At 64.9% G+C, this 107,408-nt stretch carries 115 protein-coding genes, 3 tRNA genes and 1 pseudogene (1 of these 119 running past the window's edge); 57 read left to right on the forward strand and 62 right to left on the reverse strand.

Annotated features, from left to right (window positions below; all coding sequences use genetic code 11):
• Positions 1 to 138: 138 nt before the first annotated feature.
• From DK874_RS05455 to rnhB, 3 genes are all read right to left on the reverse strand, one after another.
• The gene (locus DK874_RS05455; protein WP_114313024.1) at positions 139 to 1,218 is read right to left on the reverse strand and encodes a TRAP transporter substrate-binding protein; all 1,080 of its coding nucleotides are present in this window, start codon (positions 1,216 to 1,218) and stop codon (positions 139 to 141) included.
• A gap of 90 nt (positions 1,219 to 1,308) precedes the next feature.
• Complete coding sequence (locus tag DK874_RS05460) at positions 1,309 to 1,779, reverse strand: DUF4384 domain-containing protein (protein ID WP_114313025.1); 471 nt, start codon at positions 1,777 to 1,779, stop codon at positions 1,309 to 1,311.
• Between the two features lie 37 nt (positions 1,780 to 1,816).
• Positions 1,817 to 2,422, reverse strand: a complete 606-nt coding sequence (gene rnhB, locus DK874_RS05465; RefSeq protein ID WP_114313026.1) for a ribonuclease HII — start codon at positions 2,420 to 2,422, stop codon at positions 1,817 to 1,819.
• Between the two features lie 65 nt (positions 2,423 to 2,487).
• On the opposite strand from rnhB, the gene DK874_RS05470 reads away from it, so the two are divergent.
• The 5 genes from DK874_RS05470 to DK874_RS05490 are packed head-to-tail and all read left to right on the forward strand — an operon-like array spanning position 2,488 to position 9,032.
• Positions 2,488 to 4,035 (forward strand): carboxylesterase/lipase family protein, encoded by a 1,548-nt coding sequence (locus DK874_RS05470; RefSeq protein ID WP_114313027.1) that lies wholly within the window; start codon positions 2,488 to 2,490, stop codon positions 4,033 to 4,035.
• Between the two features lie 5 nt (positions 4,036 to 4,040).
• Positions 4,041 to 6,050, forward strand: coding sequence for a molybdopterin oxidoreductase family protein (locus DK874_RS05475; protein ID WP_114313028.1), 2,010 nt, complete (start codon positions 4,041 to 4,043; stop codon positions 6,048 to 6,050).
• A gap of 42 nt (positions 6,051 to 6,092) precedes the next feature.
• Positions 6,093 to 6,515 carry an NUDIX hydrolase gene (locus DK874_RS05480; RefSeq protein ID WP_205387560.1) on the forward strand — a complete coding sequence of 141 codons (423 nt, stop codon included), beginning with the start codon at positions 6,093 to 6,095 and terminating at the stop codon, positions 6,513 to 6,515.
• A 2-nt stretch (positions 6,516 to 6,517) separates the two neighbouring features.
• Entirely contained in the window at positions 6,518 to 7,747 is a 1,230-nt protein-coding gene (thiI, locus tag DK874_RS05485) for a tRNA uracil 4-sulfurtransferase ThiI (RefSeq protein WP_114313253.1), read from the forward strand.
• On the forward strand, positions 7,728 to 9,032 hold the full coding sequence (locus tag DK874_RS05490; RefSeq protein WP_114313030.1) for an amidase: 1,305 nt from the start codon (positions 7,728 to 7,730) through the stop codon (positions 9,030 to 9,032). Before thiI ends, DK874_RS05490 begins: the two co-directional genes overlap by 20 nt.
• On the opposite strand, the gene DK874_RS05495 is transcribed toward DK874_RS05490, so the two are convergent.
• Positions 9,024 to 10,223, reverse strand: coding sequence for an SLC13 family permease (locus DK874_RS05495; RefSeq protein WP_114313031.1), 1,200 nt, complete (start codon positions 10,221 to 10,223; stop codon positions 9,024 to 9,026). The genes DK874_RS05490 and DK874_RS05495 overlap by 9 nt on opposite strands.
• A complete protein-coding gene (locus DK874_RS05500; protein WP_114313032.1) occupies positions 10,189 to 10,779 on the reverse strand; it encodes a GNAT family N-acetyltransferase in 591 nt (196 codons plus the stop codon). Before DK874_RS05500 ends, DK874_RS05495 begins: the two co-directional genes overlap by 35 nt.
• Before the next feature lie 98 nt (positions 10,780 to 10,877).
• Between DK874_RS05500 and DK874_RS05505 the strand changes: the two genes are divergently transcribed.
• The 6 genes from DK874_RS05505 to DK874_RS05525 are packed head-to-tail and all read left to right on the forward strand — an operon-like array spanning position 10,878 to position 15,572.
• The gene (locus tag DK874_RS05505) at positions 10,878 to 12,113 is read left to right on the forward strand and encodes a sugar ABC transporter substrate-binding protein (RefSeq protein WP_114313033.1); all 1,236 of its coding nucleotides are present in this window, start codon (positions 10,878 to 10,880) and stop codon (positions 12,111 to 12,113) included.
• Position 12,114: 1 nt separating this feature from the next.
• Complete coding sequence (locus DK874_RS05510; RefSeq protein WP_114313034.1) at positions 12,115 to 13,005, forward strand: carbohydrate ABC transporter permease; 891 nt, start codon at positions 12,115 to 12,117, stop codon at positions 13,003 to 13,005.
• Positions 13,002 to 13,823 carry a carbohydrate ABC transporter permease gene (locus DK874_RS05515; protein ID WP_114313035.1) on the forward strand — a complete coding sequence of 274 codons (822 nt, stop codon included), beginning with the start codon at positions 13,002 to 13,004 and terminating at the stop codon, positions 13,821 to 13,823. Before DK874_RS05510 ends, DK874_RS05515 begins: the two co-directional genes overlap by 4 nt.
• On the forward strand, positions 13,820 to 13,951 hold the full coding sequence (locus DK874_RS11985) for a hypothetical protein (RefSeq protein ID WP_275887331.1): 132 nt from the start codon (positions 13,820 to 13,822) through the stop codon (positions 13,949 to 13,951). The genes DK874_RS05515 and DK874_RS11985 overlap by 4 nt, the downstream gene beginning before the upstream one ends.
• 3 nt (positions 13,952 to 13,954) lie before the next feature.
• The gene (locus DK874_RS05520; RefSeq protein WP_114313036.1) at positions 13,955 to 14,449 is read left to right on the forward strand and encodes a MogA/MoaB family molybdenum cofactor biosynthesis protein; all 495 of its coding nucleotides are present in this window, start codon (positions 13,955 to 13,957) and stop codon (positions 14,447 to 14,449) included.
• Complete coding sequence (locus DK874_RS05525) at positions 14,442 to 15,572, forward strand: aminotransferase class I/II-fold pyridoxal phosphate-dependent enzyme (protein WP_114313037.1); 1,131 nt, start codon at positions 14,442 to 14,444, stop codon at positions 15,570 to 15,572. Before DK874_RS05520 ends, DK874_RS05525 begins: the two co-directional genes overlap by 8 nt.
• A 7-nt stretch (positions 15,573 to 15,579) precedes the next feature.
• Here DK874_RS05525 and DK874_RS05530 read toward each other — a convergent pair whose 3' ends face one another.
• The 5 genes from DK874_RS05530 to aceE are packed head-to-tail and all read right to left on the reverse strand — an operon-like array spanning position 15,580 to position 22,200.
• On the reverse strand, positions 15,580 to 16,821 hold the full coding sequence (locus DK874_RS05530) for a bifunctional folylpolyglutamate synthase/dihydrofolate synthase (protein WP_114313038.1): 1,242 nt from the start codon (positions 16,819 to 16,821) through the stop codon (positions 15,580 to 15,582).
• Positions 16,822 to 17,217 (reverse strand): manganese-dependent transcriptional regulator PerR, encoded by a 396-nt coding sequence (gene perR / locus DK874_RS05535; protein ID WP_114313039.1) that lies wholly within the window; start codon positions 17,215 to 17,217, stop codon positions 16,822 to 16,824.
• Between the two features lie 42 nt (positions 17,218 to 17,259).
• Positions 17,260 to 18,165 (reverse strand): hydroxymethylbilane synthase, encoded by a 906-nt coding sequence (gene hemC / locus DK874_RS05540; protein ID WP_114313040.1) that lies wholly within the window; start codon positions 18,163 to 18,165, stop codon positions 17,260 to 17,262.
• A gap of 40 nt (positions 18,166 to 18,205) precedes the next feature.
• On the reverse strand, positions 18,206 to 19,453 hold the full coding sequence (locus DK874_RS05545; RefSeq protein ID WP_114313041.1) for a 2-oxo acid dehydrogenase subunit E2: 1,248 nt from the start codon (positions 19,451 to 19,453) through the stop codon (positions 18,206 to 18,208).
• Between the two features lie 20 nt (positions 19,454 to 19,473).
• On the reverse strand, positions 19,474 to 22,200 hold the full coding sequence (gene aceE, locus DK874_RS05550; protein ID WP_114313042.1) for a pyruvate dehydrogenase (acetyl-transferring), homodimeric type: 2,727 nt from the start codon (positions 22,198 to 22,200) through the stop codon (positions 19,474 to 19,476).
• A 114-nt stretch (positions 22,201 to 22,314) separates the two neighbouring features.
• Between aceE and DK874_RS05555 the strand changes: the two genes are divergently transcribed.
• Positions 22,315 to 23,196, forward strand: coding sequence for a LysR family transcriptional regulator (locus DK874_RS05555; RefSeq protein ID WP_114313043.1), 882 nt, complete (start codon positions 22,315 to 22,317; stop codon positions 23,194 to 23,196).
• Here DK874_RS05555 and DK874_RS05560 read toward each other — a convergent pair.
• Positions 23,193 to 23,450 (reverse strand): hypothetical protein, encoded by a 258-nt coding sequence (locus tag DK874_RS05560; RefSeq protein ID WP_114313044.1) that lies wholly within the window; start codon positions 23,448 to 23,450, stop codon positions 23,193 to 23,195. The genes DK874_RS05555 and DK874_RS05560 overlap by 4 nt on opposite strands.
• Complete coding sequence (locus DK874_RS05565) at positions 23,447 to 23,710, reverse strand: septum formation initiator family protein (RefSeq protein WP_205387564.1); 264 nt, start codon at positions 23,708 to 23,710, stop codon at positions 23,447 to 23,449. The genes DK874_RS05560 and DK874_RS05565 overlap by 4 nt, the downstream gene beginning before the upstream one ends.
• 195 nt (positions 23,711 to 23,905) lie before the next feature.
• Here DK874_RS05565 and DK874_RS05570 point away from each other — a divergent pair, with 195 nt between their 5' ends.
• Positions 23,906 to 24,349: a Fur family transcriptional regulator gene (locus DK874_RS05570; RefSeq protein WP_114313045.1), complete on the forward strand. Its 444-nt coding sequence runs from the start codon at positions 23,906 to 23,908 to the stop codon at positions 24,347 to 24,349.
• A 160-nt stretch (positions 24,350 to 24,509) separates the two neighbouring features.
• Here DK874_RS05570 and DK874_RS05575 read toward each other — a convergent pair whose 3' ends face one another.
• Entirely contained in the window at positions 24,510 to 25,910 is a 1,401-nt protein-coding gene (locus DK874_RS05575; protein ID WP_114313046.1) for a leucyl aminopeptidase, read from the reverse strand.
• A 30-nt stretch (positions 25,911 to 25,940) separates the two neighbouring features.
• Here DK874_RS05575 and DK874_RS05580 point away from each other — a divergent pair, with 30 nt between their 5' ends.
• From DK874_RS05580 to DK874_RS05630, 11 genes are all read left to right on the forward strand, one after another.
• Positions 25,941 to 26,837: a DUF1385 domain-containing protein gene (locus DK874_RS05580; RefSeq protein WP_114313047.1), complete on the forward strand. Its 897-nt coding sequence runs from the start codon at positions 25,941 to 25,943 to the stop codon at positions 26,835 to 26,837.
• Entirely contained in the window at positions 26,834 to 27,127 is a 294-nt protein-coding gene (locus tag DK874_RS05585; protein WP_114313048.1) for a nucleotidyltransferase family protein, read from the forward strand. Before DK874_RS05580 ends, DK874_RS05585 begins: the two co-directional genes overlap by 4 nt.
• Positions 27,120 to 27,470 (forward strand): HepT-like ribonuclease domain-containing protein, encoded by a 351-nt coding sequence (locus DK874_RS05590; protein ID WP_114313049.1) that lies wholly within the window; start codon positions 27,120 to 27,122, stop codon positions 27,468 to 27,470. Before DK874_RS05585 ends, DK874_RS05590 begins: the two co-directional genes overlap by 8 nt.
• On the forward strand, positions 27,470 to 28,588 hold the full coding sequence (gene mnmA / locus DK874_RS05595; RefSeq protein WP_114313050.1) for a tRNA 2-thiouridine(34) synthase MnmA: 1,119 nt from the start codon (positions 27,470 to 27,472) through the stop codon (positions 28,586 to 28,588). The genes DK874_RS05590 and mnmA overlap by 1 nt, the downstream gene beginning before the upstream one ends.
• Before the next feature lie 55 nt (positions 28,589 to 28,643).
• Entirely contained in the window at positions 28,644 to 29,612 is a 969-nt protein-coding gene (locus tag DK874_RS05600; protein WP_114313051.1) for a PstS family phosphate ABC transporter substrate-binding protein, read from the forward strand.
• 58 nt (positions 29,613 to 29,670) lie between these two features.
• Positions 29,671 to 30,573 (forward strand): phosphate ABC transporter permease subunit PstC, encoded by a 903-nt coding sequence (gene pstC / locus DK874_RS05605; protein ID WP_114313052.1) that lies wholly within the window; start codon positions 29,671 to 29,673, stop codon positions 30,571 to 30,573.
• Complete coding sequence (gene pstA, locus DK874_RS05610; RefSeq protein ID WP_114313053.1) at positions 30,566 to 31,765, forward strand: phosphate ABC transporter permease PstA; 1,200 nt, start codon at positions 30,566 to 30,568, stop codon at positions 31,763 to 31,765. The genes pstC and pstA overlap by 8 nt, the downstream gene beginning before the upstream one ends.
• Positions 31,762 to 32,577 carry a phosphate ABC transporter ATP-binding protein PstB gene (gene pstB / locus DK874_RS05615; protein WP_114313255.1) on the forward strand — a complete coding sequence of 272 codons (816 nt, stop codon included), beginning with the start codon at positions 31,762 to 31,764 and terminating at the stop codon, positions 32,575 to 32,577. The genes pstA and pstB overlap by 4 nt, the downstream gene beginning before the upstream one ends.
• A gap of 10 nt (positions 32,578 to 32,587) precedes the next feature.
• A complete protein-coding gene (locus tag DK874_RS05620) occupies positions 32,588 to 33,760 on the forward strand; it encodes an MFS transporter (protein WP_114313054.1) in 1,173 nt (390 codons plus the stop codon).
• Positions 33,761 to 34,783: a DNA replication/repair protein RecF gene (gene recF, locus DK874_RS05625; protein WP_114313055.1), complete on the forward strand. Its 1,023-nt coding sequence runs from the start codon at positions 33,761 to 33,763 to the stop codon at positions 34,781 to 34,783.
• 99 nt (positions 34,784 to 34,882) lie between these two features.
• Positions 34,883 to 35,644 carry a DciA family protein gene (locus tag DK874_RS05630; protein ID WP_114313056.1) on the forward strand — a complete coding sequence of 254 codons (762 nt, stop codon included), beginning with the start codon at positions 34,883 to 34,885 and terminating at the stop codon, positions 35,642 to 35,644.
• Positions 35,645 to 35,713: 69 nt separating this feature from the next.
• Here DK874_RS05630 and DK874_RS05635 read toward each other — a convergent pair.
• The 9 genes from DK874_RS05635 to pgi all read right to left on the reverse strand — a co-directional run bounded on the left by DK874_RS05635 (position 35,714) and on the right by pgi (position 45,070).
• Positions 35,714 to 35,790: transfer RNA gene (locus tag DK874_RS05635), tRNA-Val, on the reverse strand.
• A gap of 1 nt (position 35,791) precedes the next feature.
• Positions 35,792 to 35,866 (reverse strand) — tRNA-Glu (locus DK874_RS05640).
• A gap of 6 nt (positions 35,867 to 35,872) precedes the next feature.
• A tRNA-Lys gene (locus tag DK874_RS05645) sits at positions 35,873 to 35,948 on the reverse strand.
• 50 nt (positions 35,949 to 35,998) lie between these two features.
• Positions 35,999 to 36,700 (reverse strand): hypothetical protein, encoded by a 702-nt coding sequence (locus DK874_RS05650; RefSeq protein ID WP_114313057.1) that lies wholly within the window; start codon positions 36,698 to 36,700, stop codon positions 35,999 to 36,001.
• Positions 36,701 to 36,760: 60 nt separating this feature from the next.
• A complete protein-coding gene (ctaD, locus tag DK874_RS05655; RefSeq protein WP_114313058.1) occupies positions 36,761 to 39,136 on the reverse strand; it encodes a cytochrome c oxidase subunit I in 2,376 nt (791 codons plus the stop codon).
• Positions 39,137 to 39,150: 14 nt separating this feature from the next.
• A complete protein-coding gene (coxB, locus tag DK874_RS05660) occupies positions 39,151 to 40,164 on the reverse strand; it encodes a cytochrome c oxidase subunit II (protein ID WP_114313059.1) in 1,014 nt (337 codons plus the stop codon).
• A 12-nt stretch (positions 40,165 to 40,176) separates the two neighbouring features.
• Entirely contained in the window at positions 40,177 to 41,997 is a 1,821-nt protein-coding gene (locus tag DK874_RS05665; protein ID WP_114313060.1) for a heme o synthase, read from the reverse strand.
• A gap of 165 nt (positions 41,998 to 42,162) precedes the next feature.
• Positions 42,163 to 43,752, reverse strand: coding sequence for a phosphoenolpyruvate carboxykinase (ATP) (pckA, locus tag DK874_RS05670; protein WP_114313061.1), 1,590 nt, complete (start codon positions 43,750 to 43,752; stop codon positions 42,163 to 42,165).
• Positions 43,753 to 43,804: 52 nt separating this feature from the next.
• Positions 43,805 to 45,070, reverse strand: coding sequence for a glucose-6-phosphate isomerase (pgi, locus tag DK874_RS05675; protein ID WP_114313062.1), 1,266 nt, complete (start codon positions 45,068 to 45,070; stop codon positions 43,805 to 43,807).
• Between the two features lie 90 nt (positions 45,071 to 45,160).
• Between pgi and DK874_RS05680 the strand changes: the two genes are divergently transcribed.
• The 7 genes from DK874_RS05680 to groL all read left to right on the forward strand — a co-directional run bounded on the left by DK874_RS05680 (position 45,161) and on the right by groL (position 53,485).
• Positions 45,161 to 47,419, forward strand: a complete 2,259-nt coding sequence (locus tag DK874_RS05680; protein ID WP_114313063.1) for a GNAT family N-acetyltransferase — start codon at positions 45,161 to 45,163, stop codon at positions 47,417 to 47,419.
• On the forward strand, positions 47,397 to 48,170 hold the full coding sequence (locus tag DK874_RS05685) for a TrmH family RNA methyltransferase (RefSeq protein ID WP_114313256.1): 774 nt from the start codon (positions 47,397 to 47,399) through the stop codon (positions 48,168 to 48,170). Before DK874_RS05680 ends, DK874_RS05685 begins: the two co-directional genes overlap by 23 nt.
• Positions 48,167 to 49,480, forward strand: a complete 1,314-nt coding sequence (locus DK874_RS05690) for a DUF4129 domain-containing protein (protein ID WP_240307608.1) — start codon at positions 48,167 to 48,169, stop codon at positions 49,478 to 49,480. Before DK874_RS05685 ends, DK874_RS05690 begins: the two co-directional genes overlap by 4 nt.
• The gene (locus DK874_RS05695) at positions 49,432 to 50,346 is read left to right on the forward strand and encodes an AAA family ATPase (protein WP_114313064.1); all 915 of its coding nucleotides are present in this window, start codon (positions 49,432 to 49,434) and stop codon (positions 50,344 to 50,346) included. The genes DK874_RS05690 and DK874_RS05695 overlap by 49 nt, the downstream gene beginning before the upstream one ends.
• A 15-nt stretch (positions 50,347 to 50,361) precedes the next feature.
• A complete protein-coding gene (locus tag DK874_RS05700) occupies positions 50,362 to 51,438 on the forward strand; it encodes a DUF58 domain-containing protein (RefSeq protein ID WP_240307609.1) in 1,077 nt (358 codons plus the stop codon).
• A 97-nt stretch (positions 51,439 to 51,535) separates the two neighbouring features.
• Positions 51,536 to 51,841 carry a co-chaperone GroES gene (gene groES, locus DK874_RS05705; RefSeq protein ID WP_054647140.1) on the forward strand — a complete coding sequence of 102 codons (306 nt, stop codon included), beginning with the start codon at positions 51,536 to 51,538 and terminating at the stop codon, positions 51,839 to 51,841.
• Between the two features lie 12 nt (positions 51,842 to 51,853).
• A complete protein-coding gene (gene groL / locus DK874_RS05710) occupies positions 51,854 to 53,485 on the forward strand; it encodes a chaperonin GroEL (RefSeq protein WP_114313065.1) in 1,632 nt (543 codons plus the stop codon).
• 43 nt (positions 53,486 to 53,528) lie between these two features.
• Here groL and DK874_RS05715 read toward each other — a convergent pair whose 3' ends face one another.
• Positions 53,529 to 54,062: a DUF2726 domain-containing protein gene (locus DK874_RS05715; protein WP_114313066.1), complete on the reverse strand. Its 534-nt coding sequence runs from the start codon at positions 54,060 to 54,062 to the stop codon at positions 53,529 to 53,531.
• A 62-nt stretch (positions 54,063 to 54,124) separates the two neighbouring features.
• Positions 54,125 to 59,152, reverse strand: a complete 5,028-nt coding sequence (gene dnaE, locus DK874_RS05720) for a DNA polymerase III subunit alpha (protein ID WP_114313067.1) — start codon at positions 59,150 to 59,152, stop codon at positions 54,125 to 54,127.
• 140 nt (positions 59,153 to 59,292) lie between these two features.
• Here dnaE and DK874_RS05725 point away from each other — a divergent pair, with 140 nt between their 5' ends.
• Positions 59,293 to 59,853, forward strand: coding sequence for a 5-formyltetrahydrofolate cyclo-ligase (locus DK874_RS05725; RefSeq protein ID WP_114313068.1), 561 nt, complete (start codon positions 59,293 to 59,295; stop codon positions 59,851 to 59,853).
• Here the strand turns inward: DK874_RS05725 and DK874_RS05730 are convergent.
• The 5 genes from DK874_RS05730 to dnaX form a co-directional block, all read right to left on the reverse strand.
• Positions 59,850 to 60,764: a 2-oxoacid:ferredoxin oxidoreductase subunit beta gene (locus DK874_RS05730; RefSeq protein WP_114313069.1), complete on the reverse strand. Its 915-nt coding sequence runs from the start codon at positions 60,762 to 60,764 to the stop codon at positions 59,850 to 59,852. The two genes, DK874_RS05725 and DK874_RS05730, sit on opposite strands and share 4 nt — an antisense overlap.
• 2 nt (positions 60,765 to 60,766) lie before the next feature.
• A complete protein-coding gene (locus tag DK874_RS05735; protein WP_114313070.1) occupies positions 60,767 to 62,620 on the reverse strand; it encodes a 2-oxoacid:acceptor oxidoreductase subunit alpha in 1,854 nt (617 codons plus the stop codon).
• Between the two features lie 75 nt (positions 62,621 to 62,695).
• Positions 62,696 to 63,157, reverse strand: a complete 462-nt coding sequence (locus tag DK874_RS05740) for a phosphohydrolase (protein ID WP_114313071.1) — start codon at positions 63,155 to 63,157, stop codon at positions 62,696 to 62,698.
• Between the two features lie 49 nt (positions 63,158 to 63,206).
• The gene (locus tag DK874_RS05745; protein ID WP_114313072.1) at positions 63,207 to 63,488 is read right to left on the reverse strand and encodes a metal-sensitive transcriptional regulator; all 282 of its coding nucleotides are present in this window, start codon (positions 63,486 to 63,488) and stop codon (positions 63,207 to 63,209) included.
• Positions 63,489 to 63,495: 7 nt separating this feature from the next.
• Positions 63,496 to 65,364: a DNA polymerase III subunit gamma/tau gene (gene dnaX / locus DK874_RS05750; RefSeq protein ID WP_114313073.1), complete on the reverse strand. Its 1,869-nt coding sequence runs from the start codon at positions 65,362 to 65,364 to the stop codon at positions 63,496 to 63,498.
• 17 nt (positions 65,365 to 65,381) lie between these two features.
• On the opposite strand from dnaX, the gene DK874_RS05755 reads away from it, so the two are divergent.
• A complete protein-coding gene (locus DK874_RS05755) occupies positions 65,382 to 65,873 on the forward strand; it encodes a hypothetical protein (protein WP_114313074.1) in 492 nt (163 codons plus the stop codon).
• On the forward strand, positions 65,866 to 66,612 hold the full coding sequence (gene argB, locus DK874_RS05760; RefSeq protein WP_114313075.1) for an acetylglutamate kinase: 747 nt from the start codon (positions 65,866 to 65,868) through the stop codon (positions 66,610 to 66,612). The genes DK874_RS05755 and argB overlap by 8 nt, the downstream gene beginning before the upstream one ends.
• Here the strand turns inward: argB and DK874_RS05765 are convergent.
• The 11 genes and pseudogenes from DK874_RS05765 to DK874_RS05815 all read right to left on the reverse strand — a co-directional run.
• Positions 66,602 to 66,871, reverse strand: a pseudogene (locus DK874_RS05765) (DJ-1/PfpI family protein); the annotation flags it as partial. The gene argB and the pseudogene DK874_RS05765 sit on opposite strands and share 11 nt — an antisense overlap.
• Positions 66,872 to 66,895: 24 nt before the next feature.
• The gene (locus tag DK874_RS12100; RefSeq protein WP_240307611.1) at positions 66,896 to 67,060 is read right to left on the reverse strand and encodes a hypothetical protein; all 165 of its coding nucleotides are present in this window, start codon (positions 67,058 to 67,060) and stop codon (positions 66,896 to 66,898) included.
• Positions 67,061 to 67,205: 145 nt separating this feature from the next.
• A complete protein-coding gene (locus DK874_RS05775; RefSeq protein ID WP_114313076.1) occupies positions 67,206 to 67,676 on the reverse strand; it encodes an NUDIX hydrolase in 471 nt (156 codons plus the stop codon).
• Between the two features lie 29 nt (positions 67,677 to 67,705).
• A complete protein-coding gene (locus tag DK874_RS05780) occupies positions 67,706 to 68,302 on the reverse strand; it encodes a MazG family protein (RefSeq protein ID WP_114313077.1) in 597 nt (198 codons plus the stop codon).
• Positions 68,277 to 68,720, reverse strand: a complete 444-nt coding sequence (locus DK874_RS05785; protein ID WP_114313078.1) for a hypothetical protein — start codon at positions 68,718 to 68,720, stop codon at positions 68,277 to 68,279. Before DK874_RS05785 ends, DK874_RS05780 begins: the two co-directional genes overlap by 26 nt.
• Positions 68,720 to 69,058: a YbjQ family protein gene (locus DK874_RS05790; protein WP_162798733.1), complete on the reverse strand. Its 339-nt coding sequence runs from the start codon at positions 69,056 to 69,058 to the stop codon at positions 68,720 to 68,722. The genes DK874_RS05785 and DK874_RS05790 overlap by 1 nt, the downstream gene beginning before the upstream one ends.
• 10 nt (positions 69,059 to 69,068) lie before the next feature.
• Entirely contained in the window at positions 69,069 to 69,818 is a 750-nt protein-coding gene (locus DK874_RS05795) for a hypothetical protein (protein ID WP_114313080.1), read from the reverse strand.
• Positions 69,815 to 70,318 (reverse strand): nitrous oxide reductase accessory protein NosL, encoded by a 504-nt coding sequence (locus tag DK874_RS05800; protein ID WP_114313081.1) that lies wholly within the window; start codon positions 70,316 to 70,318, stop codon positions 69,815 to 69,817. Before DK874_RS05800 ends, DK874_RS05795 begins: the two co-directional genes overlap by 4 nt.
• Before the next feature lie 62 nt (positions 70,319 to 70,380).
• The gene (locus tag DK874_RS05805) at positions 70,381 to 71,070 is read right to left on the reverse strand and encodes a nitrous oxide reductase accessory protein NosL (protein ID WP_114313082.1); all 690 of its coding nucleotides are present in this window, start codon (positions 71,068 to 71,070) and stop codon (positions 70,381 to 70,383) included.
• Positions 71,054 to 71,731, reverse strand: a complete 678-nt coding sequence (locus DK874_RS05810; protein WP_114313083.1) for an ABC transporter ATP-binding protein — start codon at positions 71,729 to 71,731, stop codon at positions 71,054 to 71,056. Before DK874_RS05810 ends, DK874_RS05805 begins: the two co-directional genes overlap by 17 nt.
• On the reverse strand, positions 71,710 to 72,900 hold the full coding sequence (locus tag DK874_RS05815) for a right-handed parallel beta-helix repeat-containing protein (protein ID WP_240307612.1): 1,191 nt from the start codon (positions 72,898 to 72,900) through the stop codon (positions 71,710 to 71,712). The genes DK874_RS05810 and DK874_RS05815 overlap by 22 nt, the downstream gene beginning before the upstream one ends.
• Positions 72,901 to 73,050: 150 nt before the next feature.
• Between DK874_RS05815 and DK874_RS05820 the strand changes: the two genes are divergently transcribed.
• From DK874_RS05820 to DK874_RS05830, 3 genes are read left to right on the forward strand one after another with little or no spacing between them, the layout of a single operon-like run.
• On the forward strand, positions 73,051 to 73,551 hold the full coding sequence (locus DK874_RS05820) for a copper chaperone PCu(A)C (protein WP_240307613.1): 501 nt from the start codon (positions 73,051 to 73,053) through the stop codon (positions 73,549 to 73,551).
• Positions 73,548 to 74,138: an SCO family protein gene (locus tag DK874_RS05825; protein ID WP_114313085.1), complete on the forward strand. Its 591-nt coding sequence runs from the start codon at positions 73,548 to 73,550 to the stop codon at positions 74,136 to 74,138. Before DK874_RS05820 ends, DK874_RS05825 begins: the two co-directional genes overlap by 4 nt.
• 9 nt (positions 74,139 to 74,147) lie before the next feature.
• Complete coding sequence (locus tag DK874_RS05830) at positions 74,148 to 74,486, forward strand: dolichyl-phosphate-mannose-protein mannosyltransferase (protein WP_114313086.1); 339 nt, start codon at positions 74,148 to 74,150, stop codon at positions 74,484 to 74,486.
• Between the two features lie 14 nt (positions 74,487 to 74,500).
• Here DK874_RS05830 and DK874_RS05835 read toward each other — a convergent pair whose 3' ends face one another.
• Entirely contained in the window at positions 74,501 to 75,298 is a 798-nt protein-coding gene (locus DK874_RS05835) for a ZIP family metal transporter (RefSeq protein WP_114313087.1), read from the reverse strand.
• Positions 75,299 to 75,362: 64 nt separating this feature from the next.
• Here DK874_RS05835 and prfA point away from each other — a divergent pair, with 64 nt between their 5' ends.
• The gene (prfA, locus tag DK874_RS05840; RefSeq protein ID WP_114313088.1) at positions 75,363 to 76,427 is read left to right on the forward strand and encodes a peptide chain release factor 1; all 1,065 of its coding nucleotides are present in this window, start codon (positions 75,363 to 75,365) and stop codon (positions 76,425 to 76,427) included.
• The gene (locus DK874_RS05845; RefSeq protein WP_114313089.1) at positions 76,427 to 76,894 is read left to right on the forward strand and encodes an NUDIX hydrolase; all 468 of its coding nucleotides are present in this window, start codon (positions 76,427 to 76,429) and stop codon (positions 76,892 to 76,894) included. Before prfA ends, DK874_RS05845 begins: the two co-directional genes overlap by 1 nt.
• On the opposite strand, the gene DK874_RS05850 is transcribed toward DK874_RS05845, so the two are convergent.
• Entirely contained in the window at positions 76,891 to 77,577 is a 687-nt protein-coding gene (locus DK874_RS05850; protein ID WP_114313090.1) for a hypothetical protein, read from the reverse strand. The genes DK874_RS05845 and DK874_RS05850 overlap by 4 nt on opposite strands.
• A 59-nt stretch (positions 77,578 to 77,636) precedes the next feature.
• Between DK874_RS05850 and DK874_RS05855 the strand changes: the two genes are divergently transcribed.
• Positions 77,637 to 78,686, forward strand: coding sequence for an NADH:flavin oxidoreductase/NADH oxidase (locus tag DK874_RS05855; RefSeq protein ID WP_114313091.1), 1,050 nt, complete (start codon positions 77,637 to 77,639; stop codon positions 78,684 to 78,686).
• Here the strand turns inward: DK874_RS05855 and DK874_RS05860 are convergent.
• A complete protein-coding gene (locus DK874_RS05860; protein WP_114313092.1) occupies positions 78,683 to 79,057 on the reverse strand; it encodes a nucleotidyltransferase domain-containing protein in 375 nt (124 codons plus the stop codon). The two genes, DK874_RS05855 and DK874_RS05860, sit on opposite strands and share 4 nt — an antisense overlap.
• On the reverse strand, positions 79,014 to 79,394 hold the full coding sequence (locus tag DK874_RS05865) for a HEPN domain-containing protein (protein ID WP_114313093.1): 381 nt from the start codon (positions 79,392 to 79,394) through the stop codon (positions 79,014 to 79,016). Before DK874_RS05865 ends, DK874_RS05860 begins: the two co-directional genes overlap by 44 nt.
• Before the next feature lie 29 nt (positions 79,395 to 79,423).
• Between DK874_RS05865 and DK874_RS05870 the strand changes: the two genes are divergently transcribed.
• A complete protein-coding gene (locus DK874_RS05870) occupies positions 79,424 to 80,383 on the forward strand; it encodes a quinone oxidoreductase family protein (protein WP_114313094.1) in 960 nt (319 codons plus the stop codon).
• On the opposite strand, the gene DK874_RS05875 is transcribed toward DK874_RS05870, so the two are convergent.
• The gene (locus tag DK874_RS05875) at positions 80,372 to 81,280 is read right to left on the reverse strand and encodes a carbohydrate kinase family protein (RefSeq protein ID WP_114313095.1); all 909 of its coding nucleotides are present in this window, start codon (positions 81,278 to 81,280) and stop codon (positions 80,372 to 80,374) included. The two genes, DK874_RS05870 and DK874_RS05875, sit on opposite strands and share 12 nt — an antisense overlap.
• Positions 81,281 to 81,412: 132 nt before the next feature.
• Here DK874_RS05875 and DK874_RS05880 point away from each other — a divergent pair, with 132 nt between their 5' ends.
• Both DK874_RS05880 and DK874_RS05885 read left to right on the forward strand, forming a co-directional pair.
• Positions 81,413 to 83,239: an aldehyde ferredoxin oxidoreductase family protein gene (locus DK874_RS05880; protein WP_114313096.1), complete on the forward strand. Its 1,827-nt coding sequence runs from the start codon at positions 81,413 to 81,415 to the stop codon at positions 83,237 to 83,239.
• 58 nt (positions 83,240 to 83,297) lie between these two features.
• Positions 83,298 to 83,807, forward strand: coding sequence for a ubiquitin-like small modifier protein 1 (locus tag DK874_RS05885; RefSeq protein WP_114313097.1), 510 nt, complete (start codon positions 83,298 to 83,300; stop codon positions 83,805 to 83,807).
• Here DK874_RS05885 and DK874_RS05890 read toward each other — a convergent pair.
• The 3 genes from DK874_RS05890 to DK874_RS05900 are packed head-to-tail and all read right to left on the reverse strand — an operon-like array spanning position 83,804 to position 85,912.
• Positions 83,804 to 84,484 (reverse strand): ATP-binding cassette domain-containing protein, encoded by a 681-nt coding sequence (locus tag DK874_RS05890; protein ID WP_114313098.1) that lies wholly within the window; start codon positions 84,482 to 84,484, stop codon positions 83,804 to 83,806. The genes DK874_RS05885 and DK874_RS05890 overlap by 4 nt on opposite strands.
• Complete coding sequence (locus DK874_RS05895; RefSeq protein WP_114313099.1) at positions 84,481 to 85,116, reverse strand: ABC transporter permease; 636 nt, start codon at positions 85,114 to 85,116, stop codon at positions 84,481 to 84,483. The genes DK874_RS05890 and DK874_RS05895 overlap by 4 nt, the downstream gene beginning before the upstream one ends.
• Positions 85,103 to 85,912 (reverse strand): ABC transporter substrate-binding protein, encoded by an 810-nt coding sequence (locus DK874_RS05900; protein ID WP_114313100.1) that lies wholly within the window; start codon positions 85,910 to 85,912, stop codon positions 85,103 to 85,105. The genes DK874_RS05895 and DK874_RS05900 overlap by 14 nt, the downstream gene beginning before the upstream one ends.
• Positions 85,913 to 85,934: 22 nt before the next feature.
• Here DK874_RS05900 and DK874_RS05905 point away from each other — a divergent pair, with 22 nt between their 5' ends.
• Positions 85,935 to 86,216, forward strand: coding sequence for a DUF309 domain-containing protein (locus tag DK874_RS05905; RefSeq protein WP_114313101.1), 282 nt, complete (start codon positions 85,935 to 85,937; stop codon positions 86,214 to 86,216).
• Positions 86,213 to 87,193 (forward strand): asparaginase, encoded by a 981-nt coding sequence (locus DK874_RS05910; protein ID WP_114313102.1) that lies wholly within the window; start codon positions 86,213 to 86,215, stop codon positions 87,191 to 87,193. The genes DK874_RS05905 and DK874_RS05910 overlap by 4 nt, the downstream gene beginning before the upstream one ends.
• 2 nt (positions 87,194 to 87,195) lie before the next feature.
• Here DK874_RS05910 and DK874_RS05915 read toward each other — a convergent pair whose 3' ends face one another.
• Positions 87,196 to 87,516 carry an FUN14 domain-containing protein gene (locus tag DK874_RS05915; RefSeq protein WP_162798734.1) on the reverse strand — a complete coding sequence of 107 codons (321 nt, stop codon included), beginning with the start codon at positions 87,514 to 87,516 and terminating at the stop codon, positions 87,196 to 87,198.
• 37 nt (positions 87,517 to 87,553) lie between these two features.
• Positions 87,554 to 88,105 (reverse strand): HD domain-containing protein, encoded by a 552-nt coding sequence (locus tag DK874_RS05920; RefSeq protein WP_114313104.1) that lies wholly within the window; start codon positions 88,103 to 88,105, stop codon positions 87,554 to 87,556.
• A gap of 16 nt (positions 88,106 to 88,121) precedes the next feature.
• On the opposite strand from DK874_RS05920, the gene ispF reads away from it, so the two are divergent.
• A complete protein-coding gene (ispF, locus tag DK874_RS05925) occupies positions 88,122 to 88,580 on the forward strand; it encodes a 2-C-methyl-D-erythritol 2,4-cyclodiphosphate synthase (protein ID WP_114313105.1) in 459 nt (152 codons plus the stop codon).
• A gap of 2 nt (positions 88,581 to 88,582) precedes the next feature.
• Here ispF and DK874_RS05930 read toward each other — a convergent pair whose 3' ends face one another.
• Positions 88,583 to 89,248: a tetratricopeptide repeat protein gene (locus tag DK874_RS05930; protein ID WP_114313260.1), complete on the reverse strand. Its 666-nt coding sequence runs from the start codon at positions 89,246 to 89,248 to the stop codon at positions 88,583 to 88,585.
• Positions 89,249 to 89,343: 95 nt separating this feature from the next.
• On the opposite strand from DK874_RS05930, the gene DK874_RS05935 reads away from it, so the two are divergent.
• A complete protein-coding gene (locus tag DK874_RS05935; protein WP_114313106.1) occupies positions 89,344 to 90,795 on the forward strand; it encodes a tetratricopeptide repeat protein in 1,452 nt (483 codons plus the stop codon).
• A 40-nt stretch (positions 90,796 to 90,835) separates the two neighbouring features.
• Positions 90,836 to 91,654 carry a (R)-S-adenosyl-L-methionine hydrolase gene (locus DK874_RS05940; protein WP_114313107.1) on the forward strand — a complete coding sequence of 273 codons (819 nt, stop codon included), beginning with the start codon at positions 90,836 to 90,838 and terminating at the stop codon, positions 91,652 to 91,654.
• Here DK874_RS05940 and surE read toward each other — a convergent pair.
• The 4 genes from surE to DK874_RS05960 all read right to left on the reverse strand — a co-directional run bounded on the left by surE (position 91,602) and on the right by DK874_RS05960 (position 94,533).
• Complete coding sequence (surE, locus tag DK874_RS05945; RefSeq protein WP_114313108.1) at positions 91,602 to 92,351, reverse strand: 5'/3'-nucleotidase SurE; 750 nt, start codon at positions 92,349 to 92,351, stop codon at positions 91,602 to 91,604. The two genes, DK874_RS05940 and surE, sit on opposite strands and share 53 nt — an antisense overlap.
• Before the next feature lie 25 nt (positions 92,352 to 92,376).
• Entirely contained in the window at positions 92,377 to 93,681 is a 1,305-nt protein-coding gene (locus tag DK874_RS05950) for an RNA-guided endonuclease InsQ/TnpB family protein (RefSeq protein WP_240307614.1), read from the reverse strand.
• A 60-nt stretch (positions 93,682 to 93,741) separates the two neighbouring features.
• Positions 93,742 to 93,948: a cold-shock protein gene (locus DK874_RS05955; RefSeq protein WP_114313109.1), complete on the reverse strand. Its 207-nt coding sequence runs from the start codon at positions 93,946 to 93,948 to the stop codon at positions 93,742 to 93,744.
• A 117-nt stretch (positions 93,949 to 94,065) separates the two neighbouring features.
• Complete coding sequence (locus tag DK874_RS05960; protein WP_114313110.1) at positions 94,066 to 94,533, reverse strand: FKBP-type peptidyl-prolyl cis-trans isomerase; 468 nt, start codon at positions 94,531 to 94,533, stop codon at positions 94,066 to 94,068.
• A gap of 129 nt (positions 94,534 to 94,662) precedes the next feature.
• Here DK874_RS05960 and cysK point away from each other — a divergent pair, with 129 nt between their 5' ends.
• Positions 94,663 to 95,577, forward strand: coding sequence for a cysteine synthase A (gene cysK / locus DK874_RS05965; RefSeq protein WP_114313111.1), 915 nt, complete (start codon positions 94,663 to 94,665; stop codon positions 95,575 to 95,577).
• Here the strand turns inward: cysK and DK874_RS05970 are convergent.
• The 3 genes from DK874_RS05970 to DK874_RS05980 are packed head-to-tail and all read right to left on the reverse strand — an operon-like array spanning position 95,574 to position 97,152.
• On the reverse strand, positions 95,574 to 96,212 hold the full coding sequence (locus DK874_RS05970; RefSeq protein WP_205387561.1) for an outer membrane lipoprotein carrier protein LolA: 639 nt from the start codon (positions 96,210 to 96,212) through the stop codon (positions 95,574 to 95,576). The genes cysK and DK874_RS05970 overlap by 4 nt on opposite strands.
• Positions 96,209 to 96,967 (reverse strand): hypothetical protein, encoded by a 759-nt coding sequence (locus DK874_RS05975; protein WP_114313113.1) that lies wholly within the window; start codon positions 96,965 to 96,967, stop codon positions 96,209 to 96,211. The genes DK874_RS05970 and DK874_RS05975 overlap by 4 nt, the downstream gene beginning before the upstream one ends.
• A complete protein-coding gene (locus tag DK874_RS05980) occupies positions 96,964 to 97,152 on the reverse strand; it encodes a hypothetical protein (RefSeq protein ID WP_240307615.1) in 189 nt (62 codons plus the stop codon). Before DK874_RS05980 ends, DK874_RS05975 begins: the two co-directional genes overlap by 4 nt.
• Positions 97,153 to 97,258: 106 nt before the next feature.
• Here DK874_RS05980 and DK874_RS05985 point away from each other — a divergent pair, with 106 nt between their 5' ends.
• The 8 genes from DK874_RS05985 to DK874_RS06020 all read left to right on the forward strand — a co-directional run bounded on the left by DK874_RS05985 (position 97,259) and on the right by DK874_RS06020 (position 104,673).
• On the forward strand, positions 97,259 to 97,921 hold the full coding sequence (locus DK874_RS05985) for a PspA/IM30 family protein (RefSeq protein ID WP_114313114.1): 663 nt from the start codon (positions 97,259 to 97,261) through the stop codon (positions 97,919 to 97,921).
• A gap of 55 nt (positions 97,922 to 97,976) precedes the next feature.
• Positions 97,977 to 98,618 carry a hypothetical protein gene (locus DK874_RS05990; protein WP_114313115.1) on the forward strand — a complete coding sequence of 214 codons (642 nt, stop codon included), beginning with the start codon at positions 97,977 to 97,979 and terminating at the stop codon, positions 98,616 to 98,618.
• Between the two features lie 8 nt (positions 98,619 to 98,626).
• On the forward strand, positions 98,627 to 100,474 hold the full coding sequence (gene dxs / locus DK874_RS05995) for a 1-deoxy-D-xylulose-5-phosphate synthase (protein WP_114313116.1): 1,848 nt from the start codon (positions 98,627 to 98,629) through the stop codon (positions 100,472 to 100,474).
• Positions 100,461 to 101,075: an MBL fold metallo-hydrolase gene (locus tag DK874_RS06000; protein WP_114313117.1), complete on the forward strand. Its 615-nt coding sequence runs from the start codon at positions 100,461 to 100,463 to the stop codon at positions 101,073 to 101,075. Before dxs ends, DK874_RS06000 begins: the two co-directional genes overlap by 14 nt.
• Entirely contained in the window at positions 101,072 to 102,070 is a 999-nt protein-coding gene (locus DK874_RS06005) for a hypothetical protein (protein ID WP_114313118.1), read from the forward strand. The genes DK874_RS06000 and DK874_RS06005 overlap by 4 nt, the downstream gene beginning before the upstream one ends.
• Positions 102,071 to 102,108: 38 nt before the next feature.
• Complete coding sequence (locus DK874_RS06010) at positions 102,109 to 103,179, forward strand: TIGR04053 family radical SAM/SPASM domain-containing protein (protein WP_114313119.1); 1,071 nt, start codon at positions 102,109 to 102,111, stop codon at positions 103,177 to 103,179.
• Between the two features lie 27 nt (positions 103,180 to 103,206).
• The gene (locus DK874_RS06015) at positions 103,207 to 103,635 is read left to right on the forward strand and encodes a c-type cytochrome (RefSeq protein ID WP_114313120.1); all 429 of its coding nucleotides are present in this window, start codon (positions 103,207 to 103,209) and stop codon (positions 103,633 to 103,635) included.
• 81 nt (positions 103,636 to 103,716) lie between these two features.
• On the forward strand, positions 103,717 to 104,673 hold the full coding sequence (locus DK874_RS06020; protein ID WP_114313121.1) for a hypothetical protein: 957 nt from the start codon (positions 103,717 to 103,719) through the stop codon (positions 104,671 to 104,673).
• Here DK874_RS06020 and DK874_RS06025 read toward each other — a convergent pair.
• The 4 genes in view from DK874_RS06025 to DK874_RS06040 are tightly spaced (at most 25 nt apart) and all read right to left on the reverse strand, a layout consistent with a single transcriptional unit that may run on beyond the window.
• Positions 104,660 to 104,980: a NifB/NifX family molybdenum-iron cluster-binding protein gene (locus tag DK874_RS06025; RefSeq protein ID WP_114313122.1), complete on the reverse strand. Its 321-nt coding sequence runs from the start codon at positions 104,978 to 104,980 to the stop codon at positions 104,660 to 104,662. The two genes, DK874_RS06020 and DK874_RS06025, sit on opposite strands and share 14 nt — an antisense overlap.
• A 25-nt stretch (positions 104,981 to 105,005) precedes the next feature.
• Complete coding sequence (moaC, locus tag DK874_RS06030; protein WP_114313123.1) at positions 105,006 to 105,485, reverse strand: cyclic pyranopterin monophosphate synthase MoaC; 480 nt, start codon at positions 105,483 to 105,485, stop codon at positions 105,006 to 105,008.
• 16 nt (positions 105,486 to 105,501) lie between these two features.
• Positions 105,502 to 107,001: a TRAP transporter large permease gene (locus DK874_RS06035; protein WP_114313124.1), complete on the reverse strand. Its 1,500-nt coding sequence runs from the start codon at positions 106,999 to 107,001 to the stop codon at positions 105,502 to 105,504.
• A protein-coding gene (locus tag DK874_RS06040; RefSeq protein WP_114313125.1) for a TRAP transporter small permease subunit crosses the window boundary here: on the reverse strand, positions 106,998 to 107,408 show its 3' portion. 129 nt of this gene lie beyond the right edge of the window; only the last 411 of its 540 coding nucleotides appear in the window; its start codon lies off the right edge, out of view; the stop codon is at positions 106,998 to 107,000. The genes DK874_RS06035 and DK874_RS06040 overlap by 4 nt, the downstream gene beginning before the upstream one ends.

A 107,408-nucleotide genomic window follows, 5' to 3' on the forward strand; every position in this document is an offset into this window, starting at 1 on the left:
CAACGGGTCGGTTCCCCTCTTTTTATTCCATCTGGCGTCTCACATGTGTCTGTCCAGGTTCAGCCCAAGGCAGGGAGCACTCCCGCAAAGGAAAACCCCGGGGGTTTCCCCCCAGGGCGGTAATTCGGGGAAAGAAAATCAGAGGGCCGGGAAGGCAAAGCTGGCGTAGCCCAGCTCCGCCACCCCAAACCAGCGGTACTGCTCCTCCCGGAACTTCTTCCAAGCGGTGTAAACCTTACGGTAGGTAGCGTCCTTGGCCGCCTCCTCCTCGTACCAGTCAAAGGCTGCCTTCTGGGCCGCCTTCATCACGTCGGCGGGCCACTTGCGCAGGCGCACCCCTGCCTTGATGAGACGTTGCAAGGCCGGAGGGTTCACCTGGTCGTACTTGGCCAGCATGGCAAGGTTGGCCTCAGCCGCCGCCACCTCAATGGCCTGCTGGTACTCCTTGGGAAGCTTCTGCCACTCCTTCAGGTTGATGTAGAAGGAAAGCATGGGCCCCGGCTCGTGCCAACCAGGGTAGTAGTAGTACTTGGCCACCTTGTAGAAGCCCAGCTTCTCGTCGTCGTAAGGACCCACCCACTCGGCGGCATCCACCACACCCCGCTCCAAGGCCGGGTAGATGTCCCCACCCGCCAGCACCTGGGGTACCACCCCAAGCCGGCTCATCACCTGGCCGCCGGGGCCAGGGATGCGCATCTTAAGGCCCTTGAGGTCCGCCACGCCCTTGATCTCCTTGCGGAACCAGCCACCCATCTGGGCCCCGGTATTGCCGCCTGGGAACTGGATGATGCCGAAATCCGCATAGATGGGCCGGAAAAGCTCAATACCACCCCCGTAGTACATCCAGGCGTTCTGCTGCCGGGCGGTGAGGCCGAAGGGCACCGCAGTATCAAAGGCAAAAACCGCCCCCTTGCCCACATAGTAATAGCTGGCGGTGTGGCCGACCTCCACCGTACCCTGTTGCACAGCATCCATCACCTGTAGCCCGGGCACGATCTCCCCTGCTTGGTAGGTGCGGATCTGGAAGCGCCCGCCGGTGAGGGCGGAAACCCGCTCTGCAAAAACGTCCGCTGCCCCAAAGATGGTGTCCAGGCTCTTGGGGAAGCTACTGGCTAGCCGCCACCTTATGGTGGGCTGGGCCTGGGCAAATACCGGGCCGAAAGCTGCGCTAGCCGCTACGCCGATACCTGCTTTCTTCAAGAAGTCACGCCGCTTCATCTTTGACCTCCTTAGCGGTCCGGGGGGATTATACCCCACCTGGGGGTGGAAGGCGCAAGCCCCCCCTCGCAAGTTTTTGCAATACCCCGGTCACCGGATGTAAAAGTAGGTTTCTGCCACCTGGTAGCGGCGGGCGCTAGAGGTTTCCAAGTACAGCCTTAGCCGGGCATCCCAGTCGGTGAACACCCCTTCCAGGCGCAGGTTCCCGGGTTGGCTATCCGTGTAGATGGCCCGCACCCGCTGGAGCCCTCGAGGCGGCGTGACCGTATAGCGGTAAGCCCCCGGGGGAAGGACATGGGTGCCCCGGCCCAGGTGGAAGCGGTCAAACTCGTAGGTGCGCCCATCGGGATCTATGGCCACCAGGCTTATCCAGCCGGGTTCAGCCAGGGTAAGGAAGAAGCGCACCTCCTCCCCCACGTAATAGGTGGCCCCTGCCCCCCGGTCCGGCTCAAAGCGCAGGATGGTTGGGGTAAAGTCCAAGCGGTAGCTTACCGTGACCCCCTCCAGGGTCACGGTGCAGGCGGAAAGTAGACCCAACAATAGAAGCCCCAAAATCCGCATGAGCTCCTCCTCACCTCCAGCTTAGCCCCACCGGGGCTTAGTCCTCTTCAGGAAACCTTAAAGAAGCCTGGGCCACCGGGGTGAAACGCCTCCGGTGCACGGGCGATGGTCCTAGGACCTCGAGGGCCTTTTGGTGCTCGGGGGTGCCGTATCCCTTGTGCCGGGCAAAGCCATAACCGGGGTAAAGGCGGTCCAACTCCTCCATAAGCCGGTCCCGGTGCACCTTGGCCAGGATGCTGGCCGCGGCCACGCTGGGGCTATGCTGGTCCGCCTTGGGAGGGGCCAGGAGGGGCAAGGAGGTGGCCACCTGGAGGTAGTCGGTGACCAAGGCCTCGGGCGGAGGGTCCAGAAGGCATAGCGCCCTCCTTGCCGCCAAGAGGGTGGCCTTCAGGACCCCAAGCCGGTCCACCTCCGCCACCTCCGCTATCCCCAAGGCGTAGGCCAGGGCCACCCCTTTCACCTCCTCCGCCAGGCGCTGGCGCTCCTTGGGCCTTAGGAGCTTGGAATCCCGGAAGGGGTAGCGGCCAGGCGGTAGGATCACCGCCCCCACCACGATGGGCCCCGCCCAGGCTCCCCGGCCCGCCTCGTCTATCCCGGCCACCCTTAGGCCCAGGGACCAGAAGGACGCCTCGAGGCCCTCCATCCCTTGGCATTATGCCTCGCCCCCACGGTTGACACCCTCGGGTATACTCTGGATACGCTTTATATATGGGCCCCCTTGCCCTCCTTATGGCCTCCGCGCTGGCGCTGGGCCTGGCCCTAGCCCAGGAGGTGGTGGTCCAGACCCCCTTGGGCCCAGCCCAAGGCCAGGTGGAAAAGGGAGCCATCGCTTTCTATGGGCTTCCCTATGGGGAGGCGGGCCGCTTCCAAGCCCCTAGGCCCGTGGCCTCCTGGCCTCGAGGGGTGGGAAGGGAGCGGGTGGCCTGCCCCCAAGTCCCCGGGACCACGGCCCGGCTAGGGGGCTACATCCCCCCACAGCGGGAAGACTGCCTGGTTCTCAACCTATTCCTGCCCTTGGGACCCCCGCCCCCAGGGGGGTTCCCGGTGATGGCCTACCTGCACGGGGGCGGTTTCACCTCAGGAAGCGCCGCCGAGCCCGTTTACGGGGGGCATCTTCTCGCCCGGGAAGGGGTGGTGGTGGTTTCCCTAAACTACCGCCTAGGCCCTTTGGGGTTTTTGGCCCTCCCTGCCTTGGCGAAGGAAGATCCCAAGGCCGTGGGCAACTACGGGCTTTTAGATGTGATAGAGGCCCTGCGCTTTATCCAGCGTTACATCGCCTACTTTGGCGGCAATCCCAATAACGTCACCCTCTTCGGGGAATCGGCTGGAGGCATGCTGGCCTGCACCCTGCTGGCCACCCCGGAGGCCCAAGGGCTATTCCACAAGGCCATCCTCCAATCGGGAGGATGCCAAGAGGTGGGCCCCCTGGAGAAGGATATGGCCTTTGGGGAAAGGTGGGCCAGGAGCCTGGGCTGCGCCCCCGAGGATCCAGCCTGCCTTAGATCCTTGCCCCTAGGGCGCCTCTTCCCCGCGGCAGGCCCCCCGGGCCTTCCCGACATCACCGCCTCGGCCCTGGGCTTCCCCCTTTCCCCCTTTAAGCCCCACCTGGGCCCCCTGCTACCGGAAAGCCCCGAGGAGGCCCTGAAAAGGGGCCGGGCCCAAGGCATCCCCCTCCTGGCAGGGGCCAACGCGGAGGAGCTCACCTTTCCCGGCCTGGCCTGGCTTCTGGGACCCAGGACCTGGGAGGAGTTCGGCAAGAGGCTCTCTGCCCAAGGCCTCACCCCAAAACAGCGAGAGGCCTTGGAAAGGGTGTACCAAAAGCGTTTTTCCGATCCCAAAACCGCCTGGGGCCAGGTGCAAACCGATCTTCTTCTCCTCTGCCCTTCCCTGAAAGCCGCCAAGGTCCAGGCCCCTTTCGCCCCCACCTACGCCTACCTCTTCACCTTCCGCATCCCTGGCTTCGAGGGCCTGGTGGCCTTCCACGGCCTGGAGCTGGCCCCCCTTTTTGGGAACCTCGAGGAGATGCCCTTTCTCCCCCTCTTTCTTAGCACCGAGGCCCGGGAAAAGGCCGAGGCCCTGGGCAAGCGCATGCGCCGCTACTGGGTGGGCTTCGCCCGGGAGGGGGAGCCATGGGGCTGGCCCAACTGGCCCGAGTACGGAGAGGGCTACCTCCTCCGTTTGGACGACCCCCCAGGCCTCCTCCCCGATCCTTTTGAGGAAAGGTGCGGTCCCCTCGAGGCCCTTGGGCTACTATAGGGGGCATGAAACCCCGCGCCACCTGCCCCCTGGACTGCCCGGATGCCTGTAGCCTCCTCCTCACCCTGGAAGGGGGCCGCCTCGCCCGGGTGGAGGGCGACCCCCGCCACCCCATCACCCAAGGCTTCGCCTGCGCCAAAACCTACCGGTATCCAGAAAGGGTACAGGAACGCCTCCTCCACCCCATGCGCCGGGTGGGGAGGAAGGGGGAGGGCCGCTTTGAAAGGGTTTCCTGGGAGGAGGCCCTGGAAGCCATCGCCGAAAGGCTTAGGGCCATCCTGGACGCCCACGGCGGGGAGGCCGTCCTCCCCTACCACTATGCCGGCACCATGGGCCTTGTGGAAAACCAGCATCCTTTGGCCTTCTTCCGGGCCATCGGGGCCAGCGAGCTAGAGGAAACCATCTGCTCCACCGCCGGAAGTGCCGCCTGGGAGATGACCTACGGCCCCAGGCTGGGCCCGGATCCCGAGGAGGTGCCCAACGCCCGCTATATCCTCCTTTGGGGCATCAACAGCCTCACCACCAACAGCCACCTCACCCCCTTCCTCAAGGAGGCGCGAAGGCAAGGGGCCAAGGTGGTGCACATAGACCCCTACGAGAACCACACGAGCCGCTTCGCCCATGAGCACCTCAAGCTCCGCCCTGGCACCGACGCCGCCTTGGCCTACGCCCTGGCCCACGTGCTCTTCCGCGAGGGCCTGGTGGACTGGTCGTACCTAAGGGAGGCCGCCACCGGGGTGGAGGACTTCCAAAGGGAGGCCGAGGCCTGGCCTCCAGAAAGGGCCGAGGCCCTTACCGGGGTGCCCAAGGAGGCCATAGAACGCCTGGCCCGGGAGATGGGGGAGGCCAAGCGGGTCTTCCTCCGGGTGGGCTACGGCATGACCCGGCACCCAGGAGGGGGGAATGCCCTAAGGGCCGTCATCCTCCTTCCCGCCCTCCTGGGGGCCTGGCGCTACCCAGGGTGCGGGGCGTTGCTTTCCACCAGCGGGGCCTTTGCCCTCAACAAGCGCTTCCTTGGGGGCAGGCACCTTCTAGAAGGAGATCGCCCCCACAGGGGCTACTTCCGGCCCAACCCCGGGGTGCGCCGGATCAACATGAACCAGCTGGCCAGCGCCCTAACCCAGCTTGACCCCCCCATCCGGGCCCTTTTCGTCTTCAACTCCAACCCCCTGGTGGTAGCCCCGGACACGGGAAGGGTCAAGGAGGGGCTTTTGCGGGAGGACCTTTTCACCGTGGTGCTGGAACAGGTCCAGACGGAAACCGCCCTTTTTGCCGACTACCTCCTGCCCGCCACCTTCTTCTACGAGCACCCAGACCTCTACACCAGCTATGGGCACTACTACCTCTCCTGGAACGAGCCCCTGGCTGAGCCTGAAGGGGAGGCCCGGCCCAACACCTGGGTCTTCCGGGAACTTTCCCAGCGGCTTGGCCTCGAGGAACCCACCCTCTACTGGACGGCGGAGGAGGTGGCAAGAAGCCTCCTTGCCACGGACCACCCCCACCTGGAGGGCATCACCCTGGAAAGGCTAAAGGAGGAGGGCTTCGTGAAGCTAAAGCTTCCCAAGCCCTTCCTCCCCTTCCAGAAAGGACCGGTGCGCTTCAGCCCACCCCCTGAGGTCATTCCCACGAAGGCCCTTCCCGGCTACCCCCTCATCCTCCTCACCCCCCCGGCCCACCGCTTCCTCAACACCACCTATGGGAATGTCCGGGCCCTGGTGGAGGCGGAAGGGGGCGAGCCCAGGCTCCTCATCCACCCAGAGGACGCAAGGGAGCGGGGGATCACCGACGGCATGCTGGTCTACATCCACTCCCCCCAAGGGAGGGTGGTGCGCAAGGCCCAGGTCACGGAGGCTCCCATGCCGGGGACGGTGGTCCTCGAGGGCACCTGGTGGGAGAAGTGGGCCCCAGATGGCAAGGGGATCAACCACCTCACCACGGAGGCCCTCACCGACTTAGGGGGTGGCAGCACCTTCCACTCCACCCCGGTGGAGGTGGAGCCCCTCCGCCTGGCCTGATTTGCGCCTGGGCTACGCTTTTGCTACCCTGGTTGGGTGCAGATGCCTAAGCCCCTTAAGCGCGCCGTGGCCCTGGCCGCCTGGTCCGACAAGGGCCTCCTCCTGGTGAAGCGCCCCGAGGAGGACCTCGAGTTCGGCGGGGCCTGGGGCCTTCCCGCCGTGAGCCTGGAGGAAAGGGAGGGCGTGGAGGAAGGGGCCCTAAGGGTAGGCCGGGAAAAACTGGGAACCGAGGTGAAGGTCCTGAGGCCCGTGGCCTTCGGGGTGGAGGAGCGCGCCGCGTACACCCTGGAGCTTTGGGTGGTGGAGGCTAGGCTCCTTTCCGAACCCCTCCTGCCCGAGCCCCAGCCCGGGAAAACCTACTACCGGGCCTACCGCTTTGGCCATCCCCAGGAGCTCAGGGAAGCGTCCCAAAGCGGCTCCTTGTGTAGCCGCCTCTACCTGGCGGTGAAAGGCCTATGCCCGTAGCCATGGAAACCCTGCTTCTGGTGAACCTTTTCCACGAGCTGGCCCTAAAAGGGGGCAACCGCCCCTTTTTCCTGAAGAGAGCCAAGGCCCACGTGAAAGAGGCCCTTAAGGGGACAGGGGCCAGGCTGGAGGCGGAGTGGCCCATGGCCCTTCTCTTCCGCCTGCCCCAGGAAGCCTGGCCCGAGGCCAAGGAACGCCTGAAGGACACCTTGGGGGTGGAGGGTTTCGCCCGGGTCCTGCGCACGCCTCCGGACCTCAAGGCCCTCGAGGCGGCCCTGGAGGCGGTCCTTCTGGAGGAGCGTTTCCAAAGCTTCCGCATCACCGCCAAGCGCTCCGACAAAACCTTCCCCCTAACCTCCCCGGAGATCGAGCGCCTCCTGGGCGCCTTCGTGAAGGAGAAGACGGGGGCCAAGGTGCAGCTCAAGGGGGCGGAACGGGAGTGGGTGGTGCGCGTCCTGCCCAATGCCGCCCTTCTGGAGGTGGAGCGCCACCCGGGGCCCGGAGGGCTTCCCCCTGGAGTCTCCGGAAAGGTGGTGGCCCTCCTTTCCGGGGGGATGGACTCCCCGGTGGCCGCCTACCGCCTCATGCGCCGGGGGGCGAAGGTGGTCCTGGTGCACTTCCACCCTTTCCCTCTCCTCTCCGGCGGGAGCCGGGAAAAGGCCAAGGCCATCGCCGAGCGCCTGGCCCGCTTCCAGCACCGCATCCGCCTGCACCTGGTTCCCTTTAGCGAGGTGCAAAGGGAGATCATCGTCAAGACCCCCAAGGCCTACCGGGTGGTCCTCTACCGCCGCTACATGCTTCGCATCGCCGAGGCCATCGCCCAAGAGGAAGGGGCCTTGGCCCTTGGCACGGGAGACAGCCTAGGCCAGGTGGCCTCACAAACCCTGGAGAATCTCTATGTGGTAAACCAGGCCGCTACCCTTCCCGTCTTCCGTCCCCTGGTGGGTTTGGACAAGGTGGAGATCAAGGCTGAGGCGGAGCGCATCGGCACCTACCCCATCTCCATCCTCCCCGACGAGGAGTGTTGCACCCTCTTCGCCCCCAAGCACCCCGTGACCCGGGCCCAGCTTTCCGTGGTCCTCGAGGCGGAACGCCACCTAAATACCGAGGCCCTCATCGCCTTGGCCCTCAAGGACCGGGAGGTGGTGCGCTACACCTGGCCAGGGCAAAAACCCCTACCGAAGGCCCAAGGGGAGGCCCCTATAATGGGGCATGGACCTCTTGACGGCTAAAGCCCTTCTGGAAAGGGGCGAAACCACCCCTCTGGCCCTTTTGGAAGAGGCCCTGGAAAGGGCCCGGGCCTTCCAGGACCGGAACGCCTTGGCCCACCTGGACGAGGAAGGGGCCAAGGAGGAAGCCCATAGGCTTACCGAGGAGCTGAGGCAGGGAAAAGTCCGGGGACCCTTGCATGGCATCCCCCTCACGGTGAAGGACCTCTTCCCGGTAAAGGGCATGCCCACCCACGCCGGAACCCGGGCCCCCCTGCCTCCCCTTCCCGAGGAGGCCCAGGCGGTAAGGCGCCTGCGGGAGGCCGGTGCCCTTCTCTTTGCCAAGACCAACATGCACGAGGTGGCCTTGGGGATCACCGGGGAAAACCCCTGGACTGGCCCCGTGCGTAACGCCTTAGACCCCAGCCGCCAAGCCGGGGGAAGCAGCAGCGGAAGCGCCGTGGCCGTGGCCCTGGGGATCGGCCTAGCCTCCTTAGGCTCGGACACCGGGGGGTCCATCCGCATTCCCGCGGCCTTCAACGGGGTGGTGGGCTTCAAGCCCTCCTACGGCCGGGTGAGCCTAGAAGGGGCCCTGCCCCTATCCCGCTCCACCGACCATGCGGGGCCCATCGCCAAGACGGTACGGGATGCCCACTTCCTCACGGAGATCCTGGCGGGGGAAAGCATCCTCCTCGAGGGCCCGCAAAACCCCACCTTCGGCGTGCCCCTGGACTTCCTGGAGGGCCGTCTAGGGGTGGGCGTGCGCAGGGCGTTCCAAAGCCTTTTGCAGGATCTGCCCTCACTAAGGGCCGAGGTGAAGGAGGTGTCCCTACCCCTCCCCGGGGTCTACGAGGTCTACACCCGCCTGGTGCGCTACGAGGCGGCCCGCATCCACGAAAAAGCCTTGAAAGAACACCCGGAAGGCTTCTCCCCCCAGGTGCGGGAGGCCCTTTTGGCGGGGCTTGCCCTCACGGAGAAGGACTACCGGGATGCGGTGGCGGAAAGGGAGGTCCTGCGCCTCCAGCTGGTGAAGGCCTTGCGGGGAGTGGATGCCCTCATCCTGCCCACCCAGCCCCTACCGGCCCCGCCCTTGGGCACGGAGGAGGTGGAGCTGGAATCGGGAAGGAAGGGCCACCGGGAGGCCTTCATCACCCTCACCCTGCCCTTTAGCCTCCTGGGGGTTCCCACCCTAACCCTCCCCTTCGCCCGGGTGGAGGGGATGCCCGTGGGGCTCCAGGTGGTGGGGCCCTATGCGGAGGATGGCCGGGTGCTGGCCATTGGGGGCTGGCTCGAGGCCCGGCTAAAGTAGGGCGTAAAGCAACCCCAGGGTCAAAAGGGTCAGGGGCAATCCCAGCCGCAAGTGTTCCCAAAGGCTAATCCTCACCCCCTCCCTCCCCGCCCCCTCGGCCACGATGAGGTTGGCCACGCTGGCAAGAAGGGTGAGGTTCCCCGCCAGGGTGCTTCCCCCGGCCAGAAGAAGCCAGTCCCGGGGCTCCTGCACCAAGGGAGCCAGGAGCAAGACCGCGGGCACATTGGAAATCATCAAGGAAAGCAGGGAGGCACCCATAAGAAGCCCCAAAGGGGTGGCGGCCAGGGGCAGAAGGAACTCCACCAGGTCCAGCCTTCGCACCCCCTCGGTGACCATGAAGAGGGCAGCGAACATCAGCAAAAGCTCCCAGTCCACCCTTAAGAAGTAGCGCTGGGAGCGAAGCCTGCGGGTGAAAAGGAGAAGCCCCGCCGCCACCAGGGCCCCCTGGGCCATGGGATAACCCAGGAGGAAGGCCAGGAAAAGCCCCCCTGCCACCCAAAGCCCCTTGGCCAAAAGGGGGCGGTGGAGCCGGTAGCGCAAGGGGGGCATGGGGGGAAGGGGCTTGAGGGAGCGCACCTCGGGGTAAAGAAGGGCCAAAAGGACCACCTGGAGCCCTAGGCCCAAGAGGGCCACGGGCCAGAGGGCCGCCACAAACCCCAGGTAGGAGAGGCCGGAAAGGCTCGCCACCACGAGGTTCTGGGGGTTTCCCGTGGGGGTCATAAGGCTTCCCGTGTTGACCGCCGCCATGAGGGCAAGGAGGTAGGGCACGGGGTTCAAGCCCAGGCCCCGGGTCAAGGAAAGGACCAAGGGGGTGAGGAGAAGGGCCATGGTGTCGTTGAGGAAGAGGGCAGAGAGGAGGCCGCTACCGAAGGTAAGGAGCAGGAGAAGGGCAAAGGGGGTCTTGGCCAGGCGCAAAAGTCCTTCCGCCGCCAGGCCAAAGAAGCCCGCATACCCTAGATGGGCGTTTAGGACCATGATGCCGAAGAGGAAGGTGAGGGTTTGGGCGTCCATGGCCCCCCAGGCCTCCTCCAGGTCCAGGACCCCAAGGAGCAGCAAAAAGCTTGCCCCCACCAAGGCCACCCCCGCCCGGTTCATGCGGTAGCCGGGAAGCCCTCCCAGGGCCAGGCCCAGGTAGGTGAGGAGGAGGACGAGGAGGCTAAGCCCCTCCCTTATCTCCTGGAAAAGCACCATATAGCCTCTCCGCCAGCCGGACCTTTACCCCAGGCCACTCCTCCCGCAGGAGGCTGTAGACGAGGTCATCGCGGAAGGTGCCGTCAGAAAGCAGGCGGTTCCGCCTCAAGACCCCTTCCCGCACCGCCCCCAAGGACTCCAAGGCCCTTTGGCTTCGCAGGTTCAAGGGGTCCACCTTAAACTGCACCCGTTCCGCCTGGAGCACCTCAAAGGCGTGGCGCAAGAGAAGGTACTTGGCCTCCTTGTTGGCGGGGCTTCCCCAGAAGGGTTTGAAGATGAGGGTGCCGATCTCCAGCTTGCGGTTTTGCGGGTCCGGCGCGATAACGGAGATCCGCCCGGCCAGCCTCCCCTCCAAGAAAACAGCCCAGTTCACCCGGCCGGGCTCGGCAAGGAGGGCTTGGAGGTGCGCCCTTAGGTCCTCCAGGTCCCTTACCCTATGGCTCATATGGCGGTAGACCTCGGGGTCAAAGTGGGCTTGGAAGCCGGGGAGGTGGGAAAGGGATAGGGGTTCTAGGCGGACATACCGGCCCTCGAGGCTCGGGGGGAAGGACCACATGTTTCCATTATGGGGGAAACCCCCTTCGCACACTGGATTGATATCGGATACTTTGGCAACGAGCCTTGGGGTATAATGGCGGCGAAGGGAGGTTGCCAATGAGGAAGCTGTTGGCTTTTTATGCCCTTTTCTTCCCCTTAACCTTAGCGCAAAGCGTCACCATCACCTACTGGCAGTACGAGTTCCGCAGCAAGGTGGAAGCCATCAACGAGCTCATCCGCCGCTTTGAGGCCCAAAACCCGGGCATCAAGGTGGTTCATCAAACCTTTCCCTATGACGCCTTCCAGCAAAAGGTAGCCGCCGCTATTCCTGCGGGGCAAGGACCGGATGTGGTCAACCTTTACTACGGTTGGGCCCCCACCTGGGTCAAGGCCGGGTATTTGGCAGCTTTACCGGACGACTGGGCCCGGCGCCTCGACCAGGGCTTCGTAGCCATGGCCCAGGCCGCCAAAGTGGGTGGGAAGCTCTATGGGGTCCCCACTGCGGTGCGGAGCCTGGCCCTTTTCTACAACAAAGACCTCTTCCGCCAGGCGGGGGTTGCCGCCCCCCCCAAGACCTGGGAGGAGTTTATCGCTGTTGGCCAAAAGCTGACCGTAAAACAAGGAGGGCGCTTCACCCAGATTGGCTACGGCATCGCCCCAGACGGACAGGACCACCACCTGGTCCGGGAGGTCCTGGTACGCCAGTTCGGGGGCAGGCCCTACTCCGACGACGGTAAACGAGTCCTTTACCAGGGCGAGGCCGGGCTTAAGGCTCTCAGCTTCTATACCGACTGGGTCCGCAAATACGAGATCGGGGTCCCCGGCTTCTTCCCTGGCAACAACGGCTACCGGGATGGGTTCATAGCAGGCAGAATCGCTATGATCATCGACGGATCTTTCGCCATCGGTACCATTCAGCAAGGAGCCCGTTTCAACTGGGGAGTAGCGGAGCTACCCCTGGAGCGGCCAGGGGGAAGAAAGGCGAACTTTGGCTCCTTCTGGATGCACGGCCTCACCCCATTGGCCACCGGGCCTAAGCGGGAAGCTGCGCTTCGGTTTCTTTCCTTCATCACCTCTGAGGAAACCCAGCGCTTCTGGTTGGAAAAGGTGGGGGAACTCCCCGCCAGCAAGAACCTGATCAGGGACCCCAAGCTCTCCTTACACCCCATCTATGGCCCCTTTGTGCTGAGCCTGGCCTACGCCAAGGCCACCCCCTTTGTGGACGAGGCCGCCCAGCGCAAGGTGATGGTGGACGCCATCAACCGGGTCCTCCTCCAAGGCATGGACCCCGCTCAATCCTTGAGGATAGCCGCTGAGGAAGAGCAAAAGATTCTGGATCAGTTCTGGAGGTAGGGTGCGGCTTACCCTAGCCCGGCGGGAAGCCCTATGGGCGCTAGTCTTTCTAACCATCCCCTTGGCCTTCTTCCTTTACTTTCGCATCTTTCCTGCCTTCCAGGCCCTGTGGCTTTCCCTTTACGAATGGCACGCCGATCCTGCGCAGAGGCGCTTTGTAGGCCTCGAGCACTATGTCCGGCTCCTGGAAGACCCCCTTCTTCGCCGAGCCCTTTGGAACACCCTCCTCTACACTCTCCTAGGAGTCCCAAGCCAGATTGCCTTGGGACTCATCATCGCCCTGCTTTTAAGAAAAGTTCCCTTTGGCCGCGACTTCTTCCGGGCCATCTACTTTGCCCCTTACGTGACCCCGGCGGTGGCCGTGGCCTGGGTCTGGAGTTGGATGCTTTCCCCACACTTCGGGCTGGTCAACGAACTCTTAGTCCTTTTAGGCATCCCCCCGCAGCCCTTTCTACAAAGCCCCACTCAGGCCCTGCCCACCGTGGCCTGGGTGGTGGTCTGGCAGAACTTAGGCTTCCAGGTGGTCCTCTTCCTGGCGGGACTGGAAAGCATCCCCCGGCAGTACTATGAGGCCGCCCGCATTGACGGGGCAGAAGGGTGGCGACTCTTCCGCCACATCACCTGGCCTCTTTTGAACCCGGTTTTGGTCTTCTCCGTGGTCATCGGCACCATCGGGTACCTACAGCTTTTCACGCAGGTGGTGAACCTGAACTTTACCGACCAGGGGGGACCTCTGAACAGCACCCTGACCCTGGCTCTTTACATCTACCAGCTGGCCTTCCTGCGCTTCCAGCTGGGGTATGCCGCAGCGGTCACCGTCCTCCTCTTTGCCCTCATCCTCCTAACCACTTTGGTACAGCTGAGGCTCCTAACCCGGAGGGTGGAGTTATGAAAGCCCAAAGCCGCCTTGCGGGGTTCTTGGTTCTCCTTTTTCTCCTCTTAGGTAGCGGGGTCATGGTTCTCCCTTTTCTCTGGATGGTGCTCACCTCCTTCAAGCCTTTTCCCGAGCTCTTTCAACTCCAATTTCTTCCCCGGGAGCCCACCTTAGAGAACTACCGAGTGGTGCTCTGGGAAACGGGGTTTATACGCTGGTTTGGAAACAGCCTTCTGGTGGCTTCTCTTACCACCCTTTCCGTGCTTTTCTTCGACAGCCTCGCAGGCTACGCACTGGCCCGGCTGCGGTTCCCCGGGAGAAATCTGGTCTTTGTCCTCATCCTTTCCACCCTCATGGTTCCCACAGAGATGCTGGTTATTCCCTGGTACGTGATGAGTGCGGAAAAGGGATGGATCAATACCTACTGGGGGCTCCTCTTCCCCGGTTTAATCACCGCCTTCGGGGTCTTCCTCATGCGGCAGTTCTTCGAAACTTTGCCCCAGGACCTTTTCGACGCCGGAAGGATAGACGGGCTTTCCGAGTTCGGGGCCTTTTGGCGGATCGGCCTACCCCTGGTACGCCCCGCCCTAGCAGCTTTGGGGATCTTCACCTTCCTGGGCAATTGGAACGCCTTTCTCTGGCCCCTCATCGTGGTCCAGACTCCGGAGATGCGCACTCTTCCCGTGGGCATCGCCCTTTTCTCCGGGGAAGCGGGTACGGCCTGGAACCTGATCATGGCTGCCTCGAGCCTGGCGGTGCTACCGGTCCTTTTGGTCTTTTTCTTCTTCCAGCGGCAGATCATCGAAGGGGTGGTGCTCACGGGGGTAAAGGGATGACGGAAGGGGTTCAGCAAGTCCTAACCCTCCTCCACCTCCCCCACCGGGGAAGCGCCACGGTCCTCGAGGACACCCTGCGCTACACCCGCACCCTTTTGCAAAGGGTCTTCCAAGGGGTAAGCTCTTAGCAAATGTTCCGCGTGGGCATCCTGACCGTATCCGATAAGGGCTTCCGGGGGGAGCGGGAGGACACCACCCACCTGGCCATCCGCGAGGTCTTAAAAGGAGGGCCCTTTGAGGTGGCGGCCTACGAGATCGTCCCCGACGAGCCTCCTCTCATCAAAAAGGTCATCCGGCTCTGGGCCGACCGGGAGGGCCTGGACCTCATCCTCACCAATGGGGGCACGGGCCTAGCCCCAAGGGACAAGACCCCCGAGGCCACCCGGGAGCTTTTGGACAAGGAGGTGCCCGGCCTTGCCGAGCTCATGCGCCTTAAGGGCCTGGAGAAAACCCCCATGGCCGCCCTTTCCCGGGGCCTTGCGGGGGTAAGGGGGAAAAGCCTCATCCTGAACCTGCCGGGAAGCCCCAAGGGAGCCCGGGAATCCCTGGAGGCGGTGCTTGTCGTCTTGCCCCATGCCCTAAGCCTCATCACCGGCAAGGCCTGGCGGGAGGGGCACCATGAGTAGGGTCCCCGAGACCTCGGTCTTCCTGGTGGTGGATGAGGCCAAGAGGAGGGCCCGGGAGAAGGGAATCCGCCTCATAGACCTCTCCATCGGCTCCAGCGACCTCCCGCCTCCCCGGAAGCCCCTAAGGGCCCTACAGGAAGCCCTTTCCGATCCCAGCACCTACGGCTACTGCCTGAAAAGCTGCACCCTTCCCTTTTTAGAGGAGGCCACCCGCTGGTACCAGGAGCGCTACGGGGTATACCTGGACCCCAGGCGGGAAGCCCTGGCCTTGATCGGAAGCCAGGAGGGCCTGGCCCACCTCCTTCTGGCCCTCACCGAGCCCCAAGACCTCCTCCTTCTTCCCGAGGTGGCCTACCCCAGCTACTTCGGCGCCGCCCAGGTGGCCTCCTTAAGGACCCACCTCATCCCCTTGCGGGAGGATGGCCTGGCGGATCTCTCCCGGGTGCCGGAAGAGGTCTGGAAGGAGGCCAAGGTCCTCCTCCTCAACTACCCCAACAACCCCACAGGGGCCTTGGCGGACTGGGGTTACTTTGAGGAGGCCTTGGGGCTGGTGAGTAAATACGGCCTATGGCTGGTCCACGACAACCCCTATGTGGACCAGGTCTACGAGGGCGAGGCCCCCTCCCCCTTGGCCCTTCCCGGAGCCAAGGAACGGGTGGTGGAGCTTTTCAGCCTCTCCAAAAGCTACCACCTGGCGGGCTTCCGCCTGGGCTACGCCCTGGGGAGCGAGGAGGCCATCGCCCGGCTGGAAAGGGTCAAGGGGGTTATAGACTTCAACCCGTATGCCGGCATCCTGCGCATGGGGATCGCCGCCCTTAAGACCCCAAAGGAGGTGACCCGGGGTTTCGCCCAGGTGTATCGGCAAAGGGCCTTAACCCTAGCGGAAGCCCTGAAGGGGGCGTTGGACCTCCTCCCCCCCAAGGCCACCATGTACCTTTGGGGGAAGCTTCCCCAAGGCGTGGACGACCTGGAGTTCGCCCTAAGCCTGGTGGAGCGGGGCGTGGCCGTGGCCCCGGGGAGGGGGTTCGGCCCAGGGGGATGGGGGCACGTGCGCCTGGCCCTGGTGCGGCCCGTGGAGGAGCTTCTGGAAGCCGCCCGCATCCTAAAAGAAGCCCTGGACTAATACCGCCCTACTGCCACCTTTCCTCCGGGGGAAGCCCCAAAAGAGCCCGCTTCACCTCCCCCACCAGATACAGGCTTCCCGCCACCACCACCCGGTCCTCCAGGGCGAAGGCCTTTTCCAGGGCCTTTAGGGGTTCTTCCTCCAGCAAAGCCCCCGGGAAAAGGGAAAGAAGGGCCTTGGGGTCTTGGCTCCTTGGGGAAGCGTAGCGGGTGAGGACCACCGGCCCCAATCCCCCAAGGGCCTCGGCCATGGCCCGGTGGTCCTTCTCCCGGCTGAAGCCCAGGACGAAGGCGGCGGGCAAAAGCCCGTGGAAGCGAAAGGCTTCCCGCAAGGCCCAAGCCCCTTCCGGGTTGTGGGCCCCATCCAGGAAAAGCTCCTTCCCCCCGGGCCAAGGAAGGCGCTCCAGCCGCCCCGGGTTCTCCACCCGGAGGAGGCCCCTTTCCACTGCCTCCCAATCCGCCCCCAAAAGCCTCCCCGCCACCGCCGCCAGAGCCAGGTTTTCCGCCTGGTGGGGACCGAGAAGCCGGGTGTGGAAGCCCCTTTCCTCCCCCTTAAGCCCCAGGCGGAAGGCCAAGCCCTCCCCAAAGGCCTCCACCCCGGAAAGGGAAAAGGCCTCCCCCAGGATCCAAAGGGGGGTGCCCAGGGCCCGGGCCCTCTCCCGAAGCTCCTGAAGCCCCTCCCCCCTGGCGGCGGTGAGGGCCGGCACCCCCCTTCGGAAAATCCCCGCCTTTTCCCGGGCCACGTCCCTCAGGGTGGGGCCCAGGATCTCCAGGTGGTCGTGGCCGATGTTGGTCACCACGCAGAGATGGGGCTCGGCAGCGTTGGTGGCATCAAAGCGCCCCCCCAGGCCCACCTCCAGCACGGCGAACTCCACCCCCTCCTGGGCGAAGTGGAGGAGGGCAAGGGCCGTGGCCACCTCAAAGAAGCTGGCCCCTAGGTCCTCCGCTAGGGGGCGGATCTCCTCCAGAAGGGAAAGAAGCGCCTCCTGGCCTATGGGGTTACCCTGGATGGCCACCCTCTCCCGGAAGTCCACCAGGTGGGGGCTGGTGTAAAGCCCCACCCTTAACCCCGTTTCCTCCAGGATGGCCGCCAGGGCCCGGGCGGTGGTACCCTTGCCGTTGGTCCCGCCGATGAGGACCACGGGGTAGGCCTCCTGGGGGTTACCCAGGCGGGCGAGGAGGGCCTGGATACGCTCTAGCCCCGGCTTCACCTGGCCCTGCCGGGCGTAAAGCCAGGCTAAGGGATCCATCTACCCCTTAAGGGCTGCCTTGCAGGTGGGGCAGAGGCCCTTGTAGGTGAGCTCCACCCCCTTTACCTCCAGCTGGGGGTAAGCCTCCTGGGCGGGGGTGAGGAGGTCGGGAAGGGGCACCTCCAGGTCCACGATGGCCCCGCACCCCTGGCAGATCAGGTGCAGGTGGGGGTGGAGGTTGCCGTCGTAGCGGGTGGCCTCCCCCGCCTTGGTGATGGGGATGAGGTAGCCTTCCTCCACCAGGGCCTCGAGGGTGCGGTAGATGGTCCCCAGGCTCACCTTGGGCACCACCTTGCGCACCTCCTGGTAAATCCAGGCGGCATCGGGGTGGTTATGGGCCTTCCTCACCACCTCCAAGACAGCCTTGCGTTGGCGGGTCAAGCGCTTAAGCGCCATCTACCCCACTATACCCCAGGCCAGGAGGAAACTCCAGCAATCCTATCGGGTTTGGGCCAAAATCTCCCGCCCGCCCTGCTCCAGCACGTCCTGGGCCAGCTCCAGGCCCAGCTCCTCGGCCTCGGAAGCGTCGCCTTCAATCTCCGCCCGGATAAAGCTCTTGCCGTCGGGGGTGAGGACCATCCCCTCCAGAAGGAGGGTGCCGTCCTCCGCCACCTGGGCCAGGGCCCCCACCGGGGCCAGGCACCCGGCCCCAAGGCCCTTTAAAAAGGCCCGCTCCGCCCGTACCCGGTCGTGGGAGGGGTGGTGGTGGAGGGCATAGCAAAGCTCCTCCGCCAGGTCGTCCCCCACCCGGACCTCCAGGGCCAAGGCCCCCTGGCCAGGGGCAGGAAGCATCACCTCGGGCTCCAGGAACTGGTCAATGCGGTTGCGCAGATCCAACCGGATGAGCCCCGCCGCCGCCAGGATGATCCCGTCGTACTCCCCGTTGCCCAAGGCGGCCAGGCGGGTGTCCACATTGCCCCGGAGGTCCTTCACCACCAGGTCCGGCCGCTGGGCCAGAAGCTGGGCCTTGCGCCTGATGGAGCTGGTCCCCACCACGGCGCCTTGGGGAAGGTCCTCGAGGCGCTTATACACCTTGCCCAAAAAGGCATCCCGGGGGTCCTGCCTGCGGGGTATGGCGGCAATCTTAAGCCCCGGGGGTTCCTCCGTGGGGAGGTCCTTCAGGGAGTGCACGGCGATGTCGATCTCCCGGGAAAGGAGGGCCTCCTGCAACTCCTTGACAAAGATGGCCTGCTCCAGGGGGCTTGCCCCCTGGTCCCCCCGGGTCTTGATGGTTTTCACCTTGAACTCCGCCTCGGGCCAGCTTTCCTTAAGACGCTCCACCACAAAGCGGGTCTGGGCCAGGGCCAAGGCGCTGCCCCGGGTTCCCACCACGATGACGCGCATACTTTCCCATACTACACGAGAACCCGAAGCCAGCCACCCCCTACTCCAGGGCCAAGCCCAAAGGATCCTCTAAAAGCGCGGCCAGATGCCGGCAGAAGCGGGCCGCCTCCGCCCCGTCTATAAGGCGGTGGTCATAGGTGAGGGCAAAGGGCATGATGAGGCGGGGCTGGAAAGCCTCCTTCTCCGGGTCCCACACCGGCTTCATCCCGGAGCGGGAAACCCCCAAAATAGCCACCTCGGGCCAGTTCACGATGGGGGTGAAGCCCACCCCTCCAATCCCCCCCAGGTTGGACAGGCTGAAGGTGCCTCCTTGCATCTCCTCCGGGGAAAGCTTCCTTTCCCTGGCCTTTTCGGAAATCTCCTGGAGCTCCTTGGCCAGGCGCAAAACCCCCTTTTGCTCCACATTCCGGATCACCGGCACCAAAAGGCCGTGGGGGGTGTCCACCGCCACCCCGATGTGCACGTAATCCTTGTAGACGATCTCTCCCCTCTCCACATCGATGGAAGCGTTGAACTTGGGGAAGGCCTTCAGGGTCAGGGCCAAGGCCTTGAGAAGGAAGGCGGTGAGGGTGAGCCTAAAGCCCCGTTCCTCCGCCCGCTTGGCATAGCGCTTCCTTAGGGCTTCCAGCTCGGTGATGTCCGCCTCGTCAAAGTGGGTGACCATGGGCACCTGGGCCCAGGCCTGGGCCATGGACCTCAAGGTGGCCTTGCGCACCCCGCTCATGGGCTCGGTGCGCACCGGACCCCACTTGCTAAAGTCAGGGAGCTTGGGGCTTGGGGGCGGTGGGGCCTCGAGGGCCACGGGGGGCTGGGCCAACCCCGCCGCCCGCCTCACATCCTCGGCGGTGATCCGCCCCGCCAGGCCCGTGCCCCTCACCTGGCGGATGTCCACCCCCAGCTCCCGGGCCAGCCGCCGCACCGAGGGAGCGGCGGGGATGAGCCGCCCCTCCCCCTCTGCCGGAGCCGGCGAAGGAGGGGGGGCTTTTGGGGAAGGCTCCGCCTGGGCCCGGTCTTCCCTGGGCGGGGCAGCCGCCTCCTGGGGCCTAGGAGCCACCTCCCCAGCCTCCAGCTCCAGGAAGGGCTGGCCCGGGCGCACCTCGTCCCCCACCTTCACCAAAACCCGCTTCACCACCCCGCCCGCCTCCGCGGGCACCTCCATGACCGCCTTGTCGGTTTCCAGCTCCAAAAGGGGATCCCCGGGAGCCACCCGGTCCCCCTCCTTCACCCGCACCCCCACCACCGTGGCGGCGCTCACGTTATCGCCCAGTTCGGGAAGCTTCAGCTCCATCCTGCCCTCCAGAATACCCCCTACCTCCGGTGGGGCGGGGTCTCCAAAAGCTCCAGCCCAAGCTCCTTCCGCGCTTTGGCCAAGACCTTAGCCGGCACCTGGCCTTCCTCGGCCAGGAGAGCAAGGGCGGCGTAGGCGATGTGCCGGGCATCCACCTCAAAGAAGTCCCTTAAGGCCTCCCGGGTGTCCGAGCGGCCAAAGCCATCGGTGCCCAGGGCGCAGAAGGGCCGGTCCAGATACCCCCTTATGAGGTTGGGCAGGGCCTTCAGGTAATCGCTGGCGGCCACCACCGGGCCCTCGTGCCCCTCCAGAACCTCCGCCACGTAGGGCTTGCGGGCCTTGCCCAAAAGCCTCCGCTCCCTTTCCGCCTCGAGGGCATCGTAGTAGAGGGCTTTGTAACTGGTGGCGCTCCAGACATCCGCCACCACCCCGTAGCCCTTCAGCAGCTCCTGGGCCTTCGCCGCCTGGGGCAGGATGGGCCCCGAGCCCAGAAGCTGTACCCGGGGGCCTTCCCCCTCCCCGGGGCGGAAGAGGTAGAGGCCCTTCAGGATCCCCTCCTTCACCTTCTCCCGAGGCCCGGGCATGGGGGGGTGGGGGTAGTTCTCGTTCTCGATGGTGATGTAGTAGAAGACATCCTCCCCCTTCTGGTACATGCGCTTTAGGCCGTCTTCCAGGATGACGGCGAACTCGTAGGCGAAGGCGGGGTCGTAGGCCAAAAGGTTGGGGGCGGCCAGGGCGTAGATCTGGCTCTGCCCATCCTGGTGCTGCAACCCCTCCCCCTCCAGGGTGGTCCGCCCCGCCGTGGCCCCCAGGAGGAAGCCCTTGGTGCGCTGGTCGGCCGCCGCCCAGACCAGGTCCCCGATACGCTGCAGGCCAAACATGGAGTAGGTGATGAGGAAGGGGATGGTGGGGATGCCCCAGTGGGCGTAGGCGGTACCAGCGGCGATGAAGTCCGCCATGGCCCCCGCCTCGGTGATCCCCTCCTCCAGGATCTGCCCCTCCTTGCTCTCCTTGTAGGCGGTGAGGGTGCCGGCGTCCACCGGGATGTAAAGCTGCCCCTGGGGGGAGTAGATGCCCACCTGGGCGATCAGGGCCTCCATACCGAAGGTGCGGGCCTCGTCGGGCACGATGGGCACGATGAGTTTCCCGATCTTGGGGTGGCGCAGGAGCTTGGCCAGGATGCGCACGAAGGCCATGGTGGTGGAGATCTCCCGCCCCCCCGTACCCTCGTAGAACTCCTGGAAGAACTCCTCCCCCGGCACCTCTAGACCCCCGGTAAACCGCACCCGGCGCTCGGGGACAAAGCCCCCCAGGGCCTTCCTGCGTTCCAGGAGGTATTTCACCTCGGGGGAGTCCGGCCCTGGGTGGTAGTAGGGAAGCTCCGATAGCTTCTCCTCGGGCACGGGGATGCCCAAAAAGGAGCGCGCCTCCTTTAGGTCCTCCTCGGTGAGCTTCTTCACCTGGTGGGCCACGTTCTTGGCCATGGCGGTGGGCCCCATGCCGTAGCCCTTGATGGTGCGGGCCAGGATGACCACCGGGCTTCCCTTGTGCTCCACCGCCGCCTTGTAGGCGGCATGGATCTTCACCAGGTCGTGCCCGCCCCGGCTACGGGTGAGCTCATCCAGCTCCTCGTCCGTCATCCCCTCGATGAGCCGCTTGAGCTCGGGGGTGTTGAAGAAGCGCTCCCTGAGCTCCTTGGCCCCAAAGGCGGCATAGCGCTGCGACTCCCCGTCCACCAAGGCCTCAAAGCGCCGCAGGAGGTGGCCCTCCTTGTCCTTGGCCAGGAGCCGGTCCCAGGCGGAACCCCAGGCGATCTTGATCACCCGCCAGCCCGCACCTCTATAGAGCCTCTCCAGCTCCTGGATGATCTTGGAGTTGCCCCGCACGGGCCCATCCAGGCGCTGCAGGTTGGCGTTCACCACGAAGATGAGGTTGTCCAGCCCCTCCCGGGCCGCCAGGTGCAGGGCCCCCACCGTTTCCGGCTCGTCGTGCTCCCCGTCCCCCAAGAAGGCCCAGACCTTGGCGGTGCTCCTGGGCTTCAGGCCCCGGTCCTCCAGGTAGCGCATGAACCGGGCCTGGTAGATGGCCTGGATGGGGCCAAGGCCCATGCTCACCGTGGGGAACTCCCAGAAGTCCGGCATCAGCCAGGGATGGGGGTAGCTGGAAAGCCCCCGGCCACCCGGCACCGGAGGGTGCACCTCCCGGCGGAAGTTCTCCAGATCCGCTTCGCTTAACCTCCCTTCCAAGAAGGCCCGGGCGTAGATGCCAGGGGAGGAGTGCCCCTGGAAGAAGACCAAATCCCGGTCCAACCCCGCCTCGAGCCCGCGGAAGAAGTGGTTGAAGCCCACCTCGTACAGCTCGGCGATGGAGGCGTAGGTGGAGATATGCCCCCCGATCCCCTCCGCCTTCTTGTTGGCCCGGGTGACCATCATGGCCGCATTCCAGCGCAGAATGTTGGCGATGCGCCTTTCCAGATCCAGGTCCCCCGGGTAAGGAGGCTCCTTTTCCTTGGGGATGGTGTTGAGGTAAGGGGTGGAGAGGCGGTTTGCAGGGGTGTAGCCCTCCAGGTAGAGAAACTCGTCCAATAGGCGCAAAAGCTCCTCCACCCGGGCAAACCCCTCCACCCGGAGCACGTACTCCAAAGACTCCCGCCACTCCCGGTCCTCCTCCTCCTTAAGCCGGGCCAGTTCCTCTGGGGAAAGGCTTTCTAAGGCTTGCTTGAGCGCATCCACATTCACTGCCGTCATCTTCCCCCCTTTTGCGCAAAACTACACTACACCGACTCCTCTTCCCAGTCTGGGGCAGAGGCGACCCTTTGTCCAATAGAAAAGCCTGGAGGGTGATGATAAGCTAGCCTTATCATGGACCTGCGCCGCCTGCGGCTTTTCCTTCTTCTGGCCGAGGAAGGGAACTTCCACCGGGCCGCGGAGAAGGCCTACCTTTCCCAGCCCGCCCTTTCCCAGCACATCCAGGCCTTGGAGAAGGCTTTAGGCGTCAAGCTTCTTGAGCGCAGGCCCTTCCGCCTCACCCCGGCGGGGGAGGTGCTGCAACGGGAAGGCAAGCGGCTCTTGGCGGAGGTGGAGGCCCTAAAAGAGCGGGTGCGCCAAGCAGGGCGGGGCCAGCCCGGGAAGGACCATCTGGGGGAGCTCCGCTTCGGGGTGCCGGAAAACCTCCTTCCTGACCTTATGCCCCTTTTAGACCACCTGCGCCGGGGCTTGGGCCAGCCGGTGGAGATCCTGGAGATGCACACCCCCGAGCAGGTAAAGGCCCTCAAGGAGGGCCAGCTGCACTACGGCCTGGCCGGGCTTAGGGTGGAGGACCCCGCCATAGGCCAGGAACCCCTCTTACGGGTACCCATCGTGGTGGCCCTGCCCGAGGAGCACCCCTTGGCCTTGCGAAAACGGGTGCCCCTTAAGGCGTTAAGGGAGGAACCTTTCCTCCTCCTCCCCAAGGAGGTCCTACCCCCCCTTCACGAGGCCTTCATGGCGGTCTTCCAGCAGGCGGGCTTCACCCCTAAGGTGGTCCGGGAGGTGGCCCGGTTCTCCCAGGCGGTGAGCCTGGTGGCCGCGGGGGTAGGGGTCTACCTCACCCTGGCCCCCTACCGGGTCTTCCCCCATCCCGGGGTGGTGCTTAAGCCCCTGGAGGAAGAAGCTGCCTTACAGGTTTCCCTCATCTACCGCACCCATCCCGCTCCCCCCAGGCTTTCGGAGGTGCGGGCACTCCTAAAGGCTTTGGTCCTTTAGGCCTGAAGGCCCGGGGCCTCCGCCTCCCCCCAGGCCAGTTCCACCAGGCCGATAAGCTCCTCCACCGGCAGGCCGTAGTCGCGGGAAAGGCGCGTAATCTCGTGCCCAAGCCTTCTCAGGTGGGCCAGCTGGGAAGGGCTGGCCTCCCGTGCCAGGTCCAAAAGCCAGGAAAGGAGGGTTTCCGCTTCCTCGTCGGTGAGGCCATCGGTCAAGGCTTCGTCCTCCAGAAAGAGTGCCGCCGGGTCTTCCCTCATCGCCTCTTTAGTATTTCCTCTTGCCGCACAAAACCCAACCTGCGCACCAGGGCCTCGAGGTGGGCGGGATCCCTGGCCGCCTTCACCTCGGCCTGGAGGCGGGCCACCCGGGCCTGCTGTTGCCGCAGGGCCTCCTCCAGCCTAGCCCGCTCCCGGGAAAGTTGGTAAGCCCTAACCCCCTCCTGCCCCAGGAGGAAAAGGGCATGGGCCAGACCCAGGGCGAAGAGCAAATGCAGGATGCGGTAGATGGGCCGCTCCAAGGTGCCTCCATTATAGGGCATCCGCAGGCTCAGCCAAAAACTGGCAAAATAGAGGTAACGGAAACCCAACCCCCCGGTCACCCCGGGAAAAGCGCCTCCCCAAAAGAAAGGGATCGTCCTTACCATCTTTTGGGTTTTAGGGTGTTGCATTTGAACATGGCCTGTGTATACTGGAATGGAAAGGAAGGAGGAGCCATGCCAAGGATGAGGGAAAAGGAGAACTACCGGGCGCGGCTAAAGGCTGTGGGGCTGAGGCACACCCTGCCGCGGGAGCGGATCCTGAGCTATCTGGACCGCAAAAACGTCCACCCCACCCCTGAGGAGCTTTATAACGGCCTTAAGAAGCGGGGCTACGACATTGGCCTTTCCACCGTATACCTCAACCTCCACGTCCTGCGGGAGCACGGCCTCATCTACGAGTTCCGCGACCCCAAGGGCCTGACCCGCTACGACGGCTACACCGAGCCCCACGTGCACCTGGTCTGCACCTCCTGTGGCAAGGTGGAGGACCTGCTCCTGAAAAACCTGCCGGAGCTGGACCTTTCCCAGGGGCAAAAGGCGGCTGCCGAAAAGTCCGGCTGGGCCTTGGAAAACTTCCGGCTGGAGTTCCGGGGGCTTTGCCCCAACTGCCAGGAGTAGGCTCCCAGGATTGCCCGCCCTGCCCTTTGGGCAGGGCGGGATCTTTGTAATACCACCCCACCCTGGCTTGCGCCAGGGTGGGGGCCCCGGAAAGGGCCTCCGGTAGGCGTCATCTCGTTGGGGCTTAGCGAAGGAAACAAGAGGAAAGGGTATAAGGGGTCTAGGCGGCCTCCGTCAGCCCTTGGGCTACTTCAAGGACCGTCCGCACCCCAAACCCCGTGCCCCCTTCCGGACCTAGGACATGGGCCTTTTTGGCGAAGGCGGGCCCGGCGATGTCCAGGTGCACCAAGGGCACCGTCACGAACTCCGAAAGGAAAAGGGCGGCGGTGATGGCTCCACCGTACTGGTCCCCCACGTTCTTCATGTCGGCCACGAGGCTTTTCAGCTTTTCCCGGTAGGCCTTCTCCAAAGGAAGAGGCCAAACCTTCTCCCCCGCCTTCCTGGCCGCCTCCTCCACCCTTTTTCCCCAGGCTTCTTGGGTGGCGAAGAGGGCCGCGACCTCCTCCCCCAGGGCCACCACCGCTGAGCCGGTAAGGGTGGAAAGCTCCAGGATGCGCTTAGCCCCTTGCCGTTCCGCATAGGCCAGGGCATCCGCCAGGGTGAGCCTCCCTTCCGCATCCGTGTTCATCACCTCCACCGTTTTGCCGGCAAAGGTCTTGAGCACATCCCCAAGCCGGTAGGCCCGGCCCGAGACCATGTTCTCGCAGGCGGCGATGTAGCCCCTGATCTCCACCGGCAAACCCAAAAGGGCGGCGCTCTTTAGGGCCCCCAGGACCGCCGCCCCTCCCGCCATGTCGCCCTTCATGGTGGCCATGCTCTCCGTGGGCTTTAAGGAGTAGCCGCCGGAGTCAAAGGTAAGCCCCTTACCCACCAGGTCCAGCCTTTCCCGGGCGCCCTCCGGGGCATAGCGCAGGTGGAGGAAGCGGGGAGGGTTCTCCGAACCCTGGGCCACCGCCAGGAAAGCCCCCATGCCCAAGGCCCGGATGGCCTCCTCGTCCAAAACCTCCACCTCTATTCCCAAAGCCCTCAGGGAAAGGGCCGCCTCCGCCAGGGCCTCGGGGGTTAGGACGTTAGGGGGCTCGTTCACCAGGTCCCGGGCCCAAAACACCCCTTCCGCCACCTTCTTCGCCCTATCCAGCTCCTCTGGCTTGGCCCCGGAAAGCTGGAGGGCCAGGGCCTTATCCTCCTTCTTTTCCTTGTAGCGGTCAAAGCGGTACGCCCCCAGGAGGAGGCCCTCCGCCAAGGGATAGGCCTCCAGGGCTTCTACCAGGACCTCGGGGAAGGCCAGCTTAGAAAGCGTCTGGGCAAGCCTTCCCCCTGTGGCCCGGATGTCCTCGTCCAGGCCGAAAAGGAGAAAGCTCCCTTCGGAAGAGGCTAAAAGGAGGCTTTCCCCCGCTTCCCCCTTGAAGCCGGCCTCGGCCATGGCCCGCCGGAGAAACCCACCCAGGTGGGCGTCCAGGACCTCGCCTTGCGGGGTAAGCTCCCCCTTCCTGACCCACACCACCTTCAAAGGCGCCTTCCCCTCCGCCAACGTGGCCTCTGTGGCATGCAAGGTGATCACGCCTGGAAGATACCATGCCCCCGTGGCAAAATGGGAGGGATGCGGCTTCTCTTGCTGTTGGCCAAACAGGTAACCCTGGGGGGCTCGGCGGCCCTCGAGGGGGTAATGATGAAGTCCCCCTGGGCCTGGGCCCTGGCCGTGCGCCTTCCCGACGGCCAAATCCACGTGGAGCGCCATGCGGAGCCCGCCCTAAGCCAGCGTTACCCCTGGGCTAAGCTTCCCCTGGTCCGGGGGGTGGTGGCCCTCTGGGATGCCCTTTCTGTAAGCTACCGGGCCTTGGCCCGGAGCGCCGAACTCGTAGGGGGTGAAGAGGAGGTGCCCAAAGGGGCCCTCTGGAGCACGGTGGCGGTAAGCCTTCTTCTCGGCATCGCCCTTTTCATCGTCCTGCCAGGGTTTTTGGCCGGCCTCCTCCTGGACCCGGCCCGCTTCCCCCTCCTCTACAACCTCCTGGCCGGCCTCGTCAAGGTGGGCATCCTGGTGGGCTACCTCCTCTTCATCGGGCGCATGCCCGAGATCCAGCGGTTTTTCATGTACCACGGGGCAGAGCACAAGGCCATCCACGCCTTTGAAAAGGGGCTTCCCCTCACGGTGGAAAACGTCCTGGCCCAGCCCCGCTTCCACCCCCGGTGCGGCACCACCTTCCTGTCCTTTGTTATCGTGGTTTCCATCCTGGTCTACAGCCTGATCCCCGCTCCCGAGGTGCTCTGGTGGCGGCTATTGGCCCGGGTGCTCTTCCTGCCCGTGGTGGCGGCCTTGGCCTTTGAGCTCCTTTACCTCTCCGCCCGGCACGAGGATCCCCTTTCCCGGCTTTTGCGGGAGCTTGGCTTCCGCTTCCAGGCCCTCACCGTGGCCGAGCCCACCCCGGAGATGGTGGAGGTGGCCATAAGGAGTACGGAGGCCGCCCTTGGCGATAGGGTGGTGGTATGAGCCTTCTGGAGATCCTCGCCCTCCTAAGGGCCCACCGCCAGGAACTCCAAAGGCGCTTTGGGGTGAAAGCCATCGCCGTCTTCGGCTCCTACGCTCGAGGCGAGGAAAGGCCCGGAAGCGATCTGGATCTTTTGGTGATGCTAGGCCGCCCCTTGGGCTGGGAGTTGGTGGATCTCAAAGCCTACTTGGAAGGGATCCTGGGTGTTACTGTGGATGTTGTGACCGAGGGAGCCTTGGGAAAGAACCCCGCTTTGCGGGAAGCGGTGGAAGGTGACCTGGTCTATGTCTAGACGCCGTCTACGCCTCTATGTGATGGACATGCTTCCGGCTATAAGCCGCATAGAGCGCTACCTGGCTGACCTAGACCGGGATGCCTTTTTGGCAAGCGACCTCCATCTGGATGCGGTGGTGCGCAATCTGGAGATTGTGGGCGAAGCTGCCCGCCACCTTCCCGAAGAGCTCCGCGACCGCTATCCGGAGATTCCTTGGCGCCGGGTGGTGGGCCTGCGCAATGTGGTGGCCCACCAGTACTTTGCCGTGGACCCTGAGGTGGTCTGGGTCGTTGCCAAGGAGCAAGTACCCGCGCTGAAGAACATCCCCCAACATATCCTGAAGGAGGTGGGGGAGGAGTAATGCTTAAGCGTAAGGTCCTGGTAGCCATGTCCGGGGGGGTGGACTCCTCGGTGGCCGCCTACCTATTGCGGGAAGCGGGGTACGAGGTGGTGGGGGCCATGATGCGCTTCTGGCCCGAGGAGCCGCCCAAGCCTTCCCTGGAACTCCCGGCAGGGCGGGCCTGGGAAAGCTGCTGCACCCCCGAGGCCGCCTACGAGGCCCGCAGGGTGGCGGAGATCCTGGATATCCCCTTCTACCTCCTGGACTACCGGGAAACCTTTGAGGAGGAGATCATCCAACCCTTCCTGAAGGACTACGCCAGGGGCCGCACCCCCAACCCCTGCGCCCGTTGCAACACCTTCGTGAAGTTCGGAGCCCTTCTCCAGCAGGCGAAGCGCCTGGGCCTGGACTACGTGGCCACCGGCCACTACGTGCGCCGGGAAGGGGAGGCCCTCCTAAGGGGGGTGGACCCTGCCAAGGACCAGAGCTACTTCCTCTGGGGCACCCCCAAGGAGGCCCTTCCCCACCTCCTCTTTCCCGTGGGGGGGATGACCAAGGCGGAGGTGCGGGCCCTGGCGGAAAAGGCCGGCCTTCCCACCGCCAGGAAGCCGGAAAGCCAGAACCTGTGCTTCGTGAGCGGGGACCTGAAGGCCTTTTTGCGGGAGAGGCTCAGGGTCCGCCCTGGCCCCGTGGTGGACGCCCTTACCGGGGAGGTGGTGGGGGAGCACCAAGGAGCAAGCCTCTACACCATCGGCCAGCGGAAGGACCTTGGGCTTTTCAAGCCCCACCTGGAGCGGTACGTGGTGGGCGTGGACCCTCTGGCCAACGTGGTCTACGTGGGGCCCAAGGAGGCTACCCTTTGGCTGGGCCTGGAAGGGGAGGAGGCCAACCTCCTCGCCGAGCTTCCCCAGGAGGTGGAGGTCCAGGTGCGCTACCGCACCCCTCCCGTAAGGGCCCAGGTGGAGTCCTTAAGCCCCCTGCGCCTCCGCTTCGCCACCCCGGTTTTCGCCGTGACCCCGGGGCAAAGCGCCGCCTTCTACCAAGGGGAAAGGCTCTTAGGGGGCGCGGTGATCCGCCAGGGGCTTTACAACCTGGCGGGCCTGGCCCAAAGTCCCCCAAAGGTCCTGACAACCTCCTGACAATGGGAGGCCAGAGTAGACCAGGGGAGGGATCCCCCTCCCAAGGAGGTAAGGGATGAGGAAACTGGTTCTAGCTGTTTCCGCTTTGGTTTTGGCCAGCGTAGCCTTGGCGCAGATCCGGGCCGATGGCTCCTCCACCGTCTACCCCATCACCCAGGCGGTGGCGGAGGAGTTCACCACCCGTAACCCTCAGGTAAAGGTCACCGTGGCCTTCTCAGGCACGGGCGGGGGGTTCAAAAAGTTCTGCCGGGGGGAGACGGACATCCAAGACGCCAGCCGGCCCATCCTGCCCGAAGAGCTGAAGGTGTGTAAGGAAAACAAGGTGGAGTTCATTGAACTCCCCGTGGCCTACGACGCCCTCACGGTTATCGTTAACCCCAGGAACACCTGGGCCGCCTGCATGAGGGTTTCCGAGCTCAAGGCGGTCTGGGAGCCGGGCTCTAAGATCACCCGCTGGAACCAGATCCGCCCCCAATGGCCCAACCAGCCCCTGCGCCTCTTCGGGGCCGGAGCGGACTCGGGAACCTTTGACTACTTCACCGAGGCCATCGTGGGCAAGCTCAAAGCCATCCGCACCGACTACCAACCCACCGAGGACGACAACGTGACCATCAAGGGGGTGGCCGGCGACCTCTACGCCATGGGCTTCCTGGGGGTAGCCTACTACGAGGAGAACAAGGACAAGGTGAAGGCCATCGCCATTGACAACGGCAAGGGGTGCGTCCTCCCCACCCGGGAGAACGTGCTCAACGGCTCCTACCAGCCCCTGGCCCGGCCCCTTTTCATCTACGTGAACGTGAAGAGCTTAGAGCGCAAGGAGGTACAGGACTTTGTGAACTTCTACCTCTCCCCCGCCGCCCGCCGGGCCATCCGCTCCACCGGCTACATTGAGCTGCCCGATGAGGCCTACAAGATCGGCCAGCAGCTGGTGGCCAAGAGGAAGACCGGCACCTTCTTCATGGACCTGCCCGTGGGCACGCCCCTTTCCAAGTTCATCAGCGAGCTGGAGAAGGAGCTGAAGTAAGCCAGGAAAAGCAAAGGGGTGGGGAGTACCCACCCCTTTGCTTTAGGATAGGGAAGGCATGGAGATCCTCAGGGAAAAACCCTCCCGAAACCCCAAGGAGGTCCTTACCTTTATCACCTTGGTGATCCTTTCCTCCGTGACCCTTCTCACCACGGCAGGCATCATCCTAAGCCTCCTGGGGGACGTTCTGCAGTTTTTCCGCCGGGTACCCTTGACGGAGTTCCTCTTTGCCCGCGAGTGGACTCCCCTCTTCGCCGAGCCCCGCTACGGCATCAGCCCCCTTATCGCCGGCACCTTCCTGGTCACTGCCCTCGGCCTGGTGGTGGCCATACCTTTGGGGCTAGCCCTAGCCATTTACGTCTCGGAGTACGCCCGTGGGGAGGCCAAGGCCCGCATCAAAGGCACCCTGGAGCTCTTTGAGGGCATTCCCACCGTGGTCTTCGGCTACTTCGCCCTTCTCACCGTCACCCCCCTTCTGCAGAAGGTGATCCCCGGGCTCAACATCTTCAACGCTCTTTCCGCCGGGTTGGTCCTGGGCTTCGTCATCCTGCCCTATGTGGCCAACGTGGCCGCCGATGCCATGGAGTCCGTGCCCCGCTCCATCCGGGAGGCCGCCTATGCCCTGGGGGCCCGGCCCTACGAGGTGGCCCTTAAGGTGGTCTTCCCCGCCGCCCTCTCGGGCATTGTGGCCGCCATTATCCTGGCCGCTAGCCGGGCCATAGGGGAAACCATGCTGGTTTCCATCGCCGCCGGCCAGCGCCCCATCCTCACCCTGGACCCCCGGGAGACCATCGCCACCATGACCAGCTACATCGTCCAGGCGGCCACGGGGGACCAGCCCGTGGGCAGCACCGCCTATTACGCCCTTTTCGCCGTGGGCTTTACCCTCTTCCTCCTCACCCTCCTCCTCAATATCCTGGCCCAGTGGGTGGTGGAGCGCTACCGGGAGCGGTATGAATAGCTGGCAAGAGACCTTCGGCGTGGACCCCTGGAAGAACCGCATAGACCGGGCGTTCGCCCGGGCCCTGGTCCTTCCCCTCCTTGTATCCATAGGGTTGTTGGCGTGGCTCTTGGGGGATACCCTTTACCGCAGCGTATCCGTGCAGGTGGTCAAGGCGGATGAGGGACCCGGCGTTACCTATCCCTTCGGCCTTTCCGTGAACGAGATCCTCCGGCAAGAGCTCCTGGCCCGGGGGTACACGGAGGAGGAGGTCCGGTTCACCCTGCAAGACCCCACGGAGCGCCGGGTTCTCCTCTTGCAGAACCGGGTGGAGCTCATGTGGAACACCCACGAGGGGCCCTTCCGCTACGTGGTGACGGGCCTTCGCGATGAGCGCATTGCCGATTTTTCCCTTCTGGAGGGCTTAAGACGCTGGGACGAGCTCAAGGCCAACCTGAAGGAAGGGGAGAGGCTGGTGCTGAATCCTTGGCTGGACCAGACCTTTCTCACCCGGGTTCCCTCCCGCTCCCCCCTCATGGCGGGCATCGGCACCGCCATCTGGGGCACGGTCTGGGTCTTGGGAATGGCCCTTCTCATCGCTATTCCCGTGGGGATCGGCACGGCCATCCTCCTGGAGGAATACCTGAGGGAGGGGAGGGTAAGCCGGGTCCTCGAGGTCAACCTCCGCAACCTGGCCGGGGTACCCTCCATCGTGTACGGCCTCTTGGGCCTGGCCCTCTTCGTGCGGGGAATGGGGCTTGGCCCCACCATCCTCCCTGCGGCCATGACCCTGGCCCTTTTGGGCATCCCCGTGATCGTGGTCACCGCCCGGGAGGCCCTAAGAGCTGTGCCCGAATCCCTGCGCCTGGCAGCCTTCGCCCTAGGGGCCACCCGGAGGCAGGTGGTCTTCCGGGTGGTCCTGCCCGCCGCCCTTCCGGGCATGGTCACCGGGGTGATCCTCTCCGCCGCCCGCCTCATCGGCGAGGCCGCACCCCTTCTCTTGGTGGGGGCTGCCGCCTACGTTCCCTTTCTGCCCAATGGCCCCCTTTCGGAGTACACGGTCATCCCCGTGCAGATCTACCTCTGGGTGGGCATGAACCTCCCCGAGTTTGCCCGGGTGGCGGCGGCAGGCATCCTGGTGATGCTGTTGGTGCTTTCGGTCCTCTACTTCATGGCCCTTTACCTGCGCAACCGCTTTAGGAGGGAGTGGTGAACGCTTTGGATTTTCTCAAAGACCACGAAACCGTCCGCACGGAACCCGTTCCTGAGGCCGAGGCCCTGGTGGACGTGCGCCGCTTAAGCCTCTGGTACGGCAAGGCCCAGGCCCTCTACGGGATCAGCGTGCGCTTTCCCCGCAACCAGGTCACCGCCATCATCGGCCCCTCGGGGTGCGGCAAAAGCACCCTTCTGCGCTCCTTAAACCGCATGAACGACCTGATCCCTGGCGTAAGGGTGGAAGGGGAGGTGCTTTACGAAGGGGTCAACATCTACGATCCCCAGGTGGACCCGGTGGCCGTGCGCCGTCATATCGGCATGGTCTTCCAAAAGCCCAACCCCTTCCCCAAGACCATTTTTGAGAACGTGGCCTTCGGCCTGCGCCTCATGGGCGTGAGGGGAAGCGAGCTGGAAGACCGGGTGGTGGAGGCCCTAAAGCGGGCCGCTCTATGGAACGAGGTCCAAGATCGTTTCAAAAAGGAAAGCGGCCTGAGGCTTTCCGGCGGGCAACAGCAAAGGCTTTGCATCGCCCGGGCCATCGCCGTGGAACCCCCCCTTCTCCTCATGGACGAGCCCACCAGCGCCCTGGACCCCATCGCCACCCAGGCCATAGAGGATCTAATCCTGGAGCTGAAGGAGCACTACACGGTGGTCATCGTTACCCACAACATGCAACAGGCCAGCCGCATCTCCGACCGCACCCTCTTCATGCACCTGGGGGTCTTGGTGGAGGAGGGCCCCACCGAGCTTATGTTTACCAAGCCCAAGCACCCCTACACCGAGGCCTACATCACCGGCCGTTTCGGCTAAACTTGGGGGCATGTCTCCCCTTGGCCTCCTCTTCCTAACCCTTTTCAACAGCATCCTGGGGCTTTCCATCCTCTTTCCCATCCTGGGGCCCCTGGGGCGGGAGCTGGGGCTCACCGAGGTCCAGGTGGGCCTTTTCTCCACGGGCTATGCCCTCATGCAGTTTCTCCTTTCCCCCTTATGGGGAAGGCTTAGCGAGCGTGGGCGCAAGCCCATCCTCCTTTTGGGCATCCTGGGCTTTGGCATCAGCTTCTTGCTCTTTGGCCTGTTTGCCCTTCTGGGGCAAAAGGGGTTCTTCTCCCCTGGCCTCCTCTTCCTCCTCCTTCTCCTAACCCGGCTTCTGGGAGGGGCCTTCAGCTCCGCCACCCTCCCCACCGCCCAGGCCTATGTGGCGGACGTCACCGGCAGGGAAAACCGCACCGCAGGCATGGCCCTCCTGGGGGCGGCCTTTGGCCTGGCGGTGATCCTGGGGCCCGCCTTGGGAGCGGGGCTTGCCGCCTTTTTCGGCCTTTTGGCCCCGGTGTTTTTCTCCGCAGGGATTGCCCTGCTGAACGCCCTCTTTGTGGCCTTGGTTCTCCCCGAATCCCGGCCCCAGGGTTCCCGGGAGATGGGCCGGCTTTCCCCTTGGGAAGGCCGCATCCTTCCCCTTCTCCTCTTGGGCTTTGCTCTGAACCTTTCCAGCGTAGCCCTGGAGCAGACCATCGCCTTCTACTTCCAAGACCGCCTGGGGCTTTCCGGGGTGGAAACCGCCAGAAGCGTGGGCCTGGCCCTGGTGCTCTATGGGCTGGTGGCGGTGTTTATCCAGGGTTTTTTGGTGCGGCGCTTCTCCTGGCCACCCCGGACCCTTCTCCTCACCGGGGTACCCCTGGGCCTTTTGGGCTTTCTCCTTTTGGTGGTGGCCCACACCTTCCCCCTTTTGGCCTTGGGCCTGGCCCTGCAGGGGGCGGGAGCCGCCTTGGCAGGGCCGGGGGTCACCGCCGCCCTCTCCCTGGCCGTGGGGGAAGGGGAGCAGGGTCTGGTGGCGGGGCTCAACGCCTCCGCCCAGGCCTTGGGGCGGATGCTGGGCCCTATACTGGGTACAGGGCTTTACCGGCTCGCCCCCGAAGCCCCCTACCTCCTGGGGGCCGGGCTTTTGTTGATGGTCCTCCTCCTCCTTCCCGTCCTTTTTCGCCGGGTTAAGCTGTAGATGCGCCTCCTATCCTTTCGGCAAAGGAACTTTCGCAACCTGGCCCTAGCCGCCTTTCACCCTCCCCAGGGGCTTTTCGCCCTGGTGGGGGGAAACGCCCAGGGCAAGACCAGCCTGCTTTTGGGCCTCCACCTGGCCCTAGGGGGAGAGGTGCGAAGCCCTTTGGCCGACCTCATCCGCTTTGGGGAAAAGGAAGCTTGGCTTTTCGCCGAGGTGGAAACGGAGCTGGGCCTCTACCGCATAGAGCAAAGGCTTGGCCCAGAGGGAAGGGAGGTCTTCTTAAACGAAAAGGCCGTAAGCCTCCGGGCACTGCAGGAGCTTCCGGGCTCGGTCTTGGTCCTCCCTGAGGACGTGGAGGTGGTCCTGGGAAGCCGGGAGGAGAGGCGCGCCTTCTTGGACCGCCTTATCGGGCGCTTTTCCCGGCGGTACACCGCCCTCCTTTCCGCCTACGAGAAGGCGCTTCGCCAGCGGAATGCCCTCTTAAAAGCGGGGGGCAATGGGCTTGCGGTGTGGGACCAGGAGCTTGCCCGTTACGGCACGGAGATCATGGCCTTTAGGGGGCGTTTTCTAAAGCGCTTCCTGCCCATCTTCCGGTCCGTCCACCAAACCCTGGCCCCGGGAGAGGCGGGGCTCCTTTTGGAGGAGACCGCCCCAGGGGACTTCCTTAAGGCCCTTAAGGCCCGGCGGGAAGAGGAGCTTATGAAGGGCCAGACCCTGGTGGGCCCCCACCGGGACGACCTGGTTTTCCTGCTCTCGGGCCGCCCGGTGCACCGCTTTGCTAGCCGGGGGGAGGCCAAGGCGGTGGCCCTGGCCCTGCGCCTGGCCGAACACCGGCTTCTTACCGAACACCACGGGGAAGCCCCCCTCCTCTTGGTGGACGAGTGGAGCGAGGAGTTGGACGAGGGCAAAAGGGAGGCGGTTTTGGCCTACGCCCGTAGCCTTCCCCAGGCTGCCCTGGCTGGACTTTGGGCCCCTAAGGGGGTGCCGGTATGCTGGGTGGAAGGGGGGGTGGTCCTGGGCTAACCCAACCCCACCCTGGCCCAAGCCAGGGTAAGGGCCCCGGAAAAACCCCTCCTTGGGCCCTTCCTGGGAACAAGGGTACAATCCCTAAGGAGGCTTCCCATGCCCTGGCACCTTAAGGAGGTGATCCCCGAGGCCCTCAAGAAGGCCGGGGGGAAGGAGAAGCTGAAGCGGGGCCTGGTGCTGGCCGCCTGGAGGGAGGTGGTGGGCAAGGAGCTTGCCCAGCTCAGCGAGCCCCTGGCCCTCGAGGGGGACACCCTCACCGTGCGCGTGGCCGACCCCGTCACCGCCCACCAGCTCACCTATGGCCGCCTGGCCCTTCTGCGACGCTACGAGGAGCGCTTTCCCGGGGCGGTGAAGGAGATCCGCTTTGTGGTGGGTTCCCTGGAGAAAAAACCAGAGGCCCCCAAGACCCCGGAAAACCCCGAGCGGCTCCTATGGGCCAGCCGCCGGGCCTTGGAGCTGGCGGAGAAAGCTCCCTTGGAGCTACGGGAAAAGGTGGCCCGGGCCGCCCTGGCCCTTTTGCAAAGAGATCGGGGCGAGCCCTGCCCCATCTGCGGAAGCCCCAGCCCCAAACACCCCTGCCCCACCTGCCAACGCCTCCTGCAAAGCCCTTGGGTACAGAAGGAGGCTGAGCGCCTCAAGCGGGGCCGGCCCACGGGCCTCGAGGGGGAACCTCTCCTGGTGGCCCGGTACCTGGCCAGACAATCCCTTCTCAGCGAGATGGAGGCCCTTTACCCACAAGCTTTACGGGACGAAACCCTACGGCCTCTTCTCCGGGACCTGGCCCAGCGCTTCCGGACCCTATTCCCCGGGGAAACCCTCCCTGAGGCGGTGCGGAGCCTTCTTGCCAAGGAAACCTAAGCCCCCAAATAAGCCCCCCAAAGACTTTCCCCCCTCACTACCGAGGGGGGAAGTTTTGTGTCCTGGAGCTGGTGGGCGGCAGAGGATTTGAACCTCTGACCTCTCGCTTGTAAGGCGAGCGCTCTGACCAGCTGAGCTAGCCGCCCATGGTGACCCCAGGGGGAATCGAACCCCCGTTTCGGCCTTGAGAGGGCCGCGTCCTGACCGCTAGACGATGGGGCCTCGGTTTGGTGGGCCGTGCAGGATTCGAACCTGCGACCTACCGATTAAAAGTCGGTTGCTCTGCCAGCTGAGCTAACGGCCCAACAGCCTTAGTGATTATAGGGGAAGAAGGGAGGCCTGTCCAGGGTGAGGCTAGCTAAGCCCCCTTAGGCGCTCTAGAAACCTTAGACCGAAAGCTTCCTCTCTAGCCCTTCGCCGGAGACCCTCGAGGTCAAAGGGCCTCCTCTTTACCGGCTCCAAGGCCCTTTTAGGAAGGGGAGCCTCCTCCAGAAAGGCAAAGAAGGCCCCGTCGGCCCAAGGGGGCACCCAGGCCCCGCTGCGGCAGAGGAACGCTTTGTGGAAAAGGCCCTCCACCGGCCCACCCGGATCCCTTGCCCGCTCCACAGGCACCAAGGGCTCGGGTTCCCAACCGGGATCCCGCCAGGAAGGGTAGAACACCTGGAGCCTTGCCCCTTGCCGGGCGTAAAAGACCATCCAGTCGTCACAAGAAGGCTCCTCACCCAAGGGGCGATACCCAGCGTCGTGATGGGCGTCAAAGAGGACCACTTCCCGTATCCCCGCACGCACCTCCGGGTGGAAGGCTAATGCGTTGGAGTCGGCGTAGTAGAGCTGGGCCCCAGGAGCAAAGGAAAAACGCCCCCAAAACCCCTCCCACCCCTGGGCTTGGGGCAAGGGAAGCCCCCTGAGGAGAAAGGCCAAAGCCCGCTCCTCCCAAGCCTCCCCCAGGTAGTACGGGGTTTCAAAGTGGGCCCAGGCGTAAAGGGAGGCCAAAGGGTCCTTTGGGTCTTGGGGCACGGGGAAAAAGTAGTCAAAATCCACCACCAGTAGCCGCATCCCTCTTCATAGATAGCAAAGCCCCCGCCTCTAAGGCGGGGGCCGGAATCCGAAAGCAGCCTACCAAATGTAGAAAAGGGTAACGATGAAAAGCCAGACCGCGTCCACCAGGTGCCAGTACATGCTGGCCGCCTCGAGGGTGCCGTGGTGGTGCTGGCTGATCTTACCCCTGAGGGCTTGCAGGTAGGCCAGGATGAGGCCAAAGCCCCCGATCACCACGTGCAGACCGTGAAGGCCCACGATGGTGAAGAAGGTGGCGGTCCAGAGGTTCTCCTGCCAGCTGGAGGCGTGGTGGAAGTGGTAGAACTCATAGGACTGCACCAGGAAGAAGAGGACCCCCAGGATGATGGTGACCAAAAGGCCAAAGCGGAAGGGGCTGAACCGGCCCCGCCTCAGGTCGTGGTGGGCGAAGTGCACGGTGAAGGAGGAGCTCACCAGGAAGAAGGTGTTGAGAAGGGCAAGCCCCAAGGCAGGCCGCTCCTCGGGGGGCACGGCGGCGCCGGTGAGGCGCAGGTACAGGTAGCCAGCGATGAGGATGGCGAAAAGGCCCACTTCCGAAACGATGAACCAGGCCATCCCCATCCAGGCGTTGGACTTGCCGGAAAGGGTGTGGTGCTCCACCGGGTGGCTGTACTCGTCCTCCAGGGCCCAGCGGATGAGGCCGTAGGCAAAGAGGGCCAGGAAGACCCACATCCACGTGTTGGGCACCGGCAAGGCGGCCACGCTGAAAAAGAAGGCGAAGAGGGTGGCGGCGGAGTAGAAGGGCCAGAAGGAGCTGTTGGGCAGGTGGATATGGCTGGGATCTTCCGGCTTCAGCTCCACCCCCTTCTTGGCCCAGTCGTAGAGGGGCCTTTCGGAGGGGAAGTCCTTGGGCAGGGCCACATCAAAGTTGTGGGCCTTGGGCGGGGAGCTGGTGAGCCACTCCAGGGTGTACCCGCCCCAAGGGTTGTCGGGGGCCTTCTCCCCGGAGCGCAGGCTCTTCCACATGGTGTAGATCCAAACCAGGCCGCCCAAGCCCAGGATGAAGGCTCCCACGGTGGAGATGAAGTTGAGCTCCGTCCAGCCCGCAATGTCCGCGTTGTAGGTGTAGTAGCGCCGAGGCATCCCCAGGAAGCCCAGGGCATACTGGGGCAGGAAAGTCAAGAGGTAACCCACCAAGAACAGCCAGAAATGGAGCCTACCCAGGCGCTCGTCGTACATGCGGCCCGTCATCTTGGGCCACCAGTAGTAAAGCCCGGCGAAGGCCCCAAAACCGGACCCCGCCATGAGCACGTTGTGGAAGTGGGCCACCACGAAATAGGAGTCATGGGCATGGTAGTCAAAGGGGGTAAGGGCCAACATGACCCCGGAAATGCCACCCAGGAGGAAGTTGAAGATGAAGCCCAATACCCAGAGGAGGGGCGTTTTCATCTGGAGATGCCCGCCCCAAAGGGTACCTATGATGTTAAAGAGTTTCACCCCGGTGGGCACAGCGACCAGAGCCGTGGCTATCACAAAGTAAATCTGGAAGAGAAGGGATTCGCCCACCGTAAACATGTGGTGAGCCCACACGACCGTACCCACCACCACAATCCCCATCTGGGCCCACACCATGGCCTTGTAACCGAAGGGTGGCTTCTTGGCAAAGGTGGAGGCCACCTCCACCAGGATGCCCAGATAGGGGAGAAGCATCACGTAAACGGCAGGGTGGGAGTAGAACCAGAAGAACTGCTGGAAGAGTACCGGATCACCCCCGATCTCAGGGTTGAACCAGCTAAGGCCCAGCTTGCGGTCCAGAAGGATGGTCAAAGCGGAAGCCGTGAGCCCTGCTAAGGTGAAGAGGTTAAGGATGCCTGCAGCGAATAGGCTCCAGATATAAATGGGCATCTTCCACATGCTCATCCCCTGGGCCCTGAGGTTGTAGATGGTGGCGATGAAGTTGGCGTTGCCCAGGAGGCTGGAGAAGCCGAGAAGGAGAATGGTGGCCGTGAAGAAGTTCACCCCACTACCCGACTGGGCAGAGAAGGGGTAGTAAAAGGTCCAGCCCACAGCCGGGGCCCCTCCAGGGAACAGGGCGCTTATCAGCACCATGATGATGGCCCCCAGGAAGGCCCAGTAGCTGAACGCGTTCACCCGGGGAAGGGCCACGTCCCTTGCTCCCAGCATGAGGGGAAGCACAAAGTTGCCAAAGCCGGTGAGCCCCGCCTGGAGAATGAAGAAGAAGAGCATGGCCGCTCCATGCAGGGTGAGGATCTGGTTATACTGCTCCCCCGTGAGCAGGGTGTTGTTGGGCACCGCCAGCTGCGCCCGTATGAGCAGGGAGAATACCCCCGCCAGGGCAAAGGCGAAGAAGGCGGTGGCCGTGTAAAGAAGGCCGATCTTCTTGTGGTCCACCGTGGTGAGAAGGTCCCAAAGGACCGCCCAGAAACCTGCTTTCGGCTTGGTTGCGATGGCCATCTTCCTAAACCTCCTTAGAACTTAGGCAACGCCTTGAAGTCCAAACCCTCCACCTTGAGCCCATCCAGGTAGCGGACCAAAGCGTCCAGATCCTCCTCGGAAAGCTGCGGGAAGCCCGGCATCTTGACCCCTGGCTTCATGGCGGCAGGGTCCTTGATCCAGGCCTTCAGGTGCTCCGGGGTGTAGTCCACGATGCCCGCCGCCAGGCTTACCCGGTTGCCCATGAAGCCCAGCTCCGGACCAATGACTGCCGGCGGCATCTTCCCTTGCACCCCGTGGCAGGCCATGCAGTTTTGCTGGAACACCTCCTGGCCCCGGGCATCGGCTACAGGCGGAGCGTAATCCTTGGCCGCCGCTACGAACCGGTCAAACTCCTCTTTGGGAAGCACGATGGCCCGGAAGAGCATGCGGGAGTGGCTGGGGCCGCAAAGCTCGGCACAGAAGCCGTAGTAGTTGCCGGGTTTTTCCGGTGTAAAGGAAAGAAGAGTCTTTTGTCCTGGAATAGCGTCCCGCTTGCCGGCCAGGCCCGGCACCCAGAAGGAGTGGAGGACATCCTTAGCGGTGATCTCCAGCACCACAGGGACTCCTGCAGGGAGGATGAGCTCGTTGGAGTTGCGGAAGCCCAGCTCGGGGTAGTGGAAGTCCCACCAGAACTGGTAGCCGGTCACCTCCACCTTCAGGGCTCCTGCGGGAAGCTGGTTTACCCGAACCAAGCTCCTAGCCGTAAGCCCAAATAGGATGAGCACGATAACCACGGGTATTGCCGTCCAGACCACTTCCAAACGGTCATTGCCGTGAAACTGGGGAGGCTCCCCCTGCTGCCCTGGTTTGGCCCGGAACCTCCACGTCACGTAGGCCAAGGCCCCAGCCACCACCCCAAAGACCAACACGGCAAAGACCAAGACCCAGATCAAAAGCCCGTTCACCTCGCGGTTAAAGGGAGTGGTGGGGTTGGTGACCACCACCCGGTGGGCCTCCTGGGCTAAGGCCAAACCTAGAAGACTGAGCGCCGCTACAACTCTTTTCATCCGCTTCCCTCCCTAAAGTACCCGGTCCACCGCCATGGCCACGAACAAGAGGGCCAGGTAGAGCATGGAGTATTTATACAGCGAAACCGCCGTCCTCCGCTCGGGCTGGCGGTAGAGGGCAAGGCTCTTAAGGATAAGTAAAACATTAAGGGTAAGGCTAAAGAAAAAGTAGACGAGGCCAAGCTCGCCCAAAAGAAGGGGCATGAGGGAGATCAAGGCGGTAAGGACAGCATAAAGGGCGATCTGCAGGACCGTCACCCTCTCCCCCAACACCACGGGCAGCATGGGTACCCCCACGGCCCGGTAGTCGTCCTGGATCATGAGGGCTAGGGCCCAGAAGTGCACGGGGGTCCAGAAGAAGATGAGGGCGAAGAGGTACCAGGCAAAGAGGCTTAAATCGCCGGTCACCGCCGCCCAGCCCACCAAGGGAGGAAAGGCCCCTGCCGCTCCCCCGATGACGATGTTGTGCCAGGTGCGCCGCTTCAGATAGAGGGTGTAGACCAGCACGTACCAGATAAGGCCCATGAGGGCCAGGGTGGCCGTGAGGAGGTTCGCCCCCCACCAGAGGAGCAGGAAGGAAAAGAGGGCCAGGGCGAAGGCAAAAAGGAGGGCATCCTTGCTGGAGATGCGCTGCGTGACCGTGGGCCTTCTGGCCGTGCGGCGCATGCGGGCGTCTATATCCCGGTCCACCACCATGTTGATGGCGTTGGCCGCTCCCGCCATCATGTAGCCGCCCAGGGCCACCACCAGGAATAGGCCCGTCCCTGGCCAGCCCTTGGCGGCGATGAGCATGGCCAGGAGGGTGGTGAAGAGGAGGAGGCTAATCACCCGGGGCTTGGTGAGGGCCAGGTAGTCCTTCCAGGTAGCCCCCCCGGTACCCCGGTGCACCCCCGCTTCCATCCCCTCACCCAGCTCCACCCGCCTAGCCCCTTGGGCCAAGGCCGCCGCCAAAAGGAGGACAAAGAGGAGCCATACGGCATAGGCCAGGAAAAGGTGGAGGATCTGCATCCAGACGGGAGCCTTGAGCCAGACGTTCACCAGGCCTGCCAGGAGCTGCCCCCCGTAGAGGTAGGCCAGGGCATGGGCGAAGCGGCGAGTGTGGTAAGAGGGCCGCAGATGAGCCACCAAGTAGCCCGCAAAAACCACATAAAGCCCCACGCTGACCGCAATGAGGGGGTGGAGAACCCGAAGGCGCACCAGGAAGTGCTCACCCGGGGTCAAGGAGCGCTCCAGGGCCTCGAGGGTATTCCGCACAGGGAAAAGAAGGTCGCCCAAAGCGGTCACCGCCCCGCTCATCCCCAGGAAAAGAAGCGCGAGAAGCCCCAAGAATAGGGCCACCCCCACCGCACCCTGCCCCCTAAGGCGCAAAGGCGCACCCCCCGAGGCCCACCAGGCGGCGAGGGCCAGGGAGGCCAGGAGAAAATAGGTGTTGGCCAGGTGGACCATCTGCACCACGGCCCTGCCGGCGCTCACGTTATGGGCCGTCCACCCGAAGAGGACCAAGGAGGCCCCCACCAGGCTCTCGGTGATCATAAAGAAAAAGGCCAGCCCTGCCCCCAGCCGCACCGGATGGCCCTTGGGAAAGAGGCGGAAGGCCAGAAGAGCCAAAAGAAGCACGGAAAGGAAGGCCAGACCCGAGGTGGCCCGGTGGGTGAACTCGATGAGGGTTTCCACCTGGGGGGTTCTGGGGATGATCTCCCCGTTGCAGGTGGGCCAGTGGGCGCCGCACCCCGCCCCCGACCCCGTGGCCCGCACGTAAGCCCCCCAGAGGGCCACCAGGATGTTCCACCCCAAGACTCCCCAGGCGTAACGGCTAAACCAGGCTTGGTTCATAGCAGACCCGTCCCCCAGACGGTGGTGCCTACCATTCTGCCAGAAGACCTTATCCCGGGGTGAAGTACATTTGTCCCTTCCATTACCTGCCACTTAGGAGCCTAATACCCCCCGGCCCTACTTGGCAAGGGGTTGGCCCCTAAGCCCAGCCTTGAAGACTCGCTTCTATCCCACCCTCGGCCCCGCCTGGAGCACCACCTCCTCTACCCCGTCGGCGTATTTACGGAAGTTTTCCTGGAAAAGTGTGGCCAGCTTCCTGGCCTGGAGGTCATAGGCTTCCTTGTCGGCCCAGGTTTCCCGCGGGTCCAGTAGCTCCTTCGGTACCCCGGGTACCTCCATGGGTACCTCAAAGCCGAATACGGGGTCCTGGCGGTAAGGGACCCCCTCCAGGGCCCCCCTTAGGGCCGCCTGCAAGAGGGTGCGGGTAAGGGGAAGGGGGAAACGCCGGCCCACCCCGTAAGGTCCCCCGGTCCAGCCGGTGTTCACCAGGTACACCCTGGGGCCGTGCCTCTTGATCTTCTCCCCCAGCATCCGGGCATAGACCCCGGGGTGAAGGGGCAAAAAGGGTGCCCCGAAGCAGGCGGAAAAGGTGGCCTTGGGCTCGGTGACCCCCCTTTCCGTCCCCGCCACCCGGGCGGTGTAGCCGGAAAGGAAGTAGTACATGGCCTGCTCTGGGGAAAGGCGGGCGATGGGGGGCAGGACCCCGTAGGCGTCGGCGGAAAGGAAGAAGATGGCCTTGGGATGGCCCGCCATGCCCGAGTCCACCACGTTCTCCAGGTGGGCAAGGGGGTAAGAGGCCCGGGTGTTCTCGGTCTTGGTGTCGTCATCCCACTCCACCCGGCGGCTTTCCGGGTTCACCACCACGTTCTCCAGAATGGCCTCAAACTGGTTGGAGGCCCTATAGATAAGGGGCTCGTGCTCCGGGGAGAGACGGATAACCTTGGCGTAGCACCCTCCCTCAAAGTTGAATACCCCCTCCTCGCTCCAGCCGTGCTCGTCGTCCCCGATCAAAGGCCTTTCCGGGTCGGTGGAAAGGGTGGTCTTCCCCGTCCCGGAAAGGCCGAAGAAGATGGCCACATCCCCTCCCTTGCCCACGTTGGCCGAAGCGTGCATGGGGAAGACCCCTTGCTGGGGCATGAGGTAGTTCATCACGGTGAAGATGCTCTTCTTGATCTCCCCGGCGTACTTGGTGCCCACGATGAGCACCAGCTTCCTCTGGAAGCTGATGCCCACGAAGACCTCGCTCCGGGTGCCGTCCCGCCCGGGGTCGGCCAGGAAGTAGGGGGCGTGGACCACGGTAAAGCCGGGAGCGAAGGGCTCCACCTCGTCGTCCTCGGGGAAGCGGCGCGGGAGGATGAACATGTTGCGGGCAAAGAGGGCGTGCCAGGGGCTTTCCGTCACCACCCTTACCGCCAAGCGGAAACGCTTGTCGGCCCCGGCATAAAGGTCCTGGACATAAAGGTCCCGGTCGGAAAGGTAGGCAGCCACCCTTTCCAAGAGGGCCTGGAAGGCCTCTGGGGCGAAGGGCTGGTTCACCTCGCCCCACCAGATCTCCTCCTCCACCCCGGGCTCCCGCACCACGAACTTGTCCTTGGGACTTCTCCCCGTGTAGGGGGTGGTGTCCACCACCAAGGACCCCTTGTGGGCCAAAAACCCCTCCCCCCGGGCCAGGGTGTGTTCCACCAGGATGGGGGAAACCGTGTTCCAAAAGACCTGTTTCCTCGGTTTGATGCCCAAAGGCTCCAGTCGGTCCATAGCGACCCCCTTATGCCTAGGGCATCATACACTTATTTCCACGCTTCCAAGGTTAGGCGCTGTATCCGGGACGTCCCAGAAGGGCAAAGGTCAAGCGCTTGCCCAGCTCCACCCCGGGCTGGTCAAAGGCGTTGATCCCCCAAAGCTCCCCCAGGAAAGCGGTCTGCCACATGAGGTGTTGCAAAAGCCAGCCCACGGCGTAGGGGGAAACCTCCGAGAGGTACAGGATGTAGGTCCTCTGCCCCGCCTCGGCCAGGGCCTGGTAGGTGGCCTCGGCTTCGGCCCTTAGAAGCTGGAACAGGCCCTTGCCAAAGAGGTAGCCCGCCTCCTCCTCGAGGCCTTCCACCCGGGGCAGGGTGAGGTCCTCCGTGGCCCTTTCCGGCACCACCAGAACGATGAGCTTGTCCAGGGGGCCTTCCCGGAAGAGCTGCACCTGGGCGTGCTGGTCCTGAGGGCCCAAGGCGGGCACCGCGGTGGTGCCCACCCGGTTGCCCTCCCCATCCCGTTTGCCCAAGGACTCATCGTGGAGCTGGACAAACCAGGCGGGAAGGTACTTGAGCCGCTCGGAGTAGACCATGAAGACGGTGATGGGCAGCTGGCGGTGGAGGTGCTGCAGGAGGGCGGTCTTTAGGGAAAGGTTCTCCTCCAGGGGAGCCAGGGCCACCTCATTGGCCTTCCTGGCCCCCATGAGGAGGGCCTCCAGGTCCATCCCGGCGAAGGCCAAGGGAAGGAGGCCCACCGGGGAGAGCACGGAAAAGCGCCCCCCCACGTTTTCGGGGATGGCAAAAGCCAAGAGACCTTCCCTTTCCGCCAAAGCCCGCAGCGCCCCCCGCCGGGGGTCGGTGGTGAGGACCAGGTGCCGCCGCCAGTCCTCCCCCAGGTTTTCCCGAAGCCAGTTTAGGAAGATGAGAAGGGCGGCCAGGGTTTCCGCGGTAGCCCCCGACTTGGAAACCGCATTCACCAGGGTCTTCCGGGGGTCCAGGCCCCGAAGGAGCCGGAGCACGGGCTCCGGCTCCACGTGGTCCACGTAGTGGAAGCGCACACCGCTTGCGTTGAAGGCGGTCTCCAGGGCCTTAGGCCCCAAGGCGCTCCCCCCGATGCCCAGAAGGACAAAGTCCTCCACCCAAGGGTTGGCCTCGCGGTAGCGGCGGATACGCCTTAAGGTTTCCGTGTCCTCAGGGAGATCCATCCAGCCCAGCATGCTTTGGGGGTCCTTCCGCTTGAAAAGAAGGGCCTCCCGGGCCCCTAAGAGGATGGGGGCATGCTCCTTGAGGGCCTCCGGGAAACGGGAAAGGAAGCGGGTATCCAGCCTGAGCATGGACCCATGCTACCGGGAATCCAGGGAAAGGGCCACCTGGTTGGGCGGGAAAAGGAATAACCCCCGGGCTATAGGGAGTAGGCTAAAGGCATGGGCTATGTGCCCCCACCCACGCCCCAGTACGGCCTCGAGGAGGGCCCCGTCCTCCTAAAGGATGGGCGCACCGCCTTTCTACGGCGGGCAAACCCTAAGGACCTCCCCCTTTTCGTGGAGTTCCTGAGGCGGCTATCCCCGGAGTCCTTGCGCATGCGCTTCTTCTCCCCCATCTCTCCGGAAAAGGCGGCGGAGCTCCTCCTTTTCGCCAAACCCGAGGAGGAAAAGGTGACCCTCATGGTCCTGGCAGGGGACCCTCCCCGGATGGTGGCCACGGGGGAGTACGTGCGCCTCAAAGGGGAGGACACCGCCGAGGTGGCCTTTCTGGTGGACGACGCCTTCCAGGGTAAGGGCCTGGGTACCCTGCTCTTGGAACGGCTGGCCCTCATCGCTGCCAAGCAGGGGGTAAGGCGGTTTCAGGCCTTCGTCCTGGCGGAGAACCAGAAGATGCTCAACGTCTTTATGGAAAGTGGCTTCCAGGTGCGGGCCCACCGGGATAGCGGCGAGATCGAGGTGGAGTTTGAGATCCTCCTGGAGGAAAGGGTGGCGGAGCGCTTTGAGTGGCGGGAGAGGGTCTCCACCTTGGCCAGCCTCCACCCCCTCTTCTTCCCCAAGGGGGTGGCGGTGGTGGGGGCGAGCCGCGACCCGGAAAGCATCGGCTACCGCGCCCTGGAAAACCTCATCTTTGGCCGTTTCCAAGGACCCGTCTACCCGGTGAACGAGGCCATCGGCAAGGAGGGGAGCACGGTGGGGCCCCTTCTCGCCTACCCCCGGGTGGAGAGCATCCCCGGCCCCGTGGACCTGGCGGTGATCGCCGTGCCCAAGGAGCGGGTTTGGGAGGCCCTCGAGGCCTCGGGCAGGCGGGGGGTGCGGGCAGCCATCGTCCTCACCACCGGTTTTACGGAAAAAGAAGCCAGGGAACTGGCCGACAAGGCCCGGCGCCACGGGATGCGCCTTTTGGGCCCAGGCTCCTTGGGTATGGTCCACACCCACCCTGAGGTCCGCCTGGCGGCGGGCCTGGCTCCCCTCCCCAAACCTGGACCCCTGGCCATCTCCAGCCAGTCGGGGACCCTGGGACGGGCGGTGATGGCCTATGCGGAGGGCATGGGGCTGGGCATCTCCTCCTTCGTTTCCTTAGGGGCTAAGGCGGACATCTCCTCCAACGACCTCCTGCAGTTCTGGGAGGAGGACGAAAGAACCCGGGTGATCCTCCTCTACCTGGAAAGCTTCGGCAACCCCAGGCGCTTCTCCCGCTTAGCCCGGAGGATCGGCAAGAAAAAACCCATCCTGGCGGTGCACCCCTCCCGGGACCCTTTGGTGCGGGCCCTCTTCGCCCAGGCTGGGGTGATCCGGGCCAACAGCTTGGAGGAAGCCTTTGACGTGGCCGCCCTCCTCGCCCTGGGACAGCTTCCGGAGAACAACCGGGTCCGCCTTATCTCCAACGCCTCCGGTCCCTCTAACCTGGCCCTCGAGGCCCTACGGGAAGGGGGGCTTGCCGTGGAGCACGTGGACCTGGGCTCCACCGCCAGGGCGAAGGAGTTTGCCCGCGCCCTGGAAGAAGCCATGGAAAGCGAGGCGGGAAGCGTGTTCCTCCTCTTCGTACCCATGGGCTTTGCCAGCGAGGAGGAGTTCCTGGCTCTTTTGGAAAAGGTGGAAGGAAACAAGCTCCTCCTGGGCTGCGTGATGGGCTCCCCTGGGGTGCGGGCAAGGGTTATGGGCCGGGTGGCCCTCTACCGCTTTCCCGAATCGGCGGCCATCGCCTTGAGCCGGGCCTGGGCCTACAAGGCCTGGCGGGAAGAACCCCTCCACTTCCCCGACTTCCCGGACTTGCACCTGGAGGAGGCAAGGAGGCTTTTGGAGGGCAAGAAGGAGCTACGGCGCGAGGAGGAGGAGGCCCTCCTCCGCTGCTTTGGCCTTCCCTTGGGACAAGGAGAAGGCCTTTTTCTCAGGCTCACCGCCAAGCCCCACCCCCTCTTCGGCCCCGTTCTCACCCTGCTCCTGCCCACTCCTTTGGGAGAGCTAGCCTTGGGGGAAAGGCTTTCCCCCCTCACGGAAAAGGATGCCCGGGAGCTCACCCGACCCCTGGGGGACCAGGTAGACCCTACCCCCTACCAGGAAATCCTCCTTCGCCTTTCCCGCCTCCTAGAGGAGTTCCCCCAGGTGGAGGAGGTGTCCTTGGAGCTTTCCGGCCCCTGCATCGCCCGCTTTGCCATCCGCCTTTCGGGAGACCCCCATGCGCATCCAAACCCCCGCTAACCCCAAGGTGAAGGCCCTAGCCGCCCTGAAGGAACGAAAGGAGCGGGAGCGGGCTGGCCTTTTCCTGGTGGAGGGCCGGCGGGAGGTGGAAAGGGCCCTTAGGGCCGGCCTCCGCTTGGAAACCCTCCTCCTCGGTCCTAAGGCCACCCCGGAAGACCGGGCCCTGGCGGGCCAAGCCCCTGTTCTGGAGTTCTCCCAAGAGGCTATGGAGCGGGTTTCCGTGAGGGAAAACCCGCCTCCCGTCATCGGGGTCTTCCGCCTGCCCCAAAAGTCCCTAAAGGGGGTCCGGCTCCCGCAACATCCCCTGGTCCTGGTTCTCTTGGGCCTGGAAAAGCCCGGCAACCTGGGAGCCATCCTGCGCTCGGCGGATGGGGCGGGGGTGGACCTGGTCTTGGTGGCGGAAGGGGTGGACCTCTATAGCCCCCAGGTGATCCGGAACTCCACCGGGGTGGTCTTCTCCTTGCCCGTCTTTCCCGTGGCCGAGGAGGAAGTGGCCCCTTTCCTGGAGGAAAAAGGGCTTTTCCCCGTGGCGGCTACCCCCAAGGGCGAGAAGGTTTACTGGGAAGAAGACTACAAAAAAGGCGTGGCCTTCCTCCTGGGCACCGAGGACGAAGGCCTTTCCGAGGCCTGGCTGGCCCGGGCGGGGGTTCGGGTGCGCATCCCCATGCGGGGGGTGGCGGATAGCCTCAACGTTTCCGTAAGCGCCGCCCTCCTCCTCTACGAGGCCCTGCGCCAGCGGGAGGGGGGATGAGGCCTGTTACCCCCTTCCTGGGCCTAGGGCTTCTGGCCCTCCTGCCCCTCTGGACCCCTCCTTTGGCCTTGGGCGTCTTCCTCCTCCACCTAGCCAAGCGGTTTTATCCGGGAGCCTTCCTATGGGGAGCCTTCCTCCCTGGCCTTCTCCACGCCCTTGCCTCCCCGTTCCCCTCCTGGCTCCAGGGATGGGCCATGACCTCTGGGCTTCTCCTCCTCTACGGACTTTTCCTGGCCACCAAGGCTCGGCCCCTTTCCAGCCTCCTTCTCCTTCCCCCAGCCCTTTGGCTAGGCCCCCTTGGCCTTTTCCTGCTAGGGCTCTTGCACGGGTTAAGCCTCCTCGAGGAGGCCCATGGGCGCGCCCAGGAACGGGGGGAGCCCTTTCGGACCCCCGCTTCCACCCTATGGGTCCCGGGGATCCTAGGCCTCCTGCTGGCAGGCCTGGCCTTCCTCCCCCTGCGCCTCCCCGCCCTTCCCCTACCCACCCCACCCTCGCTTAGCCTCCAGGCTTCCCCCGAAACCGGGCCAGGGCCCAAGGAGGTGGTGGCCTACCCCACCCCAGAGGAGAAGCCTCCCCCGTGGGTCGCCTTCCTGAACCGGGCCTTGGCCTACGCAGAGCCCCTGGCCTTGCTCCTTATCCTCCTAGCCCTTTGGCCCCTTCTGGGCCGGGGGGAAAGGCTTCCCTACCGGGGGGTTCACCTTTTACCCCTCCTGTTAGCCCTTTTGGCCGCAGGCCTCTTCCTCCTCTACCTGGGCACCCTAGGGGGTGGGGAAAGCGCGCCGGAAAGCACCCCTTCGGCTTCCGTGCCCGCCCCTTCCCAGGAAAGCCCCAAGGAGGCCGTACCGGGGCCCAGGCGGCTTAGCGAGGTGGGCCTAGCCTTGGCAGGCCTTTCCGCCCTTTTCACCCTGGGCCTTCTTTTCCTCTTCCTATTCCTGGTTTGGCGGTACCGGGAAAGAGGCAGGCCAGGCACCACCCCTAAGGAAGGGGTCCAAGCCTCCCAGGCGTTCCCAGAGGCCCTTCCCCAGGACCGGGTGCGGCGGGCCTACTTCCAAGCCCTAAAGGCCCTTAAGAGGGCTGGCCTCCCCCGCCTGGCCTCCGAGGGGCCCTTGGAGTACCTGGAAAGGGTTTCCCCTCTTCTCCCCGGGCTTAGGGAACCCCTTTGGGGGCTCACCGGCCTCTACCTGCCCGTGCGCTATGGGGGAAAGGCTGGGGAGGAGGAAGCGGAAAGGGCGGAAGCCTTTTTGAAGGATATCCTTAGGCTATGTTCCTCCCCCGCATCCAAAGAGCCCTTTCGGGCCGGGTCCTCCTGAAGGAGGAAACCCTAAGGCTTTCCCTCGCCACCCTCCTCTCTGGGGGGCATCTTCTTCTGGAAGACGTGCCCGGCACCGGCAAGACCACTTTCGCCAAGGCCTTGGCCCGGGTGCTGGGCCTTTCCTTTAGCCGCACCCAGATGACGCCCGACCTCCTGCCCCAGGACCTCACCGGGGTCTATCTCTACCGGGAAGGAAACCTGGTATGGCAAAAGGGGCCCATCTTCGCCCAGGTGCTTCTGGTGGACGAGCTCAACCGGGCCACCCCCAGGACCCAGTCCGCCCTCCTCGAGGCCATGGGGGAAAGCCAAGTAACCCTGGAAGGGAAAACCCACCCCTTGCCCGAGCCTTTTTTCGTTCTGGCCACGCAAAATCCCGTGGAAGAGGAGGGCACCTACCCTCTCCCCGTAGCCCAGCGGGACCGGTTCACCGCCCGGCTTTCCCTAGGCTATCCCGACGAGAAAGCCCTCCTCCAAGCCCTCAAGGAAAAGGAGCCGCTAGAGGGCTTGGAGGCCGTGACCCAAGGGGAGGAGATCCTGGCCCTGCGCCAGGAGGTGCGCCGGGTGCGGGTGGCGGAGGAGGTGCTGGACTACCTCCTGGCCTTGGCCGGCTGGCTCAGGAACCGGGAGGAAGTGCGGCTTGGGCCCTCCCCCAGGGCCCTGTTGCAGGTGGAGCGCCTGGCCCAGGCCCTGGCCCTTCTGCAGGAGCGAGGCTTTACCGTGCCCGAGGACATCAAGGAGGCCTTCCGGGCCGCCATCCCCCACCGCCTCCTCCTACGGCTGGAGGCGGAGCTAGCCGGAGCCAGCCCGGAAGGGCTGGTGGCGGAAGCCCTCAAGGCGGTTCCCGCCCCGGTGGAAAGGGCCTAGGAAAGGAAGGGCGCCGTGGCAGGGGTTTTGGGCCTTCTATCCCTCCTTCTCCTCCTCGCCCTTTGGCGGGCACCCCGGTTCGCCCAGGTCCGGGTCAAAGCCCAGGGCCTGGCCCCAGGTTTCCCCGGCCAGGAGGGAGAGGGGCAGGTGGCGGTGGAGGTCTGGGCCCCCCTTCCCCTTTTCTTCCGCCTGGAAAACCTCCCTGCGGCCCCCTTGGGCTTGGAACCCCGGGGGCTTTCCGGGATGGCCTGGGGGAAGATCCCGTTGACCCTGCCTCTTTCCTGCCGCTACCGCCGGCGGGGAGAGCATCCCCTACGCCTAATCCTCCGCTTAACCAGCCCCCTGGGCCTGGGGGAGAGGTTGCTCAGCCTGGAGGCAGGGAGGGTCTTGGTCTACCCCTCCCTGCGGCCCCTGCCGCCTTTTGAGCCCGCCCCCAGCTTCTTCCTGGAGGGAAGAGCCGAGCCCTTCGGCCTACCGGACCCCCTCGAGGCCAAGGGCCTCCGACCCTACCAGCCCGGGGATTCCTTGCGCCTCCTGGCCAAGCAGGCAAGCCTCCGGCAGGGGCGTCCCTTTGTGCGGGAGGTGGAAAAAAGCCTTCTGGGAGGCCTCTTCCTCCACCTGGACACCCAAAGCCTCCACCCCGCCTACCTGGACCACGCGGCAAGCCTCGCCGCCTGGCTCCTCCTGCAGGCGGAAAAGAAAGGAGCCCAATACGGCCTTTCCGCAGGGGAGGTCCTCCCCTTAGGGCGGGGAAAGGCCCACCTGGTAAGGACCCTCTCGCTCCTAGCCCGCCTGCAACCTACCCCAGGCCCCTCCCTTCCCCCCAAGGCCCCTTTCGGGAGCACCTACTTCCTCATCAGCCAGGGGGCGGAGGAATCCTTCCTGGAGGCAACCCTAAGGGGAGCCGCCCAGGCCCGGCAGGGGGTCCTTCTTCTGCTTCCCGAGGGATACTTCCTCTACCCGGGGGAAAAGGGCCGGGTAGCCTTTGGCAAGACCCCGGGCCTGGCCCGGGCCCTGGCCATGAAGGGCCTTCTCCTGGCCCATGGGATAAGCCTCCGGGTGGTGCGGGGCCACCAGACCCTCACCTTATAAAACCCCCCTCAACCCCCTTGACAAAAAGACGCGGGGGCAAAATAATAACCCTTGGTTTGACACTCTCGGCCTTTGAGCGTCAAAGGAGGGAGTGAGTATGGCTGCGGAGGTGAAGACGGTGATCAAGCCCCTAGGCGACAGGGTTGTGGTGAAGAGGATTGAGGAGGAGCCCAAGACCAAGGGCGGCATCGTGCTCCCCGATACCGCCAAGGAGAAGCCCCAGAAGGGCAAGGTGATCGCGGTGGGCACGGGCCGCATCTTGGAGAACGGGCAGAAGGTGCCCCTCGAGGTCAAGGAGGGGGACATCGTGGTCTTCGCCAAATACGGCGGCACCGAGATCGAGATCGACGGCGAGGAGTACGTGATCCTCTCCGAGCGCGACCTTTTGGCGGTCCTGCAGTAAGGGAGGTGAGGTATGGCGAAGATCCTGGTGTTTGACGAGGCAGCCCGCAGGGCTTTGGAGCGCGGCGTGAACGCCGTGGCCGATGCGGTGAAGGTAACCCTTGGCCCCCGGGGCCGGAACGTGGTCCTGGAGAAGAAGTTCGGCTCCCCCACCATCACCAAGGACGGGGTGACGGTGGCCAAGGAGATCGAGCTGGAGAACCACCTGGAGAACATCGGGGCCCAGCTCCTCAAGGAGGTGGCCTCCAAGACCAACGACGTGGCCGGTGACGGGACCACCACCGCCACCGTCTTGGCCCAGGCCATCGTGCGGGAGGGCCTGAAGAACGTGGCCGCCGGCGCCAACCCCTTGGCCCTCAAGCGGGGCATTGAGAAGGCGGTGGAGGCGGCGGTGGAGAAGATCCGCTCCCTGGCCATCCCCGTGGAGGACCGCAAGGCCATCGAGGAGGTGGCCACCATCTCCGCCAACGATCCCGATGTCGGCAAGCTGATCGCCGACGCCATGGAGAAGGTGGGGAAGGAGGGGATCATCACCGTCGAGGAGTCCAAGAGCCTGGAGACCGAGCTGAAGTTCGTGGAGGGGTACCAGTTTGACAAGGGGTACATCTCCCCCTACTTCATCACCAACCCCGACGCCATGGAGGCGGTCCTGGAGGACGCCTTCATCCTCATCGTGGAGAAGAAGGTCTCCAACGTGCGCGAACTCCTCCCCATCCTGGAGCAGGTGGCCCAGACGGGCAAGCCCCTCCTCCTGATCGCCGAGGACGTGGAGGGCGAGGCCCTGGCCACCTTGGTGGTGAACAAGCTCCGGGGCACCCTGAACGTGGCCGCGGTGAAGGCCCCTGGCTTCGGTGACCGCCGCAAGGAGATGCTCAAGGACATCGCTGCCGTCACCGGCGGCACCGTGATCAGCGAGGAGCTGGGCTTCAAGCTGGAGAACGCCACCCTCTCCATGCTGGGCCGGGCCGAAAGGGTGCGGATCACCAAGGACGAGACCACCATCGTGGGCGGCAAGGGCAAGAAGGAGGACATCGAGGCCCGCATCAACGGCATCAAGAAGGAGCTGGAGACCACGGACAGCGAGTACGCCAAGGAGAAGCTCCAGGAGCGCCTGGCCAAGCTGGCGGGGGGCGTGGCGGTGATCCGGGTGGGGGCCGCCACCGAGACCGAGCTCAAGGAGAAGAAGCACCGCTTTGAGGACGCCCTCTCCGCCACCCGGGCTGCCGTGGAGGAGGGGATCGTGCCCGGCGGTGGCGTAACCCTCCTCAGGGCCATCAGCGCCGTGGACGAGCTCCTCAAGAACCTGGAGGGGGATGAGGCCACCGGGGCCAAGATCGTGCGCCGGGCCCTGGAGGAGCCCGCCCGCCAGATCGCCGAAAACGCCGGCTACGAGGGCTCCGTGGTGGTGCAGCGCATCCTCTCCGAGACCAAGAACCTGCGCCTGGGCTTCAACGCCGCCACCGGGGAGTACGTGGACATGGTGGAGGCGGGCATCGTGGACCCCGCCAAGGTGACCCGCTCTGCCTTGCAGAACGCGGCCTCCATCGGCTCCCTCATCCTCACCACCGAGGCGGTGGTGGCGGAAAAGCCCGAGAAGAAGGAGTCTACCCCCGCTCCCGCAGGCGGCGGCGACATGGACTTCTAAAGTGGCAGGCTCAAGGGGCTGGGTCCAGACCCAGCCCCTTTTTTTAACCCCTTCCTCCCTTCTTGCCCTCGCTCCCTTGGACTTGCGCCAAGTGGGCCTCCAGAAGATGCCGGACTTCTTCCAAGGCGTACCCTTCTTTAACCCGCACCCGCATTAGGGATAGCCCCACCTGTCGTGCCAGGGCCTCCAGAAAACGGTCTCGCTCCCGGCGGTCTTCCCGTTGGTGACTTCGGTCGTCCAGCTCTATGGCCAAAAGGGGACGGGCGTCCTGGGCCCGCACAAGGAGAAAATCTATGTGTTTTGCCACCACCCGGTTTAAAGCTGCTTGCCGCTCCTTCCCCTCAGCATCTATATGGAGCAAGTCCGCCAAGCGCACCTTTGGCCACACCCTCACCCCTTCAGGCACCACCCTCTCTAGCACGCCAAGGAAGGAGCGCTCCGCCGGGGTAAGTACGGAATGCTTAAGGCGATACGGGAGGGAGGCGTCCCGCCCTCCTAGACCCTCTCTCTTACCCAGGGAGGCTAAGACGAAGATAACTAACCCCAAGAAAACCAGGGCGAAAAGGGGGCTTTCCATACTAGTGACAGTATACGGGTTTCAGGAAGCCAATCTGAGGGCTGCCGAGTTCCAAGAAGCCTTCAAAAGGGCACCACCTCCTCCTTGGGGCTAGCCCCACCATTCCCCTGCAAAAAGGCCTCCCGGTCCGGCACCAGGTAGGCGCGGAAGCCTTCCTTCTCCAGGGCCTCCAAGACCCCTTCCCCCACCCGGGCTTCCCGCAAGGAAAGGATGGCCTCCCCAAAGGGCCCCTGGACCCTCAGGTAGAGGGGAAGCGGCCCAGGGTGCTCGTCCAGGATGCTCTTTAGGAGGGTGACGCCTCCCTCGTCCAAAAGGGCGTGGTCCACCTCCACCTCCAGGGCCCTGGGGGCCTCGGCCACCTCCTCGTGGGTCCAGGCAGCCTGGGCGATCACCCTAAGCCCCCCCTCCTCCCGTTCCACCTCCGCCAGGACCAAAAGAGGGGTGTCCTCCTTGAGCTTGGGGGAGACCCCCTCATAGGCCCGGCCGAAGGCCACCACCTCCAGGGCCCCGGTCTCGTCGGAGAGGGTAAAGCGGGCCATCATCCCGCCGCTACGGGTGGGCTTGCGCACCACCTCCTCCACCATGCCCGCAAGGAGCACCCTGGCCCTTGGGGGAAGGCCCTGGATGAAATCGGCTAGCTCCTCCAAGGGGCAGCTGGCCACCTCCCTTAGCCCCGGGTAGCGGAGCACAGGGTGGCCAGAGACATAGATGCCCAAGGCCTCCTTCTCGTAGCGGAGCCGGGTGATCTCGTCCAGGGGCGGGGCCTCCAGCAAGGGGGGCTCCATGTACCCTTCCGCCTCGGCAAAAAGGCCCAACATCCCCGAGCGCGCCCGCTTTTGGCTTTCCGCCGCCCAGCGAAGGAGGGGTTCTAAGGAGGCGAGAAGCCTCGCCCTATCCCCAAAGGCGTCAAAGGCCCCCGCCTTGATGAGGGACTCGAGGGTGCGCTTGTTCACCACCTTCTCGTCCAGGCGCTTTAGGAAATCCCCCAGGCTCTTAAAGGGTCCACCCCGCTCCCTTTCCGCCAGGATGGCCTGGGCCGCCCCCTCCCCCACGTTCTTCACCGCGGAAAGGCCAAAGAGGATCTCCTCCCCCACCACCTTGAAGTCAAAGCCCGAGCGGTTGATGTCCGGGGGCAGGACCTCAATGCCCATGGCCCGGGCGTCGCGGATGTACTCCGCCACCTTGTCGGAGTCGTGCCGCTCCACGCTGAGGAGGGCGGCCATGAACTCCACGGGGTAGTGGGCCTTCACGTAGGCGGTCTGGTAGGAAAGGAGGCTGTAGGCGGCGGCGTGGGAGTTATGGACGATGACATCCTCGGCCAGGAAGGTGTGGGTGCCCTCCACGGTGAGGTCGTAGACCTCCTCCTCCCCTAAGGGCTCTATGGCCTCCACCCGGTCCCAGTAGATCTCCGCCCCCGCCAGGCGCCAAAGGGCTAGGCTTCCCGTTAGGGCCGCAAGGCGCACCACCGTGGAACGGGAAAGCCCTAGACGGCCCTTGCCGGGCCGCAAAAGCCCCTGGGCCAAACCATGGGCCGCCAAAAAAGCCCCCTCCTTACCCCCGGAAACCTGGGCCAAAGCCTCCTTGACCAGAGGGAGGAAGGCCAGGGGCAGAATATCCTTGGTGCTCCTTCCCTCCCCCTTCCAGGAGGAAAGAAGCCCCTCTAAGTCCCGCTTCCTCTTGCCCAAGAGGTAAGGCCCCACCAGCCTGGCAAAACGCCAGGCCGCCTCCAGGCCCCCAAGCAGGTAGACCACATAGCCCTTTCGCCCCCCTCCATAGGGGAAATGCTTTTCCACCAGTCGGCTTTGCAGGCCCAGGCGAAGGAGAAGGTGTTGCACCCCTTGGGCCAGGGCCTGGGAAGCGGTGGCGTAGAAGATGAGCTTTCCCTTGGGATCCACTCCCCCATCCCCCATCCAAAGCCGCCCCAAAAGCCTTGCCACCCCCTCCAAGGGAAGGCCAAAGACCCTTTCGGGCAACCGCTTTTCCCTGGCGGAGAGGCCCATCAGGCCCATCTCCCGCAGAAACGCCTCCGCTTCCGAGGGCACCTTGCGGTTTTGCCGGCCCACATAGAGGTGGGCCACCCCCCGGCGCCAGACCAAGCGGGTACGGGTGTTGGCAAAGCCCGCCAAGGCCTCCTGCATGGCCAAAAGCTCCTCTTCCGAGGAGGTGTAGAGGTAAAAGCCCGAAGGATGGCGAAGGTTTCCCTCGCTTAAGGCAAAGCCTAGGAGGTCCAGCTCATGGGGCCTCAAATCCTCCGAGGGTTGGTAGGGCAGGTACCGGGGTAGGGCAACGAAATCCCCTGGGCGAAGCCTCCCCAGCTCCCGCCAGCCTTCCGGGGTGTAGAGGGGGTGGTTGGCCGTGGCCTCGAGGACCCTTCCCGTGGCGGTGCGCAAGCGAAAGACCATGGCCCGGCCGCTGGGGAAGGCGGCCAGCACCCGTCTTGGCACCAGGCGCAAGGTGGCCTCATCCAGGGAAACCACCAAGACCCCCTTGGCCTCACCCCGCACCAGGGCCTCGATGGGTACGGGCTTCCCCGTGCGGTAGTCCACCACCCGGGTCCTTCCCGGCAGGCACTTGTTGAAGCCATAGTTGGCAAAAGCCTCCAGCATGTCAAAAAGCCGGTTGGCCTCCTCCTCGGGGACGCCCCGTTCCTTGGCCCCCCGCACGAAGCGCTCCCGGTGCCTTTGCATCTCCTCCACTTTCTTCTTGCCCATGGCCCGGCGGAGGAGGTCCGCCTCCCCTAAGGAGTAGCCCGCCACCTGCGAGGCGATCTGCATGATCTGCTCCTGGTAGACGGGGATGCCGTAGGTCTCCTCCAGGATGGGCCTTAGGTACTTCTCCGCATGGGGGAACTCCGCATAGCTCACGGGCTCCTGGCCATGGTGGCGGCGGATGTAGGTGGGGATGTGCTCCATGGGCCCCGGGCGGTAGAGGGAGACCAAGGCGATGATGTCCTCGAGGCGCCTGGGCTTAAGCCCCCGCACCGTGGCCGTCATGCCCCCCGACTCCAGCTGGAAAACCCCCTTGGTCTCCCCCCGCGCCAAGAGGGCGAAGGTCTTGGGATCGTCCAGGGGCAGGCGGTCGTAGTCCAGCTCTACCCCCTTGGACTCCTTGACGATCTTCTTGGCCTCGTCCAGGAAGGTGAGGGTGCGCAGGCCCAAAAAGTCCATCTTCAAAAGCCCCAAGGCCTCCACCGCCCCCATGTCGTACTGGGTCACGGGCCGCCCCTCCTGGTCCCGCATGAGGGGGACCAGATCCGTAAGGGGCTCTTGGGCGATCACCACCCCGGCGGCGTGCACGGAGGCGTGGCGGTTTAGGCCCTCCAGGCGCATGGCCACCTCTATGACCTCCCGCACCTTGGGGTCCTTTTCCATCTCCGCCTTCAGCTCCGGCACCAGCTCTATGGCCTCGGCCAGGGGCTTGGGCTTGCCGAACTGCACGGGGATCAGCTTGGCCAGCTCCTCCGCCTTCTTGTGGGGGATGCCGTAGACCCGGGCCACGTCCTTGAGGGCCGCCTTGGAGGCCAGGCTCCCGAAGGTGCCGATCTGGGCCACCTTGTCCTCCCCATACCGCTGGCGCACGTACTGGATTACCCGGTCCCGCTCCCGGTCGGAGAAGTCGGTGTCGATATCCGGCATGGAAACCCGCTCGGGGTTCAGAAAGCGCTCAAAGAGGAGGCCAAAGCGCAAGGGGTCGATGTTGGTGATGCCCACGGCATAGGCCACCAGGCTCCCAGCGGCGCTTCCCCGGCCTGGCCCCACGGAAACCCCATGGTCCCGGGCCCAGTTGATGTAGTCCTGCACGATAAGGAAGTAGCCGGGAAAGCCCATGCGCTCGATCACGGAAAGCTCGTAAAGGGCCCGGTGCAAAATGGCCTCCGCCGTCCACTCCCGTACCCCTTCCAAAGGGGGCAACTGGGGCCGAAGGGCTTCCCAGGCCTCCCCCTCCACCTGGGCCAGGGCCTCCGCCAAAGCCTCCCCGTCCCCGTGAGGGGGGATACGGCCCAGAAGGCGGAAAACCTCCCGGTAAAACCCCTCGGTGATCCGGTCCGGATACCGGGCAAGAAGCCCTTTGAAGGTGAGCTCCCGCAGGTACTGGGCCTCTTGCTTGCGCAAATCTGTTTGCCCTGCGGGCAAAGCATCTTGCTTGCGCAAATCCGTTTGCCCTGCGGGCAAAGCACCGGTCCTGCCCTCGGGGAGGGGGAAGCGGGGGATGCGGTAGACCATCCTGTCCCCGATGGGGAGGTCCACGTTGCACATGCGGGCGATCTCCACCGTGTTGTCAAAGGGCTCGTCCCCCCATTCCTCCTCGGGGAGCATGGCCCGCATCTCCTCGGGGGTTTTCACGTAGAACTCGTCACAGGGGAAACGCCAGCGCTCGGGGTCGTCCAGGGTGCTCTTGGACTGGATGGCCAGGAGCACCTCGTGGGCCCGGGCATCCTCCTTTCTCACGTAGTGGCCATCGTTGGTGGCCACCATCCCCAGGCCGTACCTCTTGGCAAACTCCTTGAGGACCTGGTTCACCTTCCTTTGCTCAGGAAGGCCGTGGTTCTGGATCTCAAGGAAAAAGCGGTCGCCGAAGATGGCGAGGTACTCGTTGAGCCGGGCCTCGGCCAGGTCCAGGCGGTCTTGCAGGATGAACTGGGGGATTTCCGCCCCCAGGCAACCGGAGAGGGCAATGAGCCCCTCCGAATGCTCCCGAAGAATCTCCCGGTCTATGCGGGGCTTCTCGTAAAAGCCTTCCAGGTAGGCCCGGCTGGCCAGGCGCACCAGGTTCTGGTAGCCCTTGAAATCCTTGGCAAGAAGCGTGAGGTGGAAGTAGCCTCCATCCAGGCCCTTACCCCTTTTGCGGTCAAAGCGGCTTTCCGCCGCCACGTAGGCCTCGTAACCGATGATGGGTTTGATCCCCATGGCGGTGGCCTTCTTGTAAAACTCCACCGCCCCGAAGAGGTTGCCGTGGTCGGTCATGGCCAAGGCGGGGTCTTCGGGGGAAACCTCCTTCACCCACTTCAGGAGATCGGAAAGCTTCGCCGCCCCGTCCAGGAGGGAGAACTGGGTGTGCTGGTGCAGGTGGGCGAACTTAAGGCGGCCCATGGAGTCCAGTCTAGCAAGCGCCTGGCATCCCTCCGCCAGGTATAATCCAATGCAATGATTGAGGACTTGGCCAACCCCATCAGCGCCACCGAGGCCCGGGTTCACTTTGGAGGGCATTACCGTGCGCTATGTAGAGCCCCATGACCTTGGGTGAACTTAGGGAAGAGGTCTGGAACACCCTGGCCCGCTACGACCTGGCCCTCCACCCCACGCCCCCCCACGGCCACCATCCCAACTTTCTGGGGGCTAAGAGGGCGGCGGAGCGCCTCCAAGCCACCCCCGAGTTCCAAAGGGCCAGGCTCATCCTGGTGGGGATGGATGCCGTCTTAAAACCCTTAAGGGAAGCGGCCCTAAGGGCGGGGAAAGCCCTCCTCCTCCCCCATCCCGACCGGCCGGGGGAGTTTTTGCTCCTTAAGGACCTGGACCCAAGGAGGCTCAAGCGGGTGCGGGAGGCCTACCGCTATGGGACAAAGGCCCGCCTCGAGGGCCAGCCCATAGACCTGGTGCTCATCGGGGCCGTGGCCGTGGACGAGGAGGGGGGCTGGGTGGGAAAGGGCTACGGCTTCCCCCAGGCCTGGCTTTCCGTGGACGCCCCCTTCGCCACCCTAGCCCATGCCCTCATGGTCTACGCCAAGTTGCCCGTGGAACCCGAGCGCCGGGTGGACCTGATCGCCACCCCGGCGCGGCTCATCCGGCCCTAGAGGGTGAACTCCTTGAGGAGCCCCTCGAGGTCCAAAGCCTCCTGCTGGCCCAAAGCGGGATAGACCTCGGGGTAACGGGTTAGGTAGGCCCGCAGGCGCTCCTCAAAGGTGGGCACCTCCGCCTTCCAGAAAACGCCTATGGGGATCCGCTCCCCCCACTCCACCGCTTTCTCCTGGAACCGGGCCATCCTTTTGTCCAGCTCCTCTGGGGGAAGCCCTTCGGGAACATAGGGGTCGTACCCCTCGTCCTGGAGCCTATAGAGCCTGGGGGCAAACCACTCCTTGGTGTGCAGATCGTTGTAGGTGGGGCAGGGCTGGAGCACGTGAAGGAAGGCCAGGCCCTTGTGGGTAATCCCCTCCTTGATGAGCTCCTTGAGTCCCTTCACGTCGTAGGCATAGCCCCGCCCAATCCAGGTGTATCCGGCGGAGAAGGCGAGAAGCAGGGGGTTGATGCGCCCCTGGGGGTTGGGCTTGGGAAGGCTTTTGGTCTTCTCCCCTAGGCCCAGGGTGGGACCCGCCTGCCCCTTGGTGAGGCCGTAGACCTCGTTGTCGTAGAGGATATAGAGCATGTCCACGTTGCGGCGGCCTGCGGCCACAAAGTGCCCAGCCCCAATCCCCAGACCATCCCCATCCCCCCCCACCGCCACCACGGTGAGGTGGGGGTTGGCCAGCTTGGCCCCCTGGGCCACGGGGAGAACGCGGCCGTGGAGGGTGTGGACCCCGTAGACGTTTAGGTAATGGGGGGTCTTGGCCGAGCAGCCAATGCCCGAGAAGATGGCCGTCTGGGAAGGATCCCTTCCCAGCTCAAAAAGGGCCATCTGCAATGCGGAGAGGATGCCGTAGTCCCCGCAGCCCGGGCACCAGTCCGGTTGCTTTTCCGCCTTGTAGTCAGCAAGCTTCAGCTCCAGCATGGTTAGACTCCCTTCCTCAACACCAAGCGCTCCGGCGCCTCTTGGGAAACCACCAGCCTCAAGGCCTCCACCGCCTCATCCAGGGTGATGGGGCGGCCGTTGTACTTCAGGATGCGATGGTGCACCCGCCTCAAGGTCTCCTGTTGCACCAGGTCCGCCAGCTGCCCCGAGTAGTTGTGCTCCACCGTAACCAGCCTTTTTCCCTCCAGAAGGGGGCCAATCTCGGGGAAGGGCCAAAGGAGCCTGAGGTGCAGGTACCCTACCTCCGGGAGATGGTCTAGGGCTTCCAAAAGGGTGCCCTTCACCGTGCCCCAGCCCAGGACTAAGACCTCCCCATCCCGGAAGAGGGTGTACTGGTCCTCTGGGGGAATCCCCTTGCGGGCGGCCTCCAGCTTTCGCATACGCTTTTCCATCTGGTATTCCCGGAGGACCACGTCCTCGGTGATGTGGCCCTGGAGGTCGTGTTCGTCCGAGGTCATCCAGTAAAAGCCCCCAGGGGTCCCGATGGGGATAAAGGGGGAAACGCCATCCTCCGAGGGCGCATAGCGCTCATAGGGGCCAAAGCCCTCCTTCCTAGGCTCAAGCCGCTTTTCCCCATCCAGGGAAAGCACCCTTAACGCCTCCTTGGGGAGGCTTTGGGCCATGGAGGCCAAAAACTTGTCCAAAAGGTGCACCACCACCGTCTGGTAGCGCCAGGCCCAGGCCAGGGCCTTTTGGGCATCCAAGAAGGCATCCTCTATGTCCCCCGAGGCCAGGACGATCCTGGGGTACTCCCCGTGCCCGCCGCGAATGGCGAACATCAAGTCCCCCTGTTCGGTGCGGGTGGGCAGCCCCGTGCTGGGCCCACCCCGCTGGTAGAGGGTTACCACCAAGGGGGCCTCGATCATGCCGGCAAACCCCATCCCCTCGGCCATGAGGCTGAAGCCGGGGCCGCTGGTGGCGGTGGCCGCCTTGGCCCCGGTGAGGGCCGCACCCACCGCCATGGTCACGGCGGCGATCTCATCCTCCGTCTGGACCACGGCCACGTCCGCCCCGGTAAAGGCGGTGTGGGCCTCGAGGTAGGTGGACTCGTCGGTGGCGGGGCTTATGGGGTAGTAGGTCTGGAAGCGAAGCCCCCCGGCCAGCTTGCCCAAAGCGGCCGCCTGGGCCCCGCTGAGGTAGACCCGGCCCGGCTCGTACCCATTAAGGTGAAGCTGGAAGGAAAGCTTGGGCATTTCCTCCCGGTAGACCGCCTGGGCCACCCGTTGGTTTAACTCCAACACCTTGCCCCTAAACTGCAGGGCCAGGGCCTCCAGCAAGGGCTCTAGGGGAAAGCCCAGGAAGTGGAGGCTCGCCGCCACGGCGATGGCGTTAAGGGTGCGCCGAGCCTGGAGGGAGGGAACCCCCAGCTCCGCCCCGATCCGGTCCGCCACCTCCTCGTAGGGGTAAGGAAGCGGCTGAACCCCTGCCTCCACAAAGGCCGCAAGAAGGTCTTGAAGACTGGGGTTGGCTTTGCGGAAGCGTTCCGCCAGGGCATCGGCCACGCGGTGGTCCAGCATGGGTAGGCCCCGCACCGTGAGCCCCAGCACCTTGGGGTCGTAGAGCAAGACCCCTCCCGGCCGGACCTCGTCCAGGTGCCGGGCCAGGGTCTCCCCGTCCAGGGCCACCAGCATGTCCACCTTTTCTCGGAACGTCCCCACCGGTTTTCGCGAGAGGCGCACATCCAGGTAGGAGTGCCGCCCCATGATGTTGGAGTGGTACTCCCGCTTGGTGGCCACCCACCAACCCCCCTTGGCCACCGCCCGGGCGAACAGGGTGGCCGCCGTCTCTATCCCGCCCCCTTGGGGGCCGCCCACGCGCCAGGTGAAGTCTTCCATAAGCCCTCCTTCGCTCTTTGATACCCTACTCCTTAAGGGTCCAGCTTGGCTAGGGGCATTTGCCCAAAAGGGGGTTCATTCCTCCTGGTCTGCCCAATGAAGCCTTTTGCCCCAAAGGCTCTGGGGGCGATGGTGCTCCAATACCAAGGTCCGCACCTCCGGGTCCTGGATGCGCTCCGCCGCATACAGGGGGTGGTGGCAGCGCACCTGGAAGGCCCCCATGAGCCCTCCCCGCAAGGGGTAAGGAGGTATTGGGGGCGTGTAAAGCCCGGTTAGGATGCGCTCCAGGGGGCGGTAGGGCCTTACGGCCTTCCCCGCATCGTGGAGAAGGGCCGCCCGGACGGCAAAGGGGGGAGCGTCCGGGTACCGCTTCAGGAGCCTTTGGGCCACCCGCACCCCATGGGCCCGGTCCCTGGGGTCCATGGAAAGGTAAAGGGCACGCTCTTCCCCTTGCAAAAAGGCCAAAGCGAAGGCATCGTCCGGCTTTTCCCCTCGAGGAAAGAAGGCCTGGAAGAGGCGCCTAAGCCTCTTCCGCACCTTCGCAAGTCCCCGTCCTAAGCCCTGGCTCCTGGCACCCGGCAAGGGACTAGATGAACTTCCTCAGCATGGTGGCGATCTCCTCGGGCTTCTTGGGGTCCACCTTGCCCTCGGAAACCTCGGCAGCGCAGATGTTGAGGAACTCCTCCAGGATCAGGGAGGCCGCCGCCTCCATGGCCTTTTTGGTGGCGGTCATCTGGGTGAGGACCTCGTCGCAGGGGCGCCCCTCCGCCACCATCTTCTGCAAACCCCTCACCTGGCCTTCTATACGCCGTAGCCGCTTGAGGATATTCTCCACGGTGTCTTGCCCCAACTCGGTGGTCTTGGTCATGAGGGCATTATATACCAGTACCCCCTATGTCGTCTTCGCTCACCGGTTCCTCGGCCTCGGGAAGCCTGGGCCTGCGCACCCAAAGGAGCCGCGCCCCCAGGAGCCGAGCAATTTCGGCCAGGCGCCGGTTGGGATCCCCAGGATCCCTGGGCGGCACCTCCGCCTGAACCTCCTGGCCAGGGGGGTCCGGGGGCTTTCGCCAAGGAGCCTCCCCAGAAGGGAACCCTTCCACCAGCCCGGGCATGGCCTCCCACGGATCCGGCTCCACCCGCCCTTCGGGGGAACCCCTGCCCTCCCGGAGATCCCCTTCCGGCAGGGCTACGGAAGAAGGCTCGGAGGCCTTAGGCTCTTCGGCCGGCCCACCCCGGGTGGGTTTTTCCTCGGGCAATGGGAGGTTTCGGGAAAGGGGCCTAGGGTTTAGGCTTTTTTTTTCCAGGAGGAAGACCAATTCCTCCACCCCGAAGTGGGCCCGCACCAGGGGAAGAAGGGTAGCCCTCTGCTCCTCAGCCCGTCTGTGGTGGAAGGCCTTGCTCTCGGGGAAGCGGAGCAAAAGGCGCCCCTCCTCCAAGCTTGGCCGGGCCTCCCTGAGGAAGGCCCGTAGGGTGGGCTTCAGGGCCTCGAGGAAGGCCCTCCACCTCCCCGCCTGATCCCCCTCCTCCCCCCCGGGGGGACCCGCCTCCTTAGGGCTTGGCGGCGCCAAGGGCTGGGTGGGGTGGAACTCGGGCAGGTCCTCCCCGGAGGCCGCTTGCTTAGGCCAATGGGCTGGCCCTTCAGGCGCAAGAGCCCCCACCTGCGGCGCTTCCCCAGTAGGAAGGCCGGCCGCGGGCCAGACCTCCCCCTTACCCAGCCCGGAGGGGAAAACCCTTGCCGCCTGCAACAGGGAAGCTTCCAGGGCCAGGAGGTCCGAGCGCTTGGCCATGCGCTCCATGGCCTCGTCCAGGGCGGTGAGAGCCCCCAGCAAGGCCTCGGGAGGAGCCTCCATCCCCTCCCCCGGCAGGCCGTAGGCGGCGTAGAGGGCCTCCCGGATCACCTCCATGAGCCCCCCCACCAGGCTTCTCGGGGCGAAGCCCTGGGCGTAAAGCCCCCTGGCCAGGGAAAGCACCTCCTTGAGGTCCCCCCGGGCCAGGCCCCGGGCCAGGCGGGATAGGGCTTCCTTGGGCGGAAGGCCCAAGGCCTCCTCCACCCGCTTGCGGGTCAGGGGGCCCTCCAGGAGGAGCAGGCGGTCCAGAAGGCTTTCCGCATCCCTAAGCGCCCCGTCCGAAAGCCTGGCCACCAGGAGGAGGGCATCCCCGTCCGCCTCCCTTCCCATCTCCTTGAGGATGCGCCAGAGCTTAGAGGCGATCTCCTCCTCCGTGAGGCGGCGAAAGCGGTAGTGCTGGGTGCGGGAAAGGATGGTGGGGGGCATCCTTTCGGGCTCGGTGGTGGCGAAGATGAAGAGCACGTGGGGTGGGGGCTCCTCCAGGGTCTTCAGGAGGGCATTGAAGGCGCTTTTGGAGAGCATATGGGCCTCGTCCAGGATGAAGACCTTCCTGGGGGCGGAAAGGGGAGCCAGGAGGATCCTCTCCCTCAGCTCCCGCACGTCCTCCACCGAGTTGTTGCTGGCGGCGTCGATCTCCACCACATCGGGGTGGGCCCCCTTCTGCACCGCCTGGCAGTGGGCACAAACCCCGCAGGGGCGCTCCGCCCCCTGGCATCCCACGGCCATGGCCAAAAGCCGGGCGGTGGTGGTCTTCCCCACCCCCCGGGGACCGGAAAAGAGGTAGGCCTGGGCCAGCCGTCCTTCCCGGACGGCCCGCATGAGGGGCTCCTTCACGTGCTCCTGGCCCACCAGCTCCTGGAAGGTGAGGGGGCGGAGCTTGCGGTACAGGGCACCCACAAGGGCTAGTATAGGGCTTGGTGCGGAGCTTTCTCTCCCTCCACGTGGAGGCCCCCTTGGCAAGGGTGCTGGCCTGGGCCCAAGGCAAAACCCAGGGGGCGGGGGTCTACCTGGTCCCCGACCCTCCCTGGGTGAGCCTGTACCATGAGGCCCTCGAGGCCCAGGAGGACCCCCAGGCCATCCGGGCCTTCCTGAAGGAGCTTTCCCAACTGGGAAGGGCCTTGGCCTTTTTGGTCCTGGCGGAGGAGGAGCTTCTCTTCCTCCTGGCCGAGGGGGGAGAGGTCCAGGCGGAGCTGGCCCAGGGGAAGGAGCTGGGGAAGCGGCTTATGGCCCCCTCGGAGCTGAAACTCCATCTAGAGAAAGCCGCCCGCATGCCCCCCATAAGCGCGGTCCAGGCCCTGGCCGCCCACTTCGGCCTCCACCCCGACCACGCCGCCTTGGGCTTTTTGGACCTTTTGGAGGCCGAGGAAACGGGAGGCCTGCCGGAGGAGGTGGTCTACCTTGAGTGATCCCCTTTTGGTAAAGGTGGGCGGAAGCCTTAGGGGCGCCGAGGCTCTCCTGGAGGAGCTGGCGGGCTACCCCGGCCCCCTGGTCCTGGTGCACGGGGGTGGGCCGGAGATCGGGGCCTGGCTTTCCCGCCTGGGCTGGGAAAGCCGCTTTGAGGGGGGGCTAAGGGTAACGCCTCCTGAGCACATGGAGGTGGTGGAGATGAGCCTATGCCTCACGGGGAAGCGCCTGGCGGAGGGGCTTTCCCGAAAGGGCCGAAGGGCCCTTTCCCTTTCCGGGCGGGACGCCCTTTGCCTTAAGGGCCAAGCCCTCCCCCACCTGGGCCGGGTGGGGGAGGTGATAGGGGTGGAGGTGGGCCTGCTCCTGGACCTCCTGGAAAAGGGCTACACCCCCCTCCTCGCCCCCATCGCCCTGGACGAGGAAGGCCCCTTGAACGTGAACGCCGACACCGCCGCCTCCGCGGTGGCCGGGGCCTTGGGGTGGCCCGCCCTTTTCCTCACGGATGTGCCCGGGGTCTTAAGGGACCCCAAAGACCCCTCCACCCGCTTCCCCCACCTCACGCCAAAGGAGGTGGCGGAGCTGAAAGCCTCAGGGGTGATCCAAGGAGGCATGATCCCCAAGGTGGAGGCGGCCTTAAGGGCCCTAGAGGCAGGGGCTCCCTGGGCGGCCATCGCTCGCGGGGAAAGGGGGGTGGTGGCCGGGGTCTTGCAGGGGGAGAGGGGAACCCGGTTCACCCTTTAGCCAGAAGCTCTAAAAAAGCCAGGACGAATCCGGGCAGGTCCTTGGGACCCTGGGCGGTCACCAGGTTGCCATCCACCACCACCCCGGCCTCCTGGTAAAGTCCCCCGGCGTTCACCAGATCATCCCGGATGGAGGAAAACCCCGTGACCCGCCTGCCCCGCACCAGCCCGGCGCTGATGAGGACCCAGCCTGCGTGGCAGATGGCCCCGATGGGCCTTCCCTCTTCCCCCACCCGCCGCACCAGGGCCAGCACCTCTGATACCCTTTCCTCTTGTTTCCTTCGCTAAGCCCCAACGAGATGACGCCTACCGGAGGCCCTTTCCGGGGCCCCCACCCTGGCGCAAGCCAGGGTGGGGTGGTATGAGCTCCTCCTCAGGTAATCGGGGGCAAAGCCCCCGGGGATAAGGAGGCCTGCCACCGCCATCTCCATGGCCTCCTTGGCCCCCATCTCCGCCTTCCAGGAAAAGCCGGACTTGGCCTTGTATTCCCGGGCCTCCGGGCCGATGACAAGCGGGGTATAGCCGGCCCGTCAGTGTTCCCCTTACGGGGAAGCAACCTGCACCCGGTAATAAGGGTAAAGGAACTCCCGCTCGTCAAAGAGGTCCGAAAGGAGAATCCCCACTCGCTTCACGCCAAACCTCCAGGAACTCCCTAAGGATATTCCCCGTCACCCCCCAGATGTCCACCCCCCGCCAGGGGAAGTGCCAGACGGTGCGGCCATGGCGCACCTCGCTCCAGGGGGTGATCTGCAGAAGCTCCCTTAGCGGAGCCAAGAAGACCTCGGCCACCTCGAGGGGGTTGGGCCTTAAGGGAGGAAGGTCCTCTCGGAAGACCACCACCGGCTGGACCAAGAAGCCTTGGGGGGAAAGGACCGGGGCCAGATACCCCAAGGGCTCCACCCCCAAAAGGCCCACCTCCTCCGCGGCCTCCCGCAAAGCGGCTTCCACAGGGGTTTCCCCCGGTTCCACCACCCCCCCGGGGAAGCTGATCTGCCCGGCGTGGGTGGGGAGGTGGGGGCTTCTTAGGGTGAAAAGGAGGCTTTCCCCCAGAAGGGGCACGGCCACCGCCGCCAGGCGGAAGCCCTGGGGAAGGGCTAGCCCCTCTGGCAGGCTCTCTGGGAGCGCCTTCTTAAGGCGGTTTCGGGGTCCAGGCCCCTCTTGGCGAAAAGCCCCACCAGGTTCCAAAGCGCCTCCTCGAGGTCCCCCTTCTCCAGGGCCCTCCTTAGGCCCTCCTCGCTTCCCGGATCCACGCCCTTCCGCTGGAGCTCGTAGGCCCGAAGCAGGGTGGGAAGGTGCTTGGGTAGCCCACAGGGCTCCTCCTGCTTTCCCTCCTCCGCCTTCAGCTCCTCCCAACGGGCCTTCACCTCCTCGGGGGTTTGGGCCACGGCTTCCCCGAACACATGGGGGTGGCGGCGGATGAGCTTTTCCACGATGCTTCTTTCCACGTCCCCATAGGAGAACCGCCCCTCCTCCTCGGCGATGACGCTGTGAAAGGCCACCTGCAGGAGCACATCCCCAAGCTCCTCGGCCATCTCCTTGGGGTCCTTACGCAAAAGGGCATCCGCCGCCTCGCTGGCCTCCTCCAACAGGTAGGGGATAAGGCTTTCGTGGGTCTGGGCCCGGTCCCAGGGGCACCCCCCGGGCCCCCGGAGACGGCGCATCACCTCAAGAAGCCGTTCCATGCCCCCCATTCTCCCTCAGAAGGACACCCCCCGCCAGGGAAAGGCCCACCAAAAGGAGGGAAAGGGGATCCACACCCACGGGCTCCAACACCCACCCCCCAGGCCCCGGGGTGGGCAGGCCCGTGGTGCGGGTGAGGAGGAAAAGAAGGAAAAGGAGCCCCACCAGCCCCCGGCCCAGGCGAAGCCAGCCCGAACCTATGGGTACCTCCAAAAGGGGCAGGAGAAGGAGGGCCAGGCCATAGCCCATCTGCAGGGCCAAAAGGCCCATAAAAAGCACACCATACCAAAACCCCGGGGTCTGAAAGGCCAGGGCGGGGTTCTGCGCCAGGAAAAGGTCTCCGCAAAGCCCCCCACCCAAGGGGGTTTTCCCGAAGCCCAAAAGCTGAAGGAAAAAGGGAAGGATAAGGAGGGCAGCAGCAAGCCGCATCAGTAGCGCTCCCTTACGGGCTCCAGGCGCACCGCCGTGCCATAGACCAGGATCTCCGCTGCCCCTTGGAGCACGCTGGCCGTGGCGTACCGCACCCCCAAGATGGCATGGGCCCCTAAGCGCTTGGCCTCCTCCAGCATCCTGCGCTCCGCCTCCTCGCGGGCCTCTTTCAGCATCTCCGTGTACTCGGGGATCTCCCCGCCCACCAGGGTACGCAAGCCCGCCAAAAGGTCCTTGCCCAGGTGCTTGGTCCGTACCGTGCTCCCCTTGACCACCCCCAGCACCTGGGCCACCCGGTAACCGGGCACCTCGCCCAGGGTAGTGAGCAGGATATCCATGGCCCCCATCCTACCGGTCCCGGCGGGCGAAGATGAGGGAACCCAAGAAGGCCAGGAAAACCCCCAAAAAGACCAGGTAAAAAAGCCCTAGCCAAGGCCCCACCTCCCCAAGCCGTTCCGCCACCAGGTACCCTATGGGTCCGGTAAGCACCGGGGCTTTCAGGCCAGAAAGGAGCCCCACCCGGTGGATCTCCTGAGGGTTCAGGAGGAGGGCCAGGGTGAGGAAACCTTCCAAGGGGTACTCCCTTAAGCGCACCGCCAAGGCCACCACCAGGGGCCCATAGAGCACGTTCAAAAGGCCAAAAAGACCAAAGCCCAAGCCCAGGGCCCGCCGCTCGTCCAAAAACAAGGCGGCCAAAAAGGCGGCAAGCCCCACCCAAAAGACCAGGATGCCTACCCCGGAAAGGAGGAGCCAAAGGGTGGCCCTCCCGGATAGCCCCAACACCCCAGCCCCCAGAAGAAGGCCGGGAAGAAGGGGCAGAAAAAGCCCCAGGAAGACCCCCAAAATCCCCTCCCCAAAGCCCCGGAAGGCCCCCAGGGGAAGCCCCAGAAGGAAGGCCCACTCCTCCCTCGAGGCCAAAAGGGGCACGGCAAGGGCCAGGACCAGAGGCGGCAAGAGGAGCAATAGCCCCGAGTAAAGCCCCACCAACCCCACCCCTTCCCCCCGGCCCAAAAACCCCAAGCTCAGGAGAGGAGGCAGAAGGAAAAGGCCAAAGGTCCAGGGGTTACGGGTTACCTCCTTAAAGAAAAGAGGGCTCATGGGGCCTTAGCCGGGGCGAGGACATCCGCAGGCACCCAAGGCCGCCTTTCCCCCTCCCTTAGGGCCTGGGCCCAGGTGAGGACTCGTCCCCCCGCCCGCTCGGGCCGCTTCTTAAGGTACTTCTCCAGGGCTTCCCGGCTACCAAAGGCCAAAAGCCCCGAACCCATGGGGGTGCGGACCTTGGGGTTATGGTAGAGCACAGCCTTTTCAGCCGCCACCCACCTGGGGGCGGTGCGGGTGCTTTCGGCAAAGTCCGCCAGGTACACCTCTTTGGCCGTGGGGCTGGGCCCGCCCCAGCCGTTCAGCTGGTCCAGGAGGCAGGCGGGGTCGTCATAGAAGAAGGCCTTCCCCTGGGGGTTCACCGCCTGGGCCGCATACCGGGCGTCCAGAATGGTCATGAAGCAGTAGGGGCAGGCCTCCACCCCCACCCGTAGGGCCCGGGGGGCCGCCAAGGCCTGGAGCAGGAAAGGAGCCGAGAGGAGAAAGGTTCTGCGGTTCATGGGTCTTTGAACACCTTTAGCCCTATAGGAAACCCTGGGCAGGCCAGGGGCTCCTCTTCAGCTTAGTGGCTAGGCTCCTCCTTCTCGCCCAAAAGCCCAGCATGCTGGGCCAGAAGGGCCACCAGGTTCATCTCCGGCAAGGGGGCCAGGTCCCATAGGGTCTGGAAGCGGTAGAAGCTTTGGCGGCCATGCTGGGCCTTGTTCTTCTCGGCGAACTCCTGGGCGGCCTTGGCGCTGGCGAAGGCCAGGAGCCTGGCGTTCATCACCACCATCATCCTCTCCCCCCAGTAGAAGGTGGCCTGGCGGGCGGGGATGAGGCGCACCGTCTCCTGGGGCTTTGCGGGGTCGTAAGCCCCCCGGTCGGTGACATAGAAGGTGGTCCCCTCCCCGTCCCTAAGCCCATGCACCCAGGCGTAGTTCACCATGCAGGCCAGGCTCTCGAAGTGCAGGGCCTCCACCACCTGCTTGGGGTTGTGGGGGGCAGGCCGGGGCTCCGAAAAGGCGATCTGGCTGTAGGTCTGCTCAAAGAAACCCTTGGGGAAGGTGCGGCCCCGCCACTGGCCTTCAGGGGTCTTGATGGGCATGCCGCAGAAGGCGCACGTGCCCTCATCCCAGGGGATGGGCTTGGCGGCAACCCGCATCCCCCCAGCAGGAGCCGGGCTTTCCCCACCATGCCCCATGTGCTGGGCCAGAACCGGCCCCGCCACCACCAGTCCACCCAAAGCCTTGAGCACCTCACGCCGATTCCTCATAGAGCACCTCCATTAGCCAGGGGAGGCGTTCTCCCCTTGGGCCCAAGACCTGTTCCGGGGAGCCTTCCTCCAGAACCTGCCCCCCTTTAAGGAGAAGGAGGCGGCCTGCCCTCCTCGCCTCCTCCACGTGGTGCAAGGCGATGAGCACCGCCCCCTCCCCTTTGGCCTCCACCCAGGCCCAAAACCGCTCCCGGCCCTTGGGGTCCAAGGCGGCAGTGGGCTCGTCCAGAAGCCAGATGGGAGGGTTGCCCATGAGGCTTGCCGCCAGGGCCAGGCGCTGGCGCTGGCCTCCGGAAAGTTCCCCCACCCGCTTTTCCAGAAAGGCCCCCAGGCCCATGCGCTCCACCGCCTCCTCCAAGGCTTCTTGCCCTAGCCCCTTTACCCCTCTTGCCCCCTGCAAAAGTTCCCAGGCCCGCAGGTGGGGGAAAAGCCTGGGGGTCTGGGGGAGGTAGGCCCTAAGGGGCAAGGCCTTGGGGTCCTTGGGGGCATGGCCGAAGAGGCTTGCCCTTCCCCCATCGGGCCGAAGCCGGCCAGCCAGGATGGCCAAAAGGGTGCTCTTGCCCGCCCCATTGGGGCCCAAAAGCCCCACCACCCCTCCTGGCACCCTAAGGCCCACCCCCCGAAGCCTCCCCACCTTGGTTAGCCCCTCCGCCACCACCATAGAATCCCTCCCACAACTCCCAGGAACGCCCAGAGGCTTAGGGAAAGGTCCCGGTCCAAAGGAGCCGCCTGGGGATCGGCCAAGGCGATGAGCCTAACCCCCGGCACCTGGGCCTCCGCGGCCTCCCAGAGGATGACCCCAGGAGAAAGGGCGAAAAGGGAAAGCTCGGGCTGCCGGGCAAGGAGAAGGGCGAAGCTCCCCGTGGGCAGATGGGGAAGGGGAAGGCCAGAGGCCCGGTCGTACCGGTTCCCCACCACCTGGGCCTTGGCCAAGGGGTCGTCCACCAAGAGGTCATAGAGGTTGCCCCCAAAAGCGTTCCCCTCCACCTGGGCCGAGTTTTCCCCCCTTTCCCGGGTGAGGCGCAAGGCGGTGCCGTTTTCCTGGAAGCGGTTTCCCGCCACCCGCACCTGGACGGCGTCCATCAGGACCAGGCCCAGGGTGTTTTCCGCAAAGAGGTTGTCCAGGACCTGGGTTCCTCGCTCGTCCTGCAGCAAAAGCCCATAACCCACGGGGCTTTTGTGCCCGTAAAGCCGGTTTTCCCCCACCCGGTTTTCCGCCCCGTGCATCACGGCATTGCCGATGCCGTTGCCCCAGGAATGGTTGCCCTGGATTTCCACCCCCCAGGAGAACATCACGTGAAAGCCATAGCGGCCGTTATTCTCCAGAAGGTTCTCCCTGATCCTCATCCCTGGGCTGTACTCCACATAGACCCCGTCCATGAAACCCCAAAGATGGCTTCCCTCCACCAGGGCCTGCGGGCTGGAGTAGACCAAAACCCCGGGGGATTGGCCCAGGCCCCGGGCCTTAAGCCGCCGGAGGGTAGCCCCTGGGGAATCCTCCACCCGCACCGCGGCGGGGGCTTCTTCCACCGCCACATCCTCCAGTAGGCACCCCTCGCACCCCCGCAGGTAGATGGCGGCGTCGGGCTCAAAAAAATCCTCCTCGGATCCTGCCCCCACCACCGTTAGCCCCCGCACCCGTATCCCTGGGGCCAGGAGGCTTAGGGTGTGGCCCCCCTTCCCCCGGAGCACCGCCCCTTTTCCCTCCACCACCAGGTTTGGGGTGGTAAGGACCAAGGGGCCCTCCACCTCCCCCTTTAGGCGGAGTACCGGGGCCGCCCAGGCGGAGAGGAGGGAGCACGCCAAAAGGGGAGGAAGAAACGCCCGCATTCTCCCCCAGGGTAAGAGGGGGGAAGGGGACATTTGTACTTCACTTGCCGGGTTCCTTTCCTCCCCACCGCCTGGTACCCTAAGGGCGTGAGGCCTATCTCCTTTCTGTCATATCCTTTCCTCCTGTTTCGTTCTCTAAGCCCCAAGGAGATGACGCCTACCGAAGGCCCTTTCCGGGGCCCCCACCCTGGCGCACGCCAGGGTGGGGTGGTATCCCGGGGTTTTCCCAGAGGTTTAGCCCTAGGGCTAAGCCTGCTCCTGGGCGGGGCCGCCTGGGCCCAGGCCCTGGCCACCCCCGGCTGGGTGCGCCTGGTACCCCCGGTGGTCAAGGACACCGCCGCTTACCTGACCCTGGAGAACCGGGGGAAGGCCCCTTTGCGCCTGGTGGGGGCGGAAACGGAGGTGGCCGAGCGGGTTTCCATCCACAAAGACCATCGGGAGCACCGGGGGGGGCAGGTGGTTTTGGGCATGCGCCCCCTCCCCTACCTGGACATTCCGGGAGGGGGCAAGGTGGAGTTCCGCCCGGGGAAGTACCACCTTATGCTGGAAGGGCTTAAGCGCCCCCTGAGGGCAGGGGAAAAGGTGACCCTGGTCCTGAAGTTCCAAGACGGTAGCAGGCTTAAGGTGATCCTGCCGGTGGAGATGCGATGAGAGGAAGACTCGCCTTGCCCGTCCTGCTGGTCCTGGCCCTGGTAGGGGTGGCCTATCTCCTCTTGCCCAAGGGCACCCATAGCTTCTACGGCACCCGGCTTTTGAACCCCAAGCCCGTGGACTTTGCCCTCGAGGGGCCCCAAGGCCCGGTGCGGCTTTCCGATTTCAAGGACAAGCTGGTCCTCATCTTTTTCGGCTACGTCCACTGCCCCGATGTCTGCCCCACCACCATGCTGGCCCTGAAGCGGGCCTATGAACGGCTTTCCCCTAAAGAGCAAGAGAGGGTGCAGGTGCTCTTCATCAGCGTGGACCCGGAGCGGGACACCCCAGAGGTATCCGACCAGTACGCCAAAGCCTTTAATCCGAGCTTCCTGGGCCTTACGGGAAGCCCAGAAACCATCCAGGAGGTGGCCCGCACCTTTGGGGTCTACTACCAAAAGACCCAGTACCGGGGCCCAGGGGAGTACCTGGTGGACCACACCGCCACCACCTTTGTGGTAAAAGGGGGCCAGCTGGTCCTTCTCTTCAGCCCGGACAAGGTGGAGGAAACGGAGAAGGTAGTGGGGGACCTCAAAGCCTTGTTGTAAACTATCCCCATGGATTTCCTCAAGGATTTGCTGCAAAGGATTTCCGAGAAGGCCCGTTCGGCCACCAGCGAAGTGGAAAAGCGCTTAGAGGAGCTTCGGGAAAAGCTGGACCAGGACAAGGACGGCAAGCCCGACCTGGTGGAAAAGGCCCTTCAGGAAGCTCAGAAGGCCCTCGAGGAGGCCAAGGCCCGCCTGGCCGAGCTGGACCAGGACAAGGACGGCATCCCCGATAAGCTGAAGGAGCTTTCGGAGAAAGCGGCCCAGGCCGCCGAAGCCGCCAAGGCCAAGGCGGAGGAAGCCGCCCGCCTCCTTAAGGAACGTCTGGGCAAGGGGGATTCCCCCTCCTAACCCCCAGGAAGGGATTAGCCTAAGGCCACGTCCAGGGCCATCATGAGGGCGAAGCCCGTCATCACCCCAAAGGTGGAGATGTCCCCGTTGCCCTCCGCCTGGCTTTCCGGAATCACCTCCTCCACGATCACGAACACCATGGCCCCTGCCGCCAGGGCCATGAGGTAGGGCAGTAGGTAAAGCATCTGCGTGACCAAAAGGGCTCCCAGCAAGGCCCCAAGGGGCTCCACGATGGCGGAAAGCTGGCCGTAGAACCAGGCCTTTGCCGCCGGGATACCTGCCCGCCTTAGGGGCCAGGCCACCGCCAACCCCTCCGGCAGGTTTTGCAGGCCGATGCCCACCGCTAAGGCGATGGCCCCACCCAAGGTGGCGGCTCCCGTAGGGTCCAACCCTGCGGCTCCAAAGGCCACCCCCACCGCCAGGCCCTCGGGGAAGTTGTGGAGGGTGATGGCCAGGATCAGGAGGGTGGTGCGCCGCCACAGGGTGCGAATCCCCTCCTCCTGCGCCCCTGGCCCCAGGTGCACATGGGGAAGGAAGCGGTCCAGGAGGCGCAACAAAGCCCCACCCAGAAGGAAACCCACCACCGCAGGCACCCAGGGAACCATCCCCTGAGCCTCAGCCATCTCCATGCCCGGAAGGAGAAGGGAAAAGACGCTGGCCGCCAGCATCACGCCAGCGGCGAAACCCAGCATCCCATCCAGAAGCTTGCGGCTGGGCTCCTGCGCCAGGAACACGCTGGCGGCCCCCACCGCGGTGAGCCCCCAGGTAAAGAGCCCTCCCAAGAGGGCGTAGAGGAAGACCGGGGTTTCCATGGCCCCAGTTTAGGCTTACCTAAAATCCCAGGCAAGCCCGGCTTGGGGTATCCTGAGGTAAGGTATGCTGGATAAGCTTGCGCGCCTAGAAGAGGAATACCGGGAGCTGGAAGCGCTCCTCGCCGACCCTGAGGTCCTGAAGGACCAGAAGCGCTACCAGGCCCTCTCCCGGCGGTATGCGGAGATGGGGGAGGTGATCGCCCTCATCCGGGAGTACCGGAAGGTGCTGGAGGACCTGGAGGGGGTGGAAGGCCTCCTCGAGGACCCCGAGCTGAGGGAGGTGGCCAAGGCGGAGAAGGAGGCCCTCCTTGCCCGCAAGGCGGAGTTGGAAGGGGAACTGGAGCGGCATCTCTTGCCCAAAGACCCCCTGGACGAGCGGGACGCCATCGTGGAGATCCGCGCCGGCACCGGGGGCGAGGAGGCCGCCCTTTTCGCCCGGGACCTTTTGCAGATGTACCTGCGCTTCGCCGAGGAGATGGGGTTTGAAACGGAGATCCTGGACTCCCATCCCACGGACCTGGGAGGCTTCTCCAAGGTGGTCTTCGAGGTGCGGGGGCCCGGGGCTTACGGCACCTTCAAGTACGAAAGCGGGGTCCACCGGGTGCAACGGGTCCCGGCCACGGAAACCCAGGGGCGGATCCACACCTCCACGGCCACGGTGGCGGTGTTGCCCAAGGCGGAGGAGTCCGACTTCCAGCTCAACATGGAGGAGATCCGCATTGACGTGATGCGGGCCTCGGGGCCTGGGGGCCAGGGGGTAAACACCACGGACAGCGCCGTGCGGGTGGTGCACCTCCCCACGGGGATCATGGTCACCTGCCAGGACTCCCGCAGCCAGATCAAGAACCGGGAAAAGGCCCTGATGATCCTGCGAAGCCGCCTCCTGGAGATGAAGCGGGCGGAGGAGGCGGAGAAGCTCCGAAAGACCCGCCTGGCCCAGATCGGCACCGGGGAGCGCTCGGAGAAGATCCGCACCTACAACTTCCCCCAGTCCCGGGTCACGGACCACCGCATTGGCTTCACCACCCACGACCTCGAGGGCATCCTCTCGGGGCACCTTCAGCCCCTGCTGGACGCCCTCAAACGGGCCGACCAGGAACGGCAGCTGGAGGCCTTGACGGAAGCGTGATGCGCCGCGAGATCCTGGTGGTGGCGGCCATCCTGTTGGACCGCCAGGGGCGGGTTCTCCTGGTGGGGAACGACTGGGGCCGGCGGGGCATGGTGCGCTACACCCTCCCCGGGGGCACCGTGGAGCCTGGGGAAACGGTTCTCGAGGCCCTGGTGCGGGAGGTGCGGGAGGAGACCGGTCTGAAGGTGAAGGCCATTGAGCACCTGGCCTACGCCATCCAGGTGGAGGACCGGCGCAAGAACGAACGCACCCTGGCCATGGCCTTCAGGGCCAGCTACGAGGGGCTTTTGAACCCCAGGGATCCCGACGGCCACATCGTGGAAGCCCGCTTCTTCACCCCGGAAGAGGTGGCGGTGAAGCTTTCCGGCCACCGCCCCTTGCTGGAACCCCTTTTGGACTATCTGGGAGGAGAGCGGGGACGGTTTTATGCCTACACCGGCTGGGGCCAGCCCGGGGTAAGGGTCTAGGGCCCCAGTTTTCTCTTGAGGTAGGCGGCAAGCTCCTCTATGGCCTTCCTCAGGGCCCGTTGTTCTTCTACAAGGGCCTCGAGGGGGTCCTTTGTTCCCTCCGCGGAAAGGGTCTTGAAAAGGAGGGTGGGGTTGCCGCATTTAGGGCAGGAGATCCCCGCCGGGCGGACAGACGGGGCATAAAAGATGCGGGTACGGCACCGGGGGCAAAGGAGGTACTTGGCCCCAGAGGCTTCCCCTTTGCGCACCGCCTCCTCCAGCTCCAGGGCTTCCTCCCGGGGGAAGCCCAGGAAAAAATCCTCTCCCGCCTGCACCAGACCCACCTCCTCCCGGGTGGGCTTTAGCTCCCCCTGTCCCCCCTCGGGGGTTTCCCAGGTAAACCCGTTCCAGCGGAAGTGGCGAAGGTGCGTTTTCCCCTGGAGATCCTCTATCTCCACGATGAGCTGGAGGCTAGGATCCTTAGGGTAGTAGTAAAAGCGCACCGCCTGCACCCCGGAAAGGCTCTTGGTGCGGGGCAGGGTGTAGGCCAGAGGACCTTCCCCCTTGGCCGGGTAGCCCACCAGCCGCTCAAGGTCATAGAGGGTAAGGCCGGGGCGCTCCATGTCCCCAAAGAGAAGGCTTTCCACATAGCGAAAAGCCGTGGCAAGATCGGGGCCTTGTCCCTGACCAGGGCTGGGGTCCATGGGATCAGTCTACCCTGGTAGACCCTCTCCCGGGTAGACCCCCTTGGCATAATGGGGTCATGTCCCTGCTCTTTTCCCCTTTGGAGCTTCGCGGGCTACGGCTCAAAAACCGCCTGGCCATGTCCCCCATGTGCCAGTACTCCGCCACCTCGGAGGGAGAGGTGACCGACTGGCACCTGCTCCACTACCCCACCCGGGCCCTTGGGGGCGTGAGCCTCATCCTGGTGGAGGCCACCGCCGTGGAGCCTTTGGGCCGCATCAGCCCCCATGACCTGGGCATCTGGTCGGAGGAGCACCTTCCAGGCCTAAAAGAGCTTGCCCGGAGGATCCGGGAGGCGGGAGCGGTGCCCGGAATCCAGCTGGCCCATGCCGGGCGCAAGGCGGGAACCGCCCGCCCCTGGGAAGGGGGAAAGCCCCTGGGCTGGCGGGTGGTGGGGCCAAGCCCCATCCCCTTTGACGAGGGCTACCCGGTACCCGAACCCCTGGACGAGGCGGGGATGGAGCGCATCCTCCAGGCCTTCGTGGAGGGAGCCAGGCGGGCTCTAAGGGCAGGCTTCCAGGTGATTGAGCTCCACATGGCCCACGGGTATTTGCTTTCCTCCTTCCTCTCCCCCCTTGCCAACCAGCGCACCGACGCCTATGGGGGTAGCCTGGAAAACCGCATGCGCTTTCCCCTTCGGGTGGCCCAGGCGGTGCGGGAGGTGGTGCCAAGGGAACTTCCCCTTTTCGTGCGGGTATCCGCCACGGACTGGGGGGAAGGAGGATGGGGCCTTCAGGACACCCTGGCCTTCGCCGGGAGGCTTAAGGAGGTGGGGGTGGACCTCTTGGACTGCTCCTCGGGCGGGGTGGTGCCCAAGGTGCGGATTCCCCTGGCCCCGGGCTTCCAGGTGCCCTTCGCCGACGCCGTGCGCAAGAAGGTGGGCCTGAAGACGGGGGCTGTGGGCCTCATCACCACCCCCGAGCAAGCGGAAACCCTCCTGCAGGCGGGAAGCGCCGACTTGGTGCTCCTGGGCAGGGTTCTCCTCAGAGACCCCTACTTCCCCCTAAAGGCCGCCAAGGCCCTAGGGGTGGCCCCGGAGGTCCCACCCCAGTATCAAAGGGGGTTTTAGGGAAGGGAAAGGGTGGGGTGACGAAAGAGCCAGCGCACCTCCCGCCCTAGGGTTTCGGCAAAGCGAGGGCTCCATTGGGGTAGGGCTTGCCATTCCGCCAAGGTGTAGACTAGGGCCTCCGTGGGCACAGGAAGCTCCTCCAAGGGAAGGCCTAAGGAGCGTTGCCAGGGGGGAAGGGAGGAGGATTCCACAAGCAGAAGCAAGTCCAGGTCGCTTCCCACCCCGTGGTCGCCCCGGGCGTAGGACCCGAAGTAGCCCAGGGCCAGAAGGCCAGGGATAGGGTGGCGGGCCAACCAGGCCTGAAGGGCCCCTTCCACCTCCTCCCGGCTAGGCCATCTGAGCACGGCAGAATTCAAGGATTTCGCGGGCATAGCGCACCGCCTCCTGGCTTTGCAAGGGGCCATAGTGCTCCGCAGAAGGCCCTTCGGGAAAAGCATCGGGGTAGCGGGTAGGGATATAGAGCCCATCCAGGTAGCGGCCCTTCTCCACCAGGTCTTGGGGCACCTCCAGGGGGAGCTCCTTAAGAAGCCGGGCCACCACGTGCCCCCAAGCCTCCTGGCCCAAGTGAAGGTGGAGGGCTTTCACCGCCTTCTCCGCGGCCTGCTGGGCGGCAAAGCAGGCCCACTCGTGCCGGCCTGCCTTCCGGGCAATCTGAGCCATCTCCAGGTCCTTTTCCGCCTGGAGAAGCCAGTCCCCTGCCCGGTTCACCCCCTCAGTTTACCGCTAGACTGAAGGCCATGAAAGCCATACGGGTACACCAGGTGGGCGGGCCGGAGGTCCTGACCCTCGAGGACCTCCCCCTCCCCGAGCCGGGCCCAGGGGAAGTTCTGGTCAGGCTTCTCGCCATCGGGGTCAACTACATTGACACCTACAAGCGCCGGGGCCTTTACCCCATGCCCCTTCCCTTCACCTTGGGGGAGGAGGGGGCCGGGGTGGTGGAGAAGGTGGGGGAAGGGGTGGTGGGGGTGCGCCCCGGGGATAGGGTGGCCTTCGCCAACGTGCAAGGCGCCTATGCCCAGTACCAGGTGGTGCCGGCGGAAAGGCTGGTGCCCGTGCCCGAAGGGCTTGACCCCAAGCTGGCGGCGGCGGGCCTGCTTCAGGGGATGACCGCCCACTACCTCCTCCGAAGCACCTACCCCGTGCAGGCAGGGGATCAGGTGCTGGTGCACGCAGGGGCCGGAGGGGTGGGGCTCCTTCTCATCCAGTGGGCCAAGCACTTAGGGGCCACGGTCTACGCCACCGCCAGCACGGAGGAGAAGCGGGCCCTTTGCCTGCAGGCGGGGGCCGACTACGCCCTCCCCTACGAGGGTTTTGCCCAGGCGGTGAAGGCCCTTTCCGGGGGTGGGGTGGATGTGGTCTACGACGGGGTGGGGCAAAGTACCTTTGAGGGGAGCCTCGAGGCCCTGAGGCCTCGGGGCTTTTTGGTCCTCTTCGGCCAGTCCTCGGGGCCCGTGCCCCCCATGGACCCCCAGGTGCTGAACCGGAAGGGAAGCCTCTACCTCACCCGCCCCACCCTCCACCACTACACCGCCACCCGCAAGGAGCTCCTCTTGCGGGCGGGGGAGGTGTTCCAGGCCCTGCGGGAAGGGTGGCTACGGGTGCGGATTGGGGCTGAGTTCCCCCTGGAAAAGGCCCGGGAAGCCCACGAGGCCCTGGAGGGGCGAAAGACCACGGGAAAGGTCCTCCTAATCCCCTAGGTACTGGGCCTTCCAGGCCCTAAGCCCCCCCTCTGGCAGGTAGGCCCCCCGCACGGTGCAGGCCAGGGCGGAAAGGGCGATGGCGCCCTCCAGGATGGCCCTGAGGTCCTCCCGGGAGAGGCGGGCGAGGCTTCCCTTCCCATAGCCCTTCTGGAGGAGAAGGGCAAGAAGCCCCGCGGTAAAGCTATCCCCCGCCCCCACGGTGTCCTTTACCCTCACCGCCTTCCCGGGGAGGCGCACTTCCTCCTCCCCAAGGAAGGCCACCGCTCCTTCCTCCCCCAGGGTGAGAACCCTTAAGGGTGGGTCCAGGGCCTTCACCGCCCCCACGGGGTCCTGGGGGAAAAGAAGCCTTGCGTCCTCTAGGGAAAGCTTCAAGAGGTCCACCCGGGCCAGGTAGGCTTCCATCCGCTTTCGCTCCTTGGGGGTAGGGGGATGGCGGAGGTTGGGGTCATAGGAGAGGAGGGCCCCTTCCCTCTCCGCCTCTTCCAAAAGAAGCCTTAGGCCCTCCTCCGTGCGGTCCTCGAGGGCAAAGAGGGAGCCGAAATGGAAGGCCTTGGCCCCCTTTAGGCTCCCTGGCCCTGGATGGTAGGGCTTCTGGAAGGGGCGGTGAAAGCTATAGCTGGCGTTCCCCTCCCTATCCAGCCGCACCAGGGCCAAGGGCATGGGGGCCGGATGGCGGAAAAGCCTTAGCCCTAGGCCCCGCCTTCGCATCTCCTCCTCGGCCCAGGCGGAAACCCAGTCCTCCCCCACCTCGGAAAGGAAGCGCACGGGAAAACCCAGGCGGGCTAGGGTGGTGGCGGTGTTCAGCACCGAGCCCCCTAAAACCCCAGAGAAGCGCAAGGGGTCCTGGCCTTCCAACACCAGGTCCACCAGCACCTCCCCAGCTAGGGCCAGCATGGCTCCATTATGCCTGTCACCTCCTTTACATTCCCCAGGGATGCGGGTGGTATAATCCTCCAGAACCTGGGCAGCGGTGCGTGACCTTCTTAGCCATGGGTGCCTTCCCTTTGGCCCAAAAGGAGGTAAAGGATGCTCGGTGGATACGCCCATAAGCTCGCCCGCATTAACCTCTCTAGCGGCCAGGTGGAGTACTTTGCCCCCGATCCCAAGGACCTGGAGATGTACGTGGGGGGCCGGGGCCTGGGGGTCAAGTACGTGTTTGAAAACGGCCCCAAGGTGGATCCTTTGGGTCCCGACAACCTCCTTTGCATCATGAATGGCCCCCTCTCCGGCACCCGGGCCAAGATGTCGGGGCGGCTGGCCGTGGTCACCAAAAGCCCCCTCACGGGTACCGTGACGGACAGCCACATGGGGGGATGGACGGCGGCCAAGCTTAAGTGGGCGGGGTTTGACGGGCTCCTCATCAAGGGGGCCTCGGAAAAACCCGTCTACCTTTTGGTCAAGGACGGGGAGGTTACCCTCCACGACGCCTCCGACCTCTGGGGCAAGACCACCCACGAGACCCACCGCATCCTAAGGGAACGGCACGGGGAGGACGCCGACGTGATGGCCATCGGCCCCGCCGGGGAAAACCTGGTGCGCTTCGCCAACTGGATCAACAACGACGAGCGGGCCGCAGGCCGGGGCGGCACCGGGGCGGTGGCCGGAAGTAAGAAGCTAAAGGCCATCGTGGTGGTGGGCAAGCAGGAGAAGATGCCCCAGCCCAAGGACCCCGAGCTCTGGCGGGAGGCGGACCAGCAGGCCTCCGCCACCATCAACGACCCCAAGAACGTGACCGCCCCCAAGAAGGGGGGGCTCTCACTCTTTGGCACCAACGTGCTCATGAACATCACCAACGTGATGGGAGCCCTTCCCACCTATAATGGCCAGCACACCTGCATTGAAGGGGTAGAGACCATCTCCGGGGAGTACATCCGCGAGCACCGCCTCATCAAGGACAACACCTGCCACGCCTGCCCCGTGGCCTGCAAGAAGATGGTGGAGGTGCACCTCAACGGCAAGGCCATCCGCTTTGAGTCCTACGAGTACGAGTCCGCCTGGGCCTTGGGAGCCCATGTGGGCAGCACCGACACCGATTGGACCGGCTACGCCATCTACCTTTGCAACGCCTACGGCATGGACACCATCGAAACCGGAAACGCCATCGCCGTCCTCATGGAGGCCACGGAGAAGGGCTACTACCAGGGGCCCGATGGGATCCGCTTTGGCGACAAGGAGGGCGAGAGCCGCACCATCGAGGCCATCGCCCACCGCCGGGGGGTAGGGGACAGCCTGGCGGAGGGGCCGGCGCGCTTTGCCAAGGCCCTCGGCCACCCCGAGCTTTCCCTCGAGGTCAAGGGCCAGTCCATCCCCGCCTACGATCCCCGGGGCCTCAAGGGCATGGGCATCGCCTACGCCACCTCCAACCGGGGGGCCTGCCACCTCCGGGCCTACACCCCCGCCTCGGAGATCCTGGGCGTGCCCTACAAGACCGACCCCCTGGCCTGGGAGGGGAAGGGCAAGCTCACCAAGCTCCTCCAGGACCTCTCCGCCTTCACCGACTCCTTGGACCTTTGCAAGTTCAGCCAGTTCGCCGAGGGCCTCGAGGAGTACGCCAAGCAGCTTTCCGCCTACTGGGGCCGGCCCGTGACCCCCGAGGAGATCCTCCTCATCGGGGAGCGCATCTACAACCTGGAGCGCTACTACAACAACCTGGCGGGCCATGGGGAAGGCTCCGACTACCTGCCCGAGCGCTTCCTGAAAGAGCCCTCCGACTGCGCGGGTTCCAAGGGCCAGCTTACGGAGCTGGAGCTGATGTTGCAGGAATACTACCAGGAGCGGGGTTGGGAGAAGGGGATGGTACCCCCCGCCAAGCTCCAGGCCCTAGGCATCCTCTCCGCCGCCGCCGACGACTAGGGAAACCCCCCAGGGGGACCCGGGCCCTCACCCACGGGTCCCCCTTTACACTTTGGTTATGCCTAAGGTAAACCTCTACGCCACCTTCCGGGACCTGGTGGGCCAGGGCCAGGTCCAGGTGGAGGGAAGAACGGTTGGGGAGGTTTTGCAAGCCCTGATCCAGGCCTATCCCGCCCTGAGGGAGGAGCTCTTTGAAGGGGAGGAGCTGGCCGAGCGGGTTTCCGTATTCCTGGAGGGGCGGGATGTGCGCTACCTAAATGGGCTTGCCACCCCCCTGGCGGAGGAGGCCACCTTGGACCTCTTCCCCCCGGTGGCGGGTGGCGCCTTTGCCCAGCGCTTTGGGGCCCTGCCCCCCTGGCTTTTGGAAAGGTACCTCCTGGAGTGGGGGGGAAGGAAGCTGGAGGAAGGGGTCTACGCCCTCTCCGGGGCCACCGTGCGCTTCGCCGAGGCGGAACCCCTAAGGGTGGGAAGCCTCTCCATCAGCCAGCTTGGGGTGGAGGTGGAGGGCGAGGAAGCCGAGGCCTGGTTCCAAAGGATCCAGATGGCGGCGGCCCGAGGCGGAGGCTAAGGAAGGAGCCGCCCCTGCAAAAAGGCCTGGCTCCTCGGGTCCTTTGGGCTTTGGAAAAACTGGCCCACGGGGGCTTCCTCCACCACCTGGCCCTGGAAGAGAAAGACCACCCTATGGGCAAGCCGGCGCACCTGGAAGAGGTCGTGGGTGGCCAGGACCACCCCCCGGCCTCCCTTGGCCGTTTCCTCCAGCAAGGCCTCCACCTTCAGGGTGTTGGCGGGGTCCAGGCTGGCGGTGGGCTCATCCAGGAGCAAGACCGCAGGCTCCACCAAAAGCGTTCTGGCCAGGGCCAGGCGCACCGCCTCCCCCCCGGATAGGAGATGGGCGGGCTGCCGGGCCTTGGCCCCTAAACCAATCCGTTCCAAAAGCAGGGCGGCCTGGGCCAGGGCCCGGCGCCGAGGGACCCCATGGAGCAACAGGCCGAAGGCGGCGTTTTCCAAGACGCTACGCCGAAGAAGGGGTGGGGTCTGGGGGAGGTAGGCCCGGAACCCTCCTTCCACCCGGCCCTCCTCCGGGGGAAGGAGGCCCGCAAGGAGGCGCAAAAGGGTGGTCTTGCCGCTTCCCGAAGGTCCCAGAACCGCCAGGATCTCCCCGGGGTAAACCTGGAGATGGGGAACCTCGAGGCTAAACCCCCCGTAGCGGCGCACCAATCCTTGGGCCTTAAGGACAGGGCTCATTCCCGCTCCAAAACCACCAGAAGGGCCGTGACCAAAAGGGCCACCCCCAGGAGGACAAAGCCTAAGGCCAAGGCGCTTTCCAGCTCCCCTTTGCGGGTTTCCACCACGATGGCCGTGGTGAGGACCCGGGTGTGGTGGCGGATATCCCCGCCCACCAAGGTGGCCGCCCCCACCTCGCTAATGGCCCCGCCAAACCCCGCCGCCAAGGCGGCGGCCAGGGTGCGGCGACTTTCCCAGAACAGGGTGGGAAGCACCTGGTTCTCCTTGCCCCCCAGGCTCCGCACCAGAAGCCGCACCTCCTCCACCCGGCCCCTGGCCCCCGAAAGCACGAAGGCGGCGATGAGGGGAAAGGCCAAGACCGCCTCTGCCAGCACCATGGCATAGGGGGTGTAGAGAAAGCCCAAGGAACCCAAGGGCCCAGAGCGGGAAAGGAGAAGATAAAAGAAAAGCCCCACCACCACGGAAGGGAGGGCCAGGCCAGCGTAGAGGAGAACCCGCCCGAAAATCCCTCCACCCCCCCTTAAGGCCAGCCAAAGCCCCAAGGGCACGGCGGGAAGGGCCGCCAAAAGGGTGGCAAGCCCCGCCACCCAGAGGCTCCGCAAGGAGATCTCCCAAAGCTCAGCGGCCTCCACCCCTGGGGATGATACACCGCCCCCTTAAGGCCTTAAAGAGCTGCGCCCCCTCCACCCGCAGGCCCTCCACCAACCGGGCCGCCTCCTCCGTGGCCAGGAAGCGGCGAAGGGCTTCCGCCTCCTCGGCCTTGGCCCCTCGAGGCACCACGTAGTACGTGTACCGATTCAAAAGAAGGGGGTCATCCCGCCGATAAAGGGCCACGAGACCCCGCCTCCGGCCCACGGTGAGGTAGGTGGCCCAGTCGGAAAGGGTATAGGCCCCCTTTTCCGCCGCCAGAACCAGGGTCTGGCCCATACCCGCCCCCGACTCCAGGTACCAGCTCCCCTTGGGGGTGAGGCCTGCCTTCTGCCAAAGCTCCCGCTCCTTCAAATGGGTGCCTGAGCGATCCCCCCGGGAGACAAAGGGAGCCTGGACCCGGGCGATCCGCCGCAGGGCCTCCCGGATATCCCCTGCCTCCTGGACCCGGGCGGGGTCCCCCTTGGGCCCCACCAGCAGGTAGCGGTTTTGGGCCAGGCAAAGGGGCCGGGCGAGGATGCCCCGTCCTAGGGCCTCCCCCTCGAGGCTTGGGGCATGGACCAAGACCGCATCCACATCCCCGCGCTCCGCCAACAGGAGGGCCTGCCCTGTACCCACGGCCAGGACCTCCACCCGCACCCCCGTGGTCCTCCCGAAGGCGGGCAAAAGCCGGTCCAAAAGCCCCGAGTCGTAGACGCTGGTGGTGGTGGCAAGCCTAAGCCCCAGACCCGGGCTCAAGGCCCAGACCGCCAGGAGAACCACCCCCTGGATGAGGCGCATGGGAAGAGTTTAGCCTGAAGGCGTGGAAGCCTTGAAGGAGGCCTGGCGCCTTTTCCAGGAGGGCCGTTTCTTTGAGGCCCACGAGGTCTTGGAGGAAGCCTGGCAGAGGGCGCAAGGGGAAAGGCGGCGGTTTCTGGGGGGGCTCATCCTCCTGGCCGCCGCCCTGCACCAGGCCCAGGCCGGGCGGGGGGGCCTGAGGAACCTGCGGAAGGCGGAAGGGAAACTAAAGGGCCTCCCCTCCCCCTATCTCGGCCTGGACTGGCAGCCCCTCTTGGAGGAGGCCCGGCGTAGACTTGGGGCGTGAAGGCTTGGGTCTACGTCTACCGCGGCCAAGAGGTGGAAAACCGGCACCGCATCTCCTTGGCTATCCACGGCCAGGAAGGCCTTTTGGCTTATGCGGGAAACCCCGGCTTATGGAGCTATATGCGCTCCTCGGCCAAACCCTTCCAGGCCCTGGCCCTCTTCCTCACGGGGGCAGTGGAGCGGTTTGGCCTCACGGAGGAGGAAGTGGCCTTGGCCACCGCCAGCCACGACGGCACCCCCCGGCATGTGGAGGTGGCCTCGAGGTTCCTGGCCAAGCTGGGCCTGGGCCCGGAGGCCCTGGTGTGCGGGGTGCACCCTCCCTTTTCCAAGGAGGCCCGGAAGGCCCTGGAGGTGGCCGGGCAGAGCCCCACCCCCCTTCACCACAACTGCTCGGGGAAACATGCAGGCATGCTGGCCGCCAGCTTAGCCCTAGGCGCAAGCCCCGAGGGCTACGAGAACCCCGCCCACCCGGTCCAGGTCCTTAACCAAAGAACCCTGAGGGAGCTTTCCGGGGTCGAGCCCCGTTTGGCCACGGACGGCTGTAGCGTGCCCACCTTTGCCCTGCCCCTTTCCCGGGCCGCCCGGGCCTTTCTCCTTCTGGCCCAGCCAGAGGTGGCAAGGGAAGCTTACCAAAAGCCCCTGCGCCAGGTCCGGGCCGCCATGCGCCGCTACCCGGAGCTGGTGGCAGGACCAGGAAGCATCGACACCCTCCTCATGGAGCGCCTGCCGGTGGTGGCCAAGCGGGGAGCCGATGGCTACTACGGCCTAGCCCTTCTGGAAAGCCCCCGTGGGCCCTTGGGCGTGGCCTTGAAGGTGGAGGATGGCTCGGCGCAAGCCCGGGAGGTGGCGGTGGTGGCCCTTTTGCGCCTCCTGGGCCTGGACCCAGGCCCCACCCCCTGGGACCAGCCAGAGCTAAGGAACTACCGCGGGCTACAGGTAGGCCACCTCAAGGCCCAGCTGGACCTCACCTGGCTCTAGATCTATCCCGCCCTCAGGCCCAGGACCAGCCCGCCCACGAAGCTGGCCCCAAAGGGGAGGTTATAGGTGAGGGTTTTTAGGAGCCTATCCCAGAAGCTTTGCAGGCCGGGTTGCTGCAGCAGGGGCTCCACATCCCTTTGGATACGGGTCCAGTCCACCTGGATATACCCCGCCTGGGCCAGGAGCTGGACGGCGATGAAAAGGAGGCCCAAGGCAATGGCCAGGAACCGGCCCACCTTCTTCAGGGCATAGCCCACCGCATACCCGGCCAAACCGCCAAAGGTCATCTGACCCAGGTAAGGGCTTAGATCAGGTAGTTCCACGCCCTTCACCCTAGCGGATGCTAGGGGAAAGAAGCAACTACTTTAGGCCCAAAAGCGTGGCTTCCCCCTTCATGGCCTCGAGGACAAAGGCCATGTGCTCCTCCAGAGGAAGCCCCAGGTCCTCGGCCCCCTTGAGGATCTCCTCCCGGTTCACTCCCCTGGCGAAGGCCTTGTCCTTGAACTTCTTCTTGAGGCTTGGCAGCTCGAGGCCCAGGATGGAGCGGTCTGGCCGCACATAAACCGCGGCGGTGATGAGGCCGGTGAGCTCGTCTACAGCGAAGAGGGCCTTGGCCATCAGGGACTTGCGGGGAACCCCAGTGTAAGAGGCGTGGCCCAGGATGGCCTGCAAGACCTCCTCGGGGTAACCCAGGCGCCTCAGCTCCTCCACCCCCCGGTAGGGGTGCTCCTCAGGGTATTTCTCGTAGTCCATGTCGTGGAGGACTCCGGCCATGGCCCAAACCTCCTCGTCCTCCCCAAAGCGGCGGGCGTAGGCCCGCATGGCCACCTCCACCGCCCGCATGTGCCGCCTTAGGGACTCGCTTTCCGTCCAGGCCTCCATGAGGGCTAGGGCTTCCGCAAAGCTCGGCATGCCCTAAAGTATAGCCATGCGCCTAGGCTACGGGGAGGATAGCCACCGCCTTGTGGAGGGCAAGCCCCTCTACCTCTGCGGCCTCTTGATCCCAAGCCCCCACGGGGCCCTGGCCCATTCCGATGGGGATGCTCCCTTACACGCCCTCACCGACGCCTTGCTTTCCGCCTTTGGCCTTGGGGATATCGGCCTCCTTTTCCCCGACACCGACCCCCGCTGGCAAGGGGCAAGGAGCGAGGTTTTCCTACAAGAAGCCCTCCGCCAGGTGGGGGAAAGGGGGGGAAAGCTGATCCAGGTAAGCCTGGCCATCGTCCTGGACCAGCCCAAGCTTTCCCCCCACCGCAAGGCCCTCCAGGAGAATCTTTCCAGGCTTCTAGGCCTCCCTTTGGACGGCATCGGCCTTACCTTCAAGACCTCAGAAGGACTTGCCCCCAAGCATATCCAAGCCCGGGCGGTGGTGCTTTTAGAGGGCTAGGCCTACCTCAGCTTGGCCAGCTCTTGCTGGGCCCTTTCTTGGTCGTAGCGGTCGGCGGCGGTTTTGGCGGGAAGGGAGAGGGCGGTTTCCAGCTGTTTTCTCGCCTCCTCCTTCTTGCCCCAGGCCGCAAGGACCTTGGCGTACTCCACCCGGTGGATGATCATGTCGGGCTCCAGCGCTATGGCCTTTTGCATGAGGGGCTCCACCCTCGAGCCATCCGCCCCCTGGGTGGCCGCCACCAACCAGCCCTTCTGCACCAGCTCAAAGTGCCACAGGGCCAAGGCCACCATGGCCCCGGCGTGGTCGGGTTTGAGCTTCAGGGTTTTCTCCAGATCGCCTTTGATCCTAGGGGCCAGGCCCTCCGCCAGGGCCTCGAGGATCCCCTTGAACTGGGAAAGCCGCCCTAAGGCCCGGGCCCGCTCAAAGTAACCCTCGGGAAACTCGGGAGCCTTGGCGATGGCCTGGGAGGCGGCCTTCTCCGCCTTCTCAAACCAGGGGCGCTTCTCCTCGGGCTTGGCCTGGTAAAGGGCGTAGAAGCTGGCTCCCTTGGCGGCTAAGGCCAGGGCCTCGGGGGTGCCCTGCTTCAGGCCAAGCTCATAGGCCTCTTGAAACCGCCCCGCATCCAGCAAGGCCGCCACCTGCGGCGCCTGGGCCAGGCCCAAGGCCAGGGCCGCCACCAAAAGAAAGGGTATCCAGTGTTTCACGGGTCTCACCCGCTGGGATTATACCGGGTCTAAAGCCTGCCCGGCGTAAACTGGAAGGCATGAGGCTTATCCTGGGATTGTTGCTCCTGGGCCTCCCCGCATGGGCCCAGGGAGCCGAGGATTATTTCACCCGTTGCCAGCGGCTTTTCCAACAAGGAGCCCTGGAAAGCGCCCAGGCCACCTGCGAACTGGCCCTTAAAAGCGACCCCGAACACCGGCCAAGCCTCCTTCTCCTCACCCGCATCCATCTGGAAAGGGGGGACCTGGGGCAGGCGGAAAGCTACCTGGGGCAACTGGGCGACGAACCGGAGGCCCGGCTCCTTCGCGCCCGGATCCTCCTGCAAAAAGGCCAGGCCGCGGAGGTCCTCAAGCTTTCCCTGCCTCCAGGACCCGAGGCCAACCTGCTAAAGGCCCAGGCCCTAAAGGCCCTTCGCCGGTACGAGGAGGCCTTGGGGTTCGCCCAAAACCTACCCCCTACCCCCGAAGCCCGGCTATTCCTGGCCCAGCTCTACCTGGCCCTGGGGCATCCCCAGGAGGGTCTAAAGGTCCTGGGCCCTACCCTGGGGGAAAGGCTGGAAAGGGGCCGCCTCCTCTTCCTTTCGGGCAAACCCCAGGAGGCCATCCCCCTTTTGGAGGGGCTTCTCCCCGAGCTTTCCGCCCAGCCCCGGATGCAAAGCGAGGCCCTTTCCCTCCTGGTCCTGGCCTACCTGGGGCAGGGGCAGCTTGCCCAGGGGCAGGCGGCCTTGAAGCAGCTTTCCACCCTGGAAAACCTCCCCGCCCGCCTCCTGGCCAGGGCCTGGCCGTGGCTTCTCGTCTTCTTGCTCTTTTTGCTCCTGGTCCTCCTGGGGGAAAGCCGCATCGAACCCCTGCGCACCCTCGAGGTGGTGGAGGACCCCTTGCCGGGGCCGGGAAGCCTTTACCTCACCCTCCTGGGTAGCCTCCTCCTCTCCCTTTTGTTGGCCGCCTTGCTGGGAAAGGCCCTGTTCGCCAACGCCCTAGCCCTTTTCACCCCCTACCAGAAGGACCTCCTCCTCCCCAACCTTTACCTCATCTATGGTCTTCTCCTCTTCGCCAGCCTTTTGCTGGTAAGGGGGTTCCGCAAGCGCCTCCCTAACCTGCTCGGTTCCTGGTCCACCTGGATTGAAGGGTTCTGGGTGGGGCCGGCTTTGGTCCTTCTCCTCTTCCTCTACGGCTGGGTCAGGGAAGCCCTGGGGCTTGGCACCCTGCCCCTAAACCTCCTGGCCTTCCTGGGCCTGGCCCTCATGGAGCCCTTTTTCCGAGGCCTCGTTCCCCTGGTCCTCAAGGAGCGGTATAAGGACCTCCACCCCTATCTGGCAGCCCTTCTCTTCGCCCTGGCCGTGCCCGGGCCCACCTTCCTCCTCCTTCTCCTGGGGGCTGGGCTCCTTTGGGCTAAGGAGCGGGCGGAGGGCACCTTGGGGCTGGCCCTGGGCTGGGTGGTGGCGGGGGTGATCCTGGCCCTCTTCCCCGCCTCCTGGCTTCGGGCCTTCTAAGGCCACCCCGGCTTTGCCGGGTTGGGAATCCCTCAAGAACATGCGTCCCGTCTTCTTCCTTTCCGATTTTGGCCTCGAGGACCCCTACGTGGGGGTGGTGAGGGCGGTTCTCTGGGAAAGGGCCCCTGGGGTACCCGTCCTGGACCTGGCCCACGCCCTACCCCCTCAGGACCTGCGCCGGGCCGCCTATGCCCTCGTTGAAGCCCTCCCTTACCTGCCGGAAGGGGCGGTGGTCCTGGCGGTGGTGGACCCCGGGGTGGGCACCAGGAGGCGGGCCATCGCCGCTTTGGGAAGACGCCTTTACGTGGGGCCCGACAACGGCCTTTTCACCCTGGCCTGGCTCCTGGACCCACCCATCCGAGCCCATGAGATCGCCCGCATCTCCCCTCCAAGCCCCAAGGGCATCCTCCCCCTGCCAGGCTGGGCCCCGGGGGGCCACACCTTCCACGGCCGCGACCTCTTCGCCCCCGCTGCGGCCCACCTGGCCCTGGGGCTGGCTCTGGAAGGGCTCGGACCGGAGGTGCCCGTACGGGACCTGGTGCGCCTCCCCCTCTCCCTTACCCCAGGACCCCAAGGGGAGGTCCTCACCTTTGACCGCTTTGGCAACGCCATCACCACCCTCCTCGAGGCCCCCCTAGGGGGGTTTGTGGAGGTGGCGGGGAAGAGGATCCCCATCCGCAAGACCTTTGCCGACGTGGAAAAAGGCGAGGCCGTGGCCTACCTGGGAAGCGCCGGGCTTTTGGAGATCGGCATCCACCAAGGGAGCGCCAAGGAAGGCCTTAGGCTAAGGGAGGGGATGCCCGTGGTCATAGCTCCTCCACCCAGCGCCCCACCTCCTCCAGAAGGTCCAAGGCGGTGAAGTCCAGGCTCACCGGGGTGATGGAGATGTACCCCCGCCGCACCGCATGGAGATCCGTGCCCTCCTCCTCTTCCCCCACCGGGGTGCCGGCGATCCAGTAATAGGGCTTCCCCTCGGGGTCCAGGCGCTCCACCACCGTGTCCTCCCAGTGGTGGGTGGAAAGCCGGGTAACCCTTATACCCTTGGGCATTCCCGCCGGGAAGTTCACGTTGAGAAGTACCCCCTTGGGAAGCCCCTTCTTTGCCACCATACGAGCGATGCGCACCGCCCATTTGGCCGCCAGGCTGAAATCCAACTCCTCGCCAGAGGTATCCAGGCTGAAGGCGATGGAGGGAATGCCCAAGGACGTACCCTCCAAGGCGGCGGCCACCGTGCCCGAATGGGTGAGGTCCAAGCCCAGGTTCACCCCGATGTTGATGCCGGAGACCAAAAGGTCCGGCCGGCCCAGAAGGTGCACCCCCAGTACCACGCAGTCGGCGGGGGTGCCGTCCACCCGGTAGGCGGGAATCTCCCCGAAACCGGCGCTGGCGGTGTGTTTGAAGCGCAAAGGGCGCCTTACGGTGATGCCATGGCCCACCGCGGACTGCTCCACATCGGGGGCCACCACATACACCTCGCCCAGCTCCCGCATGGCCAGGCCCAAGGCCTTGATTCCGGGAGAGAAGATGCCGTCGTCGTTGGAAACCAGGATGCGCATACCCCAAGCGTGACGACTCCCCGCTCTAAAGAGCGGGGCTTCTCGGGGACAAGTTTAAACCTGCCCCCAAAGGCTCCGTCCAAGCCCTGGCTAAGATGTTTATAGCTGCCGCTACGTCCCGGTGAAGAGGTGTTCCGCAAAAAGAACAGGTAAACTCCCTTACCCACAAAGGCCTCTTCTCCCGGTACCCACATATGGGGCAATCTTGGCTCGTGTGTCTGGGGTCTACCCCCAGGACGCGCCTACCAGCTTCCGCCGCTTTGTGGGCGAGGATTCGGAGAAACTGGGCCCATCCCGCATCCTGTACGCCCTTGGCGATGCGAGAACGGGCAAGCCCATGGATGTTCAGGTCTTCGTGGACAATGGTGCCATAACGGTTTACGAGCTTCCTGGCAAGTTTGTGGTGGAAGTCTTTGCGCTGGTTGGCGATTTTTTGGTGCAGTTTGGCAAGCTGTCTTTTGGCCTTTTTGTAGCGGTGGCTACCCCTTTTCTTTCGGGAGAGCTTCCTCTGTGCATCCGCAAGTTTAGCCTGGGTCCTCTGGTAGTGCCTGGGAGCTTCTACCATCTCCCCGTCGGAGGTGACGAGAAAGTGAGGGTTGGTACCTAGGTCTATCCCAATGGCCTCATGGCTTTCGGGTAGGGGTTTGGGCTCCACCTCACAGACAAAGACGATGTACCAGTGGTCCCCTTCCCTTTTGACCGTGGCCGTCTTTATCTTGCCTTCCAGGGGTCGGTGAAGCTTTATCTTCACCGAGCCGATGCCATAAATGTAAACCCGTTTACTGTCCTTCTGGAGTTTGACTCCGGTTACTCCGGCCTGGGGGAAGGTGAAGGAGTCGTAGCGTCCCTTCCCCTTGAAGCGGGGGTAGCCGGCTTTCCCTCCCTTTGCCTTTACCCTGCGGAAGAATCCCTGGAAGGCTTTGTCTACCCGTTCAATGACGTTCTGGAGGACCTGGGAGTGGACGCCCTTGTACTCCGGCAGCTCGGCCCGTATCTGGGGCAAATAGCGTTTCTGCTGGTAGAAGCCCACCGTCTTGCCTGCCTTCTTGTAGGCCTCTCTACGTTCCTGAAGTGCAGCGTTGTAGAGCTGTCGGGACAGGGAGAGGGTGCGCTCCAGGTCCCGAGCCTGGGGCTTGGTGGGGTAGAGGCGGTACTTGAAGGCCTTTCGGATCACCGTACCTCCATCCCATGGTAGCACGTCTGCCGCCTTGGAGCCCCTGCTCCAAATGAACCTCGGGCGGACGTGGGGGGCTAAGCTCCCTCCGGTCGCATGTAGCCTCGCTGACCCATGTATCCCCGGTTTGCAAACCGGGGGATTGTAACCCCCCACATCCCCCTTTTCTCTAAGGCAAAAAGGCCCCCGAAGGGGCCTTCTGCACAGGGGGATCTGCTAGAGGCGGCGGACCTTCTTGGCCTGGGGGCCCTTGCCGCCCCGGCCGGGCTCCACCTCAAACTCCACCCGGTCCCCTTCGTTCAGGCTGCGGAAACCCTCAGCCTCAATGGCCGTAAAGTGCACAAACACATCCGGACCCTCTTCCTGTTGGATGAACCCGTAGCCCTTTTCCGCGTTGAACCACTTAACCGTACCCTTCTTCATGCTTCTCCTTCATCCCTCAAACCCATCTGGTTTTCCAGGGACTCCTTACTATCCCACGGCCAGGTCAAAAAGTCAAGCCCCAAAACCGCAAGGGGCCTTGGGGCTTCCCAAAGGGGCTTAGTGGGAATGTCCGTCCGCGTGCACGTGGCCGTGGAGGATCTCCTCGGGGGTGGCCTCCCGTACCTTCACCACCTCCACCTCAAAGTCCAGGTCCTTGCCCGCCAAGGGGTGGTTGAAGTCGATGGTCACCTCCTCCCCCTGGACCTCCACCACGGTAAGGGGCATGGGGTTCCCCTCCATGTCCTGGGCGTAGAACTGGGCCCCAGGCACCACCTCCGCATCCTCGGGGAAGGCGGAAAGGGGCACCACCTGGACCCCCTCAGGGTCGCGGGGGCCATAGGCCTTCTCTGCGGGCACGTGGGCCTGGAAGCTCTCCCCTTCCATGCGGCCTTCCAGTTCCTCCTCGAGGCCCCGGATCAGGTTGCCGTGCCCATGCAAATAGGAAAGCTCCCCCTGGTCCAGCACCTCCCCCTCCACCTGGAGGGTGTAACGGATGGTCACTACCTTGTCCTGTTCAACCTTCATGGTCACCCTTTCGCAAGCCGAGCTTGCTCCTTCTAGCCTAGCAGACCTCTTTCCCCCAGGAAAGATGCCCGGCTCTTTTCCTGTACCCAAGGGGCCTTTCCCCTCCTTGCCAAAGGCTATAGTGGGGGTATGCGGGTGGAAGCCATCATCGGCAAGACTCCCACGGTGCGCCTTTTCAAGGTGGTGGAGCCGGAAATGGCCGAAGTCTGGGTGAAGCTGGAAGGCCTCAACCCCGGGGGGTCCATCAAGGACCGCCCCGCCTGGTACATGATCCGGGATGCCGAGGAAAAGGGTCTCCTCCGCCCCGGCTCGGGCCAGGTCATCGTGGAGCCCACCAGCGGGAACACGGGGATCGGCCTGGCCATGATCGCCGCAAGCCGCGGCTACCGCCTGATCCTCACCATGCCCGCCCAGATGTCCGAGGAAAGGAAGCGGGTCCTCAAGGCCTTTGGAGCGGAGCTGGTCCTCACCGACCCCAGCCGCAGGATGCTGGCCGCCCGGGAGGAGGCCTTGCGCCTTAAGGAGGAGCTTGGGGCCTTCATGCCCGACCAGTTCGCCAACCCCGCCAACGTGCGCGCCCACTACGAGACCACAGGGCCCGAGCTTTTTGCGGCCCTGGAGGGGCGCATCGACGCCTTCGTCTACGGTTCGGGCACCGGGGGGACCATCACCGGGGTGGGGCGGTACTTGAAGGAAAGGCTCCCCGGGGTGAAGGTGATCGCCGTGGAGCCCGCCCGCTCCAACGTCCTCTCCGGGGGAAAGATGGGACAGCACCAGTTCCAGGGCATGGGGCCCGGCTTCATCCCGGAAAACCTGGACCTTTCCCTTCTGGATGGGGTCATCCAGGTCTGGGAAGAGGATGCCTTTCCCCTGGCCCGGCGCTTGGCCAAGGAGGAGGGGCTTTTTTTGGGGATGAGCTCCGGGGGAATCCTGTGGGCGGCCCTAAAGGTGGCCCGGGAACTGGGCCCCGGGAAGAGGGTGGCCTGCATCAGCCCCGATGGCGGCTGGAAGTACCTTTCCACCCCCCTCTACGCCGAACCCTAGCGCCGCACCACCTGGGCGTCCTTGGGGTAGCGCTTGAGGTCCTGGGGGCGCAAGGCGGCTTTCTTGAACTCCGCCACCCTAAGGTCGGCCAGAACCTTTCCCGCCTCGTCGCGGAACACGAAGCGCACGGGCCTAGGATCGACCTTCAGGATGTAAAGCTCCAAGGTGGCGAAGCCCTGGCCCTCCTGGGCCTGGCCCACAAGTTTCCAGGCCATGCCCTCCGGCAGGCGCTCCTCCCCCACAAGGCGCAGGCTCACCCCCTGGGAAAGGGCCTTCAGGTCCCCCAGGCCTTGAGGGCTAAACCCCAAGCCCTGCACCTGGGCCTTCCCCTTGGGGCTGATGACGAGCTGGTTGGTGAGGTAGAGGTAGTTCCAGACCTCTTTTTCCGTAATCACGGTGAAGTTGCCCTCCAAGGAGCCGGGCTTTTGAAACTCTATGCGGAAAAGGTTCTCCTTGGGGATGGCCAGGACCCGGGCTTTAAGCTCCTCCTGCCCCCCGGGTCCTTGGATCTGGCCCTGCACCATCGCCTGCCAGGGTTCTTGCAGGTTCTTCTCCACCCGGTCCAGGATCTCGCCCACGGGCTGGGCCAAGGCCGTCGCCAGCACCAACAGGATTCCCCAGGACATCGCCTTCATGGCCACCTCCAGGCATACCGGACCCAGGCGTAAGGGGCTTGCCTGTACCCTCCTTCCAAGCCCAGGTCCCCAAGCCACACCCCGAGGCTACCCGCAAAGGGATAGGAAAGGGTGAGGAAAAGGCTAGCCTCCCCTAAGTAAAGCCCTGCCTCCAGGCGGTTTAGCCCCCCCAGGCGCAAGGAGAGGTCCAGGACCTCCATCCCTTCCCCCACCTCCCCCTTCCAGCCCAAAAACAGGTAGGGAAGGCGGGAAAAACCCGCCCCCAAGGTGTAGGTGGCCCCCTCCCTCAGGGCGTAGCTCACCTCGGCCCGGAAGTGCTCGCCCCCTTCCCAAAGAAACCCCACCACCTCCTTGGGCACCAGCCGGTAGCGCAAGGAGAGCCGGCCAAACACCCCCTCCTCGGGAAACAGGGGGAAAAGCCCCTTCGGGCGGTAGCCGAGCCGCGCCGCCAGGGCCAAGGGGCCGGCGCCCCCTTCGGCAAAGGCCATTCCCCCAAGCCCCCCCACTCCCGCCTCGGCTTGCAGGCCGTAGGCCAGGTACCCCAAGGGCCCCAGGGCCAGGCTGGAGGAGAGCCCCAAAGCCCCCCGGCTTTCCTGCCCCACCTGGAGCCTTGCGTAAACCTCCCCCGGCTCCAAGGTGAAGCCCACCTCGAGGGTAGAGGCCAAGGCCCCCGGGGCTCCATAGACCCCGGCCTCGAGGCGCCCCTGGGCCAGGGCCAGGCCCAGAAAAAGCATCCCTGCCCACCACCCCCTCATGCCACCACCTGCCTTTGGAAACGTGCGGAGGCCAGGAGGAGAACCAGGGCGGAGAAGAGGAAAAGGGCCAAAAGGTGGGGCCACAGCACGCCAAACCCCACCCCCTTCAGCATCACCCCCCGCAGAACCTCTATGAGGTAGCGGGCGGGCACCAGGTAGGAAAGCAGCTGCAAGAAGCGGGGCATGCCCTCCATTGGGAAACGCACGCACATACGACCAGGGCAACCCTACTCCTTCTCCCCGCCCCGGTCAAGGACCGGTGTGGCATACTCAATCCTAGGAGGTAAAGCCATGACCCTTTTGGATCGCCTAAGCCGTCTCATTCGCGCCAACCTCAGCGACCTTCTCCGCCGGGCCGAGGACCCGGAGAAGATCATCAACCAGGCCCTGGAGGATATGAAGGGGGCCTTAAGGGAGGCCCGGGAGCAGGTGGCCGCCGCCATGGCCGAGGGCAAGCGCCTGGAACGGGAGGTGGAAAGCCACCTTAAGGAGGCTTCCCTTTGGGAGGAGAAGGCCAAGGAGGCCCTTAAGGCAGGCCGCGAGGACCTGGCCAAGGAGGCCCTTAGGCGCAGGAAAAGGGCCTTGGACCTGGCCGAGGGCTTTAAGCAGCAGGCGGAGGAGCAGAAGGCCCTTATGGATCGCCTCATGACCCAGCTCAAGGCCCTGGAGGCCAAGATCGACGAGGCCGAGGCCCGCAAGAAACTCTTCCTCGCCCGCAAGAAGGGGGTGGAGGCTGCTGAGGCGGTGCGGCGCATGGAGTCTAGGCTGGACCAGCACCCGGCCCTCGAGGCCTTTGAGGAAATGGAGGCCCGGATCCTCTCCATGGAGGACCGGCACGAGGCCCTAAAGGAGCTGGACGGCCAGGACCTGGACAAGGAGCTTGCCGCCCTCTCCGCCGACAAAGAGCTGGAGGAGGAGCTCCTCCGCCTGAAGCGGGAGCTGGGAGAAGCCTAACTTCAGGCTAGGAGTGTGGGCCGGCCCACGGGACTTAAGGGGTAAACTCCCTATCATGAGGCGGAGCCTTATGGCCCTTACCCTCCTCCTTTCCGCCTGCTTACCCCAGGCCACCCAGGCCCCCGAGGCCCGCCCCCTCCTGAGGGAAACCGGCTTTTACCCCGCCACCACGGGGCTGGAGTGGGTGTATGTACCCGAGGGGGAAGCCCTTTCCACCCCCCCCTACCGGGTGCGGGTGGAAGGCCCCGCCCTCTACGAGGGCCAGGAGGCCTTGCGCTACCGGAGCTACGGCCGGGGGGAGGATAGGGTCTACTACCGGCAGGTGGGGGCCTTTGGCGTGCGGCTTTTAGGCTTCCAGGACCCTTCCGCCCGGGTGGTCTTCACCCCGCCCATCCTGGAGTACCCGCCGGAAGCCCTCCTGAGCCCGGGCTACCGCTGGGGGGGTAAGGTGACGGTGCGGGTGGAACTCCTCACCCCTGGGGGGCGGGAGCCCTTGGCCCAAGGCGGCCTGGGCTACTCCATGGAGGTGCTGGAGGAGCGGGAGGTGCGCCTGCCGGCGGGGGTCTTCCGGGTGTACCGGATCCGTCAGGTGTATCAGGATGAGCGCGGCCAGGATGCGCGGGAGGTCTGGTTCGTTCCCCGGGTGGGGGAGGTGCGCACCCGGGAAGGCCGCATCCTGGTGGAGAAGAACTTCTAGGGGGAAAGATGGTACTGGACAAGGTGAATAGCCCTTTGGACCTTAAGGGTCTGAGCCTCGAGGAGCTCCTGGAGCTGGCCGAGGAGATCCGTAGCGAGATCATCCGGGTCACGGCGCAAAACGGCGGCCACCTGGCGAGCTCCCTAGGGGCGGTGGAGCTCATCCTAGCCCTGCACCGGGTCTTCCAGTCCCCAAAGGACCGCATCCTCTTTGACGTGGGCCACCAAGCCTACGCCCACAAGCTCATCACCGGGCGCAAGGACCGCTTCCACACCCTAAGGCAGGAAGGGGGGCTTTCCGGTTTCACCAAGGTCTCCGAGTCGGAGCACGACGCCATCACCGCCGGCCACGCCAGCACCTCCTTGGCCCACGCCCTGGGCATGGCCATCGCCCGGGACCTCAAGGGGGAGGACCACCATGTGGTGGCGGTGATCGGGGACGGGGCCCTTACCGGGGGCATGGCCCTGGCCGCCCTCAACAAGATCGGGGAACTGGGCAAAAAGATGCTCATCATCCTGAACGACAACGAGATGAGCATCTCGGAGAACGTGGGGGCCCTCAACAAGTACTTCAAGGAGCTCCAGATAAGAAAGTGGGTCCAGGATGCCGAGAAGCTGGGCCGGAGCATCCTGGAACACATCTCCCCCAAGCTCTTCGGCCTGGTGGACCGGGCCAAGGAGGCGGCCAAGCTCATCCTTCACCAGGAAAACCCCTTCTACGCCTGGGGGATCCGCTACGTGGGCCCCGTGGATGGGCATGACTTGAAGGGCCTTATTCACATCCTGGAGCACCTCAAGGAGCTGGACGGCCCCACCCTCCTCCACGTGGTTACCCAGAAGGGCAAGGGGTACAAGGTGGCGGAGGCCGACCCCATCTACTGGCATGGGCCTTCCGGCTTTGACCCCAACCGGCCGGAGAAAGTCTCCAAGGGCTACACCTGGAGCCAGGCCTTTGGGGATGCGGTCACGGAGCTGGCCCACCTGGAACCCCGCCTTTTTGTCCTCACCCCCGCCATGCGGGAGGGCTCGGGGCTGGTGCGCTACTCCCAGGAGCACCCCGAGCGCTACCTGGACGTGGGCATCTGCGAGGACGTGGCGGTGACGGTGGCGGCGGGTATGGCCTTAAGGGGCCTAAAGCCCATCGTGGCCATCTACTCCACCTTCCTGCAGCGAGCCTACGACCAGGTGATCCACGACGTGGCCATAGAGGGCCTTCCCGTCATCTTCGCCATAGACCGGGCGGGGGTGGTGGGGGCGGATGGGGCCACCCACCACGGGGTCTTTGACATCGCCTACCTGCGCACCATCCCCAACCTGCAGATCGCTGCCCCCAAGGACGCTTTAGAGCTTCGGGCCATGCTGAAAAAGGCCCTGGAGATCGGGGGCCCAGTGGCCATCCGTTACCCCCGGGACAACGTGGAGCGGGTTCCCGAGGGCAGCTGGCCGGAGATCGCTTGGGGCCGGTGGGAGGTGCTCAAGGAGGGCACCGAGGTCTACATCCTGGCCTTTGGCAAGACCTTGAGGTACGCCCTCGAGGCCGCCCAAGACGACCCCAGGGTGGGGGTGGTGAACGCCCGCTTCCTCAAGCCCCTGGACCGGGAAAGGCTGAAGGAGCTCTCCCGTTACCGGCTCCTCACCGTGGAGGACCACCAGGGGATGGGGGGATTTGGGAGCGCGGTCCTCGAGGCCCTGAACGAGATGGGCTTAAAGCCCGAGGTGAAGGTCCTAGCCCTTCCCGACCGCTTCTTGGAGCATGGTTCCATCCCAAGCCTCCACCGCCAGGCGGGCATAGACGCCCGGGGCATCCGGGAAGCCTTGGCCGAGATGGGCATCCTTCCCATCCATGAGCGGGCCTGAGACCTTGCCCTTTGCCGCCAACCTCTATCGCCTTCCCGCAGAAGGGGGGTATTTCCTGGTGGATGCCGGGCTCCCTTGGGAGGCGGGAAGGCTTCTTAGACTTCTCCAGGAACCCCCTAGGCTCCTTTTCCTCACCCATCACCACCTGGACCATGCGGGCGGCGCCCGGGCCCTTTGGGAAAGGTTTGGCCTGCCCATCCTGGCCCATCCCCGGGAGTGGCCGTACCTCCTTAAGGAAAAGCCCAGGCCCCCCTTGCCCATCCCCTTCTTGGGCTCCTGGCTGGCCAACCTGGCCCCACCCCTTCCCCGGGAAGCCTTAAGGCCGGTGGAGGAAGGGGAGGAGATCCTGGGGTGGAGGGTGGTGGAGCTTCCCGGCCACACCCTAGGGCAGGTGGGGCTTTTCCGGGATGGCCTCCTCCTCGCCGGAGACGCCTTAAGGGGACACGGCCTTCCCCCCCGGTTCATCAACGAGGATCACGCCTTGGCCAAAAGGACCGTGCGCAAAATCCTGGACCTGGGGGCAGAAACCGTCTACCTGGGGCATGGGGGACCCCTATCCCGCAAGCAGGTGGAGGCTTTTGCCCTTAAACTGGGGGCATGAGAAAGCTCTTGGCCCTCTTTCTCCTAGGCCTTTCCGCCCTGGCCCAGGAGGTGGCGGTCTATCCCAGCTTTGCCGAGGTCAAGGAACCGGTAATCCTCCCCCCTTCCGCCTGGGCCTATCTGGCTGGGGAGAAGCTTTCCCGCATGGTCCCAGGGTCCCTGCGCCTCCTTGGGGTGGAGGAAACGGAGCGGGTCTACCAGGGCACCGCGGTCCTCTTCCGCTACCAAGGAGAGGGCCCCGCCACCTTGCGCTACCTCTACACCGGGCTTTCCGGGGAGGTCTTCTACACCTTGGAGGGGGCCACCCTCACCCTCTGGGCCCGGCTTAGGCTGGAGGGAGGGCCCCTGGAAGCCAGAAAGCTCACCCTGCTCGCCGGGGAAGCGCCCATCCTGGGCGTGGCCGAGGCCAAGGGTCTACCCATGCGGGCCCTGGCGGAGGCCCTTCCTTTAGGGGAAAGCCCTTTTGGCCTCTTCCGCTATGGGCTCCCACCCAGAAGGCTAGAACCTGGGACCACGGAGATCCCCGCCCTCAAGGCCCAGGTGAACCCCAGCCGGCTCCTCCGCTACCAAGGCCCCTTCCGCACGGACAGGTTTTTGGCCCTGGAACGGGGCTACCGCTTCCAAGCCCCCTTTCCCCTGGCGCCGGGGACCCTGGAGGTGGTGGAGGGAGGCTTCTTCCTGGGGCAGGCCCTGCTTCCCCCTACCCCTGAGGGGGAGGTGGCGGAGGTGTGGCTGGGACGGGACCTGGAGGGCCGGCTGGAACGGACGGTGAGCCTGCTGGGCCAAAGCGAAAGGGAAGCCACCTACCGGGTGGAAACCCGCTTCAAAAACCCCTACCCCTACCCCATCGCCCTCCTCCTCTCGGAAACCTTCCCCCAGCCCTTCCGCCTGGACTTCCCCGGGGCCAGCCTCCTTCCCCAGGGGTACCGCCTGGAACTGGCCTTGAAGCCCCAAGAAACCCGCACCCTCACCTACCGCCTCACCCTCCCCCGCTAGGGACATCTGCCCCTGACCTCAGGGAGCATCCTGGAAGGATGAAACCCGATCTGCACCGCTTCCCCCTCCTGGTGGCCTGGGAGATGACCCGGGCCTGCCTTCTCGCCTGCTTGCACTGCCGGGCCTCAGCGGTGCCCGACCCCTTGCCCGGGGAGCTCACCACCGAGGAGGGGCTAAGGCTTTTGCAGGAGCTTGCCACCTACACCCCGAGGCCCATCCTCCTGCCCACGGGGGGTGACCCTCTGGCCCGGCCCGACCTGTTTCTCCTCCTGGAGGAGGCCAGGCGCCTGGGCCTCAAGGTGGGCATCACCCCCGCCGTCACCCCCCGGCTCACCCGGGAGGTGGTGGCCCGCTTCAAGGAGCTTTCCGTCCACCAGATGGCCATCTCCCTGGACGGGGCCACACCGGAAAGCCACGATGGCTTCCGGGGCGTTCCCGGCACCTTTGCCCGGGCCCTTAAGGCCCTGGAATGGGCCCGGGAGGTGGGCCTCATGACCCAGGTGAACACCACCGTGACCCGGAGGACCAAGGGGGAACTCACCGGCATCGCCGAGATCCTGGCGGCAAAGGGGGTGGCTACCTGGGAGGTCTTCTTCCTGGTACCCGTGGGCCGGGGAGCGCTTCTAGAGCAACTTTCCCCCGAGGAATACGAGGAGGTGATGCACCTTCTTTACGACCTTTCCCGCCGCTACCCCTTCAAGGTGCGCACCACGGAAGGCCCCATGTTCCGCCGGGTGGCCCTGGAGCGCCGCAGGAAAGAGGGCGGTGAGGACGGGGCCTTGGTGGGGGAGGGCCGGGGGGTGCACCTCTCCGACGGCTTTGGTTTCGTTTTCGTTTCCTCCACGGGGGAGGTCTACCCCTCCGGTTTCCTGCCCCTTTCCGCTGGCAATGTGCGGGAGAAGCCCCTTCTGGAGATCTACCGGCATAGCCCCCTCTTCCTGGAGCTTCGCAACAAAGCCCTCCTTAAGGGCAAGTGCGGGGTCTGCGAGTACCGGGAGGTTTGCGGGGGAAGCCGGGCCCGGGCCTGGGCGGAAACCGGGGACCACCTGGCCGCTGACCCCCGGTGCGCCCACCTCCCCAAAGGCCTAGGACAAATGCCCCTGGCCTAAGGAAGGGAAGTTCCCTATCATGGAACCATGAGGCGCGGGCTTATTCTGTTGGCATTTTTGGGTTCCCTAGCCCTGGCGCAAAGCCCTGGGGCCAAGCTCTATTCCGCCAACTGCCAAAGCTGCCACCAGGCTAATGGGCAGGGGGTTCCCGGAGCCTTCCCTCCCCTCACCCATCTGGACAAGGTGGTCCAGGCTAAGGGGGGCCGGGAATACCTGATCCGGGTGGTCCTCTACGGCCTTCAAGGAAGCCTGACGGTGGAGGGAAAGACCTATAACGGGGTCATGCCTCCCTTCCGCCAGCTCAAGGACCAGGAGGTGGCCGATCTCCTGAACCACATCCTCACCACCTTCGCCAAGTCCAAGGCCAAGCCCATAAGCACCCAGGAGGTGAAGGCGCAAAGGGCCAAGGCCAGGTCCCCCCAGGAGGTCCTCAAGTCCCGTCCCCCGGTCAAGTAGACCGGCGTACTCCCTCCCCCCGGGGCCTTTAGGCCCCGGGAACCTTTTCCGTAGCCCCTGGCGGGGGATAATGGTCTTGCCGTGGAGCCTGGGTTCCACCTTCTCTACGCAAGGCGCCTGGCCTGGCGCCACCAGCTTCTCTTGGCCATTTCCTTGGCGCTACTGGGTTTCCTCCACCCCTTTTTCGCCCTGGCCTCCCCCCTGCCCTTTTTGCTTCCCGCCCGGCTTTGGGAAGGGCGGGCGCTGCGGGAAATCGCCCGGGCCAGCCTGGCCTATCCCACCGCCTTGGCCTACGGGGAGGAGCGGCTTTGGCAGGAGGCCCGCAAGGTGGAGATCCCTCCTCCCCCCTTCCCCTTGGGCCTTTTCGCCCTCTACCTGGTCCTCCTGGCCTTGGCCCTGGGCTCGTGGGCGGGGTTTTCCCCCAGGGAAGCCCGCCCCTTCTGGTCCCTTCTTGGGGCCGAGCGCCCCGCAACCCCCCAGGACCCCCCGGATTGGGGGAAGCCAGCCGAAGCACCGGGGCCATCCCCTGGGAAAACCACCCAAACCCCAGATTCCCCAGGAAGCACGCAGGGGACGGAAACCGGCCAGGGCCAACCTGCCCCAACCCCCCAAGAGGGCCAAGCCCCAGGGCCTAGCCCCCAGGAACCTTCCCCCACCCCGCCCAAGGCTTCCCCTCAGGCCCCAGGGGAGGGGGGAACCCCAGCGCCCGCGGAGGGGCAAGGGGGATCGAGGACCCGTCCGGGCCTTTCCGAGCAGGAACCGGAAAGACCCCAGGGGGCAGGCACCCCCACCCCAGGCACCTCGGGGCCTTCCCCAAAGGTGGAGGCGCCCGCCTCCCTACCCTTACCCAAACCCCAAGGGCCCGGGCAGGAGCTTCTTTGGCCTGGAGAGGAAGGGAAGGGCGAGGGCCTGCCCTCCCCCTGGCGGGCAGGGGTTCCCCCAGAGGAGGTGCGCCGCGGCGTGGAGGTCTACCTGGAACGCACCCCTCTTTCCCCCGAGGCCAAGGAGCTTTTACGGCGCTACTTTAGCGGGCCCTGACCTTTTCCAGGGCCTCGGCCACGCTCACAGGCCCCACCTCCAGCCGATCCGCCATGGGGAAAGCCCCCGTGGAACCCCCGTGGCCGAAGCGGGCCCCCACCCGCAGGTCCACATCCTTGAGAAGCTCCCGCATGAGCTCGTGCTTCCCCCCGCCCTCCATGGCGGCGTAGGGGTTTTCCCGGACCTCGAGGAGGCTCACCCCTCCCCCCTCCCCCACCTCATAGATGGCAAAGCGGGGCGCGTGCCCAAAAGGACCCGGATAAACCCTCCCATCATCGTTTTTGGCCAAGGCGACGGCGATGCGCATAGCCCAAGTATACACCCATGGGGTATTAGGGGGCTTCGGACCGCCGCCACTCCCCGCTCTTCCCCCCCGCCTTGTGCAGAAGCTGCACCCGGGAGATGACAAGCCCCTTGGAGGCCGCCTTCAGCATGTCGTAAACCGTGAGGGCCGCCACGGCGCAGGCGGTCAGGGCCTCCATCTCCACCCCGGTTTCCGCCTTGGTGCGCACCGTGGCCTCGATGCGCACCCTTTTGGCCTCCTTTTCCAGCTCCACCCGCACCTCCACCCCGGTGAGGGGCAAGGGGTGGCAGAGGGGGATGAGCTCCGAGGTTTTCTTGGCCCCCATGATGCCCGCCAGCTGGGCCACCATCAGGGGGTCCCCCTTCCCCACCCCACCCCCTTCCAAGGCGGCCAGGGCTTCTTCCGTGAGCCCCACATAGGCCTCGGCGGTGGCGGTGCGGAAGGTGGCCGCTTTCGCCGTCACGTCCACCATGTGGGGCTTCCCGTCCTTGAAGTGGGTCAGGTCCATACCCCCAGTCTAGGGCCTAGCCCCCAAAACCCATACCGCTCACAAAGCGCAGGATGGGCTCCCGCAGGAAGTAGACGAAGAGGAGGACCAGAAGCTGTAGCCCGATGAAGGGAATCCCCCCCAGGTAGATGTCCTCCGTCCTCACCTCCTTGGGGGCCACGTTCCGCAGGTAGAAAAGGGCGAAGCCAAAGGGCGGGGTGAGGAAGGAGGTCTGCAGGTTCACCCCCACCAAAAGGCCGAACCAGAGCTTGTCAATGTTCAAGGCCTCGGCCCCGATGGCCAAAAGGGGCAAGGCGATGAAGGCGATCTCAAAGAAGTCTATGAAGAAGCCCAGGAAGAAGACGAGAACCATCACGAAGAGGATGAAGCCCACCTCCCCACCCGGCAAGCCCGTGAGGAAGCCCTCCACCCAAAGGTCCCCATCCACCCCGCGGAAGACCAGGCTGAAGAGGGTGGAGCCGATGAGGATGAAGATGACGAAGGCGGTGAGCTTGGCCGTGCCCTCCATGGCCCCGTAGAGGACCTTAAAGGAAAGCCTCCTGTTCAAAGCCGCCAGGATCAAGGCCCCCACCACCCCCATGGCCCCGGCCTCCGTGGGGGTGGCCAGGCCGATGAGCACGGTGCCCAGCACCAAGAAGATCAGGACCAAGGGAGGCACCATGGAAAGGAGGGCCCTTTTGAGAAGGGGGTTTTTCCGGATCCAGGGAAGGAGCACCAGGGTCCAAACCCCTAAGGCCAATAGCACCTCCAGCCACTCCGCCCAGGCAGGCAAAAAGCGCCCCACGGCATAGGCCCCCACCCCCACGAGGAGATAGGAAAGCAAGGCGAAGGCCGCCTGGGCCTCCTTGCCGGCATCGGGCCGGGCCTCGAGGGGAAGGGCAGGGGCCCACGTGGGACGGAAAAGGGCCACATAGATCACGTAGAGAAAGTAAAGGCCCACGGTGAGCCCAGCGGGAATCAGGGCCGCCTTGTACATATCCCCCACGGAAACCCCAAGCTGGTCCGAAAGCACGATGAGGACCACGCTAGGGGGGATGATCTGGGCCAGGGTGGCCGAGCCCAGGATCACCCCGCTGGCCAGGCGGGGGTTATAGCCATACTTCAGCATGATGGGCAAGGAAATAAGGCCCATGGCCATCACGCTGGCGGCCACCACGCCCGTGGTGGCCGCCAGGATGGCCCCCACGAAGACCACGCTCAGGGCCAGCCCCCCCCTTAATGGCCCGAAGAGCTTCCCCATGGTGTCCAGGAGATCCTCGGCCAGGCCGCTTTTCTCCAGGATGATCCCCATGAAGGTGAAAAAGGGGATGGCCAAGAGGAGCTGGTTGGACATGATGCCGAAGATGCGGTCGGGCATGGCCTTAAGAAGGGGTGCGGGGAAGATGTCCAAGGCTATGCCCAAAAAGCCAAAGACGATGCCCACCGCCCCCAAGGAGAAGGCCACAGGGTAGCCGGAGAGCAAGAACACCACCAGGGCCAAAAACATCAGGGGAGGCATGAGGCTTTCCAGGTTCATTCCAGCACCTCCGGCTCCTCTTCCACGGGTTGCCAATGCCCTGTGAGGTAGGCGATGCGCTTGATGAGCTCAGAAATGCCCTGAAGGGCCAACAGGGCAAACCCCAAGGGCAGGGCCAGCTTAATGGGCCAGCGGGGGAGCCCGCCCACATCGGGGGACATCTCCTTGCCTAGAAAAGAGTTGATGGCCCAGGGCCAGGAGAGGTAGATGACCCCTACCGCCATGGGCAGAAGGAAGAGCACCGTCCCCACCACGTCAATCCAAGCCTGGGTGCGCTTGGAGAAGCGACCAAAGACAAGGTCAATGCGCACGTGGGCGTTATGCTTCAAGGCGTAGGCCCCGCCCAGGAGGAAGATGAGGCTGAACATGTACCACTGGGCCTCGAGGTAGGCGTTGGAACTGTAGTT

The organism is Thermus caldifontis (assembly GCF_003336745.1).
Taxonomy (GTDB): domain Bacteria; phylum Deinococcota; class Deinococci; order Deinococcales; family Thermaceae; genus Thermus; species Thermus caldifontis.

Bases quoted from the DNA above. Each gene is read 5' to 3' on its own strand.
- DK874_RS05555 (WP_114313043.1), top strand. From the start codon at position 22,315: ATGGACCTGCGCCGCCTGCGGCTTTTCCTTCTTCTGGCCGAGGAAGGG.
- DK874_RS05845 (WP_114313089.1), top strand. From the start codon at position 76,427: ATGCGCCGCGAGATCCTGGTGGTGGCGGCCATCCTGTTGGACCGCCAG.
- pstC (WP_114313052.1), top strand. From the start codon at position 29,671: ATGGAGATCCTCAGGGAAAAACCCTCCCGAAACCCCAAGGAGGTCCTT.
- DK874_RS05885 (WP_114313097.1), top strand. From the start codon at position 83,298: ATGCCTAAGGTAAACCTCTACGCCACCTTCCGGGACCTGGTGGGCCAG.
- DK874_RS05590 (WP_114313049.1), top strand. From the start codon at position 27,120: ATGTCTAGACGCCGTCTACGCCTCTATGTGATGGACATGCTTCCGGCT.
- DK874_RS05790 (WP_162798733.1), bottom strand. From the start codon at position 69,058: ATGGATATCCTGCTCACTACCCTGGGCGAGGTGCCCGGTTACCGGGTG.
- DK874_RS05990 (WP_114313115.1), top strand. From the start codon at position 97,977: ATGAGGCGGAGCCTTATGGCCCTTACCCTCCTCCTTTCCGCCTGCTTA.
- DK874_RS05810 (WP_114313083.1), bottom strand. From the start codon at position 71,731: ATGGTGGTGGCGGAGGGGCTAACCAAGGTGGGGAGGCTTCGGGGGGTG.
- DK874_RS05500 (WP_114313032.1), bottom strand. From the start codon at position 10,779: ATGTGGTCCTTCCCCCCGAGCCTCGAGGGCCGGTATGTCCGCCTAGAA.
- DK874_RS05800 (WP_114313081.1), bottom strand. From the start codon at position 70,318: ATGAACCGCAGAACCTTTCTCCTCTCGGCTCCTTTCCTGCTCCAGGCC.
- DK874_RS05890 (WP_114313098.1), bottom strand. From the start codon at position 84,484: ATGAGCCCTGTCCTTAAGGCCCAAGGATTGGTGCGCCGCTACGGGGGG.
- DK874_RS06025 (WP_114313122.1), bottom strand. From the start codon at position 104,980: ATGCGCATCGCCGTCGCCTTGGCCAAAAACGATGATGGGAGGGTTTAT.
- DK874_RS05520 (WP_114313036.1), top strand. From the start codon at position 13,955: ATGTTCCGCGTGGGCATCCTGACCGTATCCGATAAGGGCTTCCGGGGG.
- DK874_RS05870 (WP_114313094.1), top strand. From the start codon at position 79,424: ATGAAAGCCATACGGGTACACCAGGTGGGCGGGCCGGAGGTCCTGACC.
- DK874_RS05525 (WP_114313037.1), top strand. From the start codon at position 14,442: ATGAGTAGGGTCCCCGAGACCTCGGTCTTCCTGGTGGTGGATGAGGCC.
- DK874_RS06000 (WP_114313117.1), top strand. From the start codon at position 100,461: ATGAGCGGGCCTGAGACCTTGCCCTTTGCCGCCAACCTCTATCGCCTT.
- DK874_RS05680 (WP_114313063.1), top strand. From the start codon at position 45,161: ATGGGCTATGTGCCCCCACCCACGCCCCAGTACGGCCTCGAGGAGGGC.
- DK874_RS05900 (WP_114313100.1), bottom strand. From the start codon at position 85,912: ATGCGCCTCATCCAGGGGGTGGTTCTCCTGGCGGTCTGGGCCTTGAGC.
- DK874_RS05780 (WP_114313077.1), bottom strand. From the start codon at position 68,302: ATGGGGGGCATGGAACGGCTTCTTGAGGTGATGCGCCGTCTCCGGGGG.
- DK874_RS05795 (WP_114313080.1), bottom strand. From the start codon at position 69,818: ATGAGCCCTCTTTTCTTTAAGGAGGTAACCCGTAACCCCTGGACCTTT.
- DK874_RS05860 (WP_114313092.1), bottom strand. From the start codon at position 79,057: ATGCCCGCGAAATCCTTGAATTCTGCCGTGCTCAGATGGCCTAGCCGG.
- DK874_RS05600 (WP_114313051.1), top strand. From the start codon at position 28,644: ATGAGGAAACTGGTTCTAGCTGTTTCCGCTTTGGTTTTGGCCAGCGTA.
- DK874_RS05495 (WP_114313031.1), bottom strand. From the start codon at position 10,223: ATGGTGCTTTTCCAGGAGATAAGGGAGGGGCTTAGCCTCCTCGTCCTC.
- DK874_RS05585 (WP_114313048.1), top strand. From the start codon at position 26,834: ATGAGCCTTCTGGAGATCCTCGCCCTCCTAAGGGCCCACCGCCAGGAA.
- DK874_RS05735 (WP_114313070.1), bottom strand. From the start codon at position 62,620: ATGGAAGACTTCACCTGGCGCGTGGGCGGCCCCCAAGGGGGCGGGATA.
- DK874_RS05665 (WP_114313060.1), bottom strand. From the start codon at position 41,997: ATGAACCAAGCCTGGTTTAGCCGTTACGCCTGGGGAGTCTTGGGGTGG.
- mnmA (WP_114313050.1), top strand. From the start codon at position 27,470: ATGCTTAAGCGTAAGGTCCTGGTAGCCATGTCCGGGGGGGTGGACTCC.
- DK874_RS05785 (WP_114313078.1), bottom strand. From the start codon at position 68,720: ATGCGGCTTGCTGCTGCCCTCCTTATCCTTCCCTTTTTCCTTCAGCTT.
- DK874_RS05475 (WP_114313028.1), top strand. From the start codon at position 4,041: ATGAAACCCCGCGCCACCTGCCCCCTGGACTGCCCGGATGCCTGTAGC.
- DK874_RS05970 (WP_205387561.1), bottom strand. From the start codon at position 96,212: ATGAAGGCGATGTCCTGGGGAATCCTGTTGGTGCTGGCGACGGCCTTG.
- pckA (WP_114313061.1), bottom strand. From the start codon at position 43,752: ATGGACCGACTGGAGCCTTTGGGCATCAAACCGAGGAAACAGGTCTTT.
- DK874_RS05935 (WP_114313106.1), top strand. From the start codon at position 89,344: ATGAGGCTTATCCTGGGATTGTTGCTCCTGGGCCTCCCCGCATGGGCC.
- DK874_RS05855 (WP_114313091.1), top strand. From the start codon at position 77,637: ATGTCCCTGCTCTTTTCCCCTTTGGAGCTTCGCGGGCTACGGCTCAAA.
- DK874_RS05695 (WP_114313064.1), top strand. From the start codon at position 49,432: ATGTTCCTCCCCCGCATCCAAAGAGCCCTTTCGGGCCGGGTCCTCCTG.
- DK874_RS05470 (WP_114313027.1), top strand. From the start codon at position 2,488: ATGGGCCCCCTTGCCCTCCTTATGGCCTCCGCGCTGGCGCTGGGCCTG.
- coxB (WP_114313059.1), bottom strand. From the start codon at position 40,164: ATGAAAAGAGTTGTAGCGGCGCTCAGTCTTCTAGGTTTGGCCTTAGCC.
- hemC (WP_114313040.1), bottom strand. From the start codon at position 18,165: ATGCGCGTCATCGTGGTGGGAACCCGGGGCAGCGCCTTGGCCCTGGCC.
- DK874_RS05480 (WP_205387560.1), top strand. From the start codon at position 6,093: ATGCCTAAGCCCCTTAAGCGCGCCGTGGCCCTGGCCGCCTGGTCCGAC.
- pstA (WP_114313053.1), top strand. From the start codon at position 30,566: ATGAATAGCTGGCAAGAGACCTTCGGCGTGGACCCCTGGAAGAACCGC.
- DK874_RS05715 (WP_114313066.1), bottom strand. From the start codon at position 54,062: ATGGAAAGCCCCCTTTTCGCCCTGGTTTTCTTGGGGTTAGTTATCTTC.
- groES (WP_054647140.1), top strand. From the start codon at position 51,536: ATGGCTGCGGAGGTGAAGACGGTGATCAAGCCCCTAGGCGACAGGGTT.
- DK874_RS05620 (WP_114313054.1), top strand. From the start codon at position 32,588: ATGTCTCCCCTTGGCCTCCTCTTCCTAACCCTTTTCAACAGCATCCTG.
- DK874_RS05815 (WP_240307612.1), bottom strand. From the start codon at position 72,900: ATGCGGGCGTTTCTTCCTCCCCTTTTGGCGTGCTCCCTCCTCTCCGCC.
- DK874_RS06005 (WP_114313118.1), top strand. From the start codon at position 101,072: ATGAGAAAGCTCTTGGCCCTCTTTCTCCTAGGCCTTTCCGCCCTGGCC.
- DK874_RS05835 (WP_114313087.1), bottom strand. From the start codon at position 75,298: ATGGAAACCCCGGTCTTCCTCTACGCCCTCTTGGGAGGGCTCTTTACC.
- DK874_RS05920 (WP_114313104.1), bottom strand. From the start codon at position 88,105: ATGCCGAGCTTTGCGGAAGCCCTAGCCCTCATGGAGGCCTGGACGGAA.
- dxs (WP_114313116.1), top strand. From the start codon at position 98,627: ATGGTACTGGACAAGGTGAATAGCCCTTTGGACCTTAAGGGTCTGAGC.
- groL (WP_114313065.1), top strand. From the start codon at position 51,854: ATGGCGAAGATCCTGGTGTTTGACGAGGCAGCCCGCAGGGCTTTGGAG.
- DK874_RS05975 (WP_114313113.1), bottom strand. From the start codon at position 96,967: ATGAGGGGGTGGTGGGCAGGGATGCTTTTTCTGGGCCTGGCCCTGGCC.
- DK874_RS05580 (WP_114313047.1), top strand. From the start codon at position 25,941: ATGGGAGGGATGCGGCTTCTCTTGCTGTTGGCCAAACAGGTAACCCTG.
- prfA (WP_114313088.1), top strand. From the start codon at position 75,363: ATGCTGGATAAGCTTGCGCGCCTAGAAGAGGAATACCGGGAGCTGGAA.
- DK874_RS05820 (WP_240307613.1), top strand. From the start codon at position 73,051: ATGACGCCTACCGAAGGCCCTTTCCGGGGCCCCCACCCTGGCGCACGC.
- DK874_RS06035 (WP_114313124.1), bottom strand. From the start codon at position 107,001: ATGAACCTGGAAAGCCTCATGCCTCCCCTGATGTTTTTGGCCCTGGTG.
- DK874_RS05545 (WP_114313041.1), bottom strand. From the start codon at position 19,453: ATGGAGCTGAAGCTTCCCGAACTGGGCGATAACGTGAGCGCCGCCACG.
- DK874_RS05940 (WP_114313107.1), top strand. From the start codon at position 90,836: ATGCGTCCCGTCTTCTTCCTTTCCGATTTTGGCCTCGAGGACCCCTAC.
- DK874_RS06015 (WP_114313120.1), top strand. From the start codon at position 103,207: ATGAGGCGCGGGCTTATTCTGTTGGCATTTTTGGGTTCCCTAGCCCTG.
- DK874_RS05685 (WP_114313256.1), top strand. From the start codon at position 47,397: ATGCGCATCCAAACCCCCGCTAACCCCAAGGTGAAGGCCCTAGCCGCC.
- DK874_RS05515 (WP_114313035.1), top strand. From the start codon at position 13,002: ATGAAAGCCCAAAGCCGCCTTGCGGGGTTCTTGGTTCTCCTTTTTCTC.
- thiI (WP_114313253.1), top strand. From the start codon at position 6,518: ATGGAAACCCTGCTTCTGGTGAACCTTTTCCACGAGCTGGCCCTAAAA.
- DK874_RS05955 (WP_114313109.1), bottom strand. From the start codon at position 93,948: ATGAAGAAGGGTACGGTTAAGTGGTTCAACGCGGAAAAGGGCTACGGG.
- DK874_RS05570 (WP_114313045.1), top strand. From the start codon at position 23,906: ATGCCAAGGATGAGGGAAAAGGAGAACTACCGGGCGCGGCTAAAGGCT.
- DK874_RS05530 (WP_114313038.1), bottom strand. From the start codon at position 16,821: ATGGATCCCTTAGCCTGGCTTTACGCCCGGCAGGGCCAGGTGAAGCCG.
- DK874_RS05805 (WP_114313082.1), bottom strand. From the start codon at position 71,070: ATGAGGAATCGGCGTGAGGTGCTCAAGGCTTTGGGTGGACTGGTGGTG.
- rnhB (WP_114313026.1), bottom strand. From the start codon at position 2,422: ATGGAGGGCCTCGAGGCGTCCTTCTGGTCCCTGGGCCTAAGGGTGGCC.
- DK874_RS05960 (WP_114313110.1), bottom strand. From the start codon at position 94,533: ATGAAGGTTGAACAGGACAAGGTAGTGACCATCCGTTACACCCTCCAG.
- DK874_RS11985 (WP_275887331.1), top strand. From the start codon at position 13,820: ATGACGGAAGGGGTTCAGCAAGTCCTAACCCTCCTCCACCTCCCCCAC.
- aceE (WP_114313042.1), bottom strand. From the start codon at position 22,200: ATGACGGCAGTGAATGTGGATGCGCTCAAGCAAGCCTTAGAAAGCCTT.
- dnaE (WP_114313067.1), bottom strand. From the start codon at position 59,152: ATGGGCCGCCTTAAGTTCGCCCACCTGCACCAGCACACCCAGTTCTCC.
- recF (WP_114313055.1), top strand. From the start codon at position 33,761: ATGCGCCTCCTATCCTTTCGGCAAAGGAACTTTCGCAACCTGGCCCTA.
- DK874_RS05730 (WP_114313069.1), bottom strand. From the start codon at position 60,764: ATGCTGGAGCTGAAGCTTGCTGACTACAAGGCGGAAAAGCAACCGGAC.
- ispF (WP_114313105.1), top strand. From the start codon at position 88,122: ATGCGCCTAGGCTACGGGGAGGATAGCCACCGCCTTGTGGAGGGCAAG.
- DK874_RS05875 (WP_114313095.1), bottom strand. From the start codon at position 81,280: ATGCTGGCCCTAGCTGGGGAGGTGCTGGTGGACCTGGTGTTGGAAGGC.
- DK874_RS05690 (WP_240307608.1), top strand. From the start codon at position 48,167: ATGAGGCCTGTTACCCCCTTCCTGGGCCTAGGGCTTCTGGCCCTCCTG.
- DK874_RS05650 (WP_114313057.1), bottom strand. From the start codon at position 36,700: ATGCGGCTACTGGTGGTGGATTTTGACTACTTTTTCCCCGTGCCCCAA.
- DK874_RS05560 (WP_114313044.1), bottom strand. From the start codon at position 23,450: ATGAGGGAAGACCCGGCGGCACTCTTTCTGGAGGACGAAGCCTTGACC.
- DK874_RS05985 (WP_114313114.1), top strand. From the start codon at position 97,259: ATGACCCTTTTGGATCGCCTAAGCCGTCTCATTCGCGCCAACCTCAGC.
- DK874_RS05825 (WP_114313085.1), top strand. From the start codon at position 73,548: ATGAGAGGAAGACTCGCCTTGCCCGTCCTGCTGGTCCTGGCCCTGGTA.
- DK874_RS05455 (WP_114313024.1), bottom strand. From the start codon at position 1,218: ATGAAGCGGCGTGACTTCTTGAAGAAAGCAGGTATCGGCGTAGCGGCT.
- DK874_RS05505 (WP_114313033.1), top strand. From the start codon at position 10,878: ATGAGGAAGCTGTTGGCTTTTTATGCCCTTTTCTTCCCCTTAACCTTA.
- DK874_RS06010 (WP_114313119.1), top strand. From the start codon at position 102,109: ATGAAACCCGATCTGCACCGCTTCCCCCTCCTGGTGGCCTGGGAGATG.
- DK874_RS05725 (WP_114313068.1), top strand. From the start codon at position 59,293: ATGACCTTGGGTGAACTTAGGGAAGAGGTCTGGAACACCCTGGCCCGC.
- pgi (WP_114313062.1), bottom strand. From the start codon at position 45,070: ATGCTCAGGCTGGATACCCGCTTCCTTTCCCGTTTCCCGGAGGCCCTC.
- DK874_RS05460 (WP_114313025.1), bottom strand. From the start codon at position 1,779: ATGCGGATTTTGGGGCTTCTATTGTTGGGTCTACTTTCCGCCTGCACC.
- DK874_RS05745 (WP_114313072.1), bottom strand. From the start codon at position 63,488: ATGACCAAGACCACCGAGTTGGGGCAAGACACCGTGGAGAATATCCTC.
- DK874_RS05980 (WP_240307615.1), bottom strand. From the start codon at position 97,152: ATGCCCCGCTTCTTGCAGCTGCTTTCCTACCTGGTGCCCGCCCGCTAC.
- DK874_RS12100 (WP_240307611.1), bottom strand. From the start codon at position 67,060: ATGGGGGCCAAGGAGGCCATGGAGATGGCGGTGGCAGGCCTCCTTATC.
- moaC (WP_114313123.1), bottom strand. From the start codon at position 105,485: ATGGACCTGACCCACTTCAAGGACGGGAAGCCCCACATGGTGGACGTG.
- cysK (WP_114313111.1), top strand. From the start codon at position 94,663: ATGCGGGTGGAAGCCATCATCGGCAAGACTCCCACGGTGCGCCTTTTC.
- DK874_RS05830 (WP_114313086.1), top strand. From the start codon at position 74,148: ATGGATTTCCTCAAGGATTTGCTGCAAAGGATTTCCGAGAAGGCCCGT.
- perR (WP_114313039.1), bottom strand. From the start codon at position 17,217: ATGGCGCTTAAGCGCTTGACCCGCCAACGCAAGGCTGTCTTGGAGGTG.
- DK874_RS05490 (WP_114313030.1), top strand. From the start codon at position 7,728: ATGGACCTCTTGACGGCTAAAGCCCTTCTGGAAAGGGGCGAAACCACC.
- DK874_RS05850 (WP_114313090.1), bottom strand. From the start codon at position 77,577: ATGGACCCCAGCCCTGGTCAGGGACAAGGCCCCGATCTTGCCACGGCT.
- surE (WP_114313108.1), bottom strand. From the start codon at position 92,351: ATGCGCATCCTGGTTTCCAACGACGACGGCATCTTCTCTCCCGGAATC.
- DK874_RS05630 (WP_114313056.1), top strand. From the start codon at position 34,883: ATGCCCTGGCACCTTAAGGAGGTGATCCCCGAGGCCCTCAAGAAGGCC.
- ctaD (WP_114313058.1), bottom strand. From the start codon at position 39,136: ATGGCCATCGCAACCAAGCCGAAAGCAGGTTTCTGGGCGGTCCTTTGG.
- DK874_RS05880 (WP_114313096.1), top strand. From the start codon at position 81,413: ATGCTCGGTGGATACGCCCATAAGCTCGCCCGCATTAACCTCTCTAGC.